Raw genomic sequence first — 104877 nt, 5'->3', positions numbered from 1 at the left:
CACCTGCTCAACCACTGCCAACTTAAAAGCCAGCGTGTAGTCCCTCTGCGTTCGCTTCTTCTGCCCTTCCATCTTGACCCTCACTCCCTGGCGGGGAAAAAGTGTCAACCTTATTCAGGACGGGTCACGCACAACAAAAAAGCCTCGCGGTTGCGAGGCTTTTTCTTGGGGGCTTCAGGGTCAGGCGACAGCCTTGATGCGAGGAGCATTCTCGTCATAGCGGCGGATGAAATCACGCAACTGCGGATATACCTGCTCGCGCCAGCGGCGACCCGAGAAGATGCCGTAGTGGCCGCACTTGGGCGCCGTCAGGTGCTGCTTGCGCGCGTTCGGGATGCCGGTGCACAGGCCATGCGCTGCTTCCGTCTGGCCGCTGCCGGAGATGTCGTCCAGTTCGCCTTCGATGGTGAAGAGCGCGGTGCTCTTGATGTCCTGCGGACGCACCGGCTTGCCTTCTACCACCCACGTGCCGTTGGCCAGGTGGAACTCCTGAAATACGTCGCGGATGGTCTCCAGGTAATACTCGGCGGCCATGTCCAGCACGGCGTTGTACTCGTCGTAGAAGCGCACGTGGGCCTCAGCGTCTTCCGTGTCACCCTCGATCAGGTTCAGGTAGTAATCGTAGTGCGATGACAGGTGGCGGTCCGGGTTCATGGCTACGAAGCCGGCGTGCTGCAGGAAGCCCGGATACACCTTGCGGCCATGACCCGGATAGTTGGCCGGCACCGTGTAGATCACGTTGTTCTCGAACCAGCTGTGCGCCTTGTTGGTCGCCAGCGAGTTGACGGCGGTCGGGCTCTTGCGGGCGTCGATCGGGCCGCCCATCATGGTCATCGTGCGCGGCGTCTTCTCGCCGTCCGAGGCCATCAACGAGATGGCGGCCAGCACGGGCACGGTCGGCTGGCACACCGAGATCACGTGCAGCTTGTCGGCGCCAATGTGGTTGATGAACTCGCGGATGTAGTTGATGTAGTCCGACAGGTGGAAGGCGCCTTCCTCGGTCGGCACCATGCGAGCGTCGATCCAGTCGGTCACGTACACCTTGTGATCCTGCAACAGCGTGCGCACGGTGTCGCGCAGCAGCGTGGAGTGGTGGCCCGAAAGCGGCGCACACACCAGCACGATCGGTTCATCCTTGAGCAGCTTGATGGTCTCGGCGTCGTCGGCGTAGCGCTTGAAGCGGATCAGGCGGCAGAACGGCTTTTCGACGATGGTCTGCTCGACGATGGGAATGTCCCGGCCGTTGGATTTGACGGAGCGGATGCCGAATTCTGGCTTCTCGTACTCCTTGCCCAGGCGGTACAGCAGCTCGTAGCCCGCAGCGTAGCGTTGCGCGCCGGGCATCAGAGACAGCGGACTCAGTGGGTTGGTGAAGGTCTTGGCAGTCGCTTGGGCCCAAGCTGTCATGGGGCTGAGCAGGGCGCGCTGGAATTCGTGAAGCTGGTAAAGCATGGCTGGACCGGTCTGTGGTGGCGAGGGCGACGCGAACGATTATGCACCTGAGTGCACGGTACTGCGATGCAGCATAAACCCTGATAACAGAGTGTTGCACCGCTTCTATGATGCGCCCGTGTCAGTCTATTCCGATGCAGCAAAAAAGCGGCCGAAGCCGCTTTTCTTTTTGCAATTGCACCTAAGGCGTGATGCCTACAGCACCTTTACAGAACATCAGCGATGGCATTCACCACGGCATCGATGTTGTGCGTGTTCAGCGCGGCCACGCAGATGCGGCCGGTCGACACGGCGTAGATGCCGTGCTCGGTGCGCAGGCGATCCACTTGCGCGGAGGTCAGGCCCGAGTACGAGAACATGCCGCGCTGGGCCTTCACGAACGAGAAATCGGTCTTCACGCCCTTGGCGGCCAGCTTGTCGACCAGTGCGTTGCGCATCGACTTGATGCGATCGCGCATTTCGCCCAGTTCCTGCTCCCACATCGCGCGCAGCTCCGGGCTCGTCAGCACGCTGGCGACGATCGTGCCGCCATGCGTCGGCGGGTTCGAGTAGTTCGTGCGGATCACGCGCTTGACTTGCGACAGCACGCGGGCGGATTCGTCCTTGCTGGTCGTCACGATCGACAGCGCGCCGACGCGCTCGCCGTAGAGCGAGAACGACTTCGAGAACGAGCTGGAGACGAAGAACGGCAGGCCCGATTCAGCAAACAGGCGCACAGCCAGGCCGTCTTGCTGGATGCCGTCGGCGAAGCCTTGGTAAGCCATGTCGAGGAACGGGATCAGGTTCTTGGCCTTGATGACTTCCACGACCTGCTTCCACTGCTCGGTGGTCATGTCCACGCCGGTCGGGTTGTGGCAGCAGGCGTGCAGCACGACGATCGTGTTCGGCGCGTAGCTGTTGAGCGAATCCAGCATGCCGGCGAAGTTCAGGCCGTGCGACGGGGCATCGTAGTACGCGTAGTTGACCACTTCGAAACCGGCGGATTCGAACAGCGCGCGGTGGTTTTCCCAGCTCGGGTCGGAAATCGCGACCTTGGCGTTCGGGTACAGGCGCTTGAGGAAGTCGGCGCCGATCTTCAGTGCGCCGGTGCCGCCCAGGGCTTGCGCGGTGACCACGCGGCCTTCGGTGATGAGCGGCGATTCAGCGCCGAACAGCAGCTTCTGCACGGCCTGGTCGTAGGCGGCAATGCCTTCGATCGGCAGGTAGCCACGCGGGGCAGCGGCGGCCAGGCGGGCCTTTTCGGCTTCCTGCACGGCGCGCAGCACCGGAATTTTCCCTTCGTCGGTGAAGTACACGCCCACGCCCAGATTCACTTTGGTGCTGCGGGTATCGGCGTTGAAAGCTTCATTCAGGCCCAGGATGGGGTCGCGCGGGGCCAGTTCGACGGCGGAGAAAAGCGACATGAGATGTCTCGATCGGTTGGTTCGGGATTCGGTGGGATCTTGCAGGCGGTGCGGCGCGGACTCCGGGGCGGCTCGCCCGGCGCCAGATGTACAACGAGGCGCGCACGAGGAGGGATTGTACCGAATACAGGCTCTAATCGCCCGAAAAATCCTTGCAGAACAGGCGCCTAAAGTGCTCTGGCGTCCGGTACAGATGTGCCGACGGGGATGTCCAAACGATTGCCGAGGGCGCGCGCTACACTACACGATTGGTTGCAATTGCCGCTGCCGCCCTCACTTGCTGAAGGCGTGCGAGTCACTTTGTCGACTTCCCGCGCTGCCATCCCACCCGCCGCCATGACCGATCTGAGCCAAGTCCCCAGCCCGCACGACGAGTCGAAGTTCGTGACTTTCGAGGGCTCGCCGTTCCAGTTGTACCAGCCGTATCCGCCGGCCGGCGACCAGCCGGAGGCGATCCGCCAGCTCGTCGAGAACATTGGCGACGGCCTGTCGTACCAGACACTGCTGGGTGTGACGGGCTCGGGTAAGACCTTCACCATGGCCAATGTGATCGCGCAGGTGGGTCGGCCGGCCATCGTCTTTGCGCCTAACAAGACGCTGGCGGCGCAGCTGTATTCCGAGTTCCGGGAGTTCTTCCCGCGCAATGCGGTCGAATACTTCGTCTCGTACTACGACTACTACCAGCCTGAGGCCTATGTGCCGCAGCGCGACCTGTTCATCGAGAAGGATTCGTCGATCAACGAGCACATCGAGCAGATGCGGCTCTCCGCGACGAAGAGCCTGCTGGAGCGCCGCGATGTTGTGATCGTGGCGACCGTCTCGGCCATCTACGGTATCGGCAATCCGAGCGAATACCACCAGATGATCTTGACGCTGCGCGCGGGGGACAAGGTCAGCCAGCGCGACGTGATCGCGCGCCTGATCGCCATGCAATACACACGCAACGAGACGGATTTCCAGCGCGGCACCTTCCGCGTGCGCGGCGACACGGTCGACATCTTCCCCGCCGAGCATGCGGAAATGGCGGTGCGCCTGGAGCTGTTCGACGACGAAGTCGAATCGCTGCAGCTGTTCGATCCGCTGACCGGCCGTGTGCGGCAGAAGATTCCGCGCTTTACGGTGTACCCGTCGAGCCACTACGTGACGCCGCGCGAGACCGTGCTGCGCGCCATCGAGACCATCAAGGCTGAACTGCGCGAGCGGCTCGATTTCTTCTACAAGGAAAACAAGCTGGTGGAAGCGCAGCGGTTGGAGCAGCGCACGCGCTTCGATCTGGAGATGCTGCAGGAGCTGGGCTTCTGCAAGGGCATCGAAAATTATTCGCGGCACCTTTCTGGCTCCGCGCCCGGCGAACCGCCGCCGACGCTGGTCGACTACCTGCCGCCCGATGCGCTGATGTTCCTTGATGAATCGCACGTGCTGATCGGCCAGCTCAACGGCATGTACAACGGTGACCGCGCGCGCAAGGAAACGCTGGCCGAATACGGCTTCCGGCTGCCTTCTGCGCTCGACAACCGGCCGCTGAAGTTCGCCGAATTCGAGACCAAGATGCGGCAGGTGACCTTCGTGTCTGCCACGCCGGGGGATTACGAAAAGAAGACCGCGGGCACGGAAGTCGTCGAGCAGGTCGTTCGCCCCACGGGCCTCGTCGACCCGATCATCGAGGTGCGCCCCGCCACGACGCAGGTCGACGATCTGCTGTCCGAGATCCATGTGCGTGTCGAGGCCGGCGAGCGCGTGCTGGTGACCACGCTCACCAAGCGCATGGCCGAGCAACTGACCGAGTTCCTGTCGGAGAACGGCGTCAAGGTCCGCTACCTGCATTCGGACATCGACACCGTCGAGCGCGTGGAGATCATCCGTGACCTGCGCCTGGGCACGTTCGACGTGCTGGTTGGCATCAACCTGTTGCGCGAGGGTCTGGATATTCCCGAAGTGTCGCTCGTGGCGATCCTGGATGCGGACAAGGAAGGTTTCCTCCGTGCCGAGCGCTCGCTCATCCAGACCATTGGCCGCGCGGCGAGGAACGTGAACGGCACCGCCATCCTGTATGCCGATCGCATGACCGATTCGATGAAGAAGGCGATTGGCGAGACCGAACGCCGCCGCGCCAAGCAGATCGCCCACAACGAGGCGCATGGCATCACGCCGCGCGGCGTTGTCAAACGCATCAAGGACATCATCGACGGCGTGTACAACGTCGACGATGCGCGCGCGGAACTGAAGGCCGCGCAAGAGGCCGCCAAGTACGAGGACATGAGCGAGAAGCAGGCGTCCAAGGAAATCAAACGCCTGGAAAAACAGATGCTCGACCACGCCAAGAACCTCGAATTCGAAAAGGCGGCGGCGGTGCGCGATCAGCTTGCCAAGCTCAAGTCGCAGCTCTTTGGAGCGAGCGGCGAAGATCACATCGTTCCGGCCGCCTGAACTGCGCGGCCATCTGCGTTGTCGGTGTCCCGCTGCCTTGCCCGAGGCGGGCGGCGGGTGAGTGTCGACACCATTTCAAATCAGGCTCAGGCTCAGGCGCTGCGTGTCGTTTGACTGGGGAACCGGCACGCGCTGCAGCGCTCGACTGCACGCGTTCGCCATCAAGGGAGTTCGATGTTCGATTCTTTGCTCAATCCGTGGCGCAAGTGGCGCGCTTCCCGGCACGCCAGCCATCAACTCGATGCCATCCTGGCGCAGTTCGAGCCCACGCGCAGTCTGGCCGAGCGCAATGAATGGCTGATCGAGCTGGCTTACTGGCTGCGTCGGGCGGACCGGCCAGCGGGGGCTGCGTCGGAGTCCTGGCGTTATGCCCGTCTGCGTTATCTGTTGCAGGTGCTGGAGAACAATCCGGCCCTGGCAGAACGCGTCGGACAGGCATTGCGCAGCATCGTGCAAGACAACGATCCGGTGTCGCTGTTATGCGATACGGGGTTGTCGTCACGCTCGGGTTTCTGGAGCGAGTTGGTCGACCGCTGGCAGGCGCGCTGGCTGCCGCCCGCACCCAATCAGGCGCAACTGGCAACGTTGTTTGCACTGCTGTTCGTGGGCCCGACCGATGCGCAGTGGGTGGGTGGCCTTGACGACGAACTGGTCACGCGCCTCCACGCGCTGTTCCGTGCGGGGATGACCGATGAGGAGCACGCAGCGGGCCAGACACGGTTGGAACGCAGCCTTGGCATCGGCATCCAGATCCTGATCAGCCAGGTGCGTGCGGCGGGTTTGTCGCGCGGTATCCGCAGCCGCATGGACCATGCGGAACTCACCGATTCTCCGTTCTATCTGCTCGCCGATGCGGCCAACGCGATCTTCCTGGAACGGCCCGACACGGCGCTTGCGAGCCCCGAGCGTTTTGTGCAGGAACTCAACTATTTCCGCGCCGTGCTGGATCGATGCCGCGCGGCTACGGCCAGCGTGTATCAGCATCTGGACGAGAACGGCGTCTCGGTGGAGGTCGTGTTTCAGGTCGAACGCATGAAGGCGTGGCTGGGCCGCATCGATCTGCTGCTCTCGGCGTGGGCGGACACGCAGGGCTCTCGCCGCTTCGTGCATATGACGGCCGAGCTGGTGTCGGCCAGCCAGCACCGCCGCAGCGTGGGGTATCTGATCCGCTCCACGTTTGCCGATCTGGCGCGCAAGGTGGTCGAGCGGTCTGCCGAGAGCGGGGAGCACTACATTACGCGCGACGGCAAGGAATACGGCGCGATGGTCAAGGCGGCAGCCGGCGGTGGCGTCATTACGGCGGCCACGGTGTACATCAAGTTCTTCATCACGGGGGCGCATCTGTCGCGTTTTACCGAAGGGCTGTTCGCGTCGATCAACTATGCGGTCAGCTTTCTCGGCATCCATTTCGCCCATTTCACGTTGGCCACCAAACAGCCCGCCATGACGGCGCCCGCGCTGGCGCACCGACTCGACCAGGTCGGGCGCCAGGAAGGGCTGGACCGCTTTGTCGACGACACCGTCGCCATGATCCGCTCCAACGCGGCGGCCATTGCAGGCAACCTTGTAGCAGTGGCGCCGGTGGCTTTTGTGGTGCAGTGGCTGGCCGGGCGGTTCTTCCATGCGGATTTGATTTCGGCGGCGAAGGCGATGGCGACCATCGATTCGTTTTCCATTCTTGGACCGACGCCGCTGTACGCCATCTTCACGGGCGTACTGCTGTGGGCATCAAGCCTGGCGGCAGGTTGGGCCGACAACTGGTTTGCGCTGCACCGTGTGCACGACGTGATTGCCTACCACCGGCGCCTGCGGTTCATGGTCGGCACGCAGGGTGCGCAGCGTATTGCGAGCTTCTGGAAGCGCAATCTTTCGGGCATCGTCGCCAATGTGTCGCTGGGCTTCATGCTGGGGCTGGGGCCCGAGATCCTGTCGTTCTTCGGCCCGCATATGGAAGTGCGTCATGTCACGCTGTCGACGGGTGCGGTGGCAACCGCCGTGGGCGTACTGGGGCCCAGCGTGATGCACACGGCGCCGTTCTGGCTGGCCGTGGCGGGCATTGCGCTGATGGGCGTGCTGAACGTCCTGGTGTCGTTTGCGCTGGCCTTCAACATGGCGATGCGCTCGCGCAACCTGCGCGGCGTCGATCGCAAGCGAGTGACGGGTGCCGTGTGGCGGCGCATCTTGCGGGATCCGCTTTGCCTGCTGGTACCGCGCGCCCCGACCGCGAGCACGCCGCCCGGCACCAGTACGCCGGTCTAGTGGGTGGCAGGCGCGGCAGGCGCACCCAGCTCGCTGCGGAACGGAATGGACGGCTGCGCGCCGAGCCGCGTGACTGACACGGCCGCCGCGGCTTGCCCAAACTCGATGGCTGCATCGGCTGCCGCGTCTTCCGCCAATGCCGCTGCCAGCGCACCCACGAACGTATCGCCAGCGGCAGTGGTATCGATGGCATGCGCGGTGGGCGCCGGCATCAGCAGGCGCGAGTGGGCATCCACGTAGGCAACGCCGTGCGCGCCCAGCGTGACAATTACGTGCCGCGCACCTTGTGCGTGGAGATCGGCAGCGGCATCCAGTGCGGCTTCGGGCGAATCGACGGGCCGGGCCGTCAGCAGCGCGGCTTCGGTTTCGTTCGGGATCAGGTAATCGCAGGCGGCGATCCACGGCGTAGGCAAGGGGCCGATGGCGGGTGCAGGGTTCAGGATGACCGTCTTGCCAAGCCGCTGGCCCAGCTTGAGGGCGCATTCCACCGCATCGGGCGGCGATTCCAACTGACAGACGATGACGCGCGCGCGTTCGAACGCAGCACGCTGGGCTTCGATCATCGTTGGCGTCAGCAACTCGTTGGCGCCGGCCACGATGACGATGGTGTTCTGGCCGCTGTTGGCCACGGTCACGCAGGCGATGCCGGTGGCCACCCCGGCGTGCTCCGACACCATCGATGTGTCCACGCCTTCGCGGCGCAGGCCGTCGCGCAGCGCGGTGCCGTACGCGTCATCACCCACGCAGCCGAGCATGGCGACACGGGCCCCCAGGCGTGCAGCGGCCACTGCCTGGTTGGCGCCCTTGCCGCCCGGGATGGTTTCCAGCGCAGGCGCTGCAACCGTTTGCCCGGGACGCGGCAAGCGGGGCGTGCGGATCACGAGATCCATATTCAGGCTGCCGACGATCAGCACGTCGGCAGCGGGGTGCGCGGAAGAGGCGGAAGGGCGCTTGGCCACCATGGCGGGACTACGTTGAAAGCGTGAAAGGGATGCGGGATCAGGCGGCGCGGGCGGGGCGCTCGGGCTCGGCGGTCGACTCGCGCAAAGACAGGCGCGGCGGCAGCACGATGCGGCGTGCACGCGGCTCTTCCACAGGATGGCGCAAGGCGTTGTCGCCGAGATGCTCGAGCAGCGTCTGCGCGGTGGTCTCGCCCAACTGGCGGATCGATTGGCCGACAGTGGACAGCGCCGGATAGACGTAGCGGCTCAGTTCGATGTCGTCAAAACCCATCACGGACAGCGCCTTCGGCACGGGAATGCCCAGTTCCGCCGCGGCGCGCAGCGCACCGATGCCCATCAGGTCATTGCCGGCAAAGATGGCCGTGGGCATCTCGCCTTCGGTCAGCAGCTGGCGCGCGGCGCGGTAGCCGCCGGGGCTGGTGAAATCGCCTTCGGCAATGCGGGCGGTGGCTTCGGGCACGCCCGCCTCGCGCAGCGCGCGGTGGAAACCGGCCAGGCGCTCCGCCGTCACGCTCAATGCCGAAGGCCCACTGATGCAGGCGATGCGGCGGTGGCCGAGGTCCAGCAGATGCTTGGTCGCCATGTACGCGCCTTCTTCGTGATCGACTTGGACCTGATCGGCCTGGATGCCTTCGGTCGGGCGGTCGACCATCACGATGGGCAGGGCGGATTCACCGAGCGCTTCGACCAACGCCGTGTCTGGCCCGGCGCTGCTGACGATGATGCCGTCAACGCGTTTTTCCATCAGCACGCGCAGGTAGTCGCGCTGCTTGCGGGGGTCGTCGTCGGAGTTGCAGAGGATGACGCTGTAGCCGGCGGCGGCACACACATCTTCAATGCCCCGCGCCAGCTCCGCAAAGTAGGGGTTGGTGGCGGTGGGCACGAGCACGCCGATGGTGCGCGTGGTGCGGTGTTTGAGCGAGCGCGCCACGGCGCTGGGCACATAGCGCGTGGCCCGGATGGCCTCTTCCACGCGCTTGCGCGTCTCGGCGTTGACCGGTCGTGTGTTGTTGATGACGTGCGAGACGGTGGTGAACGAAACTCCGGCCAGTGCGGCCACGTCTTTGATGGTTGCCATGACGATCTCCTCGGTCTCTTAATGGTGTTTGCTGCGGTTGCGCTTGCTGCGATAGGTATCCATGACCACGGCTGCGACGATGACCGCGCCCGTGATGATGCGTTTGGTGGGCTCGGAGGCGCCGATCTGCGCAAGGCCCGATTCGAGCACCGAGATGATGAGCACGCCGAACAGCGTGCGCACGACCGAGCCGCGCCCACCCATCAGGCTCGTGCCGCCGATCACCACGGCCGCGATCACCTGCAGCTCCATGCCCACGCCGGCGTTCGGATCGGCGGCTTCCAGGCGTGATACCTGGAACAGCGCAGCCAGGCCGGAGAGCAGCCCCATCAGCGCGAACACCGCAATCTTGTATGGGCGGGGGTTCACGCCCGCCAGCCGCACAGCTTCTTCGTTGGTGCCGATGGCCACCAGGTAGCGGCCGAACACCGTACGCACCAGTACGATCTGGCCAACCACCGTGATGGCAATCGCAATCAGGAACGACGGCGCGATGCCCAGCGCGATGGGGTTGGCTAGCCAGTCGACCGCGCTGCCGATGTACACCGTGCGCGAATCGGTGAGGCTGTAGGCGAGGCCGCGCGCCATTTCCAGCACGCCCAGCGAAACGATGAACGACGGAATGCCCCAGTGCACCGTGACTGCGCCGGTCAGCATGCCGGCCGTCGTGGCCAGCACCACGCCCGCCAGCGCAGCCGGCAACAAGCCCCAACCCAACTGGGTCATGGCCACCGACAGCACCGAAGCCGACAGCGCCAGCACCGAGCCCACCGACAGATCAATGCCGCCGATCATCAGGATGAATGTCATGCCCACCGCCATCACGAGCAGGTCGGGAATCTCGTTGGCGATGGTTGTGAACGTGGGCAGCGAGAAGAACGTTGGCGACAGCGTGCCGAACAGCACCAGCATGGCGACCAGCGCAGCGAGCAACCCGCCGATGGTGCCAAGCGACATGCCCAGCGCCGCGCGCGTGCCGGCTGTTGCAGCGGGCCGCGTCGGGGGCAGGGTGGAATCAGAGCGCATCTGCGGTCTCCGAGGGCGATTGAGGTGCATATGAATCGGATTCTTCCGATTCACCGAAGGCAGCGGCGAGCAAGGCGTCCTGGCTCCAGCCACCGCGTTGGAAGATGTGCGTAAGCCGCCCGGCGCGCATGACGCCAATGCGATCACACAACTGCATGAGTTCACGCAAATCGCTCGACACCACGACCAGCGCCTTGCCTCGCGCGGCCAGCGCGTCGAGCAGCGTATAGATGTCGAACTTGGCGCCGACGTCTACGCCGCGCGTGGGCTCATCGAGGAGCAGCACAGGCGTGTCGCGCTCCAGCCAGCGCGCAATCGCCACCTTCTGCTGATTGCCGCCCGAGAGTTCACCGACCGGTTGCTCGGGCCCAGCGCAACGGATGCGCAATGCGCCGATGTGCCGCTGCGCCAGCACCCGCTCGCGTGCCGGTTGCAGCCAGCCGCGCTTCGTTACGCCTGGCATGTTGCCCAGCGCGATGTTGGTCGCGATGGGCAGGCTCAGCAGCAGGCCTTCGTCCTTGCGGTCTTCGGTGAGCAGGCTGATGCCGTGGCGCACCGCGTCGCCCGGCGAACGGATGCGCACTGGCGCCAGCGGCGAGCCGACTTCGACGCTGCCCGCATCCGCGCGGTCCGCACCGAAGATCAGCCGCAGCAGTTCCGTGCGCCCCGCACCGACCAGGCCCGCGATGCCGAAGATTTCTCCCGGCGCCACGTCAAAGCTCACATCGCGCACAGCCGGGGCACGCGTCAGCCCGGTCACCCGCAGCGCCGGTGAGCCGTCACCGAGCCACGGTTCGCGCGCGGCCCGCAGCGTTTCGGACGAGGCGGCCACGTCGCGACCGACCATCGCCTGGATCAGCGCATCCTGCGTGACCGTCGCAGCCGGCGCATCGGTGACGAGCTTGCCGTCACGCAGCACGACGATGCGATCCGCAATGCGCGCCAGTTCGTCCAGGCGGTGAGAGATGTAGATGATCGCCACGCCTTCGCGGCGCAGCGCGTCGATGCGCTCGAACAGCGTGGCGCTTTCGTGCGCGCTCAGCATCGCCGTCGGCTCGTCGAGGATCAGCACACGGCATGCGCTTGCCAACGCGCGGGCAATCTCGATCATCTGCCGGTGGCCGATGCCGAGCGTGTGTACGGGCGTCCAGGGGTCGAGGTCCAGGCCCACGCGCGCAAGCGCCTGTTCGGCCCGAAAGCGCAGCGCAGAGCGATCCACGAAACCCAGCCGCCGGGGGAGTTCGCCGAGGAACAGGTTTTCGGCCACTGTCAGCGTCGGCACCATGCTCAGTTCCTGCAGCACCATGCGCACGCCCAGCGCCTCCGCTGAGCTGCGCGAATCAGGCGCGTAGAGCGTGCCGGCAAGCGTCATCGACCCGGAGGTTGCCGTCTCCAGCCCGCAGAGGATCTTGGAGAGCGTGCTCTTGCCGGCGCCGTTCTCCCCCGTGAGCGCGAGCACCTCGCCCGCGTGCACGTCGAGATCGATATCTCGCAGCACGGGGGCGGCGTAGTGCTTGCTGACGGCGGAAACACGCAGCAGCGGCGGGCGCGGTTCGTAAGCGGCAGACATGGCTGGCGGCGGCTTGCCGGTCTGTGGCGTTACGTGCGCGTGACGAGGTTGACCGGTGTCTCGACGACACCCGACAGCTTCGCTTGCGGCGTCTTGGCGGCTAACGCCTTCAGGGCGGTCTCGATGCCGTAGACGGCTTGCTGATCGGCGTGCTGATCGGCCGTCGCAACGACACGCCCGTCAGCCAGCATGGCCTTGATGGCGTCGATGTTGTCATAGCCGCCAATCAGCACCTTGCCCAGCTTGCCCGCCGCGCGCACAGCCGATACGGCGCCGATCGCCATGTTGTCGTTGCCGCACAGCAGGGCCTTCAGGTCGGGCTCGGAGCGCAGCATGGCGGCTGCCACCTTGTTTCCCTTGTCGATTTCCCATTCGCCCGATTGCACCCCCGCGATCTTCAGCTTGGCGGCTTCGGCGGCGTCCTTGAAGCCAGCGGTACGTTGCTGGGCGTTCGTGGTGGTCGGTATGCCTTCGATGATGCCCACGGCATCGCCCGGCTTGAGCGACTTGGCAACGAAGTCGCCCACCAGTCGTGCACCCTTGCGGTTGTCCGGCCCCACGAAGGGCACGTTCAGCCCTTTCTCTTTCAGTGCCGCGGGGTCCAGCCTGTTGTCGATGTTGATGACGAGAATGCCCGCGTCCACGGCCTTCTTGACGACCGGCACCAACGCCTTGGAATCGGCCGGGGCCAGCACCAGCGCATCCACGCGCGCGACGATCATCTGCTCGACCAGACGGATTTGGCCAGCGGTGTCGGTTTCGTCGCGAATGCCGTTGGTCAGCAGTGAATACTCCGACGCGTGATCCTTCTGATGCTTACGCGCGCCGTTCTCCATGGTCAGGAAGAACTCGTTGGCAAGCGACTTCATCACCAACGCCACCTTGGGCGGCTGGTTGGCGGCGTGCGCCAGCGAAAATGGGAACGGCAGAGCAGCAGCTACGACAGAGCCCGCGCCAAGTTGCAGGGCGCGGCGACGGCGGATATCCATGGTGTCTCCTCCAGGAAGAGGCCTATCTGGGGCGGGTGGGTGCGGGCGTCGTCGCTGCCTCATGCCGTCAGGCATCTCTAAGGGCAATCGCGCCTCGCTCTTCGCAAACGTTTGCGTACCTGACAGTCTCGGCTACCGCGTAACAGAAGTCAACGAAATTGCGCTTTCCACCGCATAAGTAAAAACCCGCAGTGACGGCGCCTTGACGACGGACTCGCAAGTTGCGCTGCCGGAGTGGCGTGATAGCCCTATCCAACGTGGTTGATTGTTTTAGTCCACAATACGGCCTGCCGCGTGGCCATCCCGTTTTTCGGGCTCTGCAAATCCCCTTGCTGCGACGCGGAATCCCCCGACACCTTAGTTGACCGATTTTGTCGGGTTCCTTTATACTTGAGCAAAACGATCAGGTATTTCCCCGACGCCATGAGATTGACCACCAAAGGCCGCTTCGCGGTCACCGCCATGATTGACTTGGCGCTGCGCCAAGAGCAGGGTCCGGTCACGCTGGCCGGCATCAGCCAGCGTCAGAAGATTTCGCTGTCGTATCTTGAGCAGCTGTTCGGCAAACTGCGCCGCCACGAAATCGTGGAAAGCGTGCGCGGTCCGGGCGGCGGCTACAGCCTCGCCCGCCGTGCCGACGACGTTACCGTTGCCGACATCATCATCGCCGTGGATGAGCCGCTGGACGCCACCCAATGCGGCGGCAAGGGCAACTGCGGCGGCGAAGAGCATGTCGGTGGCCATACGGGCCGCTGCATGACGCACGATTTGTGGGCCACGCTCAATCAGAAGATGGTCGAGTATCTCGATTCGGTGTCGCTGCAGAACCTGGTCGATCAGCAACGCGAGCGTCAGCCAGAAGTGATCCAGGACATGCGTGAAGCGCGTCCGGCTCGCCGCGAACGCACACCGACACGCGCCCGCGCCGTTGACACGCCGGCTACCGCGTCGGTGGCCGCCGAGCCCGTCAAGCGAGCACCGCTGGTCAACTCCGTTTTCAGTCTGGCGCAGTCGTGATTGCGCTAGCGTGAGACTGGCCGCGACGCCAGTCCACACAAGAACATCGCCCCCCACACAAGGCAGACAAGATATGAGCACCCCGCAACTTCCCATCTACATGGACTATTCCGCGACGACGCCGGTGGACCCGCGCGTGGTCGACAAGATGATTCCGTACCTGCGCGAGAGCTTCGGTAATCCGGCTTCGCGCAGCCACCCCTTTGGCTGGGAAGCCGAGAAGGCCGTCGAGACCGCACGCGAGCAGGTCGCCGCGCTGGTGAATGCCGACCCGCGCGAAATCGTCTGGACGTCGGGCGCGACCGAATCCGACAACCTGGCAATCAAGGGCGCTGCCAACTTCTACAGCAGCAAGGGCAAGCACATCATCACCGTGAAGACCGAGCACAAGGCTGTGCTGGACACGACGCGTGAGCTGGAGCGCCAGGGCTTCGAGGTGACCTACCTGGACGTGAAGGACAACGGCCTGATCGATATCGACGTCTTCAAGCAAGCCATCCGCCCTGACACCATTCTTGCGTCGGTGATGATGGTGAACAACGAAATCGGCGTCATTCAGGACATCGAGCAACTCGGCGAAATCTGCCGCGAAAAAGGCGTGATTTTTCACGTCGATGCCGCGCAGGCTACGGGCAAGGTGGAAATCGACCTGCAGAAGCTGAAGGTTGACCTGATGTCGTTCTCGGCGCACAAGACGTATGGGCCGAAGGGCATCGGCGCGCTGTACGTGCGCCGTAAGCCGCGTATCCGTATCGAAGCGCAGATGCACGGCGGTGGACATGAGCGCGGCATGCGCTCGGGTACGCTGGCCACGCACCAGATCGTCGGCATGGGTGAGGCCTTCCGCATCGCCAAGGAAGAAATGGCGACCGAGAACGAGCGCATCCGCATGCTGCGCGACCGCCTGTATCGCGGCCTGAACACGATGGAAGAGGTGTACGTGAACGGCGACATGGAAGCCCGTGTGCCGCACAACCTGAACATCAGCTTCAACTTTGTGGAAGGCGAGTCGCTGATCATGGCGATCAAGGACGTCGCCGTGTCGTCGGGGTCGGCCTGCACGTCGGCCTCGCTGGAGCCTTCGTACGTGCTGCGTGCGCTGGGCCGCAACGATGAACTCGCGCACAGCTCGATCCGCTTCACGGTGGGCCGCTTCACGACGGAAGAAGAAGTCGACTACGTGGTCGAGCTGCTCAAGAGCAAGATCGGCAAGCTGCGCGACCTGTCTCCGCTGTGGGAGATGTATAAGGACGGCGTGGATCTGAACAGCATTCAATGGGCGGCGCACTGAGCGCGGCGTTTGAGAACAACGGCGCCCCCGCGCCAGCCAACGATTGAAAGAGGTGTGAAATGTCTTACAGCAACCAAGTTCTGGACCATTACGAAAACCCGCGCAACGTCGGTTCGTTCGAGAAGGGCGACGACACGGTCGGCACCGGCATGGTCGGCGCGCCGGCTTGCGGCGACGTGATGAAGCTGCAGATCAAGGTCAACGAGCAGGGCGTGATCGAAGACGCCAAGTTCAAGACCTACGGCTGCGGTTCGGCCATCGCTTCGTCGTCGCTGGTGACGGAATGGGTGAAGGGCAAGACGCTGGATCAGGCGCTGGAAATCCGCAACACGGCCATCGCTGAAGAGCTGGCCCTGCCGCCGGTGAAGATCCACTGCTCGATCCTGGCCGAAGACGCCATCAAGGCGGCCGTGGCCGACTACAAGGAAAAGCACGGTTCGGCCGAGCAGAAGGCTGCTTGAGCCGGTTTGGATAGAAAGGACGCAGCATGATCACCCTGACCGACAAGGCCGCGCAGCACGTTTCCCGCTACCTGACCCGCCGTGGCAAGGGCGTGGGCCTGCGCGTGGGCGTGAAGACCACGGGCTGTTCGGGCCTGGCCTACAAGCTCGAATATGCAGATGAGATTGCCACCGAAGACCAGGTCTTCGAATCCAACGGCGTCAAGGTGATCGTCGATCCGAAGAGCCTGCCGTACATCGACGGCACTGAGTTGGACTACGCACGCGAGGGGCTGAACGAAGGGTTCCGCTTCAATAATCCAAACGTGAAGGACGAGTGCGGCTGCGGTGAATCGTTCCGCGTGTGAGCGGGGCACATTGAAGCAGCCGATTGTCGGTTTCGAGCGGGACGAGGAGGGCCATTGGGTCGCCCGTCTCGCTTGCGGACATGGGCAGCATATGCGCCACGATCCGCCTTGGCAGTTGCGCCCCAGGACTGAAACCGAAGCCGGGCGCGCCAGCAAGATGGGCGTGGCGGTCGAGTGCCTGAAGTGCGATCGGGGTGAGCCGGTCGAATAAGAAACACGAAGGAACACTAGGCGGCGCAGCCGCTTTTTTTATTCATGAATTCCGGCTTGTCAGCGAACACGACGCATTTTTCTCTCTTCGGTCTGCCCGAGCACTTCGAGGTCGACGACGACGCGCTGAACGCTGCGTATCGCACCGTGCAGTCGCAGGCGCATCCGGATCGTTATGCCCATGCGGGCGATGCCGAACGCCGCGTCGCCATGCAGTGGGCCACACGTGCGAACGAGGCGTATCAGACGCTGCGTGACCCGCTCAAACGGGCGACGTATCTGCTGCACCTGCGCGGTATCGACGTGCAGGCAGAGAACAACACGGCCATGCCGCCCGCGTTTCTGATGCAGCAAATGGAATGGCGCGAAGCCTTGGGCGACGCCAAGGCGGAGCGCAACGTCGATGCGCTGGATGATTTGCTTGGCATGCTGCGCAAGGAAAAACGCACGCGCTATCAGGCGCTGTCCGGTCTGCTCAATAGCGATGGCAACACCGCAGCAGCAGCCGATGCCGTGCGCCAATTGATGTTCATCGAAAAGATCGAACGCGACACCGCCGAGGCCATCGACCGGCTGGAAGACTAGAACCCAGAATTTGCGACAATGTTGGGTTGCCCCGGCAGGCAGCCCATCCGCGCAATCGAGACATCCCCATGGCTTTACTGCAGATTTCCGAACCTGGCGAATCACCCGCACCGCACCAGCGCCGTCTGGCGGTCGGCATCGACCTGGGCACGACCAACTCGCTGGTGGCCTCCGTGCGCAGCAGCGTGCCGGAAGTGCTGCCCGACGATCAGGGGCGCCCCCTGTTGCCCTCCGTGGTGCGCTACCTGCCCACAGGCGGTGCGCATATCGGCTACAAGGCCCAGGCCGAAGCCGTGCGCGACCCGAAGAACACCATCATCTCGGTCAAGCGTTTCATGGGGCGTGGCCTGAAGGATGTTGCCCACATCGAGAACACGCCGTACGACTTTGTCGACGCGCCCGGCATGGTGCAGTTGAAGACCGTGGCCGGCGTGAAGAGCCCGGTGGAAGTGTCGGCGGAGATCCTGGCCACGCTGCGCCAGCGCGCGGAAGATACGCTCGGCGATGAACTCGTCGGCGCCGTCATCACTGTCCCTGCGTACTTTGACGACGCACAGCGGCAAGCCACCAAGGACGCCGCCAAGCTGGCGGGCCTGAACGTGCTGCGCCTGCTGAACGAGCCGACCGCAGCTGCCATCGCCTATGGCCTGGACAACGGCTCCGAAGGCATCTACGCGGTCTACGACCTGGGTGGCGGTACGTTCGACATCTCTGTGCTCAAGCTCACCAAGGGCGTGTTCGAGGTGATGTCGACGGGCGGCGACTCCGCGCTCGGCGGTGACGATTTCGACCAGCGCGTTGTGTGCTGGATCGTCGAGCAAGCCGGCCTGCAACCGCTCTCGGCCGAAGACACGCGCCTGCTGCTGAACAAGGCGCGCGCCGCCAAGGAATGGCTCTCCACCGCTGACAGCACCGAGATTGACGCGATGCTCTCCACCGGCGAGACCGTGCACCTCGTGCTGACCGCTGAGACCTTTGCCGAACTGACCGCCACTCTCGTGCAGAAGACGCTGTCGCCCGTGCGCCGTGCGCTGCGCGATGCAGGCGTGACGGTGGAAGACGTAAAGGGCGTGGTGCTCGTAGGCGGCGCGACGCGCATGCCGATCATCCGCCGTGCCGTGGGTCAGCTGTTCGGTCAGACGCCGCTCACGAACCTCGATCCGGATCAGGTGGTCGCCATTGGCGCGGCCATGCAGGCCAACCTGTTGGCCGGTAACCGGGCACCGGGTGAAGACTGGCTGCTGCTCGACGTGATCCCGCTGTCGCTGGGCGTCGAGACGATGGGTGGCCTGGTCGAGAAGATCATCCCGCGCAACAGCACGATTCCCGTCGCACGCGCCCAGGAATTCACCACCTTCAAGGACGGCCAGACGGCGATGGCGATCCACGTCCTGCAAGGCGAGCGCGAACTGGCGAGCGATTGTCGATCCTTGGCGCGTTTCGAGTTGCGCGGCATCCCGCCGATGGTGGCTGGCGCCGCACGCATCCGCGTGACGTATCAGGTGGATGCCGATGGCTTGCTATCGGTGTCCGCACGCGAAACGGTGTCGGGCGTGGAAGCGTCGATTGCGGTGAAGCCGTCGTACGGTCTGGGCGATGACGATGTCGCCCGCATGTTGCAGGAAGGTTTCCAATCCGCCGAAGACGACATGCGCCGTCGAGCGCTGGCCGAAGAGCGCGTTGAAGGCGAACGCCTGCTTGAGGCGCTGTCACAGGCGCTGGCGGCCGATGGCGATCTGCTGTCGCCCGAGGAGCGTGCCGCCATCGACACCGAAATTGCCGCGCTGCGCACCACCATGCAGGGCGAAGACCATCGCGCCATCAAGAACGCCGTGGATGCCCTGTCGCATGGCACCGACGAATTCGCCGCGCGCCGCATGGACCGCGGCATTCGCAAGGCGCTCGCCGGCAAACGTATCGAGGAACTCGGCTGATCGCCGATCGGATCCCCCCAAAACACATTTATCGAACGAGTTTCTTCATGCCACACATCGTCGTCCTTCCTCACGTCGAATACTGCCCGGAAGGGGCCGTGATCGAAGCCAAGCCCGGCACGACCATCTGCGATGCACTGTTGGGCGCCGACATTGAGATCGAGCATGCATGCGAGAAGTCGTGTGCCTGCACGACCTGCCACGTGATCGTGCGCGAGGGCTTCAATTCGCTGGATGAGGCGACCGAGAAGGAAGAGGATCTGCTCGACAAGGCCTGGGGCCTGGAGCCGAACTCGCGCCTGTCGTGTCAGGCCAAGGTGGCGGAGTCGGACCTGACCGTCGAAATTCCGAAGTACACGATCAACCACGCCAAGGAAAACCACTGAGCCGAGTGGCCAGCGGTGGAGGGAGCCCATCATGAAATGGAACGACATCCAGCAGATCGCAGAAGCGCTGTATGACAAGTACCCCGACGTCGATCCGACGCGCCTGAACTTCGTCGACCTGCACAACAAGGTGGTCACGCTGGAAGGCTTTGACGACGACCACAAGCGTGGCGGCGAAAAATTTCTGGAAGCCATCCAGCAAGCCTGGATCGAAGAAGCGGAATAAGCGCGCAGCCTCAAACGCGTATGCATGAAAAAACCGGCCCGAAGGCCGGTTTTTCTTTTGGGGCGAAGGCGAAGCCGGATTACCCCGCCACCAGCGTACCGTTCTCGATATGCACGCGTTCGCCTGCCTGGAAGCCCGGTGCAGCCTTGTACGTGAAGCTGCGGTTGGTGCCGTTGTCCATGCGCACGTTCACACGGTATTGGGTGTCGCGGCTGTAGTAGTTCTCCGCCACGTGGCCGCCATAACCGCCTGCCACCGCGCCGCCGACCGTAGCCAGCGTACGGCCATTGCCGCGGCCAATCTGGTTACCCAGCAGCCCACCCACCACGGCGCCACCGATCATGCCGAGGCCGGTTTCCTTGCCTTGCGTGGTGATCGGCGTGACTGAAGTCACATGGCCGGCATAGGGGCTGGCCGACTGGCGCGGCTGGGTTTGCGCATAGCTCGGGCTGGTCGAGGGTGCGCGTTCAGCGTACGACGGCTCGCGGGCTCGCGTCAGAGCGGGCGCCACATTCTGGGCCGGATATGGAGCGGCCTGATTCGGTTGCGTGGTCTGGCCTGGCGCAGCCAGTGCCATCGGGGCTGAAGCGCCCGCCACGGCCGCTGCCGATTGCGCGGCAACGTTGGGGTCAGTGCTGCCCTGTGTAGCCTTCGAGGTCGGCAGCACACCGGTAATGGCGGCCACCGCCGTCAGGCTGGCGATGATAACGGCCACAGCGGCCGTCGTCATCAGCGGATGCATGCGGCGCGAAGACGGAGGCACTTGCCCCGGCGACGTGCCGCCGTATTGTTGACCTTGGTTCGATTGGACGTTGTTGTTCATCATCGCTCTCCTGCGCCGTGATCGGTTCGGCGTTTTGATGATCACAGTGTGGTCCATCGCCCAAACGGATGCCGTTTTAATTTGTAAGCATCTGTACTCCAATTTTTCGCTTAAAAATCAAGTGCTTGGCGAAGTTTGTCCCACTTTGTAAAAACCGGGCATTGTTACAAATAGCGGGGTGGGCGCGTGATTTGCGGCCACGCACGCAACAAAAAACGCCCCCGAAGGGGCGTTCTTTCCAAGGCGATCGATCGCGCCCGATCAGTCTTCGCGGCGCAGGTGCGGGAAGAGGATCACGTCGCGGATGTTCGGGCTGTCGGTGAGCAGCATCACCAGACGGTCGATGCCGATGCCGCAGCCGCCGGTCGGGGGCATGCCGTATTCCAACGCGCGGATATAGTCGGCGTCGTAGAACATGGCTTCTTCGTCGCCAGCGTCCTTTTGCTCGACCTGCTTGCGGAAGCGCTCGGCCTGGTCTTCAGGATCATTCAGCTCGGAGAAACCGTTGGCGATTTCGCGGCCGGTGATGAACAACTCGAAGCGCTCGGTGATGCCCGGCAGCGTGTCGGAGCCACGTGCCAGCGGCGACACTTCGACCGGGTAGTCGATGATGAAGGTCGGCTCCCACAGTTGCGACTCGGCCGTCTCTTCAAACAGCACGAGCTGCAGCGTACCCACGCCGGCGTTCAGGAATTGCGGCGCATTGGTGTCGATCTTGAACTTCTTCAGCTCGGCGCGCAGGAAGTCGACGTCAGCCAGTTGGGCGTCCGTGTATTGCGGCGCGTACTTCTGGATCGCTTGGCAGATGGTCAGGCGATGGAACGGCTTGGCAAGATCCAGCTCGCGGCCCTGGTAGGTCAGCGTGGCGGTGCCAGAAGCGTCAATGGCAGCCTGGCGGATCAACTGCTCGGTGAAGTCCATCAGCCAGCGGTAGTCCGTGTAGGCCGCGTAGAACTCCATCATCGTGAACTCGGGGTTGTGTCGCGGCGACACGCCCTCGTTACGGAAGTTGCGGTTGATCTCGTACACGCGCTCGAAGCCGCCGACGATCAGTCGCTTGAGATACAGCTCCGGCGCGATGCGCAGGAACATCTGCATGTCCAATGCGTTGTGATGCGTGATGAACGGCTTGGCCGCCGCGCCGCCCGGAATGGGGTGCAGCATCGGCGTTTCGACTTCCATGAAACCGTTGCCGGCCATGAAGTTGCGCAGCGAGGCCATGGCCTTGGTCCGGGCGCGGAATGTGTCGCGCGTTTCCTTCGAGACGATCAGATCGACGTAGCGCTGGCGGTACTTCTGCTCCTGGTCAGCCAGGCCGTAGTAGTCGCCCGGCAGCGGACGCAGGCTCTTCGAGAGCAGGCGCAGCTCCGTCACAGCCACCGACAGTTCGCCGGTCTTCGTCTTCATCAGCGTGCCGCGCGCCGCCACGATGTCGCCCAAGTCCCATTTCTTGAAGCTGGTGTAGACGTCTTCGCCCACGGCGTCGCGGCTGATGTAGAACTGGATGCGGTCGGTGGCGTCCTGCACGGTGGCAAAGCTGGCCTTGCCCATCACGCGCTTGAGCATCATGCGACCGGCAATGGCCACCTGCACCGTTTCGGCTTCCAGTGCGGCCTGCTCCAGCTCGCGGTACTTGGCTTGCAGATCACCGGCATGGTGCGTCGGGCGGAAATCGTTGGGAAACGCGACGCCTTGCTGGCGGATCTCTGCCAGCTTCTCGCGGCGCTCGGCGATGATCTTGTTGTCGTCCTGCGCCGGCACGGCGGCCGCGGTGTTCGATTCGGCCGGGTTGTTCTGTTCGGTCATGATGGTGATGAGAGGAATGTCGGTTCAGGCGATGTTGCGCAGGTCATCCAGCTCGGTCGCGCCAAAGTCGGGGCGGACGAGGTAGGCGGCGATGCGCGTGGCGGCGACTTGCGGCGAGACCAACTCGCCATGCGCGTGCAGATCGCGGAAGCGCTGCACGCCGGCAAAGTCGGCGCCACGGATGGTGCGTTGCATGTCGGTGTCGATCACGCCGGGGGCGAGTGCCACGGCGCGCACGCTCGCGTCGCCATCGGCATTGATGGCGCGCACGAACATGTCCAGCCCGGCCTTGCCGGTGCAATACGCCGCCCAGCCGGCGATCGGCCGGCGCGCAGCGCCCGACGAGATCGCCAGCACGCGGCGCTGCGCGTTCCACCCGGAGGTGCCGCGCAGCAGGGCAGCGGTCAGCGCCATCGGGCCGGCCAGGTTCAGTTGCAGGTGCGGCAGCAGCGTATCGGCGCGCAATGTGTCGATGGTGCCGATCGGCTCGACCGCGCCGGCGTTGAGCACCAGCGTCACGTTGGCAAAAGCGGGCAGGGCGGCAAGCGTCTTGGTCATCCAAGCCTCGGCGGCATGCGCGTCGGACAGGTCGACCTGGTGCCAGTCGAGCGTCACACCGGCGGCTGCCGCCTGCGCGCGCAATTCGGCGTTATCGCCGCGTGCGACGCAGATGAGGCGGCGACCGGGTTGCATCAGCGCCTGGGCCAGCGCGGCGCCCAGGCCGCGCGAGGCACCGGTCAGGATGAACAGGGACGTGTCAGACATGGCAGTCGCTCTGGTTTGGCTCGGATCAGACGCCCTGCTTCAGGCTCGCCTGAATAAACGGGTCCAGATCGCCGTCCAGCACCTTCTGCGTGTTGGAGATTTCCACGTTGGTGCGCAGATCCTTGATACGGCTCTGGTCCAGCACGTACGAGCGGATCTGATGGCCCCAGCCCACGTCGGTCTTGGCGGCTTCTTGTGCGTCTGCAGCGGCCTGACGCTTGCGCAGTTCGTGCTCATACAGGCGCGACTTCAGCATCGTCATCGCCTCGGCACGGTTGCGGTGCTGCGAGCGGTCGTTCTGGCACTGCACGACGATGCCGGTCGGGATGTGCGTAATCCGCACGGCCGAGTCGGTCTTGTTGATGTGCTGACCGCCCGCACCGGAAGCACGGTACGTATCAACGCGCAGATCCGCAGGGTTGACCTCGATCTCGATCGAATCATCGACTTCCGGATACACGAAGATCGACGAGAACGACGTGTGGCGGCCACCCGCCGAGTCGAACGGCGATTTGCGCACCAGACGGTGCACGCCGGTTTCGGTGCGCAGAAAGCCAAACGCGTATTCGCCCTCGACCTTGATCGACGCGCTCTTGATGCCGGCCACGTCGCCTTCGGATTCTTCCAGGACTTCGGTCTTGAAGCCCTTGCGCTCGCAGTACTTCAGGTACTGGCGCAGCAGCATCGATGCCCAGTCGCACGCCTCGGTGCCGCCGGCGCCGGCCTGGATGTCAATAAAGCAGTTGGCGGCGTCCATCGGGCCGGAGAACATGCGGCGGAATTCCATGTCTTCGACGATGGCGCGCATGCCTGCGGTGTCAGCCTCGATGGCTTCGATGGTCTCGTCGTCGCCCTCTTCGCGGGCGAGCTCGAACAGTTCGGCGGCGCCGGTGAGATCTTCGTCAAGTTTGGTCAGCGCCAGCACGACGGTTTCAAGCGACTTCTTCTCGCGGCCCAGCTCCTGGGCGCGTTTGGGATCGTTCCAGACCTCGGGGTTTTCGAGTTCCTTGTCGACTTCGACTAGACGTTCAGATTTGACGTCGTAGTCAAAGATACCTCCGAAGGTCGTCGGCGCGCGACTTCAGGTCGGCCAACGTGTTCTGGATGGCATTGAGGCGTTCTGCTTCCATGGTGCAAAAATCCGGTCGGAAACCCGAAATTATAGCGGAATCAAGGGGTTTTCCGTCCGCGTAGAAGCCCAAAACGACCATTTTCCGCGGTGCGCGGCGGGATTTATGTGACTGCCACAGGCGTCCCGCCTGGCTTCGGTTAGCATGGCGGCCAGACCATATGGCTTTTGGCGCTGTCCGATGATCATCCGCTCGCTGCTCGATACCGATCTGTACAAATTCACGATGATGCAGGTGGTGCTGCATCACTTTCCCGGTGCAAATGTCGAATACCGCTTCAAGTGCCGCAACGCGGGCGTCGATCTGGTGCCGTTCATCGAAGAGATTCGCGCCGAGATCCGCCACCTTTGCACCCTGCGCTTTACTGATCCGGAGCTTGATTACCTGCGCGGCATGCGCTTCATCAAGAGCGATTTCGTCGATTTTCTTGGCCTGTTCCATCTCAACGAGAAATACATCGAAGTGCGCCCGGCGCCGAGCAACGATGGGCAGATCGAGATCGTCATCGCGGGGCCTTGGCTGCACACGATCATGTTCGAGGTGCCCGTTCTGGCCATCGTCAACGAGGTGTTCTTCAGCCGCACGCAGACGCACCCGCAGTGGGAGGAGGGCAAACGCCGCCTGACCGACAAGCTGGCATCGCTGAAGCGCCCCGGCCTGGAAGACTGCCGCATTGCCGACTACGGCACCCGCCGCCGTTTTTCGCACACCTGGCATGAGCATGTGCTGCTGGAGACGCATGCGCAACTCGGCGCCCAGTACGCGGGCACGAGCAACGTCTACTTCGCCATGAAGCACGGCATGACGCCGCTGGGCACCATGGCGCATGAATACCTGCAGGCCTGCCAAGCGCTGGGTCCGCGCCTGCGCGATTCCCAGACCTTTGCGCTGGAAACCTGGGCCAAGGAATATCGCGGCGACCTCGGCATCGCGCTGTCGGATACCTACGGCTTTGACGCCTTCCTGCGCGATTTCGACATGTTCTTCTGCAAGCTCTTCGACGGCGTTCGCCATGATTCCGGCGACCCGTTCGAGTGGGGCGAGCGCATGCTCAAGCATTACGACGACATGCGCGCCGAGCCGAAGTCCAAGGCGCTGATCTTCTCCGACAGCCTCGACATGCCCAAGGTCATCGGCCTGTATGAGCGCTTTCATGGCCGCTGCAAGCTGGCGTTTGGCGTGGGGACCAATCTGACAAACGACCTGGGCTACACGCCGCTGCAGATCGTCATCAAGATGGTCCGCTGCAATGGCCAGCCGGTGGCCAAACTGTCGGACGCGCCGGAGAAGACGATGTGCGACGATCCAGCGTACCTCACGTACCTGAAGCAGGTATTTGGCGTGCAATAAGGCTCACGCCGACGCCGAATAAGTTTCAACGGCGGGGGCGGATCGTGCAGGAAGCGGCTCGTATAATCGATCGATCTTTCGGAGCCGCCATGGAATCACAACCGGACACCCCCGTCGACCCGCTCGACACCAGCCGCGCACGCGACGCCATCTTTGCGCGCATCCGCAATGCGCAGCATCGTCCCGCGCAACCGACGCAGGGTGAGCGCGATGCCGTGGCGGATTACCTCGCGCGCCACCCCGCCGGCCCGCGCCCGCCGGTGCAGGAAAACCTTGCCGCGCATTTTGCCGAGCAGGCGCTGAAGATGGCTTCCACGCTGGATACCGTGGAGGCGCTGTCCGACGTGCCGGGCGCGGTGGCCCGTTACTTGTCTGGGCTGAACCTCCGGCCGCAGGCCGTGGCCTGGACTACGTTGGAATCGCTGGACTGGGCCGCTGCCGGCATCGGCATCGAATTCCGTCCGCCGGTGCGCGAGGCGCAAGCCGATCAGGAGCACGGCGATCTCGTCGGCATTACGGGTTGCTTCTGCGCGATTGCTGAGACGGGCTCGCTGATGCTGCTGTCGGGGCCGGAGAACGTCGCTTCCACGGCGCTGCTGCCCGAGACGCATATCGCCGTGGTTCCGCAGTCGCGCATCGTCGCCAATCTGGAAGATGCCTATTCGCTGATGCGCGCGGAGCGAGGCGAGCTGCCACGCGCCACCAACGTCATCAGCGGGCCGTCGCGCACGGGGGATATCGAGCAGACCATCGTGCTCGGCGCACATGGCCCGTATCGGGTGCATGTGATCGTGGTGTCGACTGCCTGAGACGGCGTCCAGGGCTCATTCGCTCATCAAACATCGGGGGACGTTCAGGGCGACAGACCTCGGGCGTTTACACTGGCGTCTTTGTTCGTGTGGCGAGGCTGCGTTTGCCGTGTGCGCCCACGCTTAGGAGAACGCCTACGTGAAACGCCTTTGGCCCCTTGTCTTCCTGTTCGTCTGTGGCCTGGCGCGCGCTGCTGATGTGAGCGGCGCTGAGTTGCACTTGTTGTGGGGTGTGCCGTTTGCGGGCATCCTGCTCTCGATTGCCATTGCACCGCTCATGATGCCCAAGCTATGGCACGACCATTACGGCAAGATCGCAGCGTCTTGGGCATTGGTGCTTCTGGTGCCGTTCGGGATCGCGTTTGGCTCGCAGGCGGCCATCGCTTCCGTCAATCACGCAGCCCTTGCTGAATACATTCCCTTCATCGCGCTGATCGCCGCTTTGTACGTTGTTGCAGGCGGTATCTGCATTCGCGGCAATCTGCATGGAACGCCAAAGCTCAACACGGGCTTGATCGCGCTTGGTACGGCGCTGGCCAGCATCATGGGCACGACCGGCGCCGCGATGCTGCTGATCCGGCCTTTGCTGCGCGCCAACGAGGCACGCCGGCATCGGGCGCACGTTGTCGTGTTCTTCATCTTTCTGGTGGCCAATGCAGGCGGGGCGCTCACGCCGCTGGGCGATCCGCCGCTCTTCCTCGGCTTCTTGCAGGGCGTGGATTTCTTCTGGACCGCGCAATATCTGTGGCGCCAGACGTTGACGATGTGGGTGCTGCTGCTGGCGATCTTCTTCGTTATCGACAGCTATTTCTATCACACGGGCAAGGAAGAACTGCCCAACATCACCGACGCCTCGCCGGATGATGCGGGCCCGCTGCGCTTCGAGGGCAACGTCAACTTTGTGCTGCTGGCGGGCATTCTCGGCCTCGTGCTGATGAGCGGGCTGTGGAAGCCCGGCATCATCTTCCACGTGATGGGTACCGAGGTGATGCTGCAGAACGTGGTACGCGACGTCGGGCTGGTCGTCATCGCGCTGCTTTCGTTGTGGCTCACCCCGGCAAGCGCGCGCGCCGGCAACGAGTTCAACTGGGAGCCCATTCTGGAAGTCGCCAAGCTGTTTGCCGGCATCTTCATCACGATCGGGCCGGTGATTGCCATGCTCAAGGCCGGCGTGGATGGCCCGTTCGCGGGCATCGTCCATCTCGTCAACGACAGCGCGGGCCAGCCGAACAACGTGATGTACTTCTGGGCGACGGGGGTGCTGTCGTCGTTTCTCGACAATGCGCCGACATATCTGGTGTTCTTCAACACCGCCGGTGGCGACGCACGCATGCTGATGAGCGAGGGCGCCTCCACGCTGGGCGCGATTTCCGCCGCGGCCGTGTTCATGGGTGCCAACACTTATATCGGCAACGCGCCCAACCTGATGGTCAAGGCCATTGCCGAAAGCCGCGGCCTGCAGATGCCCAGCTTCTTTGGCTACATGCTGTGGTCCGTGTGCATTCTCTTGCCGATTTTCGTTCTGATGACCTTCGTCTTCTTCCGCTAACCGAACGTGTGCTGAACGTATGAAACCCGGAATCCTTGTCACCCGCGCGATGTTTCCTGAAGTGCTTGAGCGCTTGCGCGAGACCTTCGACGTGATCGACAACCAAGCGGACGTCGACTATCCGCCCGAAGCGCTGGCGGAGCGTCTGCAAGGTCGCGTGGGCCTGCTGTCGAACGCTGCCGACACCATCAACGCCGAGCTGATCAGCCGCGTGCCCACGCTGCGAGCGGTGTGCAACATGGCCGTCGGCTATAACAACTTTGATCTCGCGGCGATGACGCGTGCGGGCATCCTGGCCACTAACACGCCCGACATCCTGACCGAGACCACCGCCGATTTCGGCTGGGCCTTGCTGATGGCCGCTGCACGCCGCGTGTCCGAATCCGAACGCTGGCTGCGTTCCGGGCAATGGAAGCGCTGGACCTACGATACGTTCCTCGGCGCAGAGGTGTATGGCAGCACGCTGGGCGTTCTCGGCATGGGCCGCATCGGCCAGGCGCTGGCGCGGCGTGCGAGCGGTTTCTCCATGCGCGTGATCTATCACAACCGCAGCCGGCTTTCGCCCGAAGTCGAGCGCGACACGCGCGCCACTTACGTCAGCAAGGACGACTTGCTGAAGCAGGCTGATCACCTCGTGCTGGTGCTGCCGTATTCCAAGGAAAGCCACCACGCCATTGGTGCAGCTGAGCTGGCACAGATGAAGCCGACCGCCACGCTGGTCAACCTGGCGCGTGGCGGCATCGTGGATGATGCCGCGTTGGCGCAGGCGCTGGCGGACAAGCGCATCTTTGCGGCTGGCCTGGACGTGTATGAGGGCGAGCCGAAGGTGCATCCGGCGCTGCTGGAGGCCGAGCACGTTGCGCTCACTCCGCACATTGCCAGTGCCACTTTCGGCACGCGCCTGGGCATGGCCAACCTGGCAGCCGACAACCTGATCGCTGCGCTGGGCTTTGGCCCCCGCGCGGGGCAGCCGCCCAACTTGTTGAACCCGGATGCGCTGGCGCAGCGCGCGTCCTCCTGATCGAACGCAAATATGGACTGGTTGGCTTTATTGACGTTGCTGGGCGTGGCCGTGGTGGCCGTGCTGTGTGTGCTGATCTGGCTTGGTGTGTCTCGCCCGGCGCAGAGCGATGTGTCGCCGATGTTCTCGGCACTGCGCGATGAACTGACACGCGGCAACGAGCGCATCGAGCGCGAACTGCGCGGCGAAATCGCTGAGACGGCCCGCATCGGCCGCAGCGACGTCACGCAGCAACTGGGGCAATTCCAGCAGGTGCTGGCCACGCAGCTCACCAGCGTCGCCACGCTGCAGAACAACCAGATCGACACGTTTGCGCAGCAGCTCACCAAGCTGACTGAAACAAACACGCAGCAGTTGGAAGCGGTGCGTCAGAACTTGCAGCAGCAAGCCCAACAGGCACGTGAAGAGCAGGGCAATGCGCTGCGCCGCTTTGGCGAGACGATGCAGCAGCAGCTCGCCCAGTTGGGTGAGGGCAACGAACGTCGTCTGGCCGAGGTGCGTGCCACGCTGGAGCAGAAGCTCAAGGACATCGAGGCGAACAACGCGACCAAGCTCGATGAGATGCGCCGCACCGTCGACGAGAAGCTCCACGCCACACTGGAACAGCGCCTGGGCGAATCGTTCAAGCTGGTGTCTGATCGGCTTGAGCAGGTGCATCGCGGCCTGGGCGAAATGCAGGCGCTGGCCCAGGGCGTGGGGGACCTGAAGAAGGTGCTGACCAACGTGAAGACGCGCGGCACCTGGGGCGAAGTCCAGCTGGAGATGCTGCTGGAGCAGATGCTCACGCCCGAGCAGTACGGCAAGAACGTCGAGACCGTGCACGGTACCGGTGCACGCGTGGAATTCGCCATTCGCCTGCCTGGCAAGACCGATGCCGATCACGATGCCACCGTCTGGCTGCCGATCGACGCCAAGTTCCCGAAAGAGCAGTACGAACGCCTGCTGGACGCACAGGAACGTGCCGATGCCGAAGCCGCTGCCAGCGCCAGCCGCGAGCTGGAAGTCGCGGTGCGCAAGGAGGCGCAGACCATCCACGAGAAGTACATCGCGCCGCCGGCCACGACCGACTTCGCCATCCTGTTCCTGCCGACGGAAGGTCTTTACGCTGAAGTGCTGCGCCGCCCGGGCCTGACTGACGAGCTGCAACGCAAGTTCCGCGTGACGGTGGCGGGCCCGACCACGCTCACCGCGATCCTCAACAGCCTGCAGATGGGCTTCCGAACGCTGGCGCTCGAAAAACGCTCCAGCGAAGTGTGGCAAGTGCTCGGCGCGGTGAAGAGCGAGTTCGGAAAGTTCGGCGACGTGCTGGCCGCGACAAAGAAAACGCTGGAGCGCGCCGTCAGCAACATCGAGCAGGCCGAGGTGCGTACGCGGCAGATGAATCGTAAGCTCAAGGCAGTGGAGGCGTTGCCGAGCGATTCTGCGCAGAGCGTGCTGGGGCTGGAGTCCGCCGTGCCGCCGGACGAGGAAATCGAGGTCGATTAAGGCTGGTCCGACTAGGCCGTCAGCAAAAGAAAAGGGGCGGATATTCCGCCCCTTCTTCGTGGACCTCGGAAGCGATCAGGCTTCTTCCGGCACGTCGCGCAGCAGGATCTCGATGCCGCCGAAGCGCTCGGCGACCCAGTTGTAGGCATGGCAAGCGAGCCACAGGGCACCAAAACCAACCAAAGCATTGAGGATCAGGCCGCTGAGCACAACAATCGTCGGCAGTTCACCGTAGCGGACGAAGCCGACGAAGAAGAACAGCCCTACGACCGGCAGCGAGAAACAGAGATACACCAGCACCAGCGCGCGTGCGGTGTGGGCCGGGTGAAGATACGCAATCTCCTTGGTCATCATGGCAGTGCTCAGGCTCAAATCCGAAACAATCAAACTGGCGCAGAGTGTAGCGAATCGACCGATGCGCCGATACCCGCAGCCCGGAGGTGACGCAAAAAACCGACAGCATGCGGTGTTGCAGCCAGCGCAAGAGCCGCTGCCGCCACGCCGCTCAGACGAGGCCGTCGAACAGCAGTACCTGCACGGCGTCGCCGGCGTTGACCTGGCCCTGTTCGTGGGCGAGCACGACGAAGCAATTTGCTTCGCTCATGGAACGCAGGACGCCCGATCCTTGCTGGCCGGTCAAGCGGACTTCGAGCTGGCCGCGATCATTCAGGGCAGCGATCGCGCGCTGATATTCCGTGCGCCCCGGGCGCTTGCGGATCTGGGCGGCGCTCACGGCCGGCACCAACGGTGCGCCGGCGTCGGTGGCGCCCATCATGCGCAGCAGCGCACCGCGCACGAAGTGATAGAACGTCACCATCACCGCCACCGGGTTGCCCGGCAAGCCAAAAAGGAAGGCGCTGCGGCCATTTGACGCGATGCGCCCGAGCGCCATCGGCCGGCCCGGGCGCATGGCGATCTTCCAGAACGTTACGTCGCCCAGCTTGGCCATCATCTGTTTGGTGAAGTCTGCTTCGCCGACGGAGACACCACCCGAAGTGATGATCGCATCGGCGTTTTCAGCGGCGGTGCGGAAGGCGGTTTCGAGCGCCGCCGGGTCGTCGCGCACGACGCCCATGTCGAGCAGTTCAACACCCAGGCGCGAAAGCATGCCGTGTAACGTGTAGCGGTTGGAGTCGTACACGCAGCCGGCGTCAAGCGGTTCGCCAATGGAGCGCAACTCGTCGCCGGTCGAGAAGAACGCCACGCGCAGCTTGCGGCGCACCGACACTTCGGCGATGCCGAGCGAGGCCAGCAAACCGATATCGGCAGGGCGCAGCGTTCGGCCTGCGGACAGCGCGGTGCTGCCTCGCGCGAGGTCTTCTCCACGCAGACGTCGGTTGTCGCCTGCGCGCACGGCGTCGCGGGCAAAGCGAACGGTGTCGGCTTCGCCTTGCGTGAATTCCTGTGGGATGACCGTATCGCAGCCGGCCGGCATGACGGCACCGGTCATCACGCGCACGGCTTCGCCTGCGCTGGGCACGCCGTCAAAGGCGATACCGGCATACGCCGTGCCGATCACGCGCAAGCAGATTTCGCCTGCATGGCCTGCAAGTTCTGCACTGGCAAAGGCAAAGCCGTCCATCGCCGAGTTGTCGTGCGAAGGCACGTCGATGGACGACAGCACGTCTTCGGCCAGCACGCGATCGAGCGCGCTGCGGATGGGCACGCGGGCAACGCCGCTTACGGGCTGCACGAAGTCGCGCATGATGGCTTGCGCTTGCGCGACGGGCAGGGCGTTCGGATCGTAATCGGACAGGCACGAAACGACGGAGGCAAGGGTGGTCATGACGTCGATGAGGGATCGGTGGCGTTGGCGCTCTAGCGGCGCTCGGCCAGCTGGTGCAGTTCTTCCAGCGTGTTGATGTTGGCGAAGGCGGTGCTGTCGTCAAACAACACGTCCACCGTCGCGTGGCGCGCCGTCCAGGTTTCGATCTTGCGGCCCCCGCCTTGCAGATAGACGATCAGGTCGTCGGCCAGCAGCGCATCGATCAAACAGAATACTGGCTGCACCTGCCGGCGCGGTTGACCTTGCGCATCCGGCTCCATCGTCACCGGCATGGCGATGCGCGCGTTGGCTTCTTCCATTGCCTGCGAGAGCTTGGCGGCCAGGTCGGTCGGCACGAAGGGCGAATCGCAAGGCGCAGTCAGCAGGTAGCGCGTCTGGCATTGCTCCAGCCCGGCCAGGATGCCAGCCAAGGGGCCGGCAAAATCCGGCACTGAATCCGCCACCACCGGCACGCCAAACGACTCGTACGCGGCCAAGTTGCGATTCGCGTTGATCAGCATGTGGCCCACCTGGGGTGACAGGCGCATCAGCGTGTGCATCGCCATCGGCGCGCCGCGAAACGTCTGCAGGCCTTTGTCAACGCCGCCCATGCGGCTGCCCCGGCCGCCGGCCAGGATCAGGCCGGTAATGTCGGATGTCGGAATCATGTGGTTGAACGCTGGCGGATTCAGCCGCCGATGTAGGACATTTCGATGCGCCGGCCGGCTGGCTGGGCCTTGCCGCTGGCACGCAATTCGGAGTAGCGATCGGCGCGGCCTTGCCAGACCGTGCGGATCGCGTTGGAGAGTTCCAGATCGGTCGCGCCGCCGCGCAATAACGCGCGCAGGTCGAAGCCTTCGGTGGCGAACAGGCAGAGATACAGCTTGCCTTCGGTCGACAACCGCGCGCGCGTGCAATCGTGGCAGAACGCCTGGGTCACGCTCGAGATCACGCCGACCTCGCCAGCGCCGTCGACGTAGCGCCAGCGCTCGGCCGTTTCGCCGCTGTAATTCGCCGACACCGGCTCGAGCGCAAACTCGGGCGAAAGGCGCTTGATCACCTCGGCCGACGGCACGACGGAGCGCATGTCCCAATGGTTGGTCGTGCCCACATCCATGTATTCGATAAAGCGCACGATGATGCCGCTGCCGCGGAAGTGGCGCGCCATCGGCACGATCTGGTCTTCGTTGTCGCCTTTCTTGACGACCATGTTGACCTTGATCGGCGCCAGTCCGGCGTTCTGCGCGACTTCAATGCCGTGCAGCACTTCGCCCACCGCAAAATCGACATCGTTCATGCGGCGGAAAGTCGCATCGTCGATGCCGTCGAGGCTGACGGTCACGCGAGTGAGGCCCGCATCTTTTAGCGATTGCGCCTTGCGAGCGAGCAGGGCGCCGTTGGTCGTGAGCGTGAGGTCTAGCGGCTTGCCTTCGGCGGTGGTGAGGCGCGCGAGCATTTCGACCAGACGTTCGATGTCTTTGCGCAGCAGCGGCTCGCCGCCGGTCAGGCGGATCTTTTCGACGCCGTGCTCGATAAACAGCCGCGCCATGCGCTCGATCTCTTCGAACGACAGCAGCTCGGAATGCCGCAGGAAGCGGTAATCCTTGTCGAACACGTCCTTCGGCATGCAGTAGACGCAGCGGAAGTTGCAGCGGTCTGTCACCGAGACGCGCAGATCGTGCAGCCGGCGGCCGCGCGTGTCCGTCAGCCTGCCCTCTGCCGGGACAAGCACATTGGGCACGGCGGGCACCGTGGCGCGATGGTGCTGGCCATCACGCAGATCGTAGAGGGGGATGACGGTTTCGGTCATGGTGTGGTGCGGTGCGTCAATCCACGAAGCGGGAGTGTTGCACTCGATACAGGTTCGAGTGTAGCGCAGCCCTTGTTCCGCGCGAGCGGTGGGGTTTCATACTCGATAGATCGCGCACAGGAAAAAGGGCGGCCGAAGCCGCCCCCAGGCACTTGCCCCGGCGGTTACCCGCCGGTGTGCTGCTTACTGCTGGTCTGCGCCACCCGCCGGACGGTGGGTCTCGACCAGAACCATCGGGCCGTGCTGGACCGGCGGCAGCGGTTTGCGCTCGCGCGGCACACGCGGTGCCGTAACGGTGCGTGCAGCCTCTTCCTGCGAGGCGCGCAGCTTCTGACTGTCAGTGTGGACCCACGTCATTCCGGCATTGTCCAGCACGCTCTGCAGCGTCTCGATCGGCAGCGGCGAAGCCTTGGCGATCGTGCTGACCGGAGCCGGCACTTCCGCAAATGCCGTAACGATGGCCTCTTGAGGCGCTTCCGCTTCGACTTCCGCTGCGGGCGCTGCGATAGCGGCTGCAAGGGCGGGCTCCGTCGGTTGCACTTGCGGCAGGGCCGACACAGGGGCCACGGCTTCCGCAGCATGCACCGGTTCCTGCACCACCGGAGCCGGGTTCTCAACCGGTGCAAACGACGTCGTCTGCACAGGTTCCGCCACGGTTGCGGGCAGCACCGGCTCGGCATGCATGTCGGCGACGGCTTCGTCTGCGCTTTCGGCGCCTTCGTTTTCGCCTTCACCTTCACCTTCCGCACGGACGCCTTCCGCGCCCTCGCGGTCACGGCGATAGCGGTTGCGGCCACGGCGCCCACGACGACGGCGCTCTTCGCCTTCACCGTTGACTTCCGCGCCCGGCGTCACGCCTTCGCCCTCGATGCCTTCTACCGGAGCAGCGGTGTCGAGCAGCGGTTGCGGCACTTGCGATGCGGCGGTCTGGTCGATCAGGCCTTCGGCAGCCAGGGAAGCGGCTTCCTTGGCTTGTGCGTCGCGCTCGCCACGGTTTTCGCGCGGCTCACGGTTTTCACGCGGCTCGCGCGGTTCACGACCTTCGCGGGCTTCTCGGCCTTCACGCGGTTGGCGCTCGCGACGTTCCTGGTTGCGCTCCCGGCGGCCTTGGCCCTGGTTCTGACCCTCGGTGCGAACCTCCTGACCTTGCTGCGGCTGGCGCGCTTCAGCCGTCTCGCGGACAGCGCCTTCGACCTGGGCCGGCTGGCGGTTGCGATCGCGGTTGCCGCGCTGACCGTCACGTTGACCGTCACGCTGGACTTGTTGCTGACCTTCGCGGGCTTCGTTGCGCTCACGGCCCTGGCGGCTGCCATCGCGGCCGTTCTGGCTTTGACCTTGGCGCTCGCCACGTTCGCCACGCTGGCCTCGGCCACCACGGTCCTGGCGATTGCCGCGGCCTTGGCGGTTGCCTTCTTCAGCACGTTGCTTCGGCGTTTCGACCGGCGCAGCCACCACCGGCTCGGCCGGTTTGGCGCCAAACAGCGATTTCAGCCACGAGACAAAACCACCTTGGGCAGGGACCGGAGCCGGGGCCGGCGCTTGCGGTGCCGGAGCGGCTTCAGTACGAACCGGACGCTCAGCGCGCGGCACCGACACGGGTGCCGGTTGGTCCGGCGTGATGCCCTTGACGGCAGCTTCCTGGCGCGGCTTGGCAGTTTCCTTGCGGGTGCTGTAAGCGGTGTCGGCTTCCAGCTCCTTGGCGGCCTCTTCGGCCATCTTGTAGCTGGCCTTGTCGTCGTCCAGGCGCGGATCGTCGTGGCGCAGGCGTTCCAGCTTGTAGTGCGGCGTCTCCAGATGCTTGTTCGGAATCAGCAGCACGTTGACCTTGAAGCGCGTCTCGATCAGGTTGATGTCCGGGCGCTTCTCGTTGAGAAGGAACGCAGCCACTTCCACTGGCACCTGGCAGTGGATCGCGGCGGTGTTTTCCTTCATCGCCTCTTCCTGGATGATGCGCAGCACCTGCAGGGCGGACGATTCGGTATCGCGGATATGCCCCGTGCCGTTACAGCGTGGGCAAGTGACGTGCGAGCCTTCCGACAGCGACGGACGCAGGCGCTGGCGCGACAGCTCCATCAGGCCGAAGCGGCTGATCTTGCCCATTTGCACCCGGGCGCGGTCGTGACGCAGCGCGTCTTTCAGGCGGGTTTCGACATCCTTCTGCGCCTTGCTCGACTCCATGTCGATGAAGTCGATCACGATCAGGCCGCCGAGGTCACGCAGGCGGAGCTGGCGAGCGATTTCGTCGGCAGCCTCAAGGTTGGTGCGCGCGGCGGTTTCTTCGATATCGGCGCCCTTGGTAGCGCGCGCCGAGTTCACGTCAATGGCGACGAGCGCCTCGGTGTGGTCAATCACAATGGCGCCGCCCGAGGGCAGCATGACCATGCGCGAGTACGCCGATTCAATCTGGTGTTCGATCTGGAAGCGCGAGAACAGGGGAACGTCGTCGCGGTACTTCTTCACCCGATTCATGTTGTCGGGCATCACCACGCTCATGAAGGCGCGGGCCTGATCGTAGATGTCGTCCGTATCGATCAGGATTTCGCCGATATCCGGCTGGAAGTAATCGCGGATGGCGCGGATCACCAGGCTGGATTCGAGATAGATCAGCAGCGGGGCCTTGTTGTCGACGGCGGCACCATCGACGGCTTTCCACAGCTGCATCAGGTAGTTCAAGTCCCACTGCAGCTCTTCGGCCGAGCGGCCAATGCCGGCGGTGCGGGCGATGATGCTCATGCCGTCCGGCACTTCCAGTTGCGCCATCGTCTCGCGCAGTTCCTGGCGGTCCTCGCCCTCGATGCGGCGCGACACGCCGCCGCCGCGCGGGTTGTTCGGCATCAGCACAAGGTAGCGGCCAGCCAGCGAGATAAACGTGGTCAGGGCTGCGCCCTTGTTGCCGCGTTCTTCCTTTTCAACCTGGACGATCAGCTCCTGGCCTTCAGACAGGGCATCCTGGATGCGCGCGCCGCGCACGTCCACACCGTCCTTGAAATAGGCGCGGGCGACTTCCTTGAAGGGGAGAAAACCGTGCCGCTCTTCGCCGTAGTTGACGAAGCACGCTTCCAGCGACGGTTCGATGCGGGTGATGACACCCTTGTAGATATTGCCTTTGCGCTGCTCGCGCCCGGCGGTTTCGATGTCGATGTCGATCAGTTTCTGACCATCGACAATGGCGACGCGCAATTCTTCTTGCTGCGTCGCATTGAACAACATGCGTTTCATTGCAACCTCACTCCAATGCCGTGCAAGCACGGCGCTTCATGGAGCACGCAAAGGCGGAGCGGGTGGTCAACGAATTGCCGAGGTGTCGGCCAACAAAACAAGGAAGGCGCGACGGGGCACGGGCGAAAGAAATGAGGGCATTCCACGCGTCATCATGGATGGCAGGGCGGAGTCCGCGGACGCCGTTGGCGTCCAGTTGCGCGTCCTGTCACTCGTGCCACGGGCCAGATGCATTTGCAGGTGGGCCGGCGGCGGCGAGTCGCGTGAAGCGACCACAAAGAGCGAATTGACGGACGGCCTTTCCGGACGAAACCCGCGGCGGGGCAAATCGGGCGGCGTGCTGCTTTTTAGAGTTTTGCCGCCGGACCGCCATGGCAACGCGGTAACCGGATGTTCAGCCGGCCGGCACCAGTCTGGTGCGGCAAGGGCTTCTTTCACCAAGCGGGCGCCGTATGGATGACCATGTGGCGCCCGCCTTTGAATTCTGTTCTACCAGCTGCTCGTTCTACGCTGGCCGATGTTGCCGACGTGATCTTTGGTTCACGTCTTGCGCGATGGGACAGCGGTGCGTGCTGCTTTCGTGCCGAAGAGTCGGCCACATGATTAGCTTTGTAACACAAGTGGGCGAGAGATCGGCACGTTCCGGACCGAAACGGTGGCTGTGTACAATACCTGTTGTTTCGTTCCGACCGGCTGTTGCTGGCGCCTAAACGACTGTCCAGCGAGAAAATTATATTGAAAATGAATGAGTTACGCCATCCATTTGATGGCCGCATTCAACAGGCCGGACGTGGCACACTCGGCGATGCGCTCGACGGCAAGTCAGTCGCCTATGTTGAAATCGGTGAAGACGCCGAAGGGCAGCGCATCGACAATTTCCTGATGCGCGTGGCCAAGGGCGTGCCCAAGAGCCATATCTACCGCATCCTGCGTTCCGGCGAGGTGCGAGTCAACAAAGGCCGCATCGACGCGGAATACCGTCTGAAACTCGGCGATCTGGTTCGTATTCCGCCGCTGCGGATTGCCCAGCAGGTGGAAGCGGCCCGCCCTGTGCCGGCGGCAGAATTCACGATCCTTCACGAAGATACGCATCTTTTGGTGATCGATAAGCCCGCCGGGGTGGCCGTGCACGGCGGCTCCGGGGTGGCCTTCGGGGTGATTGAACAATTGCGTCAGTCGCGCCCGGACGCCAAGTTCCTGGAACTGGTACACCGCCTCGACCGCGAAACGTCGGGCGTGCTGCTGCTTGCAAAAAAACGCTCTGCGCTGGTGGCGCTGCATGAGCAGATCCGCGAAGGCCAGTTGGACAAGCGGTACTTTGCGGCGGTGAAGGGCGTCTGGCCGCACAAGCGACAACACATCAAGTCGCCACTGCACAAATACACCACGCCGGAAGGCGAGCGCCGCGTGCGCGTGCAGGCCGATGGGCAGGCGTCGCACACGATCTTCAACAAGGTCGGCGTGTTTGGCCCATACACGTTGCTGGAGGCCGAACTGAAGACCGGGCGCACGCACCAGATCCGGGTGCATTTGGCCCACGCGGGTTTTCCAATCCTGGGCGACGACAAGTACGGCGACTTCGCCCTGAACAAGGCGCTATCCCGCGCGAATGCTTCGCCGCGACTGGCGCGGATGTTCTTGCATGCGCATCGCCTACAACTGACGCATCCGCATAGCGGTGAAGTCGTCACGTTCAATGCGCCGTTGCCCGCCGAGTGTACCGATTTCCTCAACGCTTTCCAGGGCCCCGATTCCGATGCCGCAGCAGCGCTTTGATTTGATCGTCTTCGATTGGGATGGCACGTTGATGGATTCGACGTCGGCCATCACCCGGTCGATCCAGCTCGCATGCCGGGATCTTGACCTGCCGGTGCCCGACGATGCACGGGCGAGCCACGTGATTGGCCTGGGCCTGCGGGATGCGCTCGAATATGCCGTCCCGACGCTTGATCCCGCCGACTACGGCAAGCTGGCGGACCGGTATCGTTTCCATTACCTCAGCCGTGATGCGCATCTCGTCCTGTTTCCGGGCGTGCGAGAAATGCTGGAAGCACTGCGCCGCCAGAACTATCTGCTGGCTGTGGCGACGGGCAAGTCCCGCGTGGGCCTGCAACGTGCGATGGAGGCGACAAATCTGACGGGCGTGTTCGACAACACGCGTTGCGCCGATGAGACGTTCTCTAAGCCGCACCCCGCCATGCTGCTCGAACTCACGCGCGATCTCGGCATGGAGGTCGAGCGCACCGTGATGATCGGCGACACGACGCACGATCTGCAAATGGCCGCCAATGCAGGCGCCGCCGGCGTGGCCGTCACATACGGGGCGCATCCTGCCGATGTGCTGGATTCGCTTACGCCGCTGTATAGCGCCAAGTCGGTTCCCGATCTGCACAATTGGCTGACGCAACATGCCTGACATGGCGGAGCCGGTTCGTGTATGCGAAAGCGCTGCGCTGGAAGACGGCGGTCTGGGTGTCCGGTTTCAGGTGGACGTGCGCGGTCGGCTCGTCAGCGCGTTTGTCGTCCGTTACGCTGGCGGGGTGCATGGCTATTTGAACCAGTGCGCGCACGTGCCGATGGAAATGGACTGGCAGGAAGGCCAGTTTTTCGAAAGCTCCGGTCTGTATCTGATGTGCGCGACGCATGGTGCCATTTACGAGCCGGATACTGGCCGGTGCGTCGGCGGGCCGTGCCGGGGTTCGCATTTGTCCAAGCTTGAGGTTGCCGAGCGCGACGGCGCAGTCTGGTGGCAGCCGGATACGCTATTCCGGGCGCCCGTGTCCGCGCCCGAACCGACACCTTCTGCCTAGTAGCGCAGTTTTTCTTCTCGATCGTTTTCTCCTTGTCTATGACTGACTCGATTCCGCCGAAAGGGCCCGACGACGCCCCCAACGAGGGTGCAGGCAAACCAGAAGCGCTGGAAGTCACACAGCATGCGGATCATCCGCTTGAAGCTGAATTGCGTAACCCGCCCGCATCGGCATCGGCAGCTTCTGCGCCGGCCGGCGGCTGGGAGCGTGAGGTACTCGAAAAAGTACTGATGGCAACGGTCCGTGAGCAGCGCGCCGCGCGCCGCTGGCGCATCTTTTTCCGCTTCGTGGCTCTGGGCCTGATCGGAGTGCTTATTTATGCGTTCGCCAGCTTGGAGGGCGAAACCGTCAGCACGGGCCGCCACACAGCGATTGTCACGCTCGAGGGCGAAATTGCGGCGAACACAAACGCCAGCGCCGAAAACATCAACGCATCCTTGCAGGCCGCGTTTGCAGATGACAACACCGTCGGTGTGATCCTGAAGATCAATTCGCCGGGCGGCTCGCCGGTGCAGGCGGGCATGATCAACGATGAAATCCGCCGTCTTCGCGCCAAATACAAGAAGATTCCGCTGTACGTCGTCGTGGAAGAAATGTGCGCGTCAGGCGGTTACTACGTGGCTGCCGCTGCTGACAGGATTTACGTCGACAAGGCCAGCATCGTCGGTTCCATCGGCGTGCTGATGGACGGCTTCGGCTTTACTGGTCTGATGGACAAAGTGGGCGTGGAGCGCCGCCTGCTCACCGCCGGTTCGAACAAGGGAATGCTCGATCCGTTCTCACCCGTGTCGCCCCAGCAGAAACAGTATGCGCAGGAGATGCTGGACCAGGTGCATCAGCAGTTCATCGACGTGGTCAAGCAGGGCCGCGGCAACCGTCTGAAGGACGATCCCACGCTGTTCACTGGTTTGTTCTGGACGGGCGCCAAGGCGGTGGATCTGGGCCTGGCCGACGCGATCGGCAGTTCGGACCTTGTCGCGCGCAGCGTCATCAAGGCGCCGGACGTGGTGGACTACACCGTCAAGGAAAACTTCGCCTCGCGCGTGGCACGCAAGCTCGGCACGGCGATGGGCGCGGGCGCAGTCAAGGCGCTGGCCACTACGGGCCAGCTCAAGCTGCTGATGAAGGAGTAGAAGGGGCGGAGGCGCGCTATCGCGCTAGCAGCGAGAAAATCGCCGGCCGCTTGTGCAGGTTCATGCGGTCGGCGCGCCAGTCGCTCACGGGCAACGTGACAACCTGCTCGCTGGGCAGTGTCAGGTCCACTGCAATCGACAGCAGCGTACTCGGCGCGCAGGCGGCCTGAATGGCTTCGAGCAACGCGCCATTGCGGTAGGGCGTTTCAATGAATACCTGCGTTTGGGCGACTGAGCGTGAAAGCTGTTCCAGTGTGCGCAGCTTTGTCTTGCGCTCGGCCGCATCGACCGGCAGATAGCCGTTGAATGCAAAGCTCTGGCCGTTCAAGCCGGATGCCATCACCGCCAGCAGAATCGAACTCGGTCCCACCAGCGGCTTTACGCGCACGCCACGTCGGTGCGCGAGACGCACGAGATTTGCGCCCGGATCGGCCACCGCCGGCACCCCGGCTTCCGACATCAGTCCCGCGTCCTGGCCGGCAAGCACTGGCGCCAGCAGCGCTTCCAGTTCCGATTCCGGCGTTTTGACGTTCAGCTCGCGGATGGCGATTTCCTGCAGTGGATGCGCCAGCGGCGTAGTCTCGGCCAGCTTTTTCAGCAACGCGCGTGCGGTCTTGGCGTGCTCGGCGACAAAGTAATCGAGTCGCGCAGTGATCTGCTGCACGCCGGCAGGAATTACGTCAGGCAGCGGGTCGGCCGCATCGCGCGAGCCCAGCGTATTCGGAATGAGATAAAGCGTACCGGCCATGGTTCAGGCGAAGAGGGGGTAGTGAACGTTGCGCAGCATGCTGGTCAGCGCGATCAGCGGCAGACCCACCAGCGCGGTCGGGTCCGACGACTCCACGCGTTCGAGCAGGGCGATGCCCAGGCCTTCCGATTTGGCGCTCCCGGCAACGTCGTACGGGTGTTCCAGATGCAGATAGGCGTCCAATTCCTCATCGGAAAGGTCGCGGAAGGTGGCCAGCGTGCGGATGTCCTCGCTCTGGTGTCGCCCTGTCCGGCCATCGTGCAGGCACAGCGCGGAGTGAAATGTGACGGTGCGTCCACGCATCCAGTGCAGTTGCGCCAGTGCGCGGGGGTGGTCGCCCGGTTTGCCGACCTGCTTGCCGTCCAGTGTGGCGACCTGATCGGAGCCGATTACCAGCGCGCCGGGATGGCCTGCTGCGACCTTCTCTGCCTTCTGCCGAGCCAGGCGCAGAGCGGTCTGGTCGGGCGACTCGTCCGGGGCGGGGGTCTCGTCAATGTCCGGTACCACGATCTCAAACGGCAGGCGCAGGCGTTCCAGCAATTCCCGCCGATATGGCGAGCTGGAGGCAAGAATCAGTGGCGGACGCGATGCAGAAGTCATAAGTGCTTGAAGATGCAGTGGATTTTGAGCAAAACCTTTTGACGCCACAGGTTTCTGCCCGCTATAATCCCGCGTTTCGCGGTTTGGCCGCGCAGTGTCGCAAACCGTGCGCCCAGGCGCAAGGTGTCAGGCGCTGCAAGGCGGGTCCATCCGGTTCGCGCATCAACAGCAACGCGTTTAGTGGGTTCGATTCGTGGATTTTCGTGCATTCGATCTTTTCGCGTTCATTCGCGCGGGTGAGCCGGCAAGCGGCACGGTCTATTTGACCGATATGCCTCGTCTGCTGTCCGAGCAAGCCGTCGACGCCCCGGCTGACGCCAACACGCAATTTCGTTGGCAGCTGCAGGGTGTGGCGCGCGAGGAGGCCACCGCCGGCCAGTTGCCGCGTCAGCGGCTCTTCGTGGATCTGGAAGTGGATGGCGCCATCTGGCTGCAATGTCAGCGGTGCCTCAAAGCTTACGAGCAGCCTCTGCCGGTGCGCGCGCGTCTGGAAGTCGTGCGCTCGGAAGCCGATGCCGATGCCGCCCCGCTGGATGACGATGAGGCTGATGTCATCGTTGGCTCGCGCAGCTTCGATCTGATCACGCAGATCGAAGATGAGCTGTTGCTGGCGTTGCCGGTGTCGCCGCGTCATGCAGTCTGCCCGGATGAGATGTTGCCGGAAGAGGCTGAAGCTGAAAAGAAGCCGTCGCCGTTCGCGGTGCTGGCCAACCTTAAGACCAAACATTAGGCGTGCGCGGATATTGCGCGCGCTGATGGCAGTACGTTTCACACGCCTACCGGAATGGCTACGCTCCGGCTCCGTGTGATGTGATAAAATCGATTAAATTGCTTAGGAGTCAGTCATGGCTGTTCAACAAAACAAGAAGTCGCCGTCCAAGCGCGGCATGCATCGTTCGCACGATTTCCTGACGACGGCCCCGATCGCTGTCGAGCCGACCACCGGCGAAGTGCACCTGCGTCACCACGTGAGCCCGAACGGCTACTATCGTGGCCGCAAGGTTGTGAAGACCAAGAACGACTGATGCGTTTTGCCAGTTTTCTGGCAAGCGTGTTGGGTTGGTCTGAACGCACAGGTTCATGATGCAAGCGAAAAAGCGGCAAGCCAATTTGCCGCTTTTTTGTTGAGTGAAATTCGGCTATGCGTGTACGGGTTTGTGTACCATACGCGCGCCAACGGCCGGAGCCGCACGTGAAACCGCAACTCAGACTCGCATGACCATCAAGCTTGCCATCGACTGCATGGGTGGCGATCACGGCGTTGGCGTGACAATCCCTGCAGCGATCCATTTTCTCGCCGTACACGAAGACGTCGAAATGCTGCTCGTCGGGCAGCCCGATGCCATCGCGGCGCAGCTCAAGCGACTTCACGCCACCGCGAACCCGCGCGTCCACGTCGTCCCCGCCTCCGAGGTGGTGTCGATGGACGATCCGGTCGAGGTCGCGCTGCGTAAGAAGAAAGATTCTTCAATGCGCGTGGCCATCAATCAACTCAAGGAAGGCGCCGCTCAGGCGTGCGTTTCCGCCGGCAACACCGGCGCGTTGATGGCCGTGTCGCGTTACGTTCTCAAGACGCTGGACGGCATTGACCGCCCGGCAATTGCCACCGCCATCCCGAACGAGAAAGGTGCCGGCACGACCGTGCTGGATCTTGGTGCCAACGCCGACTGCGAGCCCGAGCACCTGCTGCAGTTTGCGCAGATGGCCTCGGCGATGGTGTCGGTGGTCGAGCAGAAGCCGCGTCCAACGGTCGGTCTGCTCAACATTGGCGAAGAAGTCATCAAGGGCAACGAGGTCGTTAAGCAGGCAGGTGAGCTGCTGCGCGCCTCCGATCTCAACTTCTTCGGCAACGTTGAAGGCAACGACATCTTCAAGGGCACGACCGACATCGTTGTCTGCGACGGCTTTGTCGGCAACGTGGCGCTCAAGAGCACCGAAGGACTGGCCAAGATGATCGGTGAGATGCTGCGCCAGGAATTCAGCCGCTCGTGGTTCACCAAGTTGCTCGCTGTCGTGGCGCTGCCGGTGCTAACGCGTTTCAAACGGCGCGTTGATCATCGGCGCTACAATGGCGCCGCGCTGCTCGGTCTGCGTGGGCTGGTCATCAAAAGTCACGGCTCGGCCGACGCCTACGCGTTCGAATGGGCCATCAAGCGTGCCTACGACGCCGCGGCCAACGGCGTGATCGCCCGCATTGCGCAGGCGTTCGAATCGCACCATGACGCAGCGGGCGCTGCGCCGGTCTCCACTTCCGCTCCGGCCGCCGACGCTGCTTGAACGCGTCGCCTCCGAGTCAGATTTCACCCCACCGCACATGACACGTTTCGCAAGGATCATCGGTACGGGCAGCTACCTGCCGCCCAAGCGGGTCACCAATGACGAACTGGCGGCCCAGTTGGCCGAGAAGGGTATCGAGACGAGCGACGAATGGATCGTCTCGCGCAGCGGCATTCGGGCGCGTCATTTCGCCGAGCCGGATGTCACGTGCAGCGACCTCGCCGTGAGGGCGGCCGAGCGCGCGATCGAAGCCGCCGGCATCGATCGCTCCGAACTCGACCTGATCCTGGTGGCGACGTCCACGCCGGATTTCGTGTTCCCGAGCACGGCGTGCCTGGTGCAGCAAAAGCTCGGCATCACCAACGGGTGCGCCGCGTTCGACGTGCAGGCCGTGTGTTCCGGCTTCGTCTACGCGCTGGCAACCGCCGACAAATTTATCCGCTCGGGTGCCTATCGCAACGTGCTGGTGATTGGCTCCGAGGTCTTCTCGCGCATCATCGATTTCAGCGATCGCACCACTTGTGTGCTGTTTGGCGATGGCGCTGGCGCCGTGGTGCTGCAGGCTTCTGACGAGCCGGGCATCCTGTCGACTGCGCTCCATGCTGACGGCAGCCACGCCAACATCCTGTGCGTGCCGGGCAACGTGGCCGCGGGTGCAATCCAGGGCAGCGCCTTCCTGTACATGGATGGTCAGGCTGTCTTCAAGCTGGCCGTCACGGTGCTCGACAAGGTTGCCCGTGAAGCACTGGCAGCGGCGGAACTCGATGCCTCGCAAGTCGACTGGTTGATCCCCCACCAGGCGAACATCCGCATCATGCAGGGCACGACCAAGAAGTTGGGCCTCTCGAACGAGCGCCTGATCGTGACCGTCGATGAGCATGGCAACACGTCGGCTGCCTCGATTCCCCTGGCGCTCGATGTTGCTGTGCGCGACGGCCGCATCCAGCGCGGCCAGCATGTGATGCTCGAGGGCGTGGGCGGCGGCTTCACCTGGGGCGCCGCGCTGCTGCGCTTCTGATTGACGAATTTCCAGAACGAACAATACGAGCCATGACATTCGCTTTCGTCTTCCCCGGCCAGGGTTCGCAATCGGTCGGCATGCTCAATGCGTTTGCCGGTCATCCGGCCGTGGCCGCCACGCTGGCCGAGGCGTCCGACGCGCTGGGCCAGGACATCGGCAAGCTGATTGCCGAAGGCCCGGCTGAAGAGCTGAACCTGACGACCAATACGCAACCCGTCATGCTGACGGCGGCAGTTGCCGTCTATCGTGCATGGCAAGCTGCCGGCGGCCCGACGCCGACCGTCGTGGCTGGGCATAGCCTTGGCGAGTATTCGGCGCTTGTCGCCGCGGGCGCCATCGCGTTCCAAGACGCTGTACCGTTGGTGCGTTTCCGCGCCAAGGCGATGCAGGAAGCTGTGCCGGTGGGCGAGGGCGGTATGGCTGCGATCCTCGGCCTGTCGGACGATGACGTGCGCGCCGCATGCGCGGAAGCTTCGGTCGCAGGCGTCGTCGAAGCCGTGAACTTCAACGCGCCGGCCCAGGTGGTGATCGCCGGTGCCAAGGCGGCCGTCGAGAAGGCTTGCGAAATCGCCAAGGCCAAGGGTGCCAAGCGCGCGCTGCCGCTGCCGGTGTCGGCGCCGTTTCACTCGTCGCTGCTCAAGCCGGCGTCGGATCGTCTGCGGGAGTATCTCGCCAACGTGGCCGTCACCACCCCGGTGATCCCCGTCATCAATAACGTGGACGTTGCTGTCGTGAGCGACCCGGCGGCCATCAAGGATGCGCTGGTGCGCCAGGCAGCATCGCCGGTGCGCTGGGTTGAGACCATCCAGAAGATGAAGGGTGACGGCATTACCCGCGTGGTCGAATGCGGCCCGGGCAAGGTGCTGGCCGGTCTGGTCAAGCGTATCGATGGGGAGATCGTCGGTGACGCGATCTTCGATCCGGCGTCGCTGGAAGCCGTGCTGGGTCAACTCAAATAATCAACGGGATTCGTATGACCCAAGCATTGAATAATCAGGTTGCGCTCGTTACCGGTGCCTCGCGCGGCATCGGCCGTGCCATCGCGCTGGAACTGGCCCGCCAGGGTGCGACGGTGGTCGGTACGGCCACGTCGGAAGCCGGAGCGCAAGCCATCACGGCTTACTTTGCCGAAGCCGGCGTAAAGGGCGCAGGCGTGGTGCTCAACGTGAATGACGCCGCGCGCTGCGAGGCCGTCATCGACGAAACCATCAAGACGTACGGTGGCCTGAACATCCTCGTCAACAATGCCGGCATCACCCAGGACAACCTGGCGATGCGCATGAAGGACGACGAATGGGTGTCGGTCATCGATACGAACCTCTCTGCCGTGTTCCGCCTGTCGCGTGCCGTACTGCGCCCGATGATGAAGGTCCGCGGCGGTCGAATCATCAACATCACTTCGGTGGTGGGCTCCGCCGGCAACCCGGGTCAGGCGAACTACGCCGCGGCCAAGGCTGGTGTGGAAGGTATGGCCCGCGCGCTGGCACGAGAGATCGGTAGCCGTAACATCACGGTCAACTGCATCGCCCCGGGCTTTATCGATACCGACATGACCAAGGTCCTGTCGGAAGAGCAACATACTGCGCTGAAGGCGCAGATTCCGCTGGGCCGCCTGGGCGCGCCCGAGGATATCGCCAACGCAGTTGCCTTCCTGGCGTCACCGGCGGCGGGCTACATTACAGGCTCGACGCTGCACGTCAACGGCGGCATGTACATGGGATAAGGAAGCCGTCCCGGCGGCGGGTGTGCGGGGCTTTGCGCATGCGCAGAATCCTGTGCGATCGCTGATTTAAATGGCTTTTAGCATCATGTTGGGCGCATTTTTTGCATGGATTCCGGAGCGGTTTTTCACCGCGCAAACCTGCTAGAATGCGCGCACTTTTTGTCGAATACTTCCCTGGAGGGTTAAATGGACAACATCGACGCACGCGTTAAGAAGATCGTTGCTGAGCAACTCGGCGTAGCCGAAGCAGACATCAAGAACGAATCGTCGTTCGTGAACGATCTGGGCGCGGATTCGCTCGATACGGTTGAGCTGGTGATGGCTCTGGAAGACGAGTTCGGTATGGAAATCCCGGACGAAGAAGCCGAGAAGATCACCACGGTGCAGCAAGCCATCGATTACGCGACCGCCCACGTCAAGGCGTAAGCGTCAATCGATCTCTTGACATCGCGGGCCACAGAAGGGGCGGTTGTCCGGTTTGACCGGGTGGCGCGTTTTCTGTGGCCTTTGTCGCTGATACAGAGTTGCAGGAAAGCATAGTGAGCCGTCGTCGCGTAGTCGTAACCGGCCTGGGGCTGGTCTCTCCAGTAGGGAACTCGGTCGCCGAGGGGTGGGCCAATCTGGTCGCCGGCAAGTCGGGGATCGCTACCATCACCAAATTCGATCCGTCGAACCTGGCCGTGCATTTCGCGGGCGAGGTGAAGGGTTTCAACGCAGAGGATTACATCCCTGCGAAGGAAGCCCGCAACATGGATACCTTCATCCACTATGGCATCGCTGCCGGCGTGCAAGCGTTGAAGGACAGCGGGCTGGAAGTGACCGAAGCCAATGCCGAGCGCATCGGTGTGCTGGTCGGCTCCGGTATCGGCGGTCTGCCGATGATCGAAGATACGCACCAGACCTACGTCGATCGTGGCCCGCGCCGGATTTCGCCGTTCTTTGTGCCGGGTTCGATCATCAACATGATCTCCGGCCATCTGAGCATCATGTTCGGTTTGAAGGGGCCGAACCTGGCGGCCGTCACGGCTTGCACGACCGGTCTGCACAGCATTGGTCTGGCTGCGCGCCTGATCCAGGCCGGCGATGCTGACGCGATGGTTGCCGGCGGTGCCGAATCGACCGTGTCGCCGCTGGGCATCGGCGGCTTTGTCGCAGCCCGCGCGCTGTCTACGCGCAATGAGGATCCGGCCACTGCGTCGCGCCCCTGGGACAAAGACCGCGACGGTTTTGTGCTGGGCGAAGGTGCTGGCGTGATGGTGCTGGAAGAGTACGAGTCGGCCAAGGCGCGCGGTGCCACGATCTACGCGGAAATCGCTGGCTTCGGCATGAGCGGCGACGCCTTCCACATGACAGCGCCGAACATGGACGGCCCGCGTCGTTGCATGCTGAACGCACTGCGCGACGCAGGCATGAACGCGGATCAAGTCCATTATCTGAACGCGCACGGTACGTCTACGCCGCTGGGCGACAAGAACGAATCCGAAGCCATCAAGGCGGCTTTTGGCGATCATGCCAGCAAGGTTGTCGTGAATTCCACCAAGTCCATGACCGGACACTTGCTGGGCGGCGCGGGCGGGCTGGAATCGGTGTTCACGGTGCTGGCGCTGCACCATCAGGTATCGCCGCCGACCATCAACATCTTCAACCAGGATCCCGAGTGCGATCTCGATTACTGCGCCAACACCGCGCGTGACATGAAGATCGACGTGGCCGTGAAAAACAACTTCGGCTTCGGTGGGACGAACGGTACGCTGGTGTTCAAGCGCCCGTAAGGCGGAGCGGCTCGTAGCCTCACGGCGCGAGCGGCTTCGTTGTTGCCTTGGTCGTCCAGAATATTGTTTTCCCAGCGTCGTACCGGCGGTTGTGCGCGATCAGTCGATGCGGAATGGTGGCCCTTGTCTGCACAGTTGTGTTCTGGGCGATCAAAACGTGGGGCGCCGCGTTGCCGTTGGCTACCTGGGCGGTCATCAGCGGGCTGGCGATGGCTGCCAGCCTTCCTTTAATAGTGAATCGTTCGCCGCTCGCAATGGAACTGATGTGGCGCGCTCGTCTCAAAGAAGACGGAGAACCGGGCCAAGCCTCTTGGCAGGTTCGGTTGAAAGCGCCACAAGCTGTCCGAAATGCGCCTTTGCTATGGTCATGGCCGCTCGGCGAGCGTGTCTTGATCCTTGGGGTCGTGCGTCATGGATGGTGTCCGCAGATTTTTGTGCTGATGCCTCCGTGGTATTCGGCCGGGACGCTACGTCGTATGCGAAGTCTGTTACGCCTGGGGCCGCCGCGGGTGGTTTCCCAGGCGTCCGGTGTGTCGTAGGTAAAATACAACGTTTCCAAGTCACAAAAATTCAAGGCGATACACTGCAGGTGAAGAATCCGTGAGCGAACGCGAAGCCGACCAGATCCTCGTCGAGCGCGTCCAGCAAGGCGACAAGCGAGCGTTTGAACTGCTGGTGGTCAAGTACCATCGGAAGATCATTCGGCTCGTCTCGCGCCTGATCCGTGACCCGGCCGAAGTCGAGGATGTGGCACAGGATGCCTTTATCAAGGCCTACCGTGCGTTGCCCCAGTTCCGGGGGGAATCCGCGTTCTATACGTGGCTGTATCGCATCGCCGTCAACACGGCCAAGAATTACCTGGCGACTCAGGGCCGGCGCCCGGAATCGTCCAGCGACATCGATACCGAAGAGGCTGAAACTTTTGCCGACGGTGAGCTACTAAGGGATATCAATACGCCGGACTCCATGCTGCACACCAAGCAGGTGGCCGAAACGGTCAACCGCGCAATGGAAGCGCTGCCCGAAGAATTGCGTACCGCAATCACACTCCGGGAGATCGAGGGTCTGAGCTATGAGGAAATCGCCGAAGCGATGGAATGCCCGATCGGCACAGTCCGATCCCGCATTTTCCGGGCGCGGGAGGCGATTGCCGAGAAATTGCGCCCCCTGCTGGGAACAGTGGAGGGCAAACGGTGGTAGCCAGCCGATATGACAAGCCGGCGGCCGCATGCGGCTGCAAACGGTGAAACCTCGGGAAGTCTTCTCTCGGATCGTTGATTGGACGTTGGAGTTTTTGGGGTCGGGAAATGGGTCAGGCTCAATTGCAAACGGCAGAAGCGGAGTTCGCACAACGCATCTCTGCCTTGATGGACGGTGAGGTTGCGGCGCACGAAGTGCCGGCTGCCGTGGAACTCGCCAAGGAAGGCGAGGGTGTGGCGCATTGGCGAGAATATCAACTGATCGGCGACGTGCTCCGGTCAGAAGATCTGCTGAACACGCATTCCTCTGAAGATTTCCTCCGCCGGTTCTCGGCCAAGCTCGACGCCGAGCCTCATCTGCTGGTACCGGCTGTAGCGCAGCGTGCGAAAACCCAAGAGAGGCACCGTTTCCTGGTCAGCCCCGCTTGGGTCCGACGGATCATGCCTACAACCGCAGTGGCGGCGGCAGTGGCGGCCGTTAGCTGGGTCGTCGTTCCGCAACTGCGCGGTCCTGCGGATGGTGCGGAAGGCTCTCCCGCACTGGTCGCCAAGGCGACGCAAGGTGCCGGCGCGCAGGCGCTAACTGTGGCGGCAGCTGACAATACGCCGATGATCCGCGACGCCCGGCTGGACGAATACCTGAGCGCCCACAGGCAATCTGCGACCAACGGGATGGTAGTTCCGTATCTGCGCGCAGTGGCCAATGGGGTGGCGAACACCCAGGACTCCAATCAGGAATAATGCGGGCATCCATGTCGAAGGTGTGGCACCCCGTTGCCGGGGCAGGCGCCCGCAAGCTGCAGGCCGTTCGTCGGTCGGTTTTTCTTCTTCTGTGTGTTTCGGCGCTGGCGACAGCTGCTCAGCCACAGCCTGATCCCATGCCGCGCAAGGAGGCTGCCTCCTGGCTGGCGAAAATCCATCGCGCGGCGCTCAAGCAGAACTATGTCGGCACGCTCACGTATCAGCGTGGCACCGGCATGCACTCCACCCGCATTCAGCATTACGCTGATCTTTTCAATAACGAGTACGAGCGCGTCGAAGCGCTGGACGGCAAGCAGCGCGAAACGCTGCGCCAGAATGACGTCGTGCGGAACCTGATTTACGACGTCAAACTCGTGGTGACAGAGAAGCAGGAACACAAGGACAGCTTCCCCGCGCTGCTCGCCACCACCAATGGCGATGTGCTCGACCAGTACGACATGCGGCACCTGCCGACCGAGCGCGTCGCGGGCATGGATTGCGAAGTCTTCCAGCTTGATCCGAAGGACGGCTACCGCTACGCCTACCGCATCTGGGCGGAGCGCAACAGTGGTTTGCTGATGCGCGCCCAGACCATCGGTGAAGATGGCAAGGTGCTTGAACAGGTTGCCTTCTCGCAAGTCGAGTTGGGTGTGCCGTCGGAGAAACAGAGGATCGTCGCTGCGTTCAAGAACCTGAACGGGTGGAATCAATACGAGATCGTGACGCAGCCGACCAATCTGGCCGAGCAAGGCTGGACGATCGGCAACCCCGTCAAGGGCTTCCAGAAGATCCGCGAGGTGCGCCGTCCGCTGGGCGATATTGCGCCGGCCGGCAAGAGCAGTTCCGGCTTCGAGGTCCAGCAGGTCGTGTTTAGTGACGGGTTGGCAGGGCTGTCGCTCTTTATCGAGCCGGTATCGGAAAAGCGCACCCGCCGCGAAGGCTTCATCTCGCAAGGCGCTACACATGTGATGGTGCGACGTGTTGCCGATTTCTGGTTGACGATCGTAGGCGAAGTCCCGTTTGCAACCATCAAGCAGTTTGGCGCAGCGGTCGACTACAAGCCGGTGTCTGCCAACGCAACCAACAGGCCGGCCAGCGCGCCGCAGTAGCCGCAGAGCTGGCATCTGTCTTGGGTGCGCGGCGTTGCTGCGCAGTGCCATTTCTCTATCTGTCCTTGTTCCGGGGAGCTTTCATGTGTACCGCTCGATCCATTTACGCCTTGCGTCTGCTATGCGTTGCCGCTGCTGTGGCGGTTGGGAGCGCGCTGGTGCCGGCCCACGCGCAGAATGCCACGGGCAGCGTGGCCACGGCCACGTATGGCCTGCCCGATTTTGCCGATCTGGTCGAGAAGGTGAGCCCCGCCGTCGTCAACATCCGCACGACCGAAAAGGTCCGTATGCAGCAGGGTGGTCCGAATGATGACGACATGGCTGAATTTTTCCGCCGCTTCTTCGGTGTACCGATGCCGGGCATGCCCGGGCAGGGCCAGAAGCGCCGCAACGCGCCGCCGCAACAGGAAGAGGAACAGAGCCGCGGCGTTGGTTCCGGCTTCATCATCTCGGGCGACGGCTACATCCTGACCAACGCGCATGTGGTGGAAGGCGCGGAAACCATCTACGTCACGCTGATCGACAAACGCGAGTACAAAGCCAAGCTGATCGGCCTGGACAAACGCACCGATGTGGCCCTCGTCAAGGTCGAAGCGAGTGCTCTGCCGAGCCTGAAGCTGGGCGATTCCGACAAGGTGCGCGTGGGCGAGTGGGTGCTCGCGATCGGTTCTCCGTTTGGCCTGGACAATACGGTTACGGCGGGCATTGTGTCGGCCAAGGGGCGCGATACAGGCGACTATCTGCCGTTCATTCAATCCGACGTGGCCGTCAACCCAGGCAACTCGGGCGGCCCGCTGATCAACCTGCGCGGCGAGGTGATCGGCATCAACAACCAGATCTACAGCCAAAGCGGCGGCTACATGGGCATCTCGTTCTCGATCCCGATCGACGAGGCGATGCGAGTGGCTGAGCAGTTGAAGGCGACGGGACGCGTGACACGCGGCCGCATCGGTGTGGCAATCGACAACGTGCCGAAGGATGCAGCGGAGTCGCTGGGTCTGGGCCGTGCGCGTGGCGCCTATGTCGGCAATGTCGAATCGGGCGGTCCGGCGGACAAGGCAGGCATCGAGGCCGGTGACATCGTCTTGAAGTACAACGGCCGCGATGTCGAGAAGGCGGGTGACTTGCAGCGCCAGGTTGGCGAGACCAAGCCGGGAACGCGCGCCACCGTGCAGGTCTGGCGCAAGGGCGCAACGCGCGATCTGGCCGTGACGGTCGCCGAGTTGCAGGCCGACACGAAGGTGGCGCAGCGTACCAAGGGCGCGCAGCCCGATAACAGCCAGCAGGGCCCGGGCAAGCCGAACGCGCTGGGGCTCGTGGTGGCTGACTTGTCCGACGGCGCGCGTCGCGAGTTCAAGACCAAGAGTGGCGTTGAAGTGCAGGTCTCTGAAGGGCCGGCGGCGCGTGTCGGCATTCGACCGGGCGACCTGATCCTGCGTGTCGGTGATACCGATGTCACCAACGCAAAACAGTTCAACGAGGTGGTTGCCAAGCTTGATAAGAACCGCATGGTTGCGGTGTTCGTCCGCCGTGGCGATGCCACCCAGGTGGTGACGCTGCGCCCGAGCGCCGCCCGTTCGGGTGGTGGTCAGTGATCCAACTGACGCTCTACGGCCGCACGTACTGCCATTTGTGCGAGGACATGAAGAACGCGCTGGAGTTGCTCCGGCGCGGTTTTTCTTTTGTGCTGCACGAAGTGGACGTCGACAGCGATCCGGCGCTGGAAGCGCGGTTTGACGAGTTGGTGCCGGTGCTGATGACGGGCGCTCCGGAAACCTCACCGGAAGATGCGCGTGAGCTGTGCCACTACTTTCTCGATGTGCCGGCCGTGCAGGCGTGGCTCGCAGCGCAGACTGTGCACAACTGACGCGACGCCGCTGCCGCAAAAAGAGGCGCGGGGAGCCCTCTGAAATCCGGTAAAATCGCCTGTTAGCGCCGATTTTTGCACTGCACGATTGTTGTGCTGCAACTTCGGCTTTGAACCCAATACCTCCCGCCGACGCCGCCAACGCGCGCCGGCCATGCCGGACCCGCCTCGCGCGCCCGGCAGACGCGCCCGGGATGGGCGCTTTTCGACGCATTCGATGGACAATATCCGTAATTTCTCGATCATCGCCCACATCGACCACGGCAAATCGACGCTGGCCGATCGCATCATCCAGTTGTGTGGCGGGCTCTCCGACCGCGAGATGGAAGCCCAGGTGCTGGACTCGATGGACATCGAGAAGGAGCGCGGTATCACGATCAAGGCGCAGACCGCCGCGTTGTCCTACAAGGCGCGGGATGGCAAGGTCTATAACCTCAACCTGATCGACACCCCGGGGCACGTCGACTTCAGCTACGAAGTCAGCCGCTCGCTGTCCGCGTGCGAAGGCGCTCTGCTGGTGGTCGATGCTTCCCAGGGTGTGGAAGCGCAAACCGTCGCCAACTGTTACACCGCCATTGAGCTGGGCGTGGAAGTGGTGCCGGTGCTCAACAAGATTGACTTGCCTGCGGCCGATCCGGACAACGCGATTCAGGAAATCGAAGACGTCATCGGCATCGACGCTGCCGACGCGACGCGCTGCTCCGCCAAGACCGGCGAGGGCGTGGCCGACGTGCTGGAAGCGCTGATCGCCAAAGTACCGGCGCCGAAGGGCGACCCGGCGGCGCCGCTGCAAGCGCTGATCATCGACTCGTGGTTCGACAACTACGTCGGCGTGGTGATGCTGGTGCGCGTAGTGAACGGTACCCTGCGCGCCAAGGACAAAGTCCTGCTGATGGCGACCGGTGCGCAGCACTTGGTGGAACAGGTGGGCGTGTTCTCGCCGAAGTCGGTGCCGCGTGAGTCGTTGTCGGCAGGGCAGGTCGGCTTCGTCATCGCCGGCATCAAGGAGCTGAAGGCCGCCAAGGTGGGTGACACCATCACCCACGTCGCGCCCCGCAAGGCCGAAGCGCCGCTGCCGGGCTTCAAGGAGGTCAAGCCGCAGGTGTTTGCCGGTCTGTATCCGGTGGAAGCCAATCAGTACGAAGCGCTGCGTGAATCGCTCGAAAAGCTCAAGCTCAATGACGCGTCGCTGCAATACGAGCCGGAAGTGTCGCAGGCGCTGGGCTTCGGCTTCCGCTGCGGCTTCCTGGGTCTGCTGCACATGGAGATCGTGCAGGAGCGCCTGGAGCGCGAGTTCGACATGGACCTGATCACCACTGCGCCGACGGTGGTCTATCAGGTGCAACTGCGCGACGGCACGATGGTGCAGGTGGAGAACCCCGCCAAGATGCCGGCGGACCCGAGCAAGATCGAGGCGATTCTCGAGCCGATCGTCACGGTCAATCTATACATGCCGCAGGATTATGTGGGCGCCGTGATCACGCTGTGCGAGCAGAAGCGCGGCTCGCAGATCAACATGAGCTACCACGGCCGCCAAGTCCAGTTGACGTACGAAATCCCGATGGGCGAGATTGTGCTGGACTTCTTTGATCGGCTGAAATCCGTCTCGCGCGGTTATGCGTCGATGGACTACGAGTTCAAGGAATACCGCGTGTCGGACGTGGTCAAGGTCGACATCCTTATCAACGGCGACAAGGTCGATGCGCTGTCCATCATCGTCCACCGTTCGAACAGCACGTACCGTGGCCGTGAAGTGGCCGCCAAGATGCGAGAGATCATTCCGCGCCAGATGTACGACGTGGCGATCCAGGCTGCCATTGGCGCCAACGTGATTGCCCGCGAGAACGTCAAGGCGCTGCGCAAGAACGTGCTGGCCAAGTGCTACGGCGGTGATATCTCGCGCAAGAAGAAGCTCCTCGAAAAGCAGAAAGAGGGCAAGAAGCGCATGAAGCAGGTGGGTACCGTTGAAATTCCGCAAGAGGCCTTCCTGGCCATCCTGCGCGTCGAAGAAAAATAATCCAGACATCGCTCGGACGATCTCTCATCCATGAACTTCGCCCTGATTCTGTTTGTTCTCGTCGTCCTCACTGGTATCGCGTGGGTGGCTGACAAGCTCGTGTTCCAGCGCCAGCGTCAGGCGGCTGCGGCCACGGCGCTGGCTGAATTCGACGCTCGCGCGCAGGTGCAGGCGCAGTACGGCGGTGGCGGCGACATCGGTGCCGCGCGTTTGCAACTGGCTGAAGACAAGTTGCGCCAGCCGTGGTGGCTCGAGTACACCGCCAGCTTCTTCCCGGTGATCGCCGCGGTGTTCCTGCTGCGCTCGTTCGTGATCGAGCCGTTCAAGATTCCGTCGGGATCGATGATTCCGACGCTGCAGATCGGCGATTTCATCCTGGTCAACAAGTACACGTATGGCATTCGTTTGCCGATCGTGAACAAGAAGATCGTCGAACTCAATCAACCGCAACGTGGCGACGTGATGGTCTTTCGCTATCCGAAAGACGAGTCGATGGACTACATCAAGCGCGTGATCGGCGTGCCCGGCGACGTGGTGAAGTATGACAACAAGCGCCTGACCGTGAACGGCCAGCCGGCAACCTACGCGCCGCAGTCCGATTACCTTGATGGCGAGCGCCTGACGTACTCGAAGCAGTACCAGGAGACGCTGGGGAACGTGACGCACAACATCCTGAACGATGCCGACCGCCCGGCTTATGTCTCCGGTCCGGATGATTTTCCGTTCCGCGAAAACTGCACTTACAATCAGACCGGCTTCACCTGCAAGGTACCTGCAGGTCACTATTTTATGATGGGCGATAATCGTGACAACAGCGCGGACTCCCGCTATTGGGGCTTCGTGCCGGACAAGAACATCGTCGGGAAAGCGTTCTTCATCTGGATGAACCTGGGTGACCTGAAGCGGATCGGTGGTTTCCATTGATCCCGTAAGTGAAGCAAAAATCTCTTATTGAAACTCGGCAATTGCAAAACGGGGGAAATGCAATGCGGATTCGTCAGGCCGGTCTGAAACGCCCGTCGCGCGGGATTACGATGTTTGGCATGCTGATCGGCATCATCGTGCTGATTACGTTTGTGCTGCCGGCCATTCGGTCTGTGCCGAGCCTGATGGAATACCAGGCCATCACACGTGCCGTTAAGCAGGCGCGCGAGCGTGCGAGCACGCGCGAAGAGGTGGCCAGCGCCTTTGACAAGCAAGCCGCGATCGATGACATCACTTCGATCAAGGGTGAAGATCTGGAAGTGCTGGACGGCGGTGGCTCCATCCAGGCGGTGCGTTTCTCGTACAAGCGCGAGATCCCGTTGTATGGCCCCTTCGGTCTGGTGATCACCTATTCGGGGACCCAGCGTTGACATGAGTTTGGATGCGCTACAGCAACGTCTTGGCTACCGCTTCAGCAAACCGGAGTTGCTGCAGCAGGCGCTCACCCATCGCAGCCACAGCGCGATGCATAACGAGCGCCTGGAATTTCTTGGCGATTCGATCCTGAATTGCGCCGTCGCCGACATGCTCTACGGCATGTTCGGCAAGCTGGATGAGGGCGATCTGTCGCGCGTGCGGGCCAATCTGGTCAAGCAACAGGCGCTGTACGAGATCGCGCAGATGCTGCAGTTGCCCGATGCCCTGCGTTTGGGCGAAGGCGAGTTGAAAAGCGGCGGTTTCCGCCGCCCATCTATCCTGGCCGATGCGCTGGAAGCGATTTTCGGGGCGGTGTTTCTCGACGGTGGCTTCGATGCAGCCCGCACGCTGATTCGCAAGCTGTACATCCCCATCCTCGAGCAGGTGGACCCGCGCACGCTCGGCAAGGACGCCAAGACGCTGTTGCAGGAGTACCTCCAAGGTCACAAGATCGCGTTGCCGCTGTACACGGTGGTGGCCACCCACGGCGCGGCGCATAATCAGCAATTCGAGGTCGAGTGCTCGATTCCCAAGCTGGAGATTCGCGTCTCCGGCAGCGGGGCATCGCGGCGCGCGGCCGAACAATCGGCGGCCAAGCTGGCCCTGGATGAAGCGCATCGCCTGGTGCCGCAGCTCGTCAAGCGCAGCCGCGCCGAGCGCACCGGCAAGACGCGCAAGCAGGCCACGCCGCCCGATCCGCAGTTGTCTCTCAGGTTGAAGGAATAATCAGGTAAATGAGCGACACCCCATTGCAGCCTCCGCAGCCAGAATCTGGCGTGCCGGAGGGGTTCCGCTGCGGCATGGTCGCCATTGTTGGGCGGCCGAACGTCGGCAAATCCACGCTGATGAACGCCCTCGTGGGCCAGAAAGTCAGCATCACATCGCGCAAGGCGCAGACCACGCGCCACCGCATCACCGGCATTCAGACGACGGATGACGCGCAGTTCGTCTTCGTCGATACGCCGGGCTTCCAGACGCGTCACGCCACCGCGCTGAACCGGTCGCTGAACCGCGCGGTCACGTCCACGCTCACGTCGGTGGATGCCGTGTTGTTCGTGGTCGAAGCCGGCCGCTATGGCCCGGACGACGAGAAGGTGCTCTCGCTGCTGCCGCGCGAGACGCCCGTGATCCTGATCGTCAATAAGGTCGACCGGCTCGATGCGTACACGCGCGCCGAGATGGTCGCCGTGTTCCTGCAGGACATGGCACAGGTGTTTCCGTTTGCCGAAATCGTGCCGATGTCGGCCAAGAATCGCGACGACATCGACCGCTTGCTCGGCATCGTGCGCCCGTACCTGCCGGAAGGCGAACCGATGTACGACCCGGAAGCGCTGACCGATCGCAGCGAGCGCTTCCTGGCCGCCGAAATTGTTCGTGAGAAGGTCTTCCGCTGGACTGGCGACGAGTTACCGTATTCCAGCACCGTCATCGTCGACAAATTCGAAACCGAAGGTCGCCTGCGCCGCGTGTTCGTGACCATTCTGGTCGATCGCGATGCCCACAAGGCGATGATCATCGGTGCGAAGGGCGCCAAGCTCAAGCAGATCTCCACCGAAGCCCGCATGGACATGGAAAAGCTGTTCGACGGCAAGGTGTATCTGGAGGTTTGGATCAAGGTCAAGAGCGGTTGGGCCGACAACGAAGCCGGCCTGCGCGCCTACGGCTACGAATAACCACATAGCCGGGCCACTCTACACACGTTCGATGGCGGGACGATCCGATCCGATTCCGGACGAGGCCGCGGAATGGCTGGCCGAGGAGGGCGTTGCCGGCGCCGCGCCGCGCAGGAGCTTTCCTGCCGGGCGTTCCGAAACACGTGTTGCTGCGCAGCCGGCCTTCGTGCTGCACAGTTATCCGTATCGGGAAACCAGCCTCATCATCGACGTCTTCACGCCGGACTACGGGCGCATGGCGCTGGTCGCCAAGGGGGCCAAGCGCCCGCATTCGGCGTTGCGTGCGGTGTTGCAGACGTTCCAGCCGCTGTCGTTGTCCTGGAGCGGGCGCGGCGATGTGCGCACGCTGACCCGGGCTGAGTGGGTCGGCGGCATGCTGCCGCTGGGCGGGGACGGGCTGCTATCCGGTTTCTATCTGAACGAACTGCTCGTCAAGTTCGTCGCTCGCGAAGACGGCCACCCGGTACTGTTCGCGCACTACGTCGAAACACTCAATAAGCTTGCCCATGGCGAGCCGGCGGCCTTCACGCTGCGCGCGTTCGAACGCGTGCTGCTGCGTGAGACTGGCTTTGCCGCGCAGCTCGATCGCTGTATCGATGGGGAGCCCGTGCAGGCCGACGCAGAATACGTCTATCACCCTGAGCGCGGCATCCGACGGACGCTGCCCAGCGACCCATCGTCCTGGCCTGTGTTGCGCGGCCAGACGCTGATCGACATGGAACACGACGACTACGCCTCGCGCCCCACGACCGCGCAGCAAAGCCGCAGCCTGATGCGTTTCCTGCTGCATTATCATTTGCATGGCACGCCGCTTTCGACGCGCCAGATCCTGATCGACTTGCAGAAACTATGATCTTTCATGCCTCGCCGGGAATCATCGACCTGGGCATCAATATTGACCACGTCGCCACGCTGCGCAACGCGCGCGGCACCACCTACCCGGACCCGATCGCCGCGGCGCTGCTGGCTGAAGAGGCCGGCGCCGATCTCATCACCCTGCACCTGCGCGAAGATCGCCGCCACATCAAGGACGCCGATGTGCGCGCGCTGCGGCCGCAGCTGCGCACGCGCATGAACCTGGAGTGCGCCGTCACGCAGGAGATGCTCGACATCGCGTGCGATATCGGCCCGCAGGACGTCTGCCTCGTGCCCGAGCGCCGTCAGGAAGTGACCACCGAAGGCGGCCTGGACGTGGTGGGCGGTTTTGCCAAGGTGCAAGCCGCGTGCAAGCAACTGGCCGACGCGGGCATCCGCGTGTCGCTGTTCATCGATCCGGATGCGGCGCAGATCGAGGCGGCCGCCGCTGCCGGTGCGCCCGTCATCGAACTGCACACGGGCCGCTATGCCGAAGCGACCGACGATGCCGAGCTGCGGGCGGAACTCGTCCGCATCGAGACCGCGGTGGAAGAGGGCATCCGCTGGGGCGTGCGTGTGAATGCCGGTCACGGACTCCACTACACGAACGTGCAGCCGATTGCCGCCATCGCAGGCATTCACGAACTCAACATCGGCCACGCCGTCGTTGCGCATGCGGTGTTTGCCGGCTGGCAGAATGCGGTGCGCGAGATGAAGGCGATCATGGTTGCGTCGCGGCTGTCGTCCACGACCCCGGCGGCCGCACACCCGGGCGTGCCTGTATGAGCGGACGGGGCGCAGCCGCCTCGGTGTCCGGTGCGATTTACGGCATCGGCACCGACATCATCCAGATCGAGCGCGTCGAAGGCGTGATGCAGCGGACCAACGGCCGCTTCGCCGAAAAGGTGCTGGGCCCCGAAGAGCTGCGCGTCTACCATGCCCGCAAGGCGCGCTCTGAGCGGCGGGGCCTTGCGTTTCTTGCCACGCGCTTTGCCGCCAAGGAAGCCGTGTCCAAGGCCATCGGCCTGGGCATGCGCTGGCCGATGACGTGGCGTGCGGTACAGACGCTGAACTTGCCATCCGGCCAACCGGTGGTGCGCTACAGCGGTGAACTGGCCGACTGGATCGCGCAGCATGGCCTTCATATCCAGATCAGTGTGACGGACGAGCGCGACTACGCAGTCGCCTTCGCCGTTGCCGAGTTGCAAACCAAATCCTCCGCATGACTCAAACCAAGAAGCAGAAGCGTCCAGGCCCGATCGTTCTGGATGTTGCCGGCCTGGAACTCGGCCTCGACGATGTTCGACGCATTGCCCATCCATTGACGGGCGGCGTGATCCTGTTTGCCCGCAACTTTGAATCGCGCGCGCAGTTGACGGCGCTCACGCAAGCCATTCGCGCCATTCGTAATGACGTGCTGATTTGCATCGACCACGAAGGCGGTCGCGTGCAGCGCGCCAAGACCGACGGTTTCACGCACCTGCCCGCCATGGGCGCGCTGGGCAAGCTATGGGACGCCGATGTGCTGGCCGCCACGCGCGCTGCCACCGCCTGCGGCTACGTGCTGGCCGCTGAACTGAGGGCGTGCGATATCGACCTCAGCTTCACGCCCGTGCTCGATCTCGACTACGGCAGCAGCAGCGTGATCGGCGATCGCGCATTCCATCGCGACCCGCGCGTGGTCACGATGCTCGCCAACCATCTGACGCTGGGCCTGCGCCTGGCTGGCATGTCCAACTGCGGCAAGCATTTCCCCGGTCACGGCTACGTCCAAGCGGATTCGCACGTCGCCGTGCCGGTGGACGAGCGTCCGCTGGAGGCCATCCTCGCTGACGACGCGCAGCCTTACGGCTGGATGGGCATCGGCCTGCAATCCGTGATGCCGGCGCACGTGATTTATTCAGCGGTCGATCCGAACCCGGCAGGCTTCTCTCGCTTCTGGCTGCAGGACATGCTGCGCGCGCATTTCAACTTTGACGGCGTGATCTTCAGCGATGACCTGAGCATGGAAGGCGCGAGCGTTGCCGGCACGGTGGTCGACGGTGCGCGAGCAGCGCTCACGGCCGGCTGCGACATGGTGCTGATCTGTAATGCGCCGGACAAGGCCGATCAATTGCTCGGCGAGCTGGACGTGTCGATGGGCAAGGCATCGCAGCGGCGCGTGCGCCGGCTGTTTGGCGGCCGGGCCGAGAAGGACTGGGCCAAGTTGCAGCAGCAATCGGCCTACAAGCAGGCGCTGCGTACGTTGCGCGAGGCGAAACTCATCGCGTAGCGCCAAAACGCAAAAACGCGATCGCAAAAGAAAAGGCTCCCGAGGGAGCCTTTCTGCTTGCTGCGACGCCAGCTCTTACTTGGCGCGGCTGCGGTACTCGTCGGTACGCGTGTCGATTTCGATCTTCTCGCCGATGTTGCAGAACAGCGGGACCATGATCGTGAATTCTTCGTTGTCGTTGATGCGAGCCGCCTTCAGAACCTTACCCGACGACGTGTCGCCCTTGACAGCCGGTTCGGTGTAGACGATTTCGCGGACAACCGTGGTCGGCAGTTCCACCGAGATGGCGTTCTCGTTGTAGAACGTCACTTCGACCTTCATGCCGTCTTGCAGGTAGTTCAACGCGCTGCCCATGGCGGCGGGCTCAACGTTGTATTGTTCGTAGGTGACCGGATCCATGAACACGTACATCGTGCCGTCGAAGTAGGAGTACTCGGCTTCCTTCTTCTCCAGGATGACCTGGTCCATCTTGTCGTCGGCGTTGAACACCGACTCGCCGCCTGCGCCGGTCAGCAGGTTCTTGTACTTCATCTTGACGACGGCGCCTGAACGGCCCGAACGGCTGTACTCGGTCTTGAGCACGACCATTGCGTCGTTGCCGATCATGAACACGTTGCCAGCGCGAAGTTCTTGCGCGATTTTCAAAGCCATTTCACATTTCCTGAGAGTAAGAGGGTTCGATGCGCGCCAAGCAACGAAGCACCGCGCGATACCCTCCGGGCCGCGCGAACCAGGTCAGAGCCGGGGGTCGCATACAGATCAGCCCGCTATTTTACCTGTTTTTCGCAAAATGCCACCAGATTCGCGGCGAGATCGCCTAGTTGCATCAAGCTTTGCTCCCAAGTGACGGCCCGTGCGCGCAGGCGAGGCGCGGCGGCTGCAAAGTCCGTCCAGTTGAGTGGCGCTGGCGCACCATTCCAGGCGTGCCAGAAGGCGATAAGCGCCTTGGCGTCGGCCTCTGCCAGAGCGGGGGTATAGCGAGCCAGAAAGGCGTCCAGTTTCGCGAGGTGTACGTCGTCGCTTTGGGGGTAGATGTGCCAGACAAACGGTTTCAGCGCCCATTGGGCACGCACGAACGAGTCTTCACCGCGCACGAAATTGATGTCGCATGCCCAGAGCAGCGGGTCGTAGTGCTCTTGCGGCACGAAAGGCACGACCGCCACGCTCAGGTTGCCGCGCGCCCATCGCGCGCCGGTTCTGGCGGCGTCGGCGTCGCCGAATAGCTCGGCGATCTGTCTGGCGGCCAGGCCCTCCGGTACCAGGCAGATCACCGGTTGGGGTGAGACTTCCCATTGGGCGGCCAGCGTTGGCAGCGCCGGGTTGGCATAGGCGAACAGGCTGACGCGCAGGGCGTCAGGGTTGTCGCGCATCAGGTCGTCGACTCCGAGTCGGTGCCATAAGGCCTGGTGGGCGGCGGGGCTTACCTCGAACGTCTTGCGTTGCGCGCCAAGATGCGACTCCCTCAGTACGCCGCCGGTGTTGCGTGCAAAACCGGGGAAGAAGAAGTGCTTGACGAGCGGCAGTCGCAGATGTGGCGACTGCATCGCGTGATGTTCGGCAACCCAGTCCTCGGCGCTCAGGTATTCCAGGTTGATCCAAACCGGCGCCGGGCCTTGGGATGCCTGCTGGGCCATGAGCGTCTGTAGGGGCTCCGGGACAGCGCATGCGAAGGCGCCAATCACCACGTCATGCAGCGCGGGATGTGCGTCGGTGGCTAGGAGGCTGGCAGCCTGGGCGTCGTCAGCCCAGTGGCGAATATCCACGCCCGAGACGCGCTGCGCATCGGCCTCTGCGTCGACAGCGGGGCAGATCTTTTCGAACGAACGGAGATCGTCCACCCACAGACGGACGGTGTGGCCGTGCTCCTGTACAAGCTGTCGAGCCAAGCGCCAGCAGACGCCAATGTCGCCATAGTTGTCGACGACGCGGCAGAAAAGATCCCAGGATGTGATGGTGCGCATGCAGGAAGGCGAGTCGGGCAGCGAAGAAGGGCGGGCCGACATTGTAGTCGGCAGCTTGTTCTACACTGACGGCCTCTGATCCAGCGAACGCCATGTCGTCCGACCCCACGCAACCCCAGCCCCCCGAGACGCCCGAGAGCGTCAAGCCCAGCGCGCCAGCGGATGTGCCCGAGTTCGATGCGAAAGCACACATCGCGCGCCTGCCGAACCTGCCGGGCGTGTATCGCTACTTTGATGCGCAGGGCAACGTGCTCTATGTGGGCAAGGCGCGCGACCTCAAGAAGCGCGTGTCGAGCTACTTCAACAAGACGCTGCTTTCGCCGCGCATCGCAATGATGGTGGCGAAGATCGCGCGCATCGACACCACGGTCGTGCGCAGCGAGGCCGAAGCGCTGCTGCTTGAAAACAACCTGATCAAGGCGCTGGCGCCGCGCTACAACATCCTGTTTCGCGACGACAAGTCGTATCCATATCTGAAGCTCACGCAGCACGCGTATCCGCGCATGGCGTATTACCGCGGCGCGACCGATCGCAGGCATCAGTACTTCGGCCCATTCCCGAGCGCGCATGCTGTGCGAGAGAGCATGCAGATCCTGCAGAAGGTGTTCCAGCTTCGCACATGCGAAGACACCGTCTTCAACAACCGCACGCGGCCGTGCCTGCTGCATCAGATCCATCGTTGCAGTGGCCCGTGCGTGCAGGCGATCAGCGCAGAGGATTACGCGCGCGACGTCGCCAACGCGGCCGGTTTCCTGCAGGGCCGGCAGGACGAGGTCATGCAGACGCTGCAGGACAAGATGCAGCGCTACGCCGAGTCGCTGGAGTTCGAGCAGGCTGCCATCGTGCGCGACCAGATCGGTGCATTGTCGACGGTGCTCAAGCAGCAGTCGGTGGAAGAAGTCGGCCACGCCAGCGACATCGACATCCTGGCGGTTGCCATCAAGGGCGGCCACGCCTGCGTGAACCTCGCGATGGTGCGCGGCGGGCGCCATCTGGGCGACAAGGCTTACTTTCCCACGCACGTGGAAGAGGGCGCCGCCATCGTCGGCGTGGATGTGGAAGCCGACGGTGAGGCTGCGGCAGAAACATCACGCGATGCCGAACGCATGGCCAGCGACATCCTCGAAGCCTTCGTCGCGCAGCACTATCTCGATCAGTTTGTGCCGCCGGTGCTGGTGGTCAGCCATCAGATTCACGCAACCGAGTTGATCAACGCGCTGGCCGAGCAGGCCGGGCGCCGCGTTTCGGTTGTGCGCCAGCCGCAGGGCGGGCGCCGCGCGTGGCTGGAGATGGCGGAGAAGGGCGCCGAGCTGTCGCTGATGCGTCGCCTTTCCGAGCAAGGCAGCCAGCAGGCCCGCACACTTGCGCTGGCCGAGACCATCGGCATCGACCTGGAAGACCTTGCCGCGCTGCGCGTCGAGTGCTTCGACATCAGCCACACCGCCGGCGAGGCCACGCAAGCCTCGTGCGTGGTTTTTCACAGCCACGCCATGCAAAACAGCGAATACCGCCGCTACAACATCCAGGACATCACCCCCGGCGACGACTACGCGGCCATGCGGCAAGTCCTCACGCGCCGCTACCAGAAGATCGTCGAGCAGGCAGGCGAAGACGCGCCCAACATGCCGACCATCGTGCTGATCGACGGCGGCAAGGGGCAGGTGGAAGTCGCTCGCCAGGTTTTTGAGGAACTGGGGTTGGATATTGGATTGCTCGTCGGTGTGGCCAAGGGCGAGGGGCGCAAGGTGGGCCTCGAAACGCTGGTCTTCGCCGATGGCCGGCCGTCACTGGAGTTGGGCCAGGGCAGCGCCGCGCTGATGCTTGTCGCGCAGATTCGCGATGAAGCGCACCGCTTTGCTATCACCGGTATGCGTGCCAAGCGGGCCAAGGCGCGCAACACGTCGCGGCTGGAAGAGATCGAAGGCATCGGCGCCAAGCGCCGGCAGCGGTTGCTGGCGCGCTTTGGCGGCCTGCGCGGTGTGATGGCCGCGAGCGTCGCCGAACTCGCCACGGTGGAAGGCATCTCGCAGACCCTCGCCGAAGAAATCTACCGTCAGTTGCATTGATCGGCGACAATGCCTCATCTTGTCGCGTGGGGTCGAGCTTGCGCGGCGGTTGTCCTCTCGATTTGCCATGCCTTTCAACTTCCCGATCCTCCTGACCTGGTTGCGTGTGGCCATGATCCCGCTGGTGGTGGGCGTGTTCTACGTGCCGGACACCTGGATGGCACTGCCCGCCAAGAACCTGACGGCCGCGGTGTTCTTCATCGTAGCAAGCCTCACTGATTGGTTCGACGGCTTTCTTGCTCGCCGCTGGAATCAGACCTCTGCTTTCGGAGCCTTCCTCGATCCGGTGGCCGACAAGCTGATGGTGGCCGCCGCGCTGCTGGTGCTGCTGTCATTGGGCCGCGTGTCCGACGTCATCGCACTCGTCATCATTGGCCGCGAGATCACCATCTCCGCCCTGCGTGAGTGGATGGCGCAGATTGGCGCGTCGAAGAGCGTGGCCGTCAACTTTCTCGGCAAGCTGAAGACGACTTTCCAGATGATCGCGATTCCGCTGCTGCTGTTCGAGGGCCGCCTGTTCGGCATGATCGACGCGCAGGTGTGGGGCACGTGGCTGATTTACGTGGCGGCGGTGCTCACGCTGTGGTCGATGGCGTACTACATGAAGCTCGCCTGGCCGCAGATTCGCGAGCGCGCAAAATGAGCCTTTAAAAACTCTTGCGCAAAAGTGTTGACGAGGGCGATTCTTCTTTGCCATAATCTCGTTCTCGCGTTGCAGTGATGTGACGCAAACGGTCTGGCGGCACAAAAGTTGTACGGCAGTGCTGGTAGCCAAAATGCGGGAATAGCTCAGTTGGTAGAGCGCAACCTTGCCAAGGTTGAGGTCGCGAGTTCGAGCCTCGTTTCCCGCTCCAATCCCGAAGGGAAGCCTTGCTTCCCTTTTTCTTTATCGGCACGGCAAACACGCGGTTCTTCACGAATTGCTACAATGCGGTGCAAAACCCCTGGCGGGGTAGCAAAGTGGTTATGCAGCGGCCTGCAAAGCCGTGTACGCCGGTTCGATTCCGGCCTCCGCCTCCAGATTGCAAGAAGAAAGCCCCGACTGGTTCGGGGCTTTTTATTTGCATCGTCGCGATGAACTCGCTCCAAGCGCGGCCTGTTCCGCCTCGACTCTCCAGTTTGGTCAACGTACCAACGCCATGTTGACACGAAGCACTGACGGCATGGCCGACCCATCCCGCCTCCTTGCCGTGGTCACATGAGAAAACTGCGTTGACTAGGCTCATTTGGTTCTATTTTTGAAACCAAACGAGGCGGAGATATGCCTTGATTGCGCTGTGAACGGTTCGTCTACCGAGCGGGTCATTCCCATTTTCAGTGTTGCCGCATGCATGGGTTGGCATGCTGGCATTCTGCGCAGCGGCCAGCATATCCAAGGTCTATTTCGCCCAGCCGCTGCTCGGAGCACTGGCCCGCGACTTTGCGCTCAGCGACGCTTGGGTGGGCGGCATCATCGGTGCCACCCAAGTTGGTTGTGCGCTTGCTCTGGCGCTAGTCGTTCCGCTGGGCGACCGCTGGCCGTGCAAGCGAGTGCTGCTGGTGCGGTTCGTCCTGCTCACGCCGGCGCTGCTCGCGGTAGGTCTGGTGCAGGCGCACTGGTCGTTGCTGCTTGGCATGCTCTCTATCGGTTTGCTTGGCACCGCGATGACACAAGGACTGATCGCCTGCGCCGCCGTGTTGGCACCTTCGCCGGAGCGTGGTCGCGTGGTTGGCGCGGTACAGGGCGGGGTAGTTATCGGTCTTCTGTTGGCACATGCCCTGACGGGCTGGATCGCTGAAGTCGCCGGCTGGCGTGCTGTCTATGCGACGTCAGTAGGCTTCTCGGTGGCGATGCTGTGTATGCTCTGGCGCGCGTTGCCGACGCCGCCGACTGTACTTTCGCCCCCGAAATACATAGCGCTTCTGCGCTCGATGTGGCAACTCCTGATGGCCGAACCTGTTTTGCAGGGACGCGGTCTGATCGGTTTGCTGATGTTCGCGGCGTTCAATGTCTTCTGGGGCGCGATGGCGCTGGCCCTGAGTGCGCCGCCCTATGAGTTTTCGCCAGCAGGCATTGGCTCATTCGGTCTGGTTGGCGTGATTGGCGCGCTGGCGGCCGCGCGAGCGGGGCACCAGGCGGATCGCCGTTGGGCACAGGCGGCCACCGGCGTCGCGTTGGATTTGCTACTGGTAGCCTGGCTGCCGCTCGGTTTGGGGGCGCAGCATCTGGCAGGGCTGATCGTCGGTGTGGTTCTGTTGGACCTGGGTGGGCAGGCCGTGCACGTGCCTCAATCAGAGGCTGATTTCTCGCTTGCGGCCGGAGGCGCACAGCCGGCTGTTTGGCGCGTACATGCTGTTCTATGCGGCGGGCAGTGGATTGGGGGCGGTGCTTTCGACGCAGGTGTATGCGTCGGCAGGATGATCAAGGATATGTCTTCTGGGGAGCAGCCCTCAGCTTGGCGGTGCTGATGTTCTGGGCGGCGACTGCGGCTTGAACGCCCGAACAAGGGCGCTGGCGGAAGGCTCGGTAGCGAGGGTTCGGGGCAGCGTATACCCGGGCGCCCTACCCGCCCGTGGGCTGGCTCCTATACTTTCTGAGAGCTCGCACCTTGTAATGGCGTGATAAAAAATGATAGAACGCCACAAAACCGGGCTCTCCGATTAGCTTTTCACAATTGTTTGCAATATCGCAGGGGCGGCCTTTTAGGATGAGTTGGGCTTAAGCCGGCGTGCGACACCTGCCGGTAGGGCGTAGGTAAGGTCTTGCGCGGGAAGTGGGTGCCGCGCCGGTGGTGGCTGGCGGATTGAACTACGATGCGCCGGTCCGGGACCCCGATCACAACGACGCACGGAGTGAGCCGGCATTTCGCATAGCGGTGCCGGACCCGAAACGGGGAAAGGGCAATCCAGATGGCGATACGAATTGCCTCGGTGGAAGACAACCAGGCGCAATCGGATTTGATTCGCGAGATCCTGATTTCGTCTGGATACGAATGCGAGTGTTTCAGTAACGGGGATGCCTTCGTCAAGGCGCTGCGGGATCGCACGTTCGACCTGCTGCTGCTCGACTGGCAGTTGCCCGATATCAGCGGCATCCAGCTTGTGAGCTGGGTGCGGCAGACGGTCGGCCCGGCGCTGCCGGTGCTGTTTCTGACCAACCGTTCGCTCGAAGACGACGTGGTGCGCGGGCTGGCTGCCGGCGCCGACGATTACGTCGTCAAGCCGGTGCGCCGCGCCGAGCTGGTGGCACGCGTCGGTGCGCTGCTGCGTCGTGCCGCGCCGCGCACGAGCGAATCGCTCGAACGCATTCGCGTCGGCCCGTACGCAGTGGACCCCGTCGGGCGCGTGCTGACGTTGAATGGCTCGCAGGTTGAGCTTTCGCCGCGCGAGTTCGATCTTGGGCTGTACCTGTTCCGCAATGTCGGCAAGCTGGTGCCGCGTGAGCTGATCGAGCAGGCAGTGTGGGGGCGCAGCATCGGCCCGGATTCGCGCACGCTTGCCACCCATATCTCCAAGCTGCGGCTCAAACTCGATCTCAATCAGAAGAATGGCGTGCGGCTGGTCTCGGTGTACTCGCACGGCTATCGGCTCGAAACCACGCAGGAAGATGGTGAAGCAAGCTGACGCAATCTGGGGTGGTTTGATTGGGCGCGCCGCGTTTGTCGGCGCGTTCGTTCTTTTTGGCGGCGTGTGGCAGGCGGCGATGGCTCAGCCTTCCGGCGCTGACGGTGGCGATTTCATCTATCGCGTGCAGCAGGGCGACACGCTGATCAACCTCGCTGAACGTTACATGGACAGCGTCGAAGGCTGGCGCCTGCTGCAGCGGCGCAACCATGTGGCCGATCCGTATCGGTTGAAGCCCGGCTCGCTCCTCCGGATTTCGTTCGATCGCATTCCAGTGGTGCCCTCGACGGCGCAGGTGGTGTTTGCACGCGATGCAACCACCGGCGGCAAGCCGCTGCAAGCGGGCATGAAGCTCGCTGAAGAGTCGCAGATCGACACCGGCGACAAAGGTGGGGTCACGCTGGCTTTTGATGACGGCACACGCGTGACGGTGCCGCCGGGCAGCCACGTGGCGCTCTCGCGTGTGCGGGCGTTTGCGCGCGCCGGGCTGATCGATGTGCGCGTGCACGTGAAGCAAGGCGAAGCCGAATCCAACGTCTCACCCAGGAAGAGCGGCGTGGGCCGTTACGAGATTTCCACGCCTGCGCTGGTGACGGGCGTGCGCGGTACACGTTTCCGCGTGCAGGCCAGCGAAGCCGTATCGACGAGTTCCGTGCTCGAAGGCGAGGTGGCCACGAGTGCCGGCCGTCAGAAGCAGGCGGTCAAGGCCGGCTTTGGCGTGCAGGCATCGGCGGGGCACCTCAAGCGCGCGGCGCTGCCCGCAGCGCCCAGGCTGGATGCCATTCCCGAGCTTGTGCAGACGCCGTGCCTGCGCGCGACGTGGCAGCCCGTCAAGGGCGCGGTCGGCTATCGCGCTGCCGTGGCGCGGGATGCTGCACTGACCGAACTCAGCGCCTACCAATCGAGCAAGACGCCCGCGGTAACGCTCTGCGGCGATGAGGACGGCGACTACATGCTCGTCGTGCAAAGCATCGACGCACTCGGACTGACTAGCGAATCGGCCACGCGGCCGTTCACCGTGCGCCTGCACCCGGAAGCGCCTTATACGATCCAGCCCGCCAGCGGCCGGACCTACCGCAGCGGGGACGTGGCATTTGCATGGGCTGTCGTGTCCGATGCTGGTAGCTATGACCTGGAAGTGGCGGGCACCGAGAGCTTTGCCTCGCCGGCCGTTCAGCAGCATGGCGAGGACGTGCGTCTGACCAGGCCGTTGACGGCTGGCACATGGTGGTGGCGTGTGCGCTCGGTGGCAGCGGACGGCAAAACCGGCCCGTGGAGCGATGTGCTTCGTTTTCGCGTGCTCGACATTCCGCCGGACGCCGTACCGACAGCCGAAGTGGAAGCGAGCGATGACGGCAAGCTGCATGCCCACTGGTCGGCGTTGTCGCCCGAACTGGCGGCATCTGGCGCGCGCACGCGTGTGCAATTGGCGGGCGACACAAGCTTCGCCAAACCCATCGCCGACATCGTGAGCGAAGGCAACGAGGCCACCATTCCGAGGCCGCCGTCCGGCGTGTATTACATCCGCACCGGCGTCGACTTGGGCGATGCGGCATCGGTGGTCTACGCCAAGCCGCAGCGCATTGACGTCGGTGCCTTCGTCGGCGATTCCGCGCGCAGCCCGGTGCAGAGCGGCGGCGGCAATCTCCTCCTCAATGACTGAACCCGTACCCGCCCAATCGGCCGTGCGCAGCCTTGGGCGGCGCGCGCTGGTGGAGTGGGGGGTGCTGGTGGCGCTGGCAGCGCTGTTGACATTCGGCGCGGTGCGCTGGAGCGTGGTCGCGCGGCTGGATGCGGCGCTATACGACACGGTCGTCACGCTGCACGGGCATGCACCGCGCGACGACATCGTCGTCGTTGCCATTGATGACCAGAGTCTTGACGCAGTGGGACGCTGGCCCTGGCCCCGCAGCCGCCTGGCCGACCTGATTGCGCGGGTGGGACGGGCGCAGCCGCGCGCCATCGGCGTCGATATTCTGCTGATCGAACCCGATCTCGCGCAGCCCGAAGGCGATCGAGCATTGACTGCCGCCATCGAGCAGGCCGGACACGTCATCCTGCCGGCCTTGCCGGAGCGCACCGAGCAGGGGCGCGTGTATCACTATCCGTTCCTCGGTATCAACGCGGCGGTCGCGCATATCAATGCCGCCCCCGATGCGGATAGCGTGGTGCGCGGCATGTATCTGGCAGAGGGGCCGCGAGCGCATGTGCTGGACCATCTTGCCGTGCAACTTGCGCGGCAGGCGCTGCGCCCGCCGTCATCCGTACCGGCGCTGCCCGATGTGGAGACCGACGCTGGCGGTTGGATGCGGCAGGCGCATATCCGCCTGAATTTTGCGGGGCCGGCCGGTACATACCGGCATGTGCCGGCGCTGGATGTGCTCAACGGCCACGTGCCGCCCGAGGTGCTTGCCGGCAAGCTGGTGCTGATCGGGGCCACCGCATCGGGAGTGTCCGACATCTTTGCGACGCCGCCCTCGCGCACGATGAGCGGCGTCGAAGTGCTTGCCAATGCCACGCAGACGGTACTCGACGGCAGCGCCATCCTGCCGGCGCCACCGGGCGTGTTCTGGGCGATGACGCTGCTCCCCCTGCTGATGACCGCATTTGCCGTGCGCTGGCTCACGCCGCGCATGGCGCTTGCCGTGGCGGTAACGGGTGCCGCCGTGTTGTTGCTGAGCGCAATCGGCGCGCTGGTGGTCGGCAATCGCTGGCTGCCGCCGTTTGCGGCGCTGGTGGGCCCGCTGGTGTTGTATCCGCTGTGGAGCTGGCGCCAGCAGGAAGCCGCGTTGCGCTTTCTGCGCGACGAGCTGCAGCGTCTGGCGCGCGAGCCCGGCCTGTTGGGCGATACCGCGCCGCTGGCCCGCACCGGCCGCACGCTCGGCGCGCACATGGATGCCGTCGCCTCGCTGACGGACAAGCTGCGTGGGCTGCGCCGCTTCCTGGCCGATGCGCTGGAGAGCCTGCCCGATGCGACCGTCATCTGCACGCACGACGGCACGATCCGCCTGGCGAATGGCCGAAGCGCAGACCTGGCCGGCCAGATGCAGACGCCGGGCCAGATCCGCGCGGCCGCGCTGCGCGACCTGTCGACGCTGCTGGCGCGTGCGTTTCCCGACCCCACAGCGGGAGAGCACTACTGGGCACGCTGGCTCGCCGATCCCACCGGGCTCGAACCTGTCGAGCTACAGACGCACGACGGCCGCTCGATGTTGATGCATGCTGCCGCGTTGCGAGACGAAGCGGGCCGCCCCGTCGACATCATCGTCAGCTTTGCCGACATCACCCCGGTGCGGCAGGCGGAACGCCATCGCGAAGAAGCACTGCAGTTCATCTCGCACGATATGCGCTCGCCGCAGAGTGCCATCCTTGCCCTGATCGAACTGCAGCGCGATGCCTCGCGTGCGCTGGACCGCGAGGTGCTTCTGTCTCGCATCGAGCAGCTGTCGTCGCGAACACTGGAGCTGGCCGATGCCTTTATCGACCTGGCGCGCGCCGAATCGCAAACGCTCAAACTGGTGGATGTGGATCTGGTGGGCCTTGTGCTCGATGCCGCCGACGAGGTCTGGCCGCTCGCGAATCGCCACCAGGTGGAAGTGCGCGTGGTGGCTGACATCGAAGCAGCGGTGCGCGGCGAGCCGCGCTTGCTGGTGCGCGCGCTGGTGAATCTGCTCAACAACGCCATCAAGTTCAGCACGGCCGGTTCCGTAGTGACGGTGACGGTCGAGCAGGACGAAGGAATGTTCTCAGTGGCCGTGGCGGACCAGGGGGCCGGCATCGCCCTTGCCGATCAGCCGCGGCTGTTTCAACCGTTTCATCGCTTGCACGAAGGCGCGGCCAATGCGCCGGCCGGCAGCGGCTTGGGCCTCGTATTCGTGAAGACGGTGGTCGACCGGCATGGCGGCCGCATTGCCGTGCAGAGCGCACCCGGCCTGGGGTCGACCTTCACGCTGTGGCTGCCGCGCGTCGCGCATCGCCACGACGCCTGAGGCCACGACGGTCTCGTGTGGCCTTTGCCACATTTCCTTTTCAATCATTTGCATTTCGGCACTGCGGCGGCCCTACAGTTCAATGGCCGACCCGCACAGCATGCGCCGGTGACACACCGGCCGAGAGACGACGGCACCTTGGAAAACCGAGCACAGACACGCCCGAGGCGCCCCGCATGTTGAGCCAGACTGCAACCGATGTTTTGAGCGAATGCGACTACGAATGCGTTCGCGCGCAACTGCATCAAGCCCTGCGCGGCGACGGGAACCCGCCGCAGGTCGAATGTTTCTGGCTGGCTGGTCGGCACGTATCCATGTGGCGCGGCGGTGGTCGCGACGGCAGCAATGCACAACAACATCGTCGCACCACCGCCTGATTGCGCCGCACGCAGTCAACTACGAAACCGAGCCATGAAAATCGGTCTGATCGATACGCACCTCGCCCGCCAGCAGGCGATCCACTCCGCGTTGCAGCCCACGCGCTTTGAATGTGTGCCGCTGTTTCTCTCTCGCCAGGTCTTTGAAGCCATCGATCTGCACGGCATCAACCTGCTGATGGTCGGCGCGCATGCGCACGACATGCCAGGCCTGTCGCTGGTGCGCAGCGTGCGCGAGCGCGTGGGCCCCGGTATGGCGATCGTCTACCTCGCCGACGGCCAGGCCGATACCGAAACCGCAGAGGCGCTCAACCACGGTGCAGACCTGTGCTTCCAAGGTGATATCCGTGCGCCTGAGTTGCTGGCGCGGCTCGATGCGTTGATCCGCCGCTTTGCCGTGAGCCGCGCCGTGCGGGCGTCGGAGATTCGCCTGGGGCCGTATACGCTCGATCGGCAGAATCGTTCCATCCGCCTGCACGATGCGTCGGTGTCAGTGCATGCGCGTGAGTTTGAGTTGGCGCTGCTCTTGTTTGCGAATGCGGGGCGTGTACTCTCGCGCGCAGACATCGAGCTGGCGCTCTGGGGCCGCGAGCTGAGCCCGTATTCACGCACGCTCGATACGCATGTCTCGCGCCTGCGCAAGAAATTGCTGCTCAGCACGGAAAACGGTCTGCGGCTGCGCGCCATCTACGGGCAGGGTTTCTGCCTGGAGCGCGTGATCGACGCCGAAGCAACGCACTGACAGCCTTGACCCGCCGGAGCCGCTGCCATGCAATTGCTCTGTATCACCATCCTCATCGGCTTTCTGGCCGGGCTTGTGGCCCGATGGGTGACGCCGCGCTGCGGCGCAAGCGGCTTCGTCCTCACCATCATGGTCGGCATTGCCGGTGCGCTGGCCGCGGCCTTTCTCGGCCAGTTGCTGCATTGGTATGAGCCCGGCCAATTGGCGGGGTTTGCCGGCGCGGTCGTGGGCGCCGTCATCCTGCTGGCCGGCTATCACGTGCTGGCACGCGAACGCTGAGTCGGTCGCTTCAACGTAAAGCCCTGCAAGACGGGGTTTTTTTGTTGGTGAAGCAGGGGGGGATTCCAGCGCCCACCACCAAAAGAAACGCCCTGACACTCGGGACAGCAGCATCAGGGCCAAGAAGGCCGCGGCTCTCTCTTCCGCGACCGGAGCGCACCCACGAGGGGTCGGTGCAAGCTCAGGTTACGTGGCTGAGAGCGGGCGAATGCAAATCTTTATCAACAGCGCTGAGGTCGGCGAATGGGCGAGGCGCTGCGCAACTAGTCAGACGTCGTACAACATGGGGCCGTATTGGCCGGCTCAGCTACCTGTCGCGGCCGATTGAGTGCCAGCCGCTTCGTGCGCACGACGCAGGCGTTCCCGGCTGTTTGACAGATGCATGCGCATGGCAGCGCGGGCGGCTTCAGGGTCTTTGCGGGCGATGGCTTCAAAGACGCTGTGGTGCTCGCGGTTGACCGTGGCGCGCAGTTCCGGAGCGTTCAGGTATCCGACCTGTGCCAGCCCGATCCGCGTGCGAGGGATGAGCGTCTTGCCGAGTTGGGCGAGGGCGCCGACAAAATGTTCATTGCCGGTGGCGCGCGCGATGCTGAGGTGAAACTGCAGGTCGGAGGTGGCGCTGTCGTTGCCGTCCGCCTGGTCCTGCTCAATGGCTTCGAGTGCCAAACGCAGGGCATCGATCTCGGTGGGAGAAATGCGCTGTGCGGCCAGGCCAGCGCACTCCGTCTCAATGGCGACGCGCAATTCCAGCATGCTCAGAATGTCGTGCATCGTGGAGGCATCGCCCAGCGGGATGCTGTTGTCTGCGCGCGGCGGCAGGACAAAGCTGCCGATGCCGTGCCGCGTTTCGATCATCCCCTTGGCTTGCAGGCGCGAAATGGCTTCGCGTATCACCGTGCGGCTCACGCCCAGCGCTTCCATCAATGCGGATTCCGTCGGCAGCTTGTCGCCAATGCGCAGCGATTCGTTGGCGATGCGCCCTTTGATGTGGTCCACCACTACGTCCGCCAGGCTTTGGGTGCGGCGCACGTGCGTTGCGGGCGAGCTGACGGTGGGCATGCGGTCTCCGGGAGGGGCGGGTTTACCAGGGGTGGTTCGGTCGGAATGTGTCAATTATAGTCGCATCCGTGTTGTACGACGACTGATGACATACGTGATGATCATGGATCACAAAACCACCGACTCCCCACTTCGCACGCCGCGCGTTACCCGCCTTCAAGTCATTCCCGTGGCGGGCCGCGACAGTATGTTGCTGAATCTGAGCGGCGCGCACGGCCCGTTCTTCACCCGCAATATCGTCCTCCTGGAGGACTCCGAGGGTCATACCGGGGTGGGCGAGGTGCCGGGCGGCGAGTCCATCCGCAAGACCATCGAGGACGCGACGCCGCTGGTTGTCGGACAACCGATCGGCGCGTACAACAACGTACTGAACAGCGTACGTCGCCAATTTGCCGATCGCGACGTCGCCGGCCGGGGGTTGCAGACCTTCGACCTGCGCACCACCGTGCATGCGGTGACGGCGCTGGAAAGCGCGCTGCTCGACTTGCTCGGCCAGCATCTGGGCGTGCCTGTGGCGGCGCTGCTGGGGCAGGGGCAACAGCGCGACAAGGTGCCGGTGCTCGGCTACCTGTTCTTCGTGGGCGACCGCAAACGCACCGACCTGGACTACGCCGACGGCAGCGATGCCACGGACGACTGGACCCGCGTGCGCCACGAAGAAGCGCTTACGCCGGAGGCGGTCGTGCGCCTCGCAAAGGCCGCCCATGCGCGCTATGGCTTCAAGGATTTCAAGCTCAAGGGCGGTGTGCTGAGCGGCGATGACGAAATGGGCGTCACGACTGCATTGGCCGAGGCCTTTCCCGAGGCGCGCGTCACGCTGGACCCGAACGGCGCGTGGTCGCTGGCCGAGGCCATTCGCCTGTGCCGCGACAAGCACGACGTGCTGGCCTACGCCGAAGACCCGTGCGGCGCCGAGGGCGGTTACTCGGGCCGCGAAGTGATGGCGGAATTCCGCCGCGCCACGGGCCTGCCGACGGCCACCAACATGATCGCCACCGACTGGCGCCAGATGGGGCACGCCATTCAGTTGCACTCCGTCGACATTCCGCTGGCCGATCCGCATTTCTGGACGATGCAGGGCTCGGTGCGCGTGGCGCAGATGTGCGACGACTGGGGCCTGACCTGGGGTTCGCACTCCAACAATCACTTCGACATTTCATTGGCGATGTTCACGCACGTGGCCGCGGCTGCGCCGGGCAACATCACCGCCATCGACACGCACTGGATCTGGCAAGACGGACAGCGCCTGACGCGTGAACCGTTCCAGATCGTCGGCGGTGAGATTGCCGTTCCGACCGCCCCGGGCCTGGGCGTCACGGTCGACATGGAGCAACTGGAGAAGGCCCACGCCCTCTACAAGCAGCACGGCCTGGGCGCACGCGACGACGCAATCGCCATGCGCCAACTGATTCCCAACTGGCAGTTCGACAACAAGTGCCCCTGCATGGTGCGTTGACTGTTGACCGCTACGGCGGAACCCGAGGCGGCGCACGTCGTAGCACGCCGCCTCGTAGATCGGTAACCAATAAAAAAATATCGGAGACAACACCGTGAAGACCATCAAGGGCTTGCGCTGGTGGATCATCGTGCTGGTGTGCCTGGGCACGATCGTCAACTATCTGGCGCGTAACTCGTTGGGCGTGCTGGCGCCCACACTCAAGAACGAGCTGGGGATGAGCACCCAGCAGTATTCCTACGTGGTGGCGGCCTTCCAGGTCGGCTACACGATCATGCAGCCGGTCTGCGGCTTTATCGTTGACCTGGTCGGCTTGCGTATCGGCTTTGCGCTGTTTGGTGTGTTGTGGTCGTTTGCTGGCGTGCTGCACGCGGGCGCTACCGGCTGGCTGTCGCTGGCGGGCTTTCGCGCCCTGATGGGCCTGACCGAAGCCGCTGCCATTCCGTCCGGCATGAAGGCCGTGGCCGAATGGTTCCCGGACAAGGAAAAATCCGTCGCCGTCGGCTGGTTCAATTCGGGCACCTCGCTGGGTGCGATGTTGGCGCCGCCGCTGGTGGTCTTCCTGCATCTGCGTTACGGCTGGCAGTCGGCGTTTGTGGTGACCGGCGCCATCGGCTTCCTGTGGGCCGCGCTGTGGTTCGCGTTCTACCGTTCGCCGAAAGATCACGCCGCATTGTCTGACGCCGAGCGTGAAAAGATCATCGGCGGCCAGCTCCGCCCCGTGAGCGCCGAGCGCGGCAAGCGCCCGCTCAAGGACGTCGTGACGTCCCGCCGTTTCTGGGCGATTGCGCTGGCGCGCTTCTTTGCCGAGCCGGCCTGGCAGACGTTCAGCTTCTGGATTCCGCTTTACTTCGTGAACGAACGCCACCTCGATCTGAAAGCGATCGCCATGTTCGCGTGGCTGCCGTTCCTGGCGGCGGACCTGGGCGGCCTGGTGGGCGGTTACCTGTCGCCGTTCCTGATCAAGCGCTTCAGCATTCCGCTGGTGTGGTCGCGTGTGTGCGGCGTTGTGCTGGGTGCGTTCATGATGATCGGTCCGGCGTGCGTCGGGCTCGTGGCGTCTCCCTATACGGCGATTGCGTTGTTCTGCGTGGGCGGCTTTGCGCACCAGATGATCTCCGGCCTGGTCAACACGCTGTCTGCGGACGTGTTCGATCCGGAAGAGGTCGGCACCGCCAGCGGCTTTGCCGGCATGGCGGCGTGGATCGGCGGCCTGGGCTTCTCGCTGTTGGTGGGCGCGCTGGCTGACAAGGTCGGTTATGGTCCGCTGTTCGGCCTGCTCGGCGCGTTCGATCTGATTGGCGCGGTGTTGCTGATTGTGCTGATTCGCGGTCAGTCGCATGAAGAACGTGCCGCGCGTCAGATGCGTCTCTCTGCTTCAAACTGAGTTGAAACCGATGTCCATGTTGAATCCCCCCCGATTCGAAGTCCAGGCGCAGGAAGGCAACCGGCTGCGGCTGGCCAGCAGCGCCGGCGCTGCGATTGAACTCTTCGTGCTGGAAGAAGACGTCATCCGCGTGCTCGTGCTGCCGCAGGGCGACCTGCGCGGCCCGGCCACGTGGTCGATCGCCCCCGGCGGTGACGACACGCCGCTCGAAGGGCGTGACCGCCGCGACCTGAGCGGCTTCGCCCTGCCCGCATTTGCGTTGCACAGCGACGCCGACACGCTGCGCGTGGAAACCAGCAAGATCCGCTTGAGCGTCGCCCTGGCAGGCGGCTTCTGCACATGGCAGATCCGCGGTGCCAGCGGATGGCAGACCGTGCTGAACGATCGCCCCACGCAGGCCTACAACTTCGGCTATTGGGACGAGCAGGTCTACCACTACGTGCGCCGCGAACCCGGCGAAGTGTACTTCGGCCTGGGTGAGCGCGCCGGCGACATGAACCGTGCGCACCAGCGTTACGAGATGCGCAACATCGACGCGATGGGCTATAGCGCCCGCACGACCGATCCGCTGTACAAGCACATTCCGTTCTACGTGACGTGGCAACCGGAAAACCGCACCGGCTTCGGGCTGTTCTACGACACGCTGTCCGATTGCAGCTTCGACATGGGCCGCGAGCTGGACAACTACCACGGTCTCTATCGGTACTTTGTCGCGCCGCATGGTGATCTCGACTACTACTTCATTGCCTCGCCCGATACGCCGCTCGACGCCACGCGCCGCTTCACGTGGATGACCGGCCGCCCCGCGTGGATGCCGAAGTGGGGCCTCGGTTACTCCGGCTCGACCATGACGTACACCGACGCGCCCAACGCGCAGGAACAGATGGCCGAGTTCATCAAGGGATGCCGTGAGCACGACATCCTCTGCGACTCGTTCCATCTGTCGTCGGGCTATACGTCGATCGGCCCGAAGCGCTACGTCTTCAACTGGAACACCGACAAGTTCCCGGATGCGCGGGGCTTCGTCCAGAGCTATCTGGATGCGGGCATTCGCCTGTGCCCGAACATCAAGCCGTGCCTGCTGCGCGATCACCCGAAGTTTGAAGAAGCGAAGGAAGCCGGGCTGCTGATTTGCGATGCAGCCGGTGAGCCGGCCTGGGTGCAATTCTGGGATGAGGTGGGCGCGTATCTCGACTTCACCAATCCGAAAACGCTCGACTGGTGGAAGGCCAACGTCAAGAGCGCGCTGCTCGAATACGGCATGGCGTCGACCTGGAACGACAACAACGAATTCGAAGTCTGGACGCCCGACGCTTTCGCTCACGGCTTCGGCAAGAAGGCGCCCATCCGCGAAGCCAAGGTGCTGCACACCATGCTGATGATGCGCGCCTCGCGGGAAGCGCAACTCGAGTTTGCACCGCAGCGCCGGCCGTTCCTGGTGTCGCGCTCGGGCGGTGTCGGCATGCAGCGTTATGTGCAGACCTGGTCCGGCGACAACTACACCTCGTGGGAAACGCTGCGCTACAACCTGAAGATGGGCCTGGGCCTCGCGCTGTCCGGCGTCTCGAACATCGGCCACGATATCGGCGGGTTTGCGGGCCCGGCGCCTTCGCCGGAACTGCTGGTGCGCTGGGTGGCCTTTGGCGTCTTCCTGCCGCGCTTCTCCATCCACTCGTGGAACGATGACAAGACCGTCAACGAGCCGTGGATGTATCCGCAGATCACCTCGCAAATTGCCTCGCTGATCAAGCTGCGCTATCGGCTGATTCCGTATCTGTACGAACTGCTGTGGCAATCCACGCAGGCCTACGAGCCGGTACTGCGTCCGACGTTTGCCGAGTTCCCGAACGACCGCCGCTGCTACGCCGAGTGCGATGACATGATGATCGGCTCGTCGCTGCTGGTGGCGCCGGCGGTGGACGAAGGGCAGACCGAGCGCACCGTCTATCTGCCGGCCGGCGCGCGCTGGGTGTCGTACTGGAGCGGCGAGGTCTTCGACGGCGGACAGGCCATCACGCTGCCTTCGCCTTGGGATCAGCCGGTGATGCTGGTTCGAGAAGGCGGTGTGATCGCGCTGAACGTGGCGGAACAGCATTTCGACCAGCGCGCCGATCAACGCGGCTTCCTTGTCGTGCCCATGCAAGGCGTTGGCGAATCCGTTGGCGGCTGCATTGAAGACGACGGCGAAACCGAAGCGTGGCGCGACGGCGAGCAGGGCCGCTGGAGCGTGCGTGCGGTGTCGGATGCGCAGGCCATCACGCTGCACGTATCGTGCGAAGGCAAGATGCCGACGCTGGCTGACACCGTTGAGATTCACCTGCCCGCCGGTGATGTGCGGCAAGTGCAGACGCCGCATGCCCGCGTGCTGGAAACCGTTGTTGCGGGTGGCTGGCGCCGCCTGACGTTGCAGTTGCTGGCCTAGTGCCGCATTCTCGCTGCGCATCACGTGCGGGTCCGTAGAGGCCCCGTGATGCGCGGTGTTCCCTTGGTGCAGGAGATTTCCGAGCTAACAACGATGAAAACCACACGAGCCAAACGTTCTTTTTCGTTCCACCCGGTCTACGCATCAGCAGCGGTGCTGTGCGCCGGCGTGTCGATGCACGCATCGGCGCAAAGCTCCGTCACGCTGTACGGCGTCGTCGATAACGCCATTGCCTATTCGAGCAACCAGGGCGGGCATTCCAATACGTATATGAATTCCGGTGCCCTAGCCGCCAGCAAGTTCGGCCTGCTCGGCTCGGAAGACCTGGGAGGCGGCACTACAGCAGTGTTTCGTCTGGAGAACGGCTTCGCTGCCGACACGGGCGCGCAAAGCAAGGCGAACACCATCTTTAACCGACAGGCCTATGTCGGCCTGGCCAACAAGGACTACGGCCAGCTCACGATGGGCCGTCAGTACACACCGTACTTCCAGTACGTTGCCGCGCTGGGCCCGACCAATGTGCTGACGGGCGCGGTCGGTGCGCACCCGGGCGATATCGACGCGATGGACACCACGCTGCGTGTGCCGAATTCGGTCACCTATACGTCGCCCACGTTTGGCGGCCTCCAGGCGGGTCTGCAATATGGCATGGGCGAGCAGGCGGGCAGCATGTCCAACGGCAGCGCCTTTAGCGCAGCGATGCGTTATGACTACCAGGCGTTTGCCTGGTCGGCTGGCTACATTCGTTTGAAGAACGTCCCGACCTTCCAGAACAACACCGGCGACTTCGCCAACAACGCGCCCATCAACAAGGGCTACGCAACGGCCGATACCGCACAGATCATCGGCACTGCTGCGCGTTACACCGTGGGCAAGCTGATGATGGGCCTGAACTACTCCAACGTGCAGTACCGCCCGGGTGCCGGTTCGCCGGCGGGGTTTGCACAGACAGCGTCGTTCAACACGTTCGGTGCCATTGCCACATACGCGCTCACGCCTGCATTGACCCTGGCCGCCGGCTACAGCTACACCGCCGAGAACAAGCGCAATGGGGTCGACAATGCGGCGCGCTATCACCAGATCTCGATGGAACAGCTGTACTCGTTCTCCAAGCGCACCGCGCTCTACTTCGTTGAGGCCTATCAGAAGGCGAGCGGGCAGACGCTGAGCTCGGCGGGTGGAGTCGTCAACGCCGTGGCCTCGGTGGGCGACTCGCAGAACGGCACGCCGTCGAACGGACGCAGCCAGTTTGTGGGCATGGTCGGCATTCGGCATTCGTTCTGATGCATAGCCAGACCTGGCTTGCGCCCGGGCCGGTGCATACGCTGCAGGCCGGCGCGCTGACGATGGATGTCGCGCCGGCGGCAGGCGGCCGCATTGCCTCGCTGGCGTCGGCCAGCGAGGGCGGCCGGCGTGTCGACTGGTTGGCGCCGATGTCGGCCGACTGCCTGCGTGACGGCTTCGAGGGGTTGGCATGGCCCAAGGCCGGGTGCTATCCGCTGCTTCCGTTCTCCAACCGCATCCGCGACGGGCGCTTCGAATGGGGCGGCCGGGAAGTCCATCTCGCGCCGCATCCGGGCCAAGCGCATGCCATGCACGGATTGGCGCATGCACGGGCCTGGACGGTGGAGAAGCTCACTGCGTCGTCGATCGAACTCGGCTTGCGCTATGTGCCCGAGGTGGACAACTGGCCCTGGCCGTTCACCGCCACGCAAACGCTGGTGCTGACTGAATCCGGTCTGGAAGCCGTCATGACCCTGCGCAACGATGGCGACAGCAGCATGCCGGCCGGCGGCGGCTTCCATCCATACTTCGTGCGCACGGCCGATACGCGCGTGCAGTTCGATGCTGCGACGATGTGGCCGACCGACGCCGGTGAAGTTGCCGTCCGCCGCGAGCCGATCACGCCGCGGGAAGATTTTCGTCACGCCCGTGCATTGCCCGATGCCGCGCTCAGCGTCTACTACAGCGAATGGCAGCAACGTGCGGTGGTGTCCCGCGCGGGCGGCGTGCTCACGCTGAGCGCCGATGACCCGCTCGACCACTTCATCCTCCACGCGCCGCACGGGCAGCCGTATTTCTGCCTGGAGCCCATTTCACACGTGGCCGACGCGATCAACCTGGCGGCACAAGGATGGGAAGGCACGGGCCTGCGCGCGTTGGCCCCGGGCGAGACGCTGCCGATGCGCATGCAACTGCGTATCGGAACAACGGCCTGAAATGCGACGCTGCGCTAGCGGCGCGCCTCGGCCCACGCTGCTTCCTTGCCGAACCACTTCGTCAGAAATTCGATAAACGCGCTGACCTTGGCCGACAGGTTGGCGCGTTCCGGGTACACCGCAAAGATGTCTGCCACAGGCAGCGCCCAGTCCGCCAGCACCAGCACCAGCCGTCCGGCGCGCATGTGCTCGTGGACGTCCCATTCCGATCGCATCAAGATGCCGTAACCGGCCAGGGCCCAGAGCACGCCGGTTTCGCCGTCGTTCGTGCTGAGCACGCCGCGCACCTTGATCGTTTCCTGTCGACTGCCGCGCGTGAGGTACCAGGTGCCGTAAGCCGCGTCGCTCTCGCGCAGAACGATGCACTAATGCGATTGCAGATCGCGCGGCACCTGCGGTATGCCTGCACGCCTCAGATAATCGGACGAGGCGCACAGTATGCGCTCATTGCTCACGAGCTTGCGCGCGACCATGCGTGAATCCGGCACCGTGCCGAACCAGATGCCGATGTCGAAGGCCTTGTCGGTCAGGTTGACGGAGCGGTCGGTCAGTTCAAGCTAGCACCTCCACCTCCGGATACCGCCGCGCGAATTCCACAATGGCGGGCGCCACATGCCGCCGCCCGAAGCCGAATGCAACGGCCTGCTGCTCGTGATGCTCGACGAGGCGACTGTGGAACGCATCCTGGCCGACGTGTCGGACGCAGCCACGAGCCACATTGCCATCGTCGTGGATTCGATGACCGTGCGCAGCCGCAGCGTGGTGGCGTCGTTCACGCTTTCCGAACGTCACCGCCACATGTTCCTGCGCCGACTCGACACGATCGGCGCAACGCTGGCGCGCTGGGACGACATCAACGCCTTCCAGCAGTCGCATTGGCGGCGCGGCCATCCTGCGTCTGTTCGCGCCGTCAGCGCTGGTCGGCTACAAGGTGATCGACCCCGAGATGCTAAAGGCACTCACCACCCCCATGAAGACGGCCAACCTGCAGTACCTGTACATCGCGCGATCGGCCGGCGCCACGAGCGTCGGCCGTTTTTTTTTTTTTCGACACACTGAAGCGAAAGCGCGCCGCAGATTGCGCAAATGAAAAAGGCCCGACAGTTGCCTGTCGGGCCTTTCAAATACTGGTGGGGCGTGAGTGACTCGAACACTCGACCTACGGATTAAGAGTCCGCTGCTCTACCAACTGAGCTAACGCCCCGCGAAGAAACGAGACTATATCAACCTTTTTCAGATCGCGCTAGTCCTTTGCGTGAATTTTTTCGAATCGGCTCTGTAGCCGCGTAGCATGTCGATGAATTGCGTGAGCCCGTGCGTCGGATGCTTGTCCCGATGGCGCACGATGAGCAGGGGCCGCGCGATGCGCGGCAAGCCGCTGTTCACCTCGACCAGCCGGCCGTCTCGCAACGCGTCGGCCACTACGTGGCGCGACAGGCAACTGATGCCGTAGCCCGCCGCCACCGTGCGCTGAATGGCCTCGGAGTGGCCGAGTTCGAGCGCCACATACAGCGGTCCCACCACCGAGGCAATCCGGCTGTCGATCAGTTCGCGCGTGCCGGAGCCGGGTTCGCGCATGAGCCAGCCCGCCTCGCGCAGCGCCGCGTGTGAGACCGGCTCGGTCCCTTGGGTGAGCGGGTGCCCCGGCGCGGCCACGATCACCATCTCATCGTCGATCCACGTTTCGATCTCCAGTGCCTCGCCGCGGCAGGTGCCTTCTATCAGGCCGATGTCCACCTCGAAGTGTTGCACGGCATCGACCACGTCCTGCGTGTTGCCGATCAGCACGTCGAGCTGGCTGTCCGGCGCGATGTCGTGCCGGAAGCCTGCGAGGAGGGCGGGCAGCACATAGTTGCCGATTGTGCTGCTGGCCGCGAGCTTCAGGCGCACGTTCGGCTGGGCGGTTGCGTGTTCCAGCGCATCGGCGTGATCAAGCAGTGCCTGCGCCTGCGGCAATAGTTGCCGGCCCAGCGCATTCAGATGCAGGCGCCGTGCGTGCCGATCAAACAGCGGATGCCCCAGCGTGGATTCCAGCTCTGCCAGAGCCGCGCTGACGGCCGATTGCGACAGGCCAAGAGCTTCGCCGGCAGCGGTGGTCGTCTCACTCTGCGCGATGGCCGCGAAGACAGCCCACTGACGTAGTGTGACGCGAGGCGCTTTGTTATCCATAAAAGTGGTTGAAATTACAAAAATTACCTGTTTTACATGTTATCACGGACTGCATATCGTTATGCGTATAGTGAATAAGCAAGGCAAATGTGATGACTATTGCACAGAAACAGCTGGCACCCCAGAGCATGGCAGCGGGGTTCGATGGGCGAACTCTTGCCGGCGTGGCGGTGCTGTTCGGGTGCGCGGGCGTCGCGGTGGCGCTCGGCGCAATGCCGTGGGCTGGGCATCTGGGCTTGAGCGCATTGACGCTTGCCATCCTGCTCGGCATGGCCGTGGGCCATGTGCCTGGGCACCAGCGTTGGCTGACGCCGGGGGCGATCCAGTTTGCGCGACATACTTTGCTGCGTGCCGGCGTGATTCTCTACGGCGCGCGGCTGACGCTGGCGCAGATCCAGGATCTCGGTACTTCGGGCGTGGTGATTCCGCTGGTAGTATTGGCCGCGACGACACTGGCCGGTACGTGGATCGGCACGCGTTGGTTTCGCCTGACGCGCTCGCAAGCCGTCCTGGTGGCGGCCGGGAGTGCGGTGTGTGGGGCGGCGGCTGTGCTGGCCGTTGCGCCAGCGGTAAAGGCGTCGCCGCGCGAAACCGCCGTGGCAATCGCCAGCGTGGTGCTGTTCGGCACGATCGGCATTTTTCTGTATCCGTGGCTGTACGCGCTTGTTGCGCATGCCGGTGTGGCCATCGCGCCGGAGTACTTTGGCGTCTACATCGGCTCGACGGTGCACGAGGTCGCGCAGGTGATTGCCGCAGCGCGTCCGTTGGGCGACGACGCCACCAACGCCGCCGTCGTCAGCAAGATGGTGCGTGTGCTGGCGCTGGCTCCGTTGCTCGTGGTACTGGCGTGCACAACGCCCGCTGAAGGTCAGGCTTGCGCTTCGGCGTCTCCCGAGAATGCGCTTCGCAAAGCCGCCGGCCATGCCTGGAAGGCGATGCCCTGGTTTGCGGTGGGCCTGCTGATCGTGACGCTGCTGAATTCCGCTGGTGCGATCCCAGCCGCATGGCATGCCCCCATCGACGCCATCGACACCGCCATGCTGGCCTGCGCGATGTTTGCCATCGGCACACAAACGCATGTGCCGATGCTGCTGAAGTCCGGTGTGCGACCGCTGCTGTGCGCCGCTGTGCTGTGGGCTGGTCTGGTGGGTGGCGGCGCTCTCATCAATGTGGGCGTGCGCTGGCTGGTGGGCTGATCCGGCACCTGAAATGACATGCGCCGAGGCGGCTGATTCTCTTCCATGGCGCGCAAGTCGCATCCGGTTGGCGACTTGTGCAGCGCGGCTTCTCATTCGCGTGACGCCGCCTAGTATGGAGTCCTGTGTCTAAGACAAGGGGCGACCATGCAAGCGCATCCCGTAGTTTCCAGAGACGAATGGCTCATCAAACGCAGGGCGCTGCTGGCTCGCGAGAAGGAGGCCATCCATCTGCGCGACGCCATCAACGCCGAGCGCCAGGCGCTGCCGTGGGTCAAGGTCGATACGGAATACGAATTTGACTCGCCGGAAGGCAAGAAGACGCTGGCCGAGCTGTTTGACGGCCGCAGCCAGTTGATGGTCTACCACTTCATGCTCGGCCCCGACTGGGGCGCGGGCTGTCCCGGGTGCTCCTTCCTGTCCGACCATATTGGCGGAATGCTCACGCATCTGAACCACCATGACGTGACGTTCGTCGCCGTATCTCGCGCGCCGATCGACAAAATCGCGGCCTACAAGAAGCGCATGGGCTGGCAATTCCCGTGGGTGTCGTCGTTCGGCTCGACGTTCAATCACGACTATCGAGTGAGTTTCTCGCAAGGCGAACTCGCAAGCGGGTCGGTCGACTACAACTACACGGCTACGCCACGCGAAGAGGCTCACGACGAACTGCCTGGAATGAGCGCGTTTTATCAAGACGAGGCGCGCAATGTCTTCCACACGTACTCGACGTATGCGCGCGGCTTGGAGGACATGGTTGGCACGCTGCTGCTGCTCGATCGCGCGCCGCTTGGCCGCAATGAAAACGGCCCGATGTCATGGGTGCGCCGTCACGACGAATATGAAGACGCACCGAAGGCGCACGGCTGCTGCGCTAAGTAAGGCACTCAAGCTGAAGAGGGGAAGAAGCGGAGAGAGGATTTGGTGCCCGAGGCCGGGATCGAACCGGCACGCGCCGATTAGGGCGCAGCGGATTTTAAGTCCGCGGTGTCTACCAATTTCACCACTCGGGCATGACGATCGATGCAGACAATACACGCACTGATGCCACAAATGAAAACGCCCCGCACGAAGCGAGGCGTTTTGTTATTTTGGCTCCCCGACCTGGGCTCGAACCAGGGACCTACGGATTAACAGTCCGGCGCTCTACCGACTGAGCTATCGGGGAATCGCTGCAACAGCGAAGAAATGAATTCTAGCTAGTTTTCGATCTGCCCGTCAATACCTTTTTTTGCGATGCACTACAAAAAGTGTGCCGGGCAAGTTCGTTCAACCGCGTTCAGCCGCGGTCGAGGTACTGCTCCTTGTCCTTCACGTCCTTCCAGTCGTCGGCGTCGGGCAAGGGTTGCTTGGTCTTGGTGATGGACGGCCAGCCGGCTTGTGCAAGCTCGACATTGATGGCGATCCACTTCTGCTGATCGGCGGGCACGTCTTCTTCGGCGTAGATGGCGTTGACCGGGCACTCGGCCACGCAGACGGCACAGTCGATGCACTCGTCCGGATCAATCGTCAGGAAGTTCGGGCCTTCGCGGAAGCAGTCGACGGGGCAGACGTCCACGCAGTCGGTGTACTTGCAGCGGACACAGCTTTCGGTAACGACGTGAGTCATTTCGCTTGGAAGTTGATGCTAGGAATTCGTGGGGCGCGCGGTCATGGATGCTTGGGCGTTTCCATGCCGGCAATCTCGCATTGTAACGCACCGGCCGTGCCCGATTGCTGCGTCATCTTCGCACCGTCAGACAGTTTTGGCATGTATTTATGCGTTGGCGCAAGGTTTGTCCAATCCGCTATTGCGCGTGCTCGATCACCATCTGCACGCGCGTGATGCCATTGAACGTGTTGTTGTCGAGCCGGTAGGCCACGTACGCCGAGGCGCCGAGCGGCTCTGCGTGGTTGAACCAGATCGCGTCGAAATGCTGCTTGCCGCGGCCGAGCTTGAGCTTCAGGTGCTTGTCTTTCAGCACCGCCTGCGATAGCACGTCGAACTCGCCGCAGAAGCTTGGCGCCGGAAAGCCCTGGCCCCAGACCTGGGTTTCGAGCAGCTCGACGAACTGCGGCGTGAAACATTCGGGGTCGGCTTCGCCATCGGTTTCGAGCACGCGCGAGAGCAGCGCCTCGGTCAACCATTCGCGGCCGACGGCCTCGAAGGTGGCGACGAATGTCTCGAAGCCGTCTTCACGCAGCGTGAGCCCCGCTGCCATGGCGTGGCCCCCGAACTTGACGATCAGCCCGGGGCTGCGCTTGTGGACGGCGTCCAGCGCATCGCGCAGGTGGAAGCCTGGAATCGAACGGCCCGACCCCTTGATGACGCCGTCGTCGCCGGGCGCGAAGGTGAACACCGGGCGGTGGAACTTGTCCTTGATGCGCGACGCGACGATACCAATCACGCCCTGGTGCCACGTCTCGTTGTAGACCGCGATGGTGTGGCGGCCGGCGCCATCGATGGCGTTCATGCTGTCGAGGATGGCGAGCGCTTCCTGCTGCATGCCGGCTTCGATCTCGCGGCGCTCGCGGTTCATGCCGTCAAGTTCGGCGGCGATGGACATGGCGCGGTCGTAGTCGTCGGTGAGCAGGCATTCGATGCCGAGCGACATATCGGCCAAGCGCCCAGCGGCGTTCAGGCGCGGGCCGAGGCCGAAGCCGAGGTCGAACGTCGACGCGCGGCGCGCCTCGCGACCGGCCACGCGGAACAGCGCGGCGATGCCCGGGCACATGCGTCCCGCACGCATGCGCCTGAGGCCCTGCGCGACCAGCAGGCGGTTGTTGGCGTCGAGCTTGACCACGTCGGCCACGGTGCCGAGTGCCACCAGGTCGAGCAGGGCATCGAGGCGTGGCTGATCCTGCGGCGTGAACACACCGCGCTTGCGCAATTCCGCCCGCAGTGCCAGCAGCACGTAGAACATCACGCCCACGCCCGCCAGGTTCTTGCTCGGGAAGTCGCAGCCCGGCTGGTTCGGATTGACGATCACGCGCGCCTCGGGCAACTGCGCCCCGGGCATGTGGTGGTCCGTCACGACCACGTCGATGCCCAGCGCGTTGGCCGCCGCCACGCCCGCCACATCTGCGATGCCGTTGTCGACGGTGACCAGCACGTCCGGCTTCTCGCGCGCGGCCAGGGCGACGATTTCGGGCGACAGGCCGTAGCCGTACTCGAAGCGGTTCGGGACGATGTAGCTGACCTGCGCGCCGAGCATGCGCAAGCCGCGTACGCCCACGGCGCAGGCGGTAGCGCCGTCGCAGTCGTAGTCGGCAATGATCAGCAGGCGCTTGCCGGCGGCGATGGCGTCGCCCAGGTAGCGCGCTGCGTCGTCAATGCCCTTGAGCTGCGCGGGGGGCAGCAGGTCCGTCAGCTCGGTCGACAGGTCGTCTGGCCGGGCGACGCCCCGGGCAGCGAGGATGCGCGCCAGGACAGGATGGATGCCGTGGCCGGCCAGCGTGGTGGCGGCGTCAGCGGAATGTGAGCGGACAGCGATGCGGGTCATGCAGGATCAGGCTCAAGCGGCCATGGAAAGCGGGGACAGCGCGTCGCGCAAGCTGCGCGGGCGACTGAAGCGGCGCAGCCAGCCGAACGGGCCATTGGCGAGTTCGCGGCGGGTGACGCGGTAATGTGCGTAGTGCGAGTCGCCGGTCAGCACGAGCGAGACGGCGTCGATGCGGCCGTCGGCCAGCGCATCGGCGGCGGGGGCAAACCAGTCGCGATCGTAGGCGCGCAGGGTTTCGATCCAGTCGTACCAGTCGGCGGAGAGATACGGCTTGCCGGCGTCGCCCAGCAGCGCGGCGGCGCTCGTGTCGTCGAATGGCACGGCGGCCAGCGTTTCAGCGCAGAGTTCGGTGGCGTTGCCGGCGTGACACAGGCCGGCGAAGAACGGATCAGCGCCGATCATGCGCTCGGCAATGGGGCGGGCATCGACCAGCGCGCCCTGGCCGAATAGCCAGACCGAGTTGACCGGCAGCAGGCCGCGCGCCTCGCGCGTCTGATTGACGGGGTGGTCGTACCACGTCATCTGGATCTCGTTCTGGAACTTGCGCCAGGCGCGCTCCTGCTCGCCCTTGTGCATCCAGATGTCGATGTTGTGGCCGGTGGCGCGCTGCGGCGCGGCGGCAATGAGCTCGCCAAAGGGCGAATCGGCGACGTACCAGCGCGCGGCGTGCGTGGCATCGAGCGTGATGCCCATCTCAGAAACCAGGGGGGCGATGGCGGCGCGCAGCGCGTCGGCGTCGGCGGCTTCCAGGCGCAGCTGGGCCGGGTCGAGCATCACCAGATGGTCTCGGGCGGCGTGGATGTGGACCGGCTGCAGGCAGGCCCAGGTGCGCGTGTCGGCGGTGCCGCCGTCCGCCAGGCGCATGTATGGCGCCGACGGCAGTGGAGAGATCGGTAGCCCGGCATGCTTGGCCAGCCAGCGCTCGTGCGGCAGCGTGGGCAGGTAGGCGTCGTCGTGGCGCTCGCGTTCCGTTTCGCGCGCACGCGCGAGCAACCTTTCCAGGCCCGGCAAGGTCAATTGACGGTAAGCGTCATCCGCCACCTCGGCAGCGGGCGCGCAAAACGGGACAATCAGGGTGAGTTCAGGAATCATGGCTCCGAGATTGTAAACTTCCGGCTTGTCGGCCAGTGAGCCGGACAAATCACACCCACGGGGAACCCCCTTTGAAACTTCCATACGAATGGCAGATCGGCTGGCGGTATACGCGCGCAAGCAAGCGCGCCAGCCGCAACAGCTTCATCTCTTTCATTTCGCTCATCTCCATGCTCGGCATTGCGCTGGGGGTGGCGGCGCTGATCATCGTGCTTTCGGTCATGAACGGCTTCCAGAAGGAAGTGCGAGACCGCATGCTCTCGGTGCTGGCGCATATCGAAGTGATGGCGCCGAACAGCCTGCCGGACTGGCAGCGTACCGCCAATGAGGCGATGCAGAACAAGGAAGTCATCGGCGCGGCGCCCTACGTGGGCGCACAGGCCATGATCACGCGCGACGAGGCGGTGCGCGGCGTGCTGCTGCGCGGGGTGTCGCCGGCGGACGAGCCGAAGGTGTCGGACATTGCCAAGGATTTCAAATCGGGCTCGATCGACGATCTGAAACCCGGCGAATTCGGCATCGCCCTGGGCAGCCAGCTGGCCAACGGCCTGGGCGTGCATCAGGGAGACAAGGTCACGCTGGTGGCGCCGCAGGGCACCATCACGCCGGCGGGCGTGTTGCCGCGCCTGAAGCAGTTCACGGTGACGGGCATCTTCGAGTCGGGTCACTACGAGTTCGACAGCTCCCTCGCACTCGTCAACATGGAAGACGCCGAACGACTGTTCCGCCTCGATGGCCCGACCGGCGTGCGTCTGAAGCTGGTCGACATGGACCGCGCCCCGCAGGTGGCCGAAGCGCTGTCGCGCACGTTGTCCGGCGAGCTGTACATCCGAGATTGGTCGCGCCAGAACCGCAACTGGTTTGCCGCCGTGAAGACCGAGAAGAAGATGATGTTCATCATCCTCACGCTGATCATCGCCGTGGCCGCGTTCAACCTGGTGTCAACGCTGGTGATGACGGTGACGGACAAGCAGGCCGACATCGCCATCCTGCGCACCATGGGCGCACAACCCGCGTCGATCATGAAGATCTTCATCGTGCAGGGCGTTGCGATCGGGTTCATCGGCACATTGCTGGGGGTCGGCTTCGGCACGCTCATCGCTTACAACATCGACGTGATCGTCCCTTTCATCGAGCGCCTTTTCCACGTGCAATTCCTGCCGCGTGACATCTATTTCATCAGCGAACTGCCCTCGGACCCCCGCGTGAACGACATTGCGACCATTGGCGTCATTTCCTTCATCCTCGCGTCGGTGGCGACGCTGTATCCAAGCTGGCACGCCTCGCGCGTGAACCCGGCGGAGGCACTGCGCTATGAGTGAGGCGGTCATGACTTCCATGGAAGCGCCGGCCGCGGCGCCGCAGGGTGGGGTGGTGCAAGCCGAAGGGCTGTCCAAGTCGTTCCGCCAGGGCGGGTTGAACGTCGACGTGCTCAAGGGCGTGGATATCCGCATCGGCGTGGGCGAGAAGGTCGCCATCGTCGGCGCCTCCGGTTCGGGCAAGAGCACGCTGCTGCATGTGCTGGGCGGGCTGGATGAGCCGACATCGGGCCGCGTCTCTCTGCTCGGCAAGCCCTTCACCGCCATGAAAGAGCGCGAGCGCAACACGTTGCGCAACCAGGCGCTGGGCTTTGTCTATCAGTTCCACCATCTGCTGCCGGAGTTCACCGCACTGGACAACGTCGCGATGCCGCTGCGTATCCGGGGCGTGGAGGAAGCGCAAGCGCGCCACACCGCACAGGCGATGCTCGAACGCGTGGGTCTGGGCCCGCGCACGGCACACCGTCCGGGTGAGCTGTCCGGCGGCGAGCGTCAGCGCGTGGCGATTGCGCGCGCGCTGGTCGGGTCTCCGGCTTGCGTGCTGGCTGACGAGCCTACCGGCAACCTTGACGATCACACCGCTGGTGAAGTGTTTGACCTGATGCTGGAACTCACGCGCACGCTGGGCACGAGCTTTGTCATCGTCACGCACGATATCGAACTGGCCGGCCGCTGCGACCGCATCTTCCGCCTGCGGGACGGCCATCTGCACCAGGAGCGCTAAGCCGGCCGGCATGATCGGAAAAGGCGGATTCCACAAGGCCGCGCTTTCCGGTAGGTTGCCGCTTTCCCCAATGCTGAACCGACCATGTGGATCGATACCCATTGCCACCTCGATGCCAGCGACTTTGATGCCGACCGCGATGCGGTCGTCGCGCAGGCGCATGCAGCGGGTGTCAACCACATCGTCGTGCCGGCGGTGGCACGCTGGAATTTCGACGCGGTGCGGGCGCTGGCACATCGGCATGCCGGTTGCAGTTATGCGCTGGGCATCCATCCGATCTACGCCGCGCAGGCCAGTGAAGAGGACCTCCTCGAGCTGCGCCGCCAAGTCGCCGCGTCAATGGACGACCCGCGCTTTGTGGCGGTCGGCGAGATCGGCCTCGATTTCTTCATTCCCAACTACGACATTGAACGGCAGAACGCCGTGTTCCGTGCGCAACTGCGCATCGCTCGCGAATTCGACCTGCCTGTGCTGATGCACGTGCGCAAGTCGCAAGATCAGGTACAGAGCGCCGCGGCCAAGGCGGGTGTACGCGGCATTGCGCATGCGTTCAACGGCAGCCCGGAACAGGCGCATCGCTTTGTCGATTCCGGTTTCAAGCTGGGGTTTGGCGGCGTCTTTACCTTTTCGCGCGCCAATCGCGTGCGTCGGCTGGCGCAGGAATTGCCGATCGAGTCGATCGTGCTGGAAACCGACGCGCCTGACCTCGCGCCAGCCTGGCTGGCCGATGATCAATTCGGGGAGCAGGGCGGTGTGCGCAATGTACCCACGGAAGTCGCGCGCATTGCCGATGCGATGGCGCAACTGCGCGGCATCTCCATTGAGGCGCTGGCCGACCAGGCGCGCCGCAACAGCATCGACGCCATTCCCCGCCTGGAAGCGCTCCTGCAAGCCTGACGCCCGCACATGCGTCTCGGGTTGATCGGCTTTGTTGCCGGCTGCGTGGCATTGCAGATGCAGGCGACGCTGCTGCCGGTGTGGCTGCCGCTTGGCGTGCTGGTGCTCTGTCTATTGCTGGCGGCGGTCTCGCGGCGTCGGCCAACGCTGTTTCACGTGTTGCTGGTCGCCGCCGCCGTTGCGGCAGGCTTTGGCTGGAGTGATTGGCGCGCGCAGCAGCGCATGGCCGTGGCGCTTAGCCCTGCGTGGGAAGGCAAGGACATCATCGCGACCGGCGTGGTGGCCGAGTTGCCGCAGCTCGGCGATGACGCCACCCGTTTTCTCTTCCACATCGAATCCAGCAATGCGGGTGATGCCGTGCCACCCCGCGTGCGCCTGTCCTGGTATGGCCCACGCACGTGGGGCAACGTGGGCGAGGAAGATGCGAAGCCGGACCGACGCGCTGGCATCCCCGATCTGCAGCCCGGCCAACGCTGGCAACTGACGCTGCGCCTAAAGCGCCCGCACAGCCTGACCAACCCCGGCGGCTTCGATGGCGAATACGCGATGCTGGCGGACAACATCCGGGCCGTCGGCTATGTGCGTACAGGCAAGCGCGCGCAGAACATCGCGCTTGGCGAGGCGAGCACCGGTTTCGGAATTGGCGTGGAGCGCTGGCGTGCCAGCGTGCGGCGCCACATCCTCGATGCCCTGCCCGATGGGCGCTACGCGGCTGTCATTGTCGCCCTGGTGGTGGGCGACCAGAGCGGCATCGCTCCCGACGACTGGGACCTGTTCCGCCGCACCGGCATCAGCCACCTCGTCAGCATTTCGGGGCTGCACATCACGATGATCGCCGGGCTGTTTGCAGCGTTGTGGATGGCGCTGTGGCGTCGCTCGTTCTGGCTGGCGCGCTGGCTGCGTACGCCGTTGCCGCTGCGCATGCCGGCCCCGCGCGCAGGCGCCATCGCGGCCATGCTGGCTGCGTTCGCCTACTGCCTGCTCGCCGGGATGGGCGTGCCGGCGCAGCGCACGCTGCTGATGCTCTCCACCGTAGCCATCGCCCGGCTGACCGATCGGAATGTGCCCGCCAGCCTGTCGCTGTGCTGGGCGGCGGCCGTGGTGGCGGTGGTGGACCCGTGGGCCGTCATGTCGGCGGGGTTCTGGCTGTCGTTCGGCGCGGTGGCGATCATCTTCATCGCCGCGCAGATGGCGCTCGATGGCCATCGCAGTGACAACCCAGATGGCTGGGTCGAACGCACGCGCCGTGCGCTCGCTGGCGGTACGCGGATTCAGTTCGCGGTCACATTCGGGTTGTTGCCTTTGACCTTGCTGCTGTTCCAGCAGACGTCGGTCGTCTCTGCTGCGGCGAATGGGCTGGCGATTCCCGCGGTAAGTTTCGTGACGACACCGATGGCGCTGATCGGCGCGGCCCTCCCGGACCCGCTGGCGCAGCCAGTGCTGATGTTGGCCGAAGCGAGCTTCCGGTGGCTGGTCGTTTGGCTTGAATGGCTGGCGACGCCGCGCTGGTCTGTGTGGGTTGCGCCGGTTGGGCCCATGTGGGCAGTGTTGCTGTCGATGGTTGCAGTGGCGCTATTGCTGGTGCCGGGTGGCTTGCGCGCATGGGCGTGGCGCGCTCAGGGCGCCTTGCTCCTCTTGCCGTTGGTCCTGGCGCGCGAGCCATTGCCATCGCCTGGCGAATTCCGGCTCGTCGCGTTCGACATCGGCCAGGGCGCTGCGGCCTTGGTTGAAACGGCCAACCATCGCCTGCTGTTCGACACCGGTCCGCGCTACGGCGACCATGCGGATGCCGCCGCCCGCGTCATCGCTCCCTATCTGCGAGCACATGGCGTGGAAGCGCTCGACACGCTTGCCGTCAGCCACGAAGACAACGACCACGCCGGTGGCACCGAAACGGTGATCGGCGCGGTGCCGGTGCGCACCATGTTGGCGTCTTTGCCTCCGGGGCACGCCCTGCGCGGCACGGCCGATGCCAACAACATCGGTTTTGCCGATTGTTTGGCTGGGCAAGCATGGACGTGGGACGGCGTTGTCTTTGAGGTGCTGCACCCGCGGCGTTTGCCGGCTGAAAGCGAGCGCGTGTCCAGCAACGCCCGCAGTTGTGTGCTGCGTATCGCCAATGGCCGCCACGCCGCCTTGCTGACCGGCGATATCGAAGCCGCCCAGGAAAGCGCGCTGATCGACGCAGAAACGCCTGAGCGACTGATGGCAGACATCTTGCTTGTGCCTCATCACGGCAGCAAGACAAGCTCCAGCGGCGCGTTCTTGGACGCGGTTTCTCCGCAAGTGGCGGTTTTCCAGGTCGGCTACCGCAATCGGTACGGACATCCGCATCCGCAGATTTGGCAGCGCTACGTTGCGCGCGACATCGACGGGTTGCGCACGGACAAGACCGGTGCCGTCGTCATTCAGACCGACGGCGATGTGCTGGACATCCAGACCGCGCGCAAAATGCGGCCGCGGTACTGGTCTTCCGCACAGGAAGTGGAACCCCTGGCAACGGCCACCGGCGCCTTCGACGCCCAGCCGTGAAAACTTGGTGGCACAACGGGTTGGCCCCATTGTGGCGGTCAAAACCGCTGTGCTATAAAAACCGCGTGCCGCGTACATCGCGCGGCGCCGTCAGGGGAGGAAAGCATGGCAGTCCGGTTCTACGATGAAATGCTCAGCTGGCATGACGGGGACCGCAACCCCCATGCCGCCGAACCGGCCCCGGCAGCGCTCGTCCAGCAGGGCGAGGTTCGCGGCCACTACGGACGTTTCGCCGAATGGCTGGGCGCGCAATCCGCCTCGACGCTGCAGAACAAGCGCGCCGAGGCAGACCTGATCTTCCGCCGGGTCGGCATCACCTTTGCCGTGTACGGCGACAAGGACGAATCGAACAGCGGCACCGAACGCACGATCCCGTTCGACATCATTCCGCGCATCTTCCCCGCAAGCGAATGGGCCACGCTCGAGCGCGGCCTGCGGCAGCGCGTTGATGCGCTGAACCGCTTCCTGCACGACATCTACCACGAGCAGAACATCCTGCGCGCGGGCGTCATACCGCCCGATCAGATCTACAACAACGCTCAATACCGCCCGGACATGCTGGGCGTCAACGTGCCGCGCGACATCTACGCGCACGTGGCTGGCATCGATATCGTGCGGGCCGGCGAGGGCGAGTTCTACGTGCTGGAAGACAACCTGCGCGTGCCCTCGGGTGTGTCGTATATGCTGGAAAACCGCAAGATGATGATGCGGCTGTTTCCGGAGTTGTTCGCACGCAATCGTGTGGCGCCGGTTGCGCATTACCCCGACATGCTGCTCGACATGCTGCGCAGCGTGTCGCCGCAGAACATTGCGGACCCCACCGTGGTGGTGCTCACGCCGGGCATGTACAACTCGGCATATTTCGAGCACGCGTTCCTGGCACAGCAAATGGGCGTCGAGCTGGTGGAGGGCCACGATCTGTTCGTGCAGGACGACCACCTCTACATGCGCACGACGCAGGGTCCGCAGCGCATCGATGTCATTTACCGCCGTGTGGACGACGACTTCCTCGACCCGCTGGTGTTCCGCCCGGATTCTTCGCTCGGCGCAGCGGGGCTGCTGTCGGTCTATCGCGCGGGCAACGTGACGATCTGTAATGCCATCGGCACCGGCGTGGCAGACGACAAGTCGATCTATCCGTATGTGCCGGACATGATCCGTTTCTACCTGGGCGAGGAGCCGATCCTGAATAACGTGCCGACATACATGTGCCGCCGTCCAGATGACCTGCAATACGTCCTGGACCACATGGGCGAACTGGTGGTCAAGGAGACGCACGGGGCAGGCGGCTACGGCATGCTGGTCGGTCCGGCTGCCACGCAGGAAGAGATTGCCGCTTTCCGTGAGGTGGTGAAGGCGCGCCCTGATAAATACATCGCCCAGCCCACCTTGGCGCTGTCGACTTGCCCCACGTATGTGGAAGCCGGTATCGCGCCGCGCCATATCGATCTTCGGCCGTTCGTGCTCTCCGGCAAGGACGTGCGCATGGTGCCGGGCGGCCTCACACGCGTGGCGTTGCGGGCCGGCTCGCTGGTGGTCAACTCGTCGCAGGGCGGGGGAACGAAGGACACGTGGGTGCTGGAGCGCTGAACGCACGCGCAGCGACGCAACCTGGCAATCGATTGATCGATCCACCGCATATCGGATACGTAGAAGGGAACGCCATGCTCAGCCGCACCGCAGACCACCTTTTCTGGATGGCGCGCTACACCGAACGCGCCGAGAACACCGCCCGCATGCTCGACGTGAACTACCAGACCTCGCTGATGCCGCAATCGGCGGAAGTGGCGGAGCAGGGCTGGTGGGCGATGCTCGATATATCCGAACTCACGCAGGTTTTTGCCGACCGCTATGGCTTGCTTTCGCGCGACGACGTGATTGACTTCATGGTGCGCGACATGACCAACCCGTCGTCGATCATGAGCTGCCTGCGCGGCGCGCGTGAGAACGCCCGCGCCGTGCGCGGCTCCCTCACAACGGAAGTGTGGGAAACCATCAACACCACGTGGCTCGACGTGCAGCGCCTGATTGCCGAAGGCATGCTGCGCGAGGATCCGTCGCAGTTCTTTGAGTGGGTGAAGTTCCGCTCGCATCTGTCGCGCGGCGTGCAGGTCGGCACCATGCTGACGGACGACGCGTTCCACTTCATGCGGCTGGGCACGTTTCTGGAACGCGCCGACAACACTGCGCGGCTGCTGGACGTGAAGTTCCAGTCCACGCCCACACGCGATGAAGCCGCCGCAGAGCAGGGCGACTTCTACCACTGGGCCGCCACGCTGCGCTCCGTGTCGGGTTTCGAGGTTTATCGCAAGATCTATCGCAACGTCATCACGCCGACGCGCGTGGCGGAACTGCTGATCCTGCGCAGCGACATGCCGCGTTCGCTGCTGGCCAGCATGGACGAGGTGGTTGCGATTCTTTCGACCGTGCGCAACAGTCAATCGGCGGAGACGGAGCGTCGCGCTGGTAAACTGCACGCCGACCTGCGGTACGCCCGCATCGAAGATATCTTTTCGGTCGGCCTGCATGCCTGGCTGACCAACTTCCTGGAGCGGATCGGCGACCTGGGCAACGGCATCAGCCAGGATTTCCTGGTGCCGCTCGAGGTCGCATGACCCTGCAGGGCATTGTGCATACATCGGGGCGCCGCTTTCGGGCGGCGCCCGTGTCATCGTGAAATACCAAATTCGACATACGACGGTCTACCGTTATGCCGAGCCGCTGCGCCACAGCGTGCATGAGCTGCGGCTGACGCCTCGCAGCGGCGAGCTGCAGCAGGTGGAGAGCTGGCAGATCCACGCGCCTGGCAACCTCACGCGCGCCACCGACGGTTTCGGCAACATCGTCCACCACTTCACTCTCGGCAACCGTACGGAAGACGTCATCATCGACGCGCGCGGCATTGTCGAAGCGTTTCCTGCGGGCTCGCCTGGCAGCCAACGGTTTGTCGAAGCACGCGAGCAGGGGCGCTATCGCGTTTCGCCGCTGTATTTTCTGAGCGCCACGCCGCTGACTTCCGCGCCCGCCGAGATGATCGACTTTGCGCGCGAGCATGCACTGGTGCACGGCGACGCAGAATCTGCCGTGCGCCTGGCGCAAGCCATTGCCACGCGTGTGCGCTACAAGCCGAACACCACTCACGTCGGCACGGCCGCTGCGGAGGCGTTTGGCCTGGGCACGGGCGTATGCCAGGACCAGGCGCAGGTGATGGTCGCGTGCTGCCGGGCACTGGGCGTGCCGGCGCGCTATGTCAGCGGCTATTTCCAAGCCGTGGGCGAGGAAGACCTTGCCAGTCATGCCTGGGCCGACGTCTGCCTCGATGCTGAATCCCACACGTGGTGCAGCATCGACGTCACCCACCAATGCTTTACCGATGCGCGCCATATCCGGTTGGCGGTCGGGCGTGATTACCAGTCGGCTGCGCCGGTTCGCGGCGTGCGGCAGGGCGGGGGTGCTGAGACGCTGGATGTCAGCATCTCCATCGAGCCGCTGCCCGCCGAGGCTGCGCAAGTGAATTGAGCATCTCTTCCAAGCGCGCGGATGGGTTCTGATCGCCGCGCTAGAATGCCCTCAACCACCGTTTCCGTTTGTTGTTTCGCCCATGACTTATTGCGTCGCCATGCGCCTGGACGCAGGCCTTGTGTTCCTGTCTGACTCCCGTACCAACGCGGGCGTGGACGCTATTTCCACGTTCCGCAAGATGACCGTCTTCGAGCGCGAAGGCGATCGCGTCATGGTGCTGCTGACGGCCGGCAATCTCGCCATCAGCCAGGCGGTGCGCCAGGTGCTGACCGAAGCGCGCGGCAAGCCGCGCTCGCTGTGGACGGCGCGTGACATGTTCGAGGCGGCCACGATCGTGGGCGAGGCCGTACGAGACGTTTATGACCGCGACGCCGCGGCATTGGCCAAGGCCAAGATCGACTTCAATGTCAGCATCATCTTTGGCGGGCAGATCGGCGCAGAGCGGCCGCGCCTGTTCAACGTCTACGCGGCGGGAAACTTCATTGAAGCGACGCCCGAGAACTGCTATTTCCAGATTGGCGAAGCCAAGTACGGCAAGCCGATCATCGATCGCGTGGTCAGCCCCGGGCTGCCGCTGGATGAAGCCGCAAAATGCGCGCTCATCTCGATGGATTCGACGCTGAAGTCCAATATTTCGGTGGGCTTGCCGCTGGATCTGCTGGTCTACGAGGCCGACTCGCTGCATGTGACGCGCTTTGTCGCCATTGATGAAGAGAACCCATATTTCACGATGATTCGCGGCACATGGGGTAAGCGGCTGCGCCAGGTGTTTGCCGAAATCGACGATCCGGATTGGGAAACCGGCACTTCGCCGTCGTATCCGCTGCGCCGCGAGGGACATCCCTCCGCAGAGGTTGAGCCCGTACGCATTGCGCCGCCTGCCGCCGACGCGCCAGCGGCGCCGGACCGTGCGCCCGGCCCCGCGTTGGAACAGGTTTCGACCCTCCAGCGCGTGGCTGGCGGATCGCAGAAGTCGCACTGAACGGCACAGGATCTGCGATGCGCGATGTGATGCTCTTTTCGCATGCCAACGGCTTTCCCGTCGGGACGTATCGCAAGATGCTGGGCGTGCTGGGTGACGAATTCGACATCCGCGCGGTGGAGCGCTTTGGGCACGATCCACGTTTCCCCGTCACACGTTCGTGGCCTGGCCTGGTGAAAGAGCTGCTTGCGGAAATCGACGCGCAGCCCGAGCCGGTCTGGCTAGTAGGGCACTCGCTGGGCGGTTTTTTGAGCTTGATGGCGGCACTTCGTCGGCCCGAGCGCGTGCGCGGCGTCGTGATGCTTGATTCACCGATCATTGCGGGGTGGCGCGCCAAGCTGCTGCGCGTTGCGCAGTGGCTGGACATTGATGAGAGCCAATCACCTGCCGCAGCAACGAAGAACCGGCGCCACCTGTGGCCTGATCTCGACTCCGTCTGGAGCCACTTCAAGGCCAAGCGCAAGTTCGACCGTTGGGACGAAGACGTGCTGCGCGACTATGTCGAGCATGGTACAGAGCCCACCGGCCGTGACCATGAGCGCACACTGCGTTTCTCTCGCGAAATCGAATACCAGATCTACCGGACCTTGCCGACCAACATGGGGCGAAAGGTTGCGGGCGGCACGGCGTTTCCGGTCAGTTTCGTGGCAGGCACCCGCTCGCGCGAGATTCGGCAGGTCGGACTGGGCGCCACCCGGCGCATCGTCGGCAGCAGGCTGCGCTGGATCGAGGGCAGCCACCTCTATCCGATGGAAAAGCCGCTGGAAACGGCCGGGTTGATCCGCGAGTTGATCCACGAAATGCGCGCCAACGCAGGCTCCATGCGGCACGCCGCATAGGCAAGACCGCGATGGGGCAATTTCCACCGTTCTGTCACGGATCGGAGAGGGGACCTTTGCTATAATCCGGCTTTCCCCGGCAAGCTAGGTCATGACCAAGTTCGTATTCGTTACCGGTGGCGTAGTGTCCTCACTCGGCAAGGGCATCGCCGCCGCCTCGCTCGCGGCCATTCTTGAGTCGCGCGGTCTCAAAGTCACCCTCCTCAAACTCGATCCCTACATCAACGTCGACCCGGGCACCATGAGCCCGTTCCAGCACGGCGAAGTGTTTGTGACCGAGGACGGCGCAGAAACCGACCTCGATCTTGGCCACTACGAGCGTTTCGTCTCGGCCAAGATGCGCAAGGCGAACAACTTCACCACCGGCCAGATCTACGAATCCGTGATCCGCAAGGAGCGTCGCGGCGAGTATCTCGGCAAGACGGTGCAAGTCATTCCCCATATCACCAACGAAATCCAGGCGTTCATCGAGCGCGGTGCTGCGGCATCGCACGACGGTAAGGCCGATGTGGCAATCGTGGAAATCGGCGGTACGGTGGGCGATATCGAATCGCTGCCGTTCCTCGAGGCCGCACGCCAGATGAGCCTGCGCCTGGGTCGCAACCAGGTGGCGTTCGCGCATCTGACGCTGGTGCCGTTCATCGCCAGCGCCGGCGAACTGAAGACCAAGCCGACCCAGCATTCGGTGCAGAAGCTGCGCGAAATCGGTGTCCAGCCGACCGCGCTGCTGTGCCGCGCTGACCGCCCGATTCCCGACGATGAGCGTGCGAAGATTTCGCTCTTCGCCAACATGCCGCAGGACGCGGTGATCTCGGTGTGGGATGTCGACACCATTTACAAGATCCCGCAGATGCTCAACGAGCAGGGGCTGGATCGCATCATCTGCGAAGAGCTGCGCATCGAAGCTCCGCCGGCGGACCTGTCGGTGTGGGCGCATATGGTGCACACGCTGGAAAACCCGCAGCACGAGATCACCATCGGCATGGTCGGCAAGTACGTTGACCTGACCGAGTCGTACAAGTCTCTGATCGAAGCGCTGCGCCACGCCGGCCTGCACACTTCGACGCGCGTCAATATCGAGTACATCGATTCCGAAGAACTGGAATCGGGCCATACGCAGGTGCTGGATACGCTGGATGCGATTCTGGTGCCGGGCGGCTTTGGCAAGCGTGGTACGGAAGGCAAGATTCGCGCAATCCAATACGCTCGTGAAAAGGGTGTGCCGTACCTGGGCATCTGCCTGGGGATGCAGTTGGCCGTGATCGAGTTTGCACGCCATCTGGCCGGCATGAAGGACGCCAACAGCACGGAATTCAACGTCGAGACCGAGCATCCGGTGGTCGCGCTCATCACCGAATGGCTGGATCGCGATGGCCGCGTCGAAAAGCGCTCGGCCGACTCCGACCTGGGCGGCACCATGCGCCTGGGCTCGCAGCGCGTGCCGGTGCAATCGGGTACCAAGGCAGCGGCGATCTACGGCGCGGAAGTCAACGAACGCCATCGTCACCGCTACGAGGTGAACAACCACTACGTGCCGCAGCTTGAAAAGGCCGGGATGATCATCTCCGCGCGTACGCCGTCGGAAAACCTGCCGGAAATGATGGAACTGCCGGCGTCGATGCACCCGTGGTTCGTCGGCGTGCAGTTCCACCCGGAATTCACCTCGACGCCGCGTGACGGCCACCCGCTGTTCAAAGCCTACGTGGAAGCCGCGCTGGCACATCAGCAGAACACGCAACGCGCTGCCGCCTGAGCGCCGGCACACGGGAACATCATGAAACTCTGCGATTTCGAAGTCGGCCTCGACAAACCGTTCTTCCTGATTGCCGGCACCTGCGTGATCGAATCCGAGCAGATGGCGATCGACACCGCCGGTACGCTCAAGGAGATCACGGGTGCGTTGGGCATTCCGTTCATCTACAAGTCGTCGTTCGACAAGGCGAACCGCTCGTCGGACGCTTCGTTCCGCGGTCTGGGCATGGAAGAGGGGCTGCGCATTCTGTCGGAGGTCCGTCGCCAGGTGGGCGTGCCGGTGCTGACCGACATCCACGAGATCGACGAGATCAAGCCGGTGGCCGAAGTCGTGGACGTGCTCCAGACGCCGGCGTTCCTGTGCCGCCAGACCGATTTCATCCGCGCCTGCGCGCAGAGCGGCAAGCCCGTCAACATCAAGAAGGGCCAGTTCCTCGC

General features: G+C 63.7%; 93 protein-coding genes, 5 tRNA genes and 2 pseudogenes (1 of these 100 running past the window's edge). 71 read left to right on the top strand and 29 right to left on the bottom strand.

Going from position 1 to position 104877, the window contains the following annotated elements:
• Positions 1-180: 180 nt before the first annotated feature.
• On the bottom strand, positions 181-1452 hold the full coding sequence (gene phaZ, locus CFE42_RS03470; protein WP_004635729.1) for a polyhydroxyalkanoate depolymerase: 1272 nt from the start codon (positions 1450-1452) through the stop codon (positions 181-183).
• Positions 1453-1658: 206 nt separating this feature from the next.
• Entirely contained in the window at positions 1659-2855 is a 1197-nt protein-coding gene (locus tag CFE42_RS03465; protein ID WP_004635727.1) for an amino acid aminotransferase, read from the bottom strand.
• Positions 2856-3191: 336 nt separating this feature from the next.
• Here CFE42_RS03465 and uvrB point away from each other — a divergent pair, with 336 nt between their 5' ends.
• Positions 3192-5282: an excinuclease ABC subunit UvrB gene (gene uvrB / locus CFE42_RS03460; RefSeq protein WP_004635725.1), complete on the top strand. Its 2091-nt coding sequence runs from the start codon at positions 3192-3194 to the stop codon at positions 5280-5282.
• A gap of 174 nt (positions 5283-5456) precedes the next feature.
• Positions 5457-7541, top strand: a complete 2085-nt coding sequence (locus CFE42_RS03455; protein WP_004635723.1) for a site-specific recombinase — start codon at positions 5457-5459, stop codon at positions 7539-7541.
• On the opposite strand, the gene rbsK is transcribed toward CFE42_RS03455, so the two are convergent.
• From rbsK to CFE42_RS03430, 5 genes are read right to left on the bottom strand one after another with little or no spacing between them, the layout of a single operon-like run.
• Positions 7538-8503 (bottom strand): ribokinase, encoded by a 966-nt coding sequence (gene rbsK, locus CFE42_RS03450; protein WP_004635721.1) that lies wholly within the window; start codon positions 8501-8503, stop codon positions 7538-7540. The two genes, CFE42_RS03455 and rbsK, sit on opposite strands and share 4 nt — an antisense overlap.
• Before the next feature lie 37 nt (positions 8504-8540).
• Positions 8541-9581: a LacI family DNA-binding transcriptional regulator gene (locus CFE42_RS03445; protein WP_004635719.1), complete on the bottom strand. Its 1041-nt coding sequence runs from the start codon at positions 9579-9581 to the stop codon at positions 8541-8543.
• A gap of 18 nt (positions 9582-9599) precedes the next feature.
• Entirely contained in the window at positions 9600-10607 is a 1008-nt protein-coding gene (locus CFE42_RS03440) for an ABC transporter permease (RefSeq protein ID WP_004635717.1), read from the bottom strand.
• On the bottom strand, positions 10597-12177 hold the full coding sequence (locus tag CFE42_RS03435; protein WP_004635716.1) for a sugar ABC transporter ATP-binding protein: 1581 nt from the start codon (positions 12175-12177) through the stop codon (positions 10597-10599). Before CFE42_RS03435 ends, CFE42_RS03440 begins: the two co-directional genes overlap by 11 nt.
• 29 nt (positions 12178-12206) lie before the next feature.
• Positions 12207-13166 (bottom strand): sugar ABC transporter substrate-binding protein, encoded by a 960-nt coding sequence (locus CFE42_RS03430; RefSeq protein ID WP_004635715.1) that lies wholly within the window; start codon positions 13164-13166, stop codon positions 12207-12209.
• Between the two features lie 423 nt (positions 13167-13589).
• Here CFE42_RS03430 and iscR point away from each other — a divergent pair, with 423 nt between their 5' ends.
• The 9 genes from iscR to iscX all read left to right on the top strand — a co-directional run bounded on the left by iscR (position 13590) and on the right by iscX (position 19623).
• Positions 13590-14183, top strand: a complete 594-nt coding sequence (gene iscR / locus CFE42_RS03425) for a Fe-S cluster assembly transcriptional regulator IscR (RefSeq protein WP_004635714.1) — start codon at positions 13590-13592, stop codon at positions 14181-14183.
• A gap of 73 nt (positions 14184-14256) precedes the next feature.
• Positions 14257-15474: an IscS subfamily cysteine desulfurase gene (locus tag CFE42_RS03420; protein WP_004635713.1), complete on the top strand. Its 1218-nt coding sequence runs from the start codon at positions 14257-14259 to the stop codon at positions 15472-15474.
• Positions 15475-15533: 59 nt separating this feature from the next.
• Entirely contained in the window at positions 15534-15935 is a 402-nt protein-coding gene (gene iscU, locus CFE42_RS03415) for a Fe-S cluster assembly scaffold IscU (protein ID WP_004635709.1), read from the top strand.
• 26 nt (positions 15936-15961) lie between these two features.
• Positions 15962-16282 (top strand): iron-sulfur cluster assembly protein IscA, encoded by a 321-nt coding sequence (gene iscA, locus CFE42_RS03410; RefSeq protein WP_004635708.1) that lies wholly within the window; start codon positions 15962-15964, stop codon positions 16280-16282.
• 10 nt (positions 16283-16292) lie between these two features.
• A complete protein-coding gene (locus CFE42_RS03405; RefSeq protein WP_037044924.1) occupies positions 16293-16493 on the top strand; it encodes a DUF3565 domain-containing protein in 201 nt (66 codons plus the stop codon).
• Positions 16494-16537: 44 nt separating this feature from the next.
• Positions 16538-17077 (top strand): Fe-S protein assembly co-chaperone HscB, encoded by a 540-nt coding sequence (hscB, locus tag CFE42_RS03400; RefSeq protein ID WP_004635705.1) that lies wholly within the window; start codon positions 16538-16540, stop codon positions 17075-17077.
• Positions 17078-17145: 68 nt separating this feature from the next.
• A complete protein-coding gene (gene hscA, locus CFE42_RS03395; RefSeq protein WP_004635703.1) occupies positions 17146-19011 on the top strand; it encodes a Fe-S protein assembly chaperone HscA in 1866 nt (621 codons plus the stop codon).
• A 47-nt stretch (positions 19012-19058) separates the two neighbouring features.
• Positions 19059-19397: an ISC system 2Fe-2S type ferredoxin gene (fdx, locus tag CFE42_RS03390; RefSeq protein ID WP_004635701.1), complete on the top strand. Its 339-nt coding sequence runs from the start codon at positions 19059-19061 to the stop codon at positions 19395-19397.
• Positions 19398-19428: 31 nt separating this feature from the next.
• Positions 19429-19623 carry a Fe-S cluster assembly protein IscX gene (iscX, locus tag CFE42_RS03385; RefSeq protein ID WP_004635700.1) on the top strand — a complete coding sequence of 65 codons (195 nt, stop codon included), beginning with the start codon at positions 19429-19431 and terminating at the stop codon, positions 19621-19623.
• A 79-nt stretch (positions 19624-19702) separates the two neighbouring features.
• Here the strand turns inward: iscX and CFE42_RS03380 are convergent, their stop codons facing one another.
• The 4 genes from CFE42_RS03380 to prfB form a co-directional block, all read right to left on the bottom strand.
• A complete protein-coding gene (locus CFE42_RS03380; protein ID WP_004635698.1) occupies positions 19703-20446 on the bottom strand; it encodes a glycine zipper 2TM domain-containing protein in 744 nt (247 codons plus the stop codon).
• Between the two features lie 261 nt (positions 20447-20707).
• Positions 20708-22252, bottom strand: coding sequence for a lysine--tRNA ligase (lysS, locus tag CFE42_RS03375; RefSeq protein WP_004635696.1), 1545 nt, complete (start codon positions 22250-22252; stop codon positions 20708-20710).
• A gap of 24 nt (positions 22253-22276) precedes the next feature.
• Positions 22277-23017 (bottom strand): SDR family oxidoreductase, encoded by a 741-nt coding sequence (locus CFE42_RS03370; RefSeq protein WP_004635694.1) that lies wholly within the window; start codon positions 23015-23017, stop codon positions 22277-22279.
• A 25-nt stretch (positions 23018-23042) separates the two neighbouring features.
• Positions 23043-24147 (bottom strand): peptide chain release factor 2 gene (gene prfB, locus CFE42_RS03365; RefSeq protein ID WP_012435212.1). Its coding sequence is split into 2 segments (ribosomal slippage): positions 23043-24065 and positions 24067-24147, totalling 1104 coding nucleotides; the frame shifts between segments, so codons are not numbered across the junction.
• Positions 24148-24327: 180 nt separating this feature from the next.
• On the opposite strand from prfB, the gene pncB reads away from it, so the two are divergent.
• From pncB to CFE42_RS03340, 5 genes are all read left to right on the top strand, one after another.
• Entirely contained in the window at positions 24328-25497 is a 1170-nt protein-coding gene (pncB, locus tag CFE42_RS03360) for a nicotinate phosphoribosyltransferase (protein WP_004635691.1), read from the top strand.
• Positions 25498-25586: 89 nt separating this feature from the next.
• Entirely contained in the window at positions 25587-26306 is a 720-nt protein-coding gene (locus CFE42_RS03355; protein ID WP_004635690.1) for a lactate utilization protein C, read from the top strand.
• Between the two features lie 139 nt (positions 26307-26445).
• Positions 26446-27855, top strand: coding sequence for a sodium:proton antiporter (locus tag CFE42_RS03350; RefSeq protein WP_004635687.1), 1410 nt, complete (start codon positions 26446-26448; stop codon positions 27853-27855).
• 19 nt (positions 27856-27874) lie between these two features.
• A complete protein-coding gene (locus CFE42_RS03345; RefSeq protein WP_004635683.1) occupies positions 27875-28876 on the top strand; it encodes a D-glycerate dehydrogenase in 1002 nt (333 codons plus the stop codon).
• 12 nt (positions 28877-28888) lie between these two features.
• A complete protein-coding gene (locus CFE42_RS03340) occupies positions 28889-30361 on the top strand; it encodes a DNA recombination protein RmuC (RefSeq protein WP_004635682.1) in 1473 nt (490 codons plus the stop codon).
• A gap of 75 nt (positions 30362-30436) precedes the next feature.
• Here the strand turns inward: CFE42_RS03340 and CFE42_RS03335 are convergent, their stop codons facing one another.
• The 5 genes from CFE42_RS03335 to CFE42_RS03315 all read right to left on the bottom strand — a co-directional run bounded on the left by CFE42_RS03335 (position 30437) and on the right by CFE42_RS03315 (position 37155).
• On the bottom strand, positions 30437-30715 hold the full coding sequence (locus tag CFE42_RS03335) for a hypothetical protein (RefSeq protein ID WP_004635681.1): 279 nt from the start codon (positions 30713-30715) through the stop codon (positions 30437-30439).
• A 151-nt stretch (positions 30716-30866) separates the two neighbouring features.
• A complete protein-coding gene (glp, locus tag CFE42_RS03330; RefSeq protein ID WP_004635679.1) occupies positions 30867-32147 on the bottom strand; it encodes a gephyrin-like molybdotransferase Glp in 1281 nt (426 codons plus the stop codon).
• Positions 32148-32179: 32 nt separating this feature from the next.
• The gene (mobA, locus tag CFE42_RS03325; RefSeq protein WP_004635678.1) at positions 32180-32794 is read right to left on the bottom strand and encodes a molybdenum cofactor guanylyltransferase MobA; all 615 of its coding nucleotides are present in this window, start codon (positions 32792-32794) and stop codon (positions 32180-32182) included.
• Between the two features lie 20 nt (positions 32795-32814).
• Positions 32815-33936 (bottom strand): GTP 3',8-cyclase MoaA, encoded by a 1122-nt coding sequence (gene moaA / locus CFE42_RS03320; RefSeq protein ID WP_004635677.1) that lies wholly within the window; start codon positions 33934-33936, stop codon positions 32815-32817.
• A gap of 183 nt (positions 33937-34119) precedes the next feature.
• Positions 34120-37155 (bottom strand): Rne/Rng family ribonuclease, encoded by a 3036-nt coding sequence (locus tag CFE42_RS03315; protein WP_004635676.1) that lies wholly within the window; start codon positions 37153-37155, stop codon positions 34120-34122.
• Between the two features lie 741 nt (positions 37156-37896).
• Between CFE42_RS03315 and CFE42_RS03310 the strand changes: the two genes are divergently transcribed.
• The 4 genes from CFE42_RS03310 to CFE42_RS03295 are packed head-to-tail and all read left to right on the top strand — an operon-like array spanning position 37897 to position 41098.
• Entirely contained in the window at positions 37897-38931 is a 1035-nt protein-coding gene (locus tag CFE42_RS03310; protein WP_004635675.1) for an RluA family pseudouridine synthase, read from the top strand.
• Positions 38912-39571, top strand: coding sequence for an HAD-IA family hydrolase (locus CFE42_RS03305; protein WP_004635673.1), 660 nt, complete (start codon positions 38912-38914; stop codon positions 39569-39571). The genes CFE42_RS03310 and CFE42_RS03305 overlap by 20 nt, the downstream gene beginning before the upstream one ends.
• Complete coding sequence (locus tag CFE42_RS03300) at positions 39564-39965, top strand: Rieske (2Fe-2S) protein (protein ID WP_004635671.1); 402 nt, start codon at positions 39564-39566, stop codon at positions 39963-39965. Before CFE42_RS03305 ends, CFE42_RS03300 begins: the two co-directional genes overlap by 8 nt.
• Positions 39966-40003: 38 nt before the next feature.
• A complete protein-coding gene (locus CFE42_RS03295) occupies positions 40004-41098 on the top strand; it encodes a S49 family peptidase (protein WP_004635669.1) in 1095 nt (364 codons plus the stop codon).
• A 16-nt stretch (positions 41099-41114) separates the two neighbouring features.
• Here the strand turns inward: CFE42_RS03295 and CFE42_RS03290 are convergent, their stop codons facing one another.
• Both CFE42_RS03290 and CFE42_RS03285 read right to left on the bottom strand, forming a co-directional pair.
• The gene (locus CFE42_RS03290) at positions 41115-41846 is read right to left on the bottom strand and encodes an SAM-dependent methyltransferase (RefSeq protein ID WP_004635664.1); all 732 of its coding nucleotides are present in this window, start codon (positions 41844-41846) and stop codon (positions 41115-41117) included.
• A gap of 3 nt (positions 41847-41849) precedes the next feature.
• Complete coding sequence (locus CFE42_RS03285; RefSeq protein WP_004635662.1) at positions 41850-42446, bottom strand: Maf-like protein; 597 nt, start codon at positions 42444-42446, stop codon at positions 41850-41852.
• Positions 42447-42639: 193 nt separating this feature from the next.
• On the opposite strand from CFE42_RS03285, the gene CFE42_RS03280 reads away from it, so the two are divergent.
• The 22 genes from CFE42_RS03280 (at position 42640) to nagZ (ending at position 62373) form a co-directional block, all read left to right on the top strand.
• Positions 42640-43176: a YceD family protein gene (locus CFE42_RS03280; RefSeq protein WP_004635660.1), complete on the top strand. Its 537-nt coding sequence runs from the start codon at positions 42640-42642 to the stop codon at positions 43174-43176.
• A gap of 115 nt (positions 43177-43291) precedes the next feature.
• Positions 43292-43471 carry a 50S ribosomal protein L32 gene (rpmF, locus tag CFE42_RS03275; RefSeq protein WP_003268823.1) on the top strand — a complete coding sequence of 60 codons (180 nt, stop codon included), beginning with the start codon at positions 43292-43294 and terminating at the stop codon, positions 43469-43471.
• A 190-nt stretch (positions 43472-43661) separates the two neighbouring features.
• The gene (gene plsX, locus CFE42_RS03270; RefSeq protein ID WP_004635657.1) at positions 43662-44723 is read left to right on the top strand and encodes a phosphate acyltransferase PlsX; all 1062 of its coding nucleotides are present in this window, start codon (positions 43662-43664) and stop codon (positions 44721-44723) included.
• 37 nt (positions 44724-44760) lie between these two features.
• On the top strand, positions 44761-45741 hold the full coding sequence (locus CFE42_RS03265; protein WP_004635655.1) for a beta-ketoacyl-ACP synthase III: 981 nt from the start codon (positions 44761-44763) through the stop codon (positions 45739-45741).
• A gap of 32 nt (positions 45742-45773) precedes the next feature.
• Positions 45774-46703 (top strand): ACP S-malonyltransferase, encoded by a 930-nt coding sequence (gene fabD, locus CFE42_RS03260; RefSeq protein ID WP_004635653.1) that lies wholly within the window; start codon positions 45774-45776, stop codon positions 46701-46703.
• A gap of 14 nt (positions 46704-46717) precedes the next feature.
• On the top strand, positions 46718-47467 hold the full coding sequence (gene fabG / locus CFE42_RS03255) for a 3-oxoacyl-ACP reductase FabG (protein ID WP_004635651.1): 750 nt from the start codon (positions 46718-46720) through the stop codon (positions 47465-47467).
• Positions 47468-47653: 186 nt separating this feature from the next.
• Positions 47654-47893 (top strand): acyl carrier protein, encoded by a 240-nt coding sequence (gene acpP / locus CFE42_RS03250; RefSeq protein WP_004635650.1) that lies wholly within the window; start codon positions 47654-47656, stop codon positions 47891-47893.
• A gap of 113 nt (positions 47894-48006) precedes the next feature.
• On the top strand, positions 48007-49239 hold the full coding sequence (gene fabF / locus CFE42_RS03245) for a beta-ketoacyl-ACP synthase II (protein WP_004635648.1): 1233 nt from the start codon (positions 48007-48009) through the stop codon (positions 49237-49239).
• Positions 49240-49839: 600 nt separating this feature from the next.
• Positions 49840-50439 carry an RNA polymerase sigma factor RpoE gene (rpoE, locus tag CFE42_RS03240; RefSeq protein ID WP_004635646.1) on the top strand — a complete coding sequence of 200 codons (600 nt, stop codon included), beginning with the start codon at positions 49840-49842 and terminating at the stop codon, positions 50437-50439.
• A 107-nt stretch (positions 50440-50546) separates the two neighbouring features.
• Positions 50547-51179 (top strand): RseA family anti-sigma factor, encoded by a 633-nt coding sequence (locus CFE42_RS03235; RefSeq protein WP_004635644.1) that lies wholly within the window; start codon positions 50547-50549, stop codon positions 51177-51179.
• Positions 51180-51190: 11 nt separating this feature from the next.
• Positions 51191-52288 (top strand): MucB/RseB C-terminal domain-containing protein, encoded by a 1098-nt coding sequence (locus CFE42_RS03230; RefSeq protein ID WP_037044927.1) that lies wholly within the window; start codon positions 51191-51193, stop codon positions 52286-52288.
• A gap of 83 nt (positions 52289-52371) precedes the next feature.
• A complete protein-coding gene (locus CFE42_RS03225; protein ID WP_004635640.1) occupies positions 52372-53883 on the top strand; it encodes a DegQ family serine endoprotease in 1512 nt (503 codons plus the stop codon).
• Positions 53880-54155 carry a glutaredoxin family protein gene (locus CFE42_RS03220; protein WP_004635638.1) on the top strand — a complete coding sequence of 92 codons (276 nt, stop codon included), beginning with the start codon at positions 53880-53882 and terminating at the stop codon, positions 54153-54155. Before CFE42_RS03225 ends, CFE42_RS03220 begins: the two co-directional genes overlap by 4 nt.
• 217 nt (positions 54156-54372) lie before the next feature.
• Positions 54373-56172: a translation elongation factor 4 gene (gene lepA, locus CFE42_RS03215; RefSeq protein ID WP_037044919.1), complete on the top strand. Its 1800-nt coding sequence runs from the start codon at positions 54373-54375 to the stop codon at positions 56170-56172.
• A 30-nt stretch (positions 56173-56202) separates the two neighbouring features.
• The gene (lepB, locus tag CFE42_RS03210) at positions 56203-57096 is read left to right on the top strand and encodes a signal peptidase I (RefSeq protein WP_004635634.1); all 894 of its coding nucleotides are present in this window, start codon (positions 56203-56205) and stop codon (positions 57094-57096) included.
• A 62-nt stretch (positions 57097-57158) separates the two neighbouring features.
• The gene (locus tag CFE42_RS03205; RefSeq protein ID WP_004635632.1) at positions 57159-57527 is read left to right on the top strand and encodes a DUF4845 domain-containing protein; all 369 of its coding nucleotides are present in this window, start codon (positions 57159-57161) and stop codon (positions 57525-57527) included.
• A gap of 1 nt (position 57528) precedes the next feature.
• Positions 57529-58299 carry a ribonuclease III gene (gene rnc, locus CFE42_RS03200; RefSeq protein ID WP_004635630.1) on the top strand — a complete coding sequence of 257 codons (771 nt, stop codon included), beginning with the start codon at positions 57529-57531 and terminating at the stop codon, positions 58297-58299.
• 8 nt (positions 58300-58307) lie between these two features.
• On the top strand, positions 58308-59246 hold the full coding sequence (gene era, locus CFE42_RS03195) for a GTPase Era (RefSeq protein WP_004635627.1): 939 nt from the start codon (positions 58308-58310) through the stop codon (positions 59244-59246).
• 31 nt (positions 59247-59277) lie between these two features.
• Positions 59278-60099: a DNA repair protein RecO gene (gene recO, locus CFE42_RS03190; protein ID WP_004635614.1), complete on the top strand. Its 822-nt coding sequence runs from the start codon at positions 59278-59280 to the stop codon at positions 60097-60099.
• Positions 60096-60887 (top strand): pyridoxine 5'-phosphate synthase, encoded by a 792-nt coding sequence (pdxJ, locus tag CFE42_RS03185; protein ID WP_004635613.1) that lies wholly within the window; start codon positions 60096-60098, stop codon positions 60885-60887. The genes recO and pdxJ overlap by 4 nt, the downstream gene beginning before the upstream one ends.
• Positions 60884-61327 (top strand): holo-ACP synthase, encoded by a 444-nt coding sequence (acpS, locus tag CFE42_RS03180; protein ID WP_004635612.1) that lies wholly within the window; start codon positions 60884-60886, stop codon positions 61325-61327. The genes pdxJ and acpS overlap by 4 nt, the downstream gene beginning before the upstream one ends.
• Positions 61324-62373: a beta-N-acetylhexosaminidase gene (nagZ, locus tag CFE42_RS03175; protein ID WP_004635611.1), complete on the top strand. Its 1050-nt coding sequence runs from the start codon at positions 61324-61326 to the stop codon at positions 62371-62373. The genes acpS and nagZ overlap by 4 nt, the downstream gene beginning before the upstream one ends.
• Before the next feature lie 75 nt (positions 62374-62448).
• On the opposite strand, the gene efp is transcribed toward nagZ, so the two are convergent.
• Entirely contained in the window at positions 62449-63018 is a 570-nt protein-coding gene (gene efp, locus CFE42_RS03170; RefSeq protein WP_024542043.1) for an elongation factor P, read from the bottom strand.
• Positions 63019-63140: 122 nt separating this feature from the next.
• Complete coding sequence (gene earP / locus CFE42_RS03165) at positions 63141-64334, bottom strand: elongation factor P maturation arginine rhamnosyltransferase EarP (RefSeq protein WP_004635608.1); 1194 nt, start codon at positions 64332-64334, stop codon at positions 63141-63143.
• 92 nt (positions 64335-64426) lie between these two features.
• On the opposite strand from earP, the gene uvrC reads away from it, so the two are divergent.
• From uvrC to CFE42_RS03115, 10 genes and pseudogenes are all read left to right on the top strand, one after another.
• Positions 64427-66400 (top strand): excinuclease ABC subunit UvrC, encoded by a 1974-nt coding sequence (gene uvrC, locus CFE42_RS03160; RefSeq protein ID WP_004635607.1) that lies wholly within the window; start codon positions 64427-64429, stop codon positions 66398-66400.
• Positions 66401-66467: 67 nt separating this feature from the next.
• Positions 66468-67043, top strand: a complete 576-nt coding sequence (gene pgsA / locus CFE42_RS03155; protein WP_004635606.1) for a CDP-diacylglycerol--glycerol-3-phosphate 3-phosphatidyltransferase — start codon at positions 66468-66470, stop codon at positions 67041-67043.
• Positions 67044-67178: 135 nt separating this feature from the next.
• Positions 67179-67254, top strand: a tRNA-Gly gene (locus CFE42_RS03150).
• 92 nt (positions 67255-67346) lie between these two features.
• Positions 67347-67420, top strand: a tRNA-Cys gene (locus CFE42_RS03145).
• A gap of 321 nt (positions 67421-67741) precedes the next feature.
• Positions 67742-68874: pseudogene (locus CFE42_RS03140) on the top strand (MFS transporter).
• Between the two features lie 415 nt (positions 68875-69289).
• The gene (locus tag CFE42_RS03135) at positions 69290-70003 is read left to right on the top strand and encodes a response regulator transcription factor (protein WP_004636575.1); all 714 of its coding nucleotides are present in this window, start codon (positions 69290-69292) and stop codon (positions 70001-70003) included.
• The gene (locus CFE42_RS03130) at positions 69987-71666 is read left to right on the top strand and encodes a FecR domain-containing protein (protein ID WP_004636577.1); all 1680 of its coding nucleotides are present in this window, start codon (positions 69987-69989) and stop codon (positions 71664-71666) included. The genes CFE42_RS03135 and CFE42_RS03130 overlap by 17 nt, the downstream gene beginning before the upstream one ends.
• Positions 71659-73992, top strand: a complete 2334-nt coding sequence (locus tag CFE42_RS03125; RefSeq protein WP_004636578.1) for a CHASE2 domain-containing protein — start codon at positions 71659-71661, stop codon at positions 73990-73992. Before CFE42_RS03130 ends, CFE42_RS03125 begins: the two co-directional genes overlap by 8 nt.
• A gap of 411 nt (positions 73993-74403) precedes the next feature.
• Positions 74404-75111, top strand: coding sequence for a response regulator transcription factor (locus CFE42_RS03120; RefSeq protein ID WP_004636582.1), 708 nt, complete (start codon positions 74404-74406; stop codon positions 75109-75111).
• Positions 75112-75138: 27 nt separating this feature from the next.
• The gene (locus CFE42_RS03115) at positions 75139-75390 is read left to right on the top strand and encodes a GlsB/YeaQ/YmgE family stress response membrane protein (RefSeq protein WP_004636586.1); all 252 of its coding nucleotides are present in this window, start codon (positions 75139-75141) and stop codon (positions 75388-75390) included.
• 303 nt (positions 75391-75693) lie between these two features.
• Here CFE42_RS03115 and CFE42_RS03110 read toward each other — a convergent pair whose 3' ends face one another.
• Positions 75694-76449, bottom strand: a complete 756-nt coding sequence (locus tag CFE42_RS03110) for a FadR/GntR family transcriptional regulator (protein WP_004636588.1) — start codon at positions 76447-76449, stop codon at positions 75694-75696.
• A gap of 85 nt (positions 76450-76534) precedes the next feature.
• Between CFE42_RS03110 and gudD the strand changes: the two genes are divergently transcribed.
• The 5 genes from gudD (at position 76535) to CFE42_RS03085 (ending at position 83933) form a co-directional block, all read left to right on the top strand.
• Positions 76535-77905, top strand: a complete 1371-nt coding sequence (gene gudD / locus CFE42_RS03105) for a glucarate dehydratase (RefSeq protein ID WP_004636590.1) — start codon at positions 76535-76537, stop codon at positions 77903-77905.
• Positions 77906-77999: 94 nt separating this feature from the next.
• Positions 78000-79292, top strand: a complete 1293-nt coding sequence (locus tag CFE42_RS03100; protein WP_004636593.1) for an MFS transporter — start codon at positions 78000-78002, stop codon at positions 79290-79292.
• A gap of 10 nt (positions 79293-79302) precedes the next feature.
• Complete coding sequence (locus CFE42_RS03095) at positions 79303-81714, top strand: glycoside hydrolase family 31 protein (protein WP_004636595.1); 2412 nt, start codon at positions 79303-79305, stop codon at positions 81712-81714.
• Between the two features lie 93 nt (positions 81715-81807).
• Entirely contained in the window at positions 81808-82998 is a 1191-nt protein-coding gene (locus CFE42_RS03090) for a porin (RefSeq protein ID WP_037045014.1), read from the top strand.
• On the top strand, positions 82998-83933 hold the full coding sequence (locus CFE42_RS03085) for an aldose 1-epimerase (protein WP_004636598.1): 936 nt from the start codon (positions 82998-83000) through the stop codon (positions 83931-83933). Before CFE42_RS03090 ends, CFE42_RS03085 begins: the two co-directional genes overlap by 1 nt.
• A gap of 14 nt (positions 83934-83947) precedes the next feature.
• Here the strand turns inward: CFE42_RS03085 and CFE42_RS03080 are convergent.
• Positions 83948-84421: pseudogene (locus tag CFE42_RS03080) on the bottom strand (LysR substrate-binding domain-containing protein).
• 386 nt (positions 84422-84807) lie between these two features.
• Between CFE42_RS03080 and CFE42_RS03075 the strand changes: the two are divergent.
• On the top strand, positions 84808-85023 hold the full coding sequence (locus CFE42_RS03075; RefSeq protein WP_152458866.1) for a 2-hydroxycarboxylate transporter family protein: 216 nt from the start codon (positions 84808-84810) through the stop codon (positions 85021-85023).
• 38 nt (positions 85024-85061) lie between these two features.
• Here the strand turns inward: CFE42_RS03075 and CFE42_RS03070 are convergent.
• Together CFE42_RS03070 and CFE42_RS03065 are read right to left on the bottom strand one after the other, a co-directional pair.
• Positions 85062-85137 (bottom strand) — tRNA-Lys (locus CFE42_RS03070).
• A 29-nt stretch (positions 85138-85166) separates the two neighbouring features.
• Positions 85167-86102, bottom strand: a complete 936-nt coding sequence (locus CFE42_RS03065) for a LysR family transcriptional regulator (RefSeq protein WP_004636604.1) — start codon at positions 86100-86102, stop codon at positions 85167-85169.
• Between the two features lie 92 nt (positions 86103-86194).
• Here CFE42_RS03065 and CFE42_RS03060 point away from each other — a divergent pair, with 92 nt between their 5' ends.
• Together CFE42_RS03060 and CFE42_RS03055 are read left to right on the top strand one after the other, a co-directional pair.
• Complete coding sequence (locus CFE42_RS03060; protein ID WP_004636606.1) at positions 86195-87298, top strand: YeiH family protein; 1104 nt, start codon at positions 86195-86197, stop codon at positions 87296-87298.
• 147 nt (positions 87299-87445) lie between these two features.
• A complete protein-coding gene (locus tag CFE42_RS03055; RefSeq protein WP_004636609.1) occupies positions 87446-88180 on the top strand; it encodes a thioredoxin family protein in 735 nt (244 codons plus the stop codon).
• A gap of 40 nt (positions 88181-88220) precedes the next feature.
• Here the strand turns inward: CFE42_RS03055 and CFE42_RS03050 are convergent.
• The 5 genes from CFE42_RS03050 to CFE42_RS03030 form a co-directional block, all read right to left on the bottom strand.
• A tRNA-Leu gene (locus CFE42_RS03050) sits at positions 88221-88311 on the bottom strand.
• Between the two features lie 79 nt (positions 88312-88390).
• Positions 88391-88466 (bottom strand) — tRNA-Asn (locus CFE42_RS03045).
• A 111-nt stretch (positions 88467-88577) separates the two neighbouring features.
• Positions 88578-88907, bottom strand: a complete 330-nt coding sequence (gene fdxA / locus CFE42_RS03040; RefSeq protein WP_004626101.1) for a ferredoxin FdxA — start codon at positions 88905-88907, stop codon at positions 88578-88580.
• 178 nt (positions 88908-89085) lie between these two features.
• Complete coding sequence (gene recJ / locus CFE42_RS03035; RefSeq protein ID WP_004626102.1) at positions 89086-90780, bottom strand: single-stranded-DNA-specific exonuclease RecJ; 1695 nt, start codon at positions 90778-90780, stop codon at positions 89086-89088.
• Positions 90781-90792: 12 nt separating this feature from the next.
• Positions 90793-91872: a hypothetical protein gene (locus CFE42_RS03030; protein WP_037043382.1), complete on the bottom strand. Its 1080-nt coding sequence runs from the start codon at positions 91870-91872 to the stop codon at positions 90793-90795.
• Between the two features lie 71 nt (positions 91873-91943).
• Between CFE42_RS03030 and CFE42_RS03025 the strand changes: the two genes are divergently transcribed.
• From CFE42_RS03025 to kdsA, 11 genes are all read left to right on the top strand, one after another.
• Positions 91944-93194, top strand: coding sequence for a lipoprotein-releasing ABC transporter permease subunit (locus CFE42_RS03025; protein WP_012435253.1), 1251 nt, complete (start codon positions 91944-91946; stop codon positions 93192-93194).
• Positions 93187-93915 carry a lipoprotein-releasing ABC transporter ATP-binding protein LolD gene (lolD, locus tag CFE42_RS03020; protein ID WP_004626109.1) on the top strand — a complete coding sequence of 243 codons (729 nt, stop codon included), beginning with the start codon at positions 93187-93189 and terminating at the stop codon, positions 93913-93915. The genes CFE42_RS03025 and lolD overlap by 8 nt, the downstream gene beginning before the upstream one ends.
• A gap of 84 nt (positions 93916-93999) precedes the next feature.
• Positions 94000-94812, top strand: a complete 813-nt coding sequence (locus CFE42_RS03015) for a TatD family hydrolase (protein WP_004626111.1) — start codon at positions 94000-94002, stop codon at positions 94810-94812.
• Between the two features lie 9 nt (positions 94813-94821).
• The gene (locus CFE42_RS03010) at positions 94822-97344 is read left to right on the top strand and encodes a DNA internalization-related competence protein ComEC/Rec2 (protein ID WP_004626113.1); all 2523 of its coding nucleotides are present in this window, start codon (positions 94822-94824) and stop codon (positions 97342-97344) included.
• 105 nt (positions 97345-97449) lie between these two features.
• Positions 97450-98934 carry a circularly permuted type 2 ATP-grasp protein gene (locus CFE42_RS03005; RefSeq protein ID WP_004626115.1) on the top strand — a complete coding sequence of 495 codons (1485 nt, stop codon included), beginning with the start codon at positions 97450-97452 and terminating at the stop codon, positions 98932-98934.
• Between the two features lie 74 nt (positions 98935-99008).
• On the top strand, positions 99009-99959 hold the full coding sequence (locus CFE42_RS03000; RefSeq protein WP_004626118.1) for an alpha-E domain-containing protein: 951 nt from the start codon (positions 99009-99011) through the stop codon (positions 99957-99959).
• Positions 99960-100017: 58 nt separating this feature from the next.
• Positions 100018-100863, top strand: a complete 846-nt coding sequence (locus CFE42_RS02995) for a transglutaminase family protein (RefSeq protein WP_004626120.1) — start codon at positions 100018-100020, stop codon at positions 100861-100863.
• Positions 100864-100945: 82 nt separating this feature from the next.
• On the top strand, positions 100946-101848 hold the full coding sequence (locus CFE42_RS02990) for a proteasome-type protease (protein ID WP_004626122.1): 903 nt from the start codon (positions 100946-100948) through the stop codon (positions 101846-101848).
• Positions 101849-101865: 17 nt separating this feature from the next.
• Positions 101866-102687, top strand: a complete 822-nt coding sequence (locus CFE42_RS02985) for an alpha/beta hydrolase (RefSeq protein ID WP_004626124.1) — start codon at positions 101866-101868, stop codon at positions 102685-102687.
• 91 nt (positions 102688-102778) lie between these two features.
• Positions 102779-104440 carry a CTP synthase gene (locus tag CFE42_RS02980; RefSeq protein WP_004626125.1) on the top strand — a complete coding sequence of 554 codons (1662 nt, stop codon included), beginning with the start codon at positions 102779-102781 and terminating at the stop codon, positions 104438-104440.
• Between the two features lie 21 nt (positions 104441-104461).
• Positions 104462-104877: the 5' portion of a 3-deoxy-8-phosphooctulonate synthase gene (gene kdsA / locus CFE42_RS02975; RefSeq protein ID WP_004626127.1), read on the top strand. 439 nt of this gene lie beyond the right edge of the window; 416 of the gene's 855 nt are visible here — the first part of the coding sequence; the start codon lies at positions 104462-104464; its stop codon lies off the right edge, out of view.

This window comes from Ralstonia sp. PBBBR1, assembly GCF_002256165.1.
GTDB classification, from domain to species: Bacteria; Pseudomonadota; Gammaproteobacteria; order Burkholderiales; family Burkholderiaceae; genus Ralstonia; species Ralstonia thomasii.
Note: the sequence above shows the minus strand (reverse complement) of the source record. Positions and strands in the feature narration are given on the sequence as shown.

Excerpts from the sequence above, each read along its gene's own strand:
- phaZ (WP_004635729.1), bottom strand. The coding sequence starts at position 1,452 with ATGCTTTACCAGCTTCACGAATTCCAGCGCGCCCTGCTCAGCCCCATG.
- CFE42_RS03465 (WP_004635727.1), bottom strand. The coding sequence starts at position 2,855 with ATGTCGCTTTTCTCCGCCGTCGAACTGGCCCCGCGCGACCCCATCCTG.
- uvrB (WP_004635725.1), top strand. The coding sequence starts at position 3,192 with ATGACCGATCTGAGCCAAGTCCCCAGCCCGCACGACGAGTCGAAGTTC.
- CFE42_RS03455 (WP_004635723.1), top strand. The coding sequence starts at position 5,457 with ATGTTCGATTCTTTGCTCAATCCGTGGCGCAAGTGGCGCGCTTCCCGG.
- rbsK (WP_004635721.1), bottom strand. The coding sequence starts at position 8,503 with ATGGTGGCCAAGCGCCCTTCCGCCTCTTCCGCGCACCCCGCTGCCGAC.
- CFE42_RS03445 (WP_004635719.1), bottom strand. The coding sequence starts at position 9,581 with ATGGCAACCATCAAAGACGTGGCCGCACTGGCCGGAGTTTCGTTCACC.
- CFE42_RS03440 (WP_004635717.1), bottom strand. The coding sequence starts at position 10,607 with ATGCGCTCTGATTCCACCCTGCCCCCGACGCGGCCCGCTGCAACAGCC.
- CFE42_RS03435 (WP_004635716.1), bottom strand. The coding sequence starts at position 12,177 with ATGTCTGCCGCTTACGAACCGCGCCCGCCGCTGCTGCGTGTTTCCGCC.
- CFE42_RS03430 (WP_004635715.1), bottom strand. The coding sequence starts at position 13,166 with ATGGATATCCGCCGTCGCCGCGCCCTGCAACTTGGCGCGGGCTCTGTC.
- iscR (WP_004635714.1), top strand. The coding sequence starts at position 13,590 with ATGAGATTGACCACCAAAGGCCGCTTCGCGGTCACCGCCATGATTGAC.
- CFE42_RS03420 (WP_004635713.1), top strand. The coding sequence starts at position 14,257 with ATGAGCACCCCGCAACTTCCCATCTACATGGACTATTCCGCGACGACG.
- iscU (WP_004635709.1), top strand. The coding sequence starts at position 15,534 with ATGTCTTACAGCAACCAAGTTCTGGACCATTACGAAAACCCGCGCAAC.
- iscA (WP_004635708.1), top strand. The coding sequence starts at position 15,962 with ATGATCACCCTGACCGACAAGGCCGCGCAGCACGTTTCCCGCTACCTG.
- hscB (WP_004635705.1), top strand. The coding sequence starts at position 16,538 with ATGAATTCCGGCTTGTCAGCGAACACGACGCATTTTTCTCTCTTCGGT.
- hscA (WP_004635703.1), top strand. The coding sequence starts at position 17,146 with ATGGCTTTACTGCAGATTTCCGAACCTGGCGAATCACCCGCACCGCAC.
- fdx (WP_004635701.1), top strand. The coding sequence starts at position 19,059 with ATGCCACACATCGTCGTCCTTCCTCACGTCGAATACTGCCCGGAAGGG.
- iscX (WP_004635700.1), top strand. The coding sequence starts at position 19,429 with ATGAAATGGAACGACATCCAGCAGATCGCAGAAGCGCTGTATGACAAG.
- CFE42_RS03380 (WP_004635698.1), bottom strand. The coding sequence starts at position 20,446 with ATGAACAACAACGTCCAATCGAACCAAGGTCAACAATACGGCGGCACG.
- lysS (WP_004635696.1), bottom strand. The coding sequence starts at position 22,252 with ATGACCGAACAGAACAACCCGGCCGAATCGAACACCGCGGCCGCCGTG.
- CFE42_RS03370 (WP_004635694.1), bottom strand. The coding sequence starts at position 23,017 with ATGTCTGACACGTCCCTGTTCATCCTGACCGGTGCCTCGCGCGGCCTG.
- pncB (WP_004635691.1), top strand. The coding sequence starts at position 24,328 with ATGATCATCCGCTCGCTGCTCGATACCGATCTGTACAAATTCACGATG.
- CFE42_RS03355 (WP_004635690.1), top strand. The coding sequence starts at position 25,587 with ATGGAATCACAACCGGACACCCCCGTCGACCCGCTCGACACCAGCCGC.
- CFE42_RS03345 (WP_004635683.1), top strand. The coding sequence starts at position 27,875 with ATGAAACCCGGAATCCTTGTCACCCGCGCGATGTTTCCTGAAGTGCTT.
- CFE42_RS03340 (WP_004635682.1), top strand. The coding sequence starts at position 28,889 with ATGGACTGGTTGGCTTTATTGACGTTGCTGGGCGTGGCCGTGGTGGCC.
- CFE42_RS03335 (WP_004635681.1), bottom strand. The coding sequence starts at position 30,715 with ATGATGACCAAGGAGATTGCGTATCTTCACCCGGCCCACACCGCACGC.
- glp (WP_004635679.1), bottom strand. The coding sequence starts at position 32,147 with ATGACCACCCTTGCCTCCGTCGTTTCGTGCCTGTCCGATTACGATCCG.
- mobA (WP_004635678.1), bottom strand. The coding sequence starts at position 32,794 with ATGATTCCGACATCCGACATTACCGGCCTGATCCTGGCCGGCGGCCGG.
- moaA (WP_004635677.1), bottom strand. The coding sequence starts at position 33,936 with ATGACCGAAACCGTCATCCCCCTCTACGATCTGCGTGATGGCCAGCAC.
- CFE42_RS03315 (WP_004635676.1), bottom strand. The coding sequence starts at position 37,155 with ATGAAACGCATGTTGTTCAATGCGACGCAGCAAGAAGAATTGCGCGTC.
- CFE42_RS03310 (WP_004635675.1), top strand. The coding sequence starts at position 37,897 with ATGAATGAGTTACGCCATCCATTTGATGGCCGCATTCAACAGGCCGGA.
- CFE42_RS03305 (WP_004635673.1), top strand. The coding sequence starts at position 38,912 with ATGCCGCAGCAGCGCTTTGATTTGATCGTCTTCGATTGGGATGGCACG.
- CFE42_RS03300 (WP_004635671.1), top strand. The coding sequence starts at position 39,564 with ATGCCTGACATGGCGGAGCCGGTTCGTGTATGCGAAAGCGCTGCGCTG.
- CFE42_RS03295 (WP_004635669.1), top strand. The coding sequence starts at position 40,004 with ATGACTGACTCGATTCCGCCGAAAGGGCCCGACGACGCCCCCAACGAG.
- CFE42_RS03290 (WP_004635664.1), bottom strand. The coding sequence starts at position 41,846 with ATGGCCGGTACGCTTTATCTCATTCCGAATACGCTGGGCTCGCGCGAT.
- CFE42_RS03285 (WP_004635662.1), bottom strand. The coding sequence starts at position 42,446 with ATGACTTCTGCATCGCGTCCGCCACTGATTCTTGCCTCCAGCTCGCCA.
- rpmF (WP_003268823.1), top strand. The coding sequence starts at position 43,292 with ATGGCTGTTCAACAAAACAAGAAGTCGCCGTCCAAGCGCGGCATGCAT.
- plsX (WP_004635657.1), top strand. The coding sequence starts at position 43,662 with ATGACCATCAAGCTTGCCATCGACTGCATGGGTGGCGATCACGGCGTT.
- CFE42_RS03265 (WP_004635655.1), top strand. The coding sequence starts at position 44,761 with ATGACACGTTTCGCAAGGATCATCGGTACGGGCAGCTACCTGCCGCCC.
- fabD (WP_004635653.1), top strand. The coding sequence starts at position 45,774 with ATGACATTCGCTTTCGTCTTCCCCGGCCAGGGTTCGCAATCGGTCGGC.
- fabG (WP_004635651.1), top strand. The coding sequence starts at position 46,718 with ATGACCCAAGCATTGAATAATCAGGTTGCGCTCGTTACCGGTGCCTCG.
- acpP (WP_004635650.1), top strand. The coding sequence starts at position 47,654 with ATGGACAACATCGACGCACGCGTTAAGAAGATCGTTGCTGAGCAACTC.
- CFE42_RS03235 (WP_004635644.1), top strand. The coding sequence starts at position 50,547 with ATGGGTCAGGCTCAATTGCAAACGGCAGAAGCGGAGTTCGCACAACGC.
- CFE42_RS03230 (WP_037044927.1), top strand. The coding sequence starts at position 51,191 with ATGTCGAAGGTGTGGCACCCCGTTGCCGGGGCAGGCGCCCGCAAGCTG.
- CFE42_RS03225 (WP_004635640.1), top strand. The coding sequence starts at position 52,372 with ATGTGTACCGCTCGATCCATTTACGCCTTGCGTCTGCTATGCGTTGCC.
- lepA (WP_037044919.1), top strand. The coding sequence starts at position 54,373 with ATGGACAATATCCGTAATTTCTCGATCATCGCCCACATCGACCACGGC.
- lepB (WP_004635634.1), top strand. The coding sequence starts at position 56,203 with ATGAACTTCGCCCTGATTCTGTTTGTTCTCGTCGTCCTCACTGGTATC.
- CFE42_RS03205 (WP_004635632.1), top strand. The coding sequence starts at position 57,159 with ATGCGGATTCGTCAGGCCGGTCTGAAACGCCCGTCGCGCGGGATTACG.
- rnc (WP_004635630.1), top strand. The coding sequence starts at position 57,529 with ATGAGTTTGGATGCGCTACAGCAACGTCTTGGCTACCGCTTCAGCAAA.
- era (WP_004635627.1), top strand. The coding sequence starts at position 58,308 with ATGAGCGACACCCCATTGCAGCCTCCGCAGCCAGAATCTGGCGTGCCG.
- recO (WP_004635614.1), top strand. The coding sequence starts at position 59,278 with ATGGCGGGACGATCCGATCCGATTCCGGACGAGGCCGCGGAATGGCTG.
- pdxJ (WP_004635613.1), top strand. The coding sequence starts at position 60,096 with ATGATCTTTCATGCCTCGCCGGGAATCATCGACCTGGGCATCAATATT.
- acpS (WP_004635612.1), top strand. The coding sequence starts at position 60,884 with ATGAGCGGACGGGGCGCAGCCGCCTCGGTGTCCGGTGCGATTTACGGC.
- nagZ (WP_004635611.1), top strand. The coding sequence starts at position 61,324 with ATGACTCAAACCAAGAAGCAGAAGCGTCCAGGCCCGATCGTTCTGGAT.
- earP (WP_004635608.1), bottom strand. The coding sequence starts at position 64,334 with ATGCGCACCATCACATCCTGGGATCTTTTCTGCCGCGTCGTCGACAAC.
- uvrC (WP_004635607.1), top strand. The coding sequence starts at position 64,427 with ATGTCGTCCGACCCCACGCAACCCCAGCCCCCCGAGACGCCCGAGAGC.
- pgsA (WP_004635606.1), top strand. The coding sequence starts at position 66,468 with ATGCCTTTCAACTTCCCGATCCTCCTGACCTGGTTGCGTGTGGCCATG.
- CFE42_RS03135 (WP_004636575.1), top strand. The coding sequence starts at position 69,290 with ATGGCGATACGAATTGCCTCGGTGGAAGACAACCAGGCGCAATCGGAT.
- CFE42_RS03130 (WP_004636577.1), top strand. The coding sequence starts at position 69,987 with ATGGTGAAGCAAGCTGACGCAATCTGGGGTGGTTTGATTGGGCGCGCC.
- CFE42_RS03125 (WP_004636578.1), top strand. The coding sequence starts at position 71,659 with ATGACTGAACCCGTACCCGCCCAATCGGCCGTGCGCAGCCTTGGGCGG.
- CFE42_RS03120 (WP_004636582.1), top strand. The coding sequence starts at position 74,404 with ATGAAAATCGGTCTGATCGATACGCACCTCGCCCGCCAGCAGGCGATC.
- CFE42_RS03115 (WP_004636586.1), top strand. The coding sequence starts at position 75,139 with ATGCAATTGCTCTGTATCACCATCCTCATCGGCTTTCTGGCCGGGCTT.
- CFE42_RS03110 (WP_004636588.1), bottom strand. The coding sequence starts at position 76,449 with ATGCCCACCGTCAGCTCGCCCGCAACGCACGTGCGCCGCACCCAAAGC.
- gudD (WP_004636590.1), top strand. The coding sequence starts at position 76,535 with ATGACATACGTGATGATCATGGATCACAAAACCACCGACTCCCCACTT.
- CFE42_RS03095 (WP_004636595.1), top strand. The coding sequence starts at position 79,303 with ATGTCCATGTTGAATCCCCCCCGATTCGAAGTCCAGGCGCAGGAAGGC.
- CFE42_RS03090 (WP_037045014.1), top strand. The coding sequence starts at position 81,808 with ATGAAAACCACACGAGCCAAACGTTCTTTTTCGTTCCACCCGGTCTAC.
- CFE42_RS03085 (WP_004636598.1), top strand. The coding sequence starts at position 82,998 with ATGCATAGCCAGACCTGGCTTGCGCCCGGGCCGGTGCATACGCTGCAG.
- CFE42_RS03065 (WP_004636604.1), bottom strand. The coding sequence starts at position 86,102 with ATGGATAACAAAGCGCCTCGCGTCACACTACGTCAGTGGGCTGTCTTC.
- CFE42_RS03060 (WP_004636606.1), top strand. The coding sequence starts at position 86,195 with ATGACTATTGCACAGAAACAGCTGGCACCCCAGAGCATGGCAGCGGGG.
- CFE42_RS03055 (WP_004636609.1), top strand. The coding sequence starts at position 87,446 with ATGCAAGCGCATCCCGTAGTTTCCAGAGACGAATGGCTCATCAAACGC.
- fdxA (WP_004626101.1), bottom strand. The coding sequence starts at position 88,907 with ATGACTCACGTCGTTACCGAAAGCTGTGTCCGCTGCAAGTACACCGAC.
- recJ (WP_004626102.1), bottom strand. The coding sequence starts at position 90,780 with ATGACCCGCATCGCTGTCCGCTCACATTCCGCTGACGCCGCCACCACG.
- CFE42_RS03030 (WP_037043382.1), bottom strand. The coding sequence starts at position 91,872 with ATGATTCCTGAACTCACCCTGATTGTCCCGTTTTGCGCGCCCGCTGCC.
- lolD (WP_004626109.1), top strand. The coding sequence starts at position 93,187 with ATGAGTGAGGCGGTCATGACTTCCATGGAAGCGCCGGCCGCGGCGCCG.
- CFE42_RS03015 (WP_004626111.1), top strand. The coding sequence starts at position 94,000 with ATGTGGATCGATACCCATTGCCACCTCGATGCCAGCGACTTTGATGCC.
- CFE42_RS03010 (WP_004626113.1), top strand. The coding sequence starts at position 94,822 with ATGCGTCTCGGGTTGATCGGCTTTGTTGCCGGCTGCGTGGCATTGCAG.
- CFE42_RS03005 (WP_004626115.1), top strand. The coding sequence starts at position 97,450 with ATGGCAGTCCGGTTCTACGATGAAATGCTCAGCTGGCATGACGGGGAC.
- CFE42_RS03000 (WP_004626118.1), top strand. The coding sequence starts at position 99,009 with ATGCTCAGCCGCACCGCAGACCACCTTTTCTGGATGGCGCGCTACACC.
- CFE42_RS02990 (WP_004626122.1), top strand. The coding sequence starts at position 100,946 with ATGACTTATTGCGTCGCCATGCGCCTGGACGCAGGCCTTGTGTTCCTG.
- CFE42_RS02985 (WP_004626124.1), top strand. The coding sequence starts at position 101,866 with ATGCGCGATGTGATGCTCTTTTCGCATGCCAACGGCTTTCCCGTCGGG.
- CFE42_RS02980 (WP_004626125.1), top strand. The coding sequence starts at position 102,779 with ATGACCAAGTTCGTATTCGTTACCGGTGGCGTAGTGTCCTCACTCGGC.